The organism is Olsenella sp. oral taxon 807 (genome assembly GCF_001189515.2).
GTDB lineage: Bacteria > Actinomycetota > Coriobacteriia > Coriobacteriales > Atopobiaceae > Olsenella_F.
The window spans coordinates 1669584-1784926 of sequence record NZ_CP012069.2; the positions used below are offsets into that span (position 1 = coordinate 1669584).

99 protein-coding genes, 2 tRNA genes and 2 pseudogenes are annotated in these 115343 nt (G+C 60.8%); 41 read left to right on the forward strand and 62 right to left on the reverse strand.

Annotated features, from left to right (window positions below; translation table 11 throughout):
* Window positions 1-177 precede the first annotated feature (177 nt).
* From ADJ70_RS07060 to ADJ70_RS07080, 6 genes are all read right to left on the reverse strand, one after another.
* Window positions 178-879: an NYN domain-containing protein gene (locus ADJ70_RS07060; protein ID WP_050340464.1), complete on the reverse strand. Its 702-nt coding sequence runs from the start codon at window positions 877-879 to the stop codon at window positions 178-180.
* Window positions 880-1282: 403 nt separating this feature from the next.
* Window positions 1283-2533, reverse strand: coding sequence for an RNA-binding domain-containing protein (locus tag ADJ70_RS07065; protein ID WP_050340465.1), 1251 nt, complete (start codon window positions 2531-2533; stop codon window positions 1283-1285).
* Between the two features lie 2 nt (window positions 2534-2535).
* Window positions 2536-3006 carry a DUF4143 domain-containing protein gene (locus tag ADJ70_RS07070; protein WP_050340466.1) on the reverse strand — a complete coding sequence of 157 codons (471 nt, stop codon included), beginning with the start codon at window positions 3004-3006 and terminating at the stop codon, window positions 2536-2538.
* A gap of 256 nt (window positions 3007-3262) precedes the next feature.
* A complete protein-coding gene (locus ADJ70_RS07075) occupies window positions 3263-3445 on the reverse strand; it encodes a hypothetical protein (RefSeq protein WP_050340469.1) in 183 nt (60 codons plus the stop codon).
* A 216-nt stretch (window positions 3446-3661) separates the two neighbouring features.
* Complete coding sequence (locus tag ADJ70_RS15655; RefSeq protein ID WP_083443875.1) at window positions 3662-4156, reverse strand: type II toxin-antitoxin system YafQ family toxin; 495 nt, start codon at window positions 4154-4156, stop codon at window positions 3662-3664.
* The gene (locus tag ADJ70_RS07080) at window positions 4153-4425 is read right to left on the reverse strand and encodes a type II toxin-antitoxin system RelB/DinJ family antitoxin (RefSeq protein WP_050340471.1); all 273 of its coding nucleotides are present in this window, start codon (window positions 4423-4425) and stop codon (window positions 4153-4155) included. The genes ADJ70_RS15655 and ADJ70_RS07080 overlap by 4 nt, the downstream gene beginning before the upstream one ends.
* A 313-nt stretch (window positions 4426-4738) precedes the next feature.
* Here ADJ70_RS07080 and ADJ70_RS15660 point away from each other — a divergent pair, with 313 nt between their 5' ends.
* The 5 genes from ADJ70_RS15660 (at window position 4739) to ADJ70_RS07100 (ending at window position 6369) form a co-directional block, all read left to right on the forward strand.
* Window positions 4739-5023, forward strand: coding sequence for a phage integrase N-terminal SAM-like domain-containing protein (locus tag ADJ70_RS15660; RefSeq protein WP_371256199.1), 285 nt, complete (start codon window positions 4739-4741; stop codon window positions 5021-5023).
* A gap of 28 nt (window positions 5024-5051) precedes the next feature.
* Complete coding sequence (locus ADJ70_RS07085) at window positions 5052-5315, forward strand: translation repressor RelB (protein ID WP_050340472.1); 264 nt, start codon at window positions 5052-5054, stop codon at window positions 5313-5315.
* Entirely contained in the window at window positions 5302-5655 is a 354-nt protein-coding gene (locus ADJ70_RS07090) for a type II toxin-antitoxin system PemK/MazF family toxin (RefSeq protein WP_050340473.1), read from the forward strand. Before ADJ70_RS07085 ends, ADJ70_RS07090 begins: the two co-directional genes overlap by 14 nt.
* Window positions 5656-5798: 143 nt before the next feature.
* Complete coding sequence (locus tag ADJ70_RS07095; protein ID WP_050340475.1) at window positions 5799-6071, forward strand: type II toxin-antitoxin system RelB/DinJ family antitoxin; 273 nt, start codon at window positions 5799-5801, stop codon at window positions 6069-6071.
* Between the two features lie 4 nt (window positions 6072-6075).
* Complete coding sequence (locus tag ADJ70_RS07100; protein ID WP_083443877.1) at window positions 6076-6369, forward strand: type II toxin-antitoxin system YafQ family toxin; 294 nt, start codon at window positions 6076-6078, stop codon at window positions 6367-6369.
* Between the two features lie 39 nt (window positions 6370-6408).
* On the opposite strand, the gene ADJ70_RS07105 is transcribed toward ADJ70_RS07100, so the two are convergent.
* Both ADJ70_RS07105 and ADJ70_RS07110 read right to left on the reverse strand, forming a co-directional pair.
* Window positions 6409-6885 (reverse strand): Panacea domain-containing protein, encoded by a 477-nt coding sequence (locus ADJ70_RS07105; RefSeq protein ID WP_050340477.1) that lies wholly within the window; start codon window positions 6883-6885, stop codon window positions 6409-6411.
* Window positions 6886-7363: 478 nt separating this feature from the next.
* On the reverse strand, window positions 7364-8917 hold the full coding sequence (locus ADJ70_RS07110; protein WP_050340478.1) for a transposase: 1554 nt from the start codon (window positions 8915-8917) through the stop codon (window positions 7364-7366).
* 215 nt (window positions 8918-9132) lie between these two features.
* On the opposite strand from ADJ70_RS07110, the gene ADJ70_RS07115 reads away from it, so the two are divergent.
* From ADJ70_RS07115 to ADJ70_RS07125, 3 genes are all read left to right on the forward strand, one after another.
* On the forward strand, window positions 9133-10782 hold the full coding sequence (locus tag ADJ70_RS07115) for an IS1634 family transposase (protein ID WP_050340479.1): 1650 nt from the start codon (window positions 9133-9135) through the stop codon (window positions 10780-10782).
* A gap of 1203 nt (window positions 10783-11985) precedes the next feature.
* On the forward strand, window positions 11986-12777 hold the full coding sequence (locus ADJ70_RS07120) for a ThiF family adenylyltransferase (protein ID WP_253273131.1): 792 nt from the start codon (window positions 11986-11988) through the stop codon (window positions 12775-12777).
* Complete coding sequence (locus tag ADJ70_RS07125; protein WP_050340481.1) at window positions 12774-13595, forward strand: TatD family hydrolase; 822 nt, start codon at window positions 12774-12776, stop codon at window positions 13593-13595. The genes ADJ70_RS07120 and ADJ70_RS07125 overlap by 4 nt, the downstream gene beginning before the upstream one ends.
* Before the next feature lie 223 nt (window positions 13596-13818).
* Here the strand turns inward: ADJ70_RS07125 and clpX are convergent, their stop codons facing one another.
* From clpX to carA, 6 genes are all read right to left on the reverse strand, one after another.
* Window positions 13819-15165, reverse strand: a complete 1347-nt coding sequence (clpX, locus tag ADJ70_RS07130; protein ID WP_050340483.1) for an ATP-dependent Clp protease ATP-binding subunit ClpX — start codon at window positions 15163-15165, stop codon at window positions 13819-13821.
* 286 nt (window positions 15166-15451) lie between these two features.
* Complete coding sequence (locus tag ADJ70_RS07135) at window positions 15452-16066, reverse strand: ATP-dependent Clp protease proteolytic subunit (protein ID WP_050340485.1); 615 nt, start codon at window positions 16064-16066, stop codon at window positions 15452-15454.
* 152 nt (window positions 16067-16218) lie between these two features.
* Window positions 16219-17706, reverse strand: coding sequence for a trigger factor (gene tig, locus ADJ70_RS07140; RefSeq protein WP_083443878.1), 1488 nt, complete (start codon window positions 17704-17706; stop codon window positions 16219-16221).
* Window positions 17707-17775: 69 nt separating this feature from the next.
* Window positions 17776-17862 (reverse strand) — tRNA-Leu (locus ADJ70_RS07145).
* A gap of 168 nt (window positions 17863-18030) precedes the next feature.
* A complete protein-coding gene (carB, locus tag ADJ70_RS07150) occupies window positions 18031-21255 on the reverse strand; it encodes a carbamoyl-phosphate synthase large subunit (RefSeq protein WP_050340487.1) in 3225 nt (1074 codons plus the stop codon).
* Window positions 21255-22550: a glutamine-hydrolyzing carbamoyl-phosphate synthase small subunit gene (gene carA, locus ADJ70_RS07155; RefSeq protein ID WP_050344491.1), complete on the reverse strand. Its 1296-nt coding sequence runs from the start codon at window positions 22548-22550 to the stop codon at window positions 21255-21257. The genes carB and carA overlap by 1 nt, the downstream gene beginning before the upstream one ends.
* Window positions 22551-23123: 573 nt before the next feature.
* On the opposite strand from carA, the gene ADJ70_RS07160 reads away from it, so the two are divergent.
* On the forward strand, window positions 23124-24359 hold the full coding sequence (locus ADJ70_RS07160) for a DUF2130 domain-containing protein (RefSeq protein WP_050340489.1): 1236 nt from the start codon (window positions 23124-23126) through the stop codon (window positions 24357-24359).
* Between the two features lie 256 nt (window positions 24360-24615).
* Here ADJ70_RS07160 and gdhA read toward each other — a convergent pair whose 3' ends face one another.
* Window positions 24616-25947 (reverse strand): NADP-specific glutamate dehydrogenase, encoded by a 1332-nt coding sequence (gene gdhA / locus ADJ70_RS07165; RefSeq protein WP_050340492.1) that lies wholly within the window; start codon window positions 25945-25947, stop codon window positions 24616-24618.
* A 217-nt stretch (window positions 25948-26164) separates the two neighbouring features.
* Here gdhA and ADJ70_RS07170 point away from each other — a divergent pair.
* A tRNA-Pro gene (locus tag ADJ70_RS07170) sits at window positions 26165-26241 on the forward strand.
* Between the two features lie 75 nt (window positions 26242-26316).
* Here the strand turns inward: ADJ70_RS07170 and ADJ70_RS07175 are convergent.
* Complete coding sequence (locus tag ADJ70_RS07175; RefSeq protein WP_083443879.1) at window positions 26317-27048, reverse strand: DUF434 domain-containing protein; 732 nt, start codon at window positions 27046-27048, stop codon at window positions 26317-26319.
* 878 nt (window positions 27049-27926) lie between these two features.
* Here ADJ70_RS07175 and ADJ70_RS07180 point away from each other — a divergent pair.
* Together ADJ70_RS07180 and ADJ70_RS07185 are read left to right on the forward strand one after the other, a co-directional pair.
* The gene (locus ADJ70_RS07180) at window positions 27927-28811 is read left to right on the forward strand and encodes a DegV family protein (protein ID WP_050340494.1); all 885 of its coding nucleotides are present in this window, start codon (window positions 27927-27929) and stop codon (window positions 28809-28811) included.
* Between the two features lie 102 nt (window positions 28812-28913).
* Window positions 28914-29609: a radical SAM protein gene (locus tag ADJ70_RS07185; protein WP_157051436.1), complete on the forward strand. Its 696-nt coding sequence runs from the start codon at window positions 28914-28916 to the stop codon at window positions 29607-29609.
* Window positions 29610-29686: 77 nt separating this feature from the next.
* On the opposite strand, the gene ADJ70_RS07190 is transcribed toward ADJ70_RS07185, so the two are convergent.
* The 9 genes from ADJ70_RS07190 to ADJ70_RS07230 all read right to left on the reverse strand — a co-directional run bounded on the left by ADJ70_RS07190 (window position 29687) and on the right by ADJ70_RS07230 (window position 38289).
* Window positions 29687-29944, reverse strand: coding sequence for a helix-turn-helix transcriptional regulator (locus ADJ70_RS07190; protein ID WP_050340496.1), 258 nt, complete (start codon window positions 29942-29944; stop codon window positions 29687-29689).
* Window positions 29945-30202: 258 nt separating this feature from the next.
* Window positions 30203-30715: a hypothetical protein gene (locus ADJ70_RS07195; protein WP_050340498.1), complete on the reverse strand. Its 513-nt coding sequence runs from the start codon at window positions 30713-30715 to the stop codon at window positions 30203-30205.
* 294 nt (window positions 30716-31009) lie between these two features.
* Window positions 31010-31768 carry a hypothetical protein gene (locus ADJ70_RS07200; protein ID WP_050340499.1) on the reverse strand — a complete coding sequence of 253 codons (759 nt, stop codon included), beginning with the start codon at window positions 31766-31768 and terminating at the stop codon, window positions 31010-31012.
* Complete coding sequence (locus ADJ70_RS07205; protein WP_050340501.1) at window positions 31762-32445, reverse strand: ATP-binding cassette domain-containing protein; 684 nt, start codon at window positions 32443-32445, stop codon at window positions 31762-31764. The genes ADJ70_RS07200 and ADJ70_RS07205 overlap by 7 nt, the downstream gene beginning before the upstream one ends.
* 317 nt (window positions 32446-32762) lie before the next feature.
* Window positions 32763-33947, reverse strand: coding sequence for an ABC transporter ATP-binding protein (locus ADJ70_RS07210; RefSeq protein WP_050340503.1), 1185 nt, complete (start codon window positions 33945-33947; stop codon window positions 32763-32765).
* A gap of 70 nt (window positions 33948-34017) precedes the next feature.
* Window positions 34018-34881 (reverse strand): carbohydrate ABC transporter permease, encoded by an 864-nt coding sequence (locus ADJ70_RS07215; protein ID WP_050340505.1) that lies wholly within the window; start codon window positions 34879-34881, stop codon window positions 34018-34020.
* A complete protein-coding gene (locus tag ADJ70_RS07220) occupies window positions 34881-35756 on the reverse strand; it encodes a carbohydrate ABC transporter permease (RefSeq protein WP_050340507.1) in 876 nt (291 codons plus the stop codon). Before ADJ70_RS07220 ends, ADJ70_RS07215 begins: the two co-directional genes overlap by 1 nt.
* 100 nt (window positions 35757-35856) lie before the next feature.
* On the reverse strand, window positions 35857-37200 hold the full coding sequence (locus ADJ70_RS07225) for an ABC transporter substrate-binding protein (RefSeq protein WP_050340509.1): 1344 nt from the start codon (window positions 37198-37200) through the stop codon (window positions 35857-35859).
* Window positions 37201-37242: 42 nt separating this feature from the next.
* Complete coding sequence (locus tag ADJ70_RS07230) at window positions 37243-38289, reverse strand: LacI family DNA-binding transcriptional regulator (protein WP_050340511.1); 1047 nt, start codon at window positions 38287-38289, stop codon at window positions 37243-37245.
* 317 nt (window positions 38290-38606) lie between these two features.
* On the opposite strand from ADJ70_RS07230, the gene ADJ70_RS07235 reads away from it, so the two are divergent.
* The 4 genes from ADJ70_RS07235 (at window position 38607) to ADJ70_RS07250 (ending at window position 45700) form a co-directional block, all read left to right on the forward strand.
* Window positions 38607-39923, forward strand: coding sequence for an alpha-amylase family glycosyl hydrolase (locus ADJ70_RS07235; protein WP_050340512.1), 1317 nt, complete (start codon window positions 38607-38609; stop codon window positions 39921-39923).
* Between the two features lie 135 nt (window positions 39924-40058).
* The gene (locus ADJ70_RS07240) at window positions 40059-40622 is read left to right on the forward strand and encodes a hypothetical protein (RefSeq protein WP_050340514.1); all 564 of its coding nucleotides are present in this window, start codon (window positions 40059-40061) and stop codon (window positions 40620-40622) included.
* Window positions 40623-41147: 525 nt separating this feature from the next.
* Window positions 41148-43472: a L,D-transpeptidase family protein gene (locus ADJ70_RS07245; RefSeq protein WP_172674460.1), complete on the forward strand. Its 2325-nt coding sequence runs from the start codon at window positions 41148-41150 to the stop codon at window positions 43470-43472.
* Between the two features lie 197 nt (window positions 43473-43669).
* Window positions 43670-45700: a GbpC/Spa domain-containing protein gene (locus tag ADJ70_RS07250; protein ID WP_083443881.1), complete on the forward strand. Its 2031-nt coding sequence runs from the start codon at window positions 43670-43672 to the stop codon at window positions 45698-45700.
* A 696-nt stretch (window positions 45701-46396) separates the two neighbouring features.
* Here ADJ70_RS07250 and ADJ70_RS07255 read toward each other — a convergent pair.
* From ADJ70_RS07255 to ADJ70_RS07285, 7 genes are all read right to left on the reverse strand, one after another.
* Window positions 46397-47287, reverse strand: a complete 891-nt coding sequence (locus ADJ70_RS07255; RefSeq protein WP_050340517.1) for a DUF4261 domain-containing protein — start codon at window positions 47285-47287, stop codon at window positions 46397-46399.
* Between the two features lie 273 nt (window positions 47288-47560).
* Window positions 47561-48043: a tetratricopeptide repeat protein gene (locus tag ADJ70_RS07260; RefSeq protein ID WP_050340518.1), complete on the reverse strand. Its 483-nt coding sequence runs from the start codon at window positions 48041-48043 to the stop codon at window positions 47561-47563.
* 133 nt (window positions 48044-48176) lie between these two features.
* Complete coding sequence (locus tag ADJ70_RS07265; RefSeq protein WP_050340519.1) at window positions 48177-48980, reverse strand: hypothetical protein; 804 nt, start codon at window positions 48978-48980, stop codon at window positions 48177-48179.
* 487 nt (window positions 48981-49467) lie between these two features.
* Complete coding sequence (locus ADJ70_RS07270; RefSeq protein ID WP_157051437.1) at window positions 49468-49641, reverse strand: hypothetical protein; 174 nt, start codon at window positions 49639-49641, stop codon at window positions 49468-49470.
* Between the two features lie 233 nt (window positions 49642-49874).
* Window positions 49875-51074, reverse strand: coding sequence for a hypothetical protein (locus ADJ70_RS07275; protein WP_050340521.1), 1200 nt, complete (start codon window positions 51072-51074; stop codon window positions 49875-49877).
* A 3-nt stretch (window positions 51075-51077) separates the two neighbouring features.
* The gene (locus tag ADJ70_RS07280) at window positions 51078-51959 is read right to left on the reverse strand and encodes a hypothetical protein (RefSeq protein WP_050340522.1); all 882 of its coding nucleotides are present in this window, start codon (window positions 51957-51959) and stop codon (window positions 51078-51080) included.
* A gap of 300 nt (window positions 51960-52259) precedes the next feature.
* On the reverse strand, window positions 52260-54578 hold the full coding sequence (locus ADJ70_RS07285) for a Spy0128 family protein (protein ID WP_172674461.1): 2319 nt from the start codon (window positions 54576-54578) through the stop codon (window positions 52260-52262).
* A gap of 627 nt (window positions 54579-55205) precedes the next feature.
* Between ADJ70_RS07285 and ADJ70_RS07290 the strand changes: the two genes are divergently transcribed.
* Together ADJ70_RS07290 and argC are read left to right on the forward strand one after the other, a co-directional pair.
* Window positions 55206-55994 carry a TraX family protein gene (locus tag ADJ70_RS07290; protein WP_050340524.1) on the forward strand — a complete coding sequence of 263 codons (789 nt, stop codon included), beginning with the start codon at window positions 55206-55208 and terminating at the stop codon, window positions 55992-55994.
* A 110-nt stretch (window positions 55995-56104) separates the two neighbouring features.
* The gene (gene argC / locus ADJ70_RS07295; RefSeq protein WP_050340525.1) at window positions 56105-57043 is read left to right on the forward strand and encodes an N-acetyl-gamma-glutamyl-phosphate reductase; all 939 of its coding nucleotides are present in this window, start codon (window positions 56105-56107) and stop codon (window positions 57041-57043) included.
* A 418-nt stretch (window positions 57044-57461) separates the two neighbouring features.
* Here argC and ADJ70_RS07300 read toward each other — a convergent pair whose 3' ends face one another.
* Entirely contained in the window at window positions 57462-58280 is an 819-nt protein-coding gene (locus ADJ70_RS07300; RefSeq protein ID WP_253273132.1) for an HAD hydrolase family protein, read from the reverse strand.
* A gap of 124 nt (window positions 58281-58404) precedes the next feature.
* On the reverse strand, window positions 58405-60030 hold the full coding sequence (locus ADJ70_RS07305; RefSeq protein WP_050340527.1) for an alpha-glucoside-specific PTS transporter subunit IIBC: 1626 nt from the start codon (window positions 60028-60030) through the stop codon (window positions 58405-58407).
* A 354-nt stretch (window positions 60031-60384) separates the two neighbouring features.
* Between ADJ70_RS07305 and ADJ70_RS07310 the strand changes: the two genes are divergently transcribed.
* Window positions 60385-61110 (forward strand): GntR family transcriptional regulator, encoded by a 726-nt coding sequence (locus tag ADJ70_RS07310; protein ID WP_050340528.1) that lies wholly within the window; start codon window positions 60385-60387, stop codon window positions 61108-61110.
* Window positions 61111-61210: 100 nt separating this feature from the next.
* Here ADJ70_RS07310 and ADJ70_RS07315 read toward each other — a convergent pair whose 3' ends face one another.
* Both ADJ70_RS07315 and malQ read right to left on the reverse strand, forming a co-directional pair.
* Window positions 61211-63469, reverse strand: coding sequence for a glycogen/starch/alpha-glucan phosphorylase (locus tag ADJ70_RS07315; protein WP_050340529.1), 2259 nt, complete (start codon window positions 63467-63469; stop codon window positions 61211-61213).
* Window positions 63470-63552: 83 nt separating this feature from the next.
* A complete protein-coding gene (malQ, locus tag ADJ70_RS07320; protein WP_253273133.1) occupies window positions 63553-65037 on the reverse strand; it encodes a 4-alpha-glucanotransferase in 1485 nt (494 codons plus the stop codon).
* A 979-nt stretch (window positions 65038-66016) separates the two neighbouring features.
* On the opposite strand from malQ, the gene ADJ70_RS07325 reads away from it, so the two are divergent.
* Window positions 66017-66691 (forward strand): aspartate/glutamate racemase family protein, encoded by a 675-nt coding sequence (locus ADJ70_RS07325; protein ID WP_050340531.1) that lies wholly within the window; start codon window positions 66017-66019, stop codon window positions 66689-66691.
* Here the strand turns inward: ADJ70_RS07325 and ADJ70_RS07330 are convergent.
* Both ADJ70_RS07330 and ADJ70_RS07335 read right to left on the reverse strand, forming a co-directional pair.
* Window positions 66660-67163 carry a GNAT family N-acetyltransferase gene (locus ADJ70_RS07330; RefSeq protein WP_050344492.1) on the reverse strand — a complete coding sequence of 168 codons (504 nt, stop codon included), beginning with the start codon at window positions 67161-67163 and terminating at the stop codon, window positions 66660-66662. The two genes, ADJ70_RS07325 and ADJ70_RS07330, sit on opposite strands and share 32 nt — an antisense overlap.
* Window positions 67164-67171: 8 nt before the next feature.
* Complete coding sequence (locus ADJ70_RS07335) at window positions 67172-68638, reverse strand: amino acid adenylation domain-containing protein (protein WP_050340532.1); 1467 nt, start codon at window positions 68636-68638, stop codon at window positions 67172-67174.
* A gap of 327 nt (window positions 68639-68965) precedes the next feature.
* Between ADJ70_RS07335 and ADJ70_RS07340 the strand changes: the two genes are divergently transcribed.
* The 4 genes from ADJ70_RS07340 to ADJ70_RS07355 all read left to right on the forward strand — a co-directional run bounded on the left by ADJ70_RS07340 (window position 68966) and on the right by ADJ70_RS07355 (window position 73508).
* Entirely contained in the window at window positions 68966-69640 is a 675-nt protein-coding gene (locus tag ADJ70_RS07340) for an alpha/beta hydrolase (RefSeq protein WP_050340533.1), read from the forward strand.
* A gap of 365 nt (window positions 69641-70005) precedes the next feature.
* A complete protein-coding gene (locus ADJ70_RS07345; protein ID WP_050340534.1) occupies window positions 70006-70233 on the forward strand; it encodes a helix-turn-helix domain-containing protein in 228 nt (75 codons plus the stop codon).
* 46 nt (window positions 70234-70279) lie between these two features.
* Entirely contained in the window at window positions 70280-70753 is a 474-nt protein-coding gene (locus ADJ70_RS07350) for a hypothetical protein (RefSeq protein ID WP_172674462.1), read from the forward strand.
* Between the two features lie 355 nt (window positions 70754-71108).
* Complete coding sequence (locus ADJ70_RS07355; protein ID WP_253273134.1) at window positions 71109-73508, forward strand: HAD-IC family P-type ATPase; 2400 nt, start codon at window positions 71109-71111, stop codon at window positions 73506-73508.
* Window positions 73509-74174: 666 nt separating this feature from the next.
* Here ADJ70_RS07355 and ADJ70_RS07360 read toward each other — a convergent pair.
* Together ADJ70_RS07360 and ADJ70_RS07365 are read right to left on the reverse strand one after the other, a co-directional pair.
* The gene (locus ADJ70_RS07360; RefSeq protein ID WP_050340536.1) at window positions 74175-75194 is read right to left on the reverse strand and encodes a DUF6709 family protein; all 1020 of its coding nucleotides are present in this window, start codon (window positions 75192-75194) and stop codon (window positions 74175-74177) included.
* A gap of 251 nt (window positions 75195-75445) precedes the next feature.
* Window positions 75446-76066 (reverse strand): CDP-alcohol phosphatidyltransferase family protein, encoded by a 621-nt coding sequence (locus tag ADJ70_RS07365; protein ID WP_050340537.1) that lies wholly within the window; start codon window positions 76064-76066, stop codon window positions 75446-75448.
* 188 nt (window positions 76067-76254) lie between these two features.
* On the opposite strand from ADJ70_RS07365, the gene ADJ70_RS07370 reads away from it, so the two are divergent.
* A complete protein-coding gene (locus tag ADJ70_RS07370; RefSeq protein WP_050340538.1) occupies window positions 76255-77022 on the forward strand; it encodes a class I SAM-dependent methyltransferase in 768 nt (255 codons plus the stop codon).
* 40 nt (window positions 77023-77062) lie between these two features.
* Here the strand turns inward: ADJ70_RS07370 and ADJ70_RS07375 are convergent, their stop codons facing one another.
* Complete coding sequence (locus tag ADJ70_RS07375; RefSeq protein ID WP_050340539.1) at window positions 77063-77875, reverse strand: Cof-type HAD-IIB family hydrolase; 813 nt, start codon at window positions 77873-77875, stop codon at window positions 77063-77065.
* Between the two features lie 290 nt (window positions 77876-78165).
* On the opposite strand from ADJ70_RS07375, the pseudogene ADJ70_RS15665 reads away from it, so the two are divergent.
* Both ADJ70_RS15665 and ADJ70_RS15315 read left to right on the forward strand, forming a co-directional pair.
* Window positions 78166-78251 (forward strand): annotated as a pseudogene (locus ADJ70_RS15665) (hypothetical protein); the annotation flags it as partial.
* 102 nt (window positions 78252-78353) lie between these two features.
* On the forward strand, window positions 78354-78461 hold the full coding sequence (locus tag ADJ70_RS15315; protein WP_253273135.1) for an HAD hydrolase family protein: 108 nt from the start codon (window positions 78354-78356) through the stop codon (window positions 78459-78461).
* A 14-nt stretch (window positions 78462-78475) separates the two neighbouring features.
* Here the strand turns inward: ADJ70_RS15315 and ADJ70_RS07385 are convergent, their stop codons facing one another.
* From ADJ70_RS07385 to ADJ70_RS07395, 3 genes are all read right to left on the reverse strand, one after another.
* Window positions 78476-79846, reverse strand: coding sequence for an NAD(P)/FAD-dependent oxidoreductase (locus tag ADJ70_RS07385; protein WP_050340541.1), 1371 nt, complete (start codon window positions 79844-79846; stop codon window positions 78476-78478).
* 115 nt (window positions 79847-79961) lie between these two features.
* The gene (locus tag ADJ70_RS07390) at window positions 79962-80162 is read right to left on the reverse strand and encodes a hypothetical protein (RefSeq protein ID WP_050340542.1); all 201 of its coding nucleotides are present in this window, start codon (window positions 80160-80162) and stop codon (window positions 79962-79964) included.
* Between the two features lie 375 nt (window positions 80163-80537).
* Entirely contained in the window at window positions 80538-80903 is a 366-nt protein-coding gene (locus tag ADJ70_RS07395) for a MerR family transcriptional regulator (protein WP_050340543.1), read from the reverse strand.
* Between the two features lie 81 nt (window positions 80904-80984).
* Between ADJ70_RS07395 and ADJ70_RS07400 the strand changes: the two genes are divergently transcribed.
* Complete coding sequence (locus ADJ70_RS07400) at window positions 80985-81791, forward strand: amidohydrolase family protein (RefSeq protein WP_050340544.1); 807 nt, start codon at window positions 80985-80987, stop codon at window positions 81789-81791.
* 14 nt (window positions 81792-81805) lie between these two features.
* On the opposite strand, the gene ADJ70_RS07405 is transcribed toward ADJ70_RS07400, so the two are convergent.
* From ADJ70_RS07405 to ADJ70_RS14090, 3 genes are all read right to left on the reverse strand, one after another.
* On the reverse strand, window positions 81806-82435 hold the full coding sequence (locus ADJ70_RS07405) for a DUF1294 domain-containing protein (RefSeq protein WP_050340545.1): 630 nt from the start codon (window positions 82433-82435) through the stop codon (window positions 81806-81808).
* A 223-nt stretch (window positions 82436-82658) separates the two neighbouring features.
* Entirely contained in the window at window positions 82659-83201 is a 543-nt protein-coding gene (locus ADJ70_RS07410) for a hypothetical protein (RefSeq protein ID WP_172674463.1), read from the reverse strand.
* Window positions 83202-83625: 424 nt separating this feature from the next.
* Complete coding sequence (locus ADJ70_RS14090; RefSeq protein WP_083443888.1) at window positions 83626-86082, reverse strand: DUF4143 domain-containing protein; 2457 nt, start codon at window positions 86080-86082, stop codon at window positions 83626-83628.
* A gap of 192 nt (window positions 86083-86274) precedes the next feature.
* Between ADJ70_RS14090 and ADJ70_RS07420 the strand changes: the two genes are divergently transcribed.
* From ADJ70_RS07420 to ADJ70_RS07430, 3 genes are all read left to right on the forward strand, one after another.
* Complete coding sequence (locus tag ADJ70_RS07420) at window positions 86275-86499, forward strand: hypothetical protein (RefSeq protein ID WP_050340547.1); 225 nt, start codon at window positions 86275-86277, stop codon at window positions 86497-86499.
* 158 nt (window positions 86500-86657) lie between these two features.
* Window positions 86658-87563 carry an ABC transporter substrate-binding protein gene (locus tag ADJ70_RS07425; RefSeq protein WP_050340548.1) on the forward strand — a complete coding sequence of 302 codons (906 nt, stop codon included), beginning with the start codon at window positions 86658-86660 and terminating at the stop codon, window positions 87561-87563.
* Between the two features lie 12 nt (window positions 87564-87575).
* A complete protein-coding gene (locus tag ADJ70_RS07430) occupies window positions 87576-88226 on the forward strand; it encodes an amino acid ABC transporter permease (protein WP_050340549.1) in 651 nt (216 codons plus the stop codon).
* Window positions 88227-88301: 75 nt separating this feature from the next.
* Here ADJ70_RS07430 and ADJ70_RS07435 read toward each other — a convergent pair whose 3' ends face one another.
* Both ADJ70_RS07435 and ADJ70_RS07440 read right to left on the reverse strand, forming a co-directional pair.
* Entirely contained in the window at window positions 88302-89882 is a 1581-nt protein-coding gene (locus tag ADJ70_RS07435) for a hypothetical protein (protein ID WP_050340550.1), read from the reverse strand.
* Entirely contained in the window at window positions 89875-90582 is a 708-nt protein-coding gene (locus ADJ70_RS07440; protein ID WP_050340551.1) for an ABC transporter ATP-binding protein, read from the reverse strand. The genes ADJ70_RS07435 and ADJ70_RS07440 overlap by 8 nt, the downstream gene beginning before the upstream one ends.
* A 575-nt stretch (window positions 90583-91157) precedes the next feature.
* Here ADJ70_RS07440 and ADJ70_RS07445 point away from each other — a divergent pair.
* From ADJ70_RS07445 to ADJ70_RS07460, 5 genes are all read left to right on the forward strand, one after another.
* On the forward strand, window positions 91158-92486 hold the full coding sequence (locus ADJ70_RS07445) for an ATP-binding protein (protein ID WP_050340552.1): 1329 nt from the start codon (window positions 91158-91160) through the stop codon (window positions 92484-92486).
* A 56-nt stretch (window positions 92487-92542) separates the two neighbouring features.
* A complete protein-coding gene (locus ADJ70_RS07450) occupies window positions 92543-92917 on the forward strand; it encodes a DUF2442 domain-containing protein (RefSeq protein ID WP_083443889.1) in 375 nt (124 codons plus the stop codon).
* 233 nt (window positions 92918-93150) lie between these two features.
* Window positions 93151-94080, forward strand: coding sequence for an Abi family protein (locus ADJ70_RS07455; protein ID WP_050340553.1), 930 nt, complete (start codon window positions 93151-93153; stop codon window positions 94078-94080).
* Window positions 94081-94178: 98 nt separating this feature from the next.
* The gene (locus ADJ70_RS14095; RefSeq protein ID WP_253273266.1) at window positions 94179-94316 is read left to right on the forward strand and encodes a hypothetical protein; all 138 of its coding nucleotides are present in this window, start codon (window positions 94179-94181) and stop codon (window positions 94314-94316) included.
* Window positions 94317-94484: 168 nt separating this feature from the next.
* Complete coding sequence (locus tag ADJ70_RS07460; RefSeq protein WP_050340554.1) at window positions 94485-95666, forward strand: Fic family protein; 1182 nt, start codon at window positions 94485-94487, stop codon at window positions 95664-95666.
* 150 nt (window positions 95667-95816) lie between these two features.
* On the opposite strand, the gene ADJ70_RS07465 is transcribed toward ADJ70_RS07460, so the two are convergent.
* Both ADJ70_RS07465 and ADJ70_RS07470 read right to left on the reverse strand, forming a co-directional pair.
* Window positions 95817-96713, reverse strand: a complete 897-nt coding sequence (locus ADJ70_RS07465) for a DNA-binding protein (RefSeq protein ID WP_050340555.1) — start codon at window positions 96711-96713, stop codon at window positions 95817-95819.
* Window positions 96714-97393: 680 nt separating this feature from the next.
* Window positions 97394-98668: an ATP-binding protein gene (locus ADJ70_RS07470; RefSeq protein WP_050340556.1), complete on the reverse strand. Its 1275-nt coding sequence runs from the start codon at window positions 98666-98668 to the stop codon at window positions 97394-97396.
* Between the two features lie 481 nt (window positions 98669-99149).
* On the opposite strand from ADJ70_RS07470, the gene ADJ70_RS07475 reads away from it, so the two are divergent.
* Both ADJ70_RS07475 and ADJ70_RS07480 read left to right on the forward strand, forming a co-directional pair.
* Complete coding sequence (locus ADJ70_RS07475) at window positions 99150-100217, forward strand: alpha/beta fold hydrolase (RefSeq protein ID WP_050340557.1); 1068 nt, start codon at window positions 99150-99152, stop codon at window positions 100215-100217.
* A 456-nt stretch (window positions 100218-100673) separates the two neighbouring features.
* On the forward strand, window positions 100674-100925 hold the full coding sequence (locus ADJ70_RS07480; RefSeq protein WP_050340558.1) for a hypothetical protein: 252 nt from the start codon (window positions 100674-100676) through the stop codon (window positions 100923-100925).
* A 148-nt stretch (window positions 100926-101073) separates the two neighbouring features.
* Here the strand turns inward: ADJ70_RS07480 and ADJ70_RS07485 are convergent, their stop codons facing one another.
* The gene (locus ADJ70_RS07485) at window positions 101074-102465 is read right to left on the reverse strand and encodes an Ig-like domain-containing protein (protein ID WP_050340559.1); all 1392 of its coding nucleotides are present in this window, start codon (window positions 102463-102465) and stop codon (window positions 101074-101076) included.
* Between the two features lie 354 nt (window positions 102466-102819).
* Here ADJ70_RS07485 and ADJ70_RS07490 point away from each other — a divergent pair, with 354 nt between their 5' ends.
* On the forward strand, window positions 102820-103197 hold the full coding sequence (locus ADJ70_RS07490) for a hypothetical protein (protein WP_050340560.1): 378 nt from the start codon (window positions 102820-102822) through the stop codon (window positions 103195-103197).
* 552 nt (window positions 103198-103749) lie between these two features.
* Here ADJ70_RS07490 and ADJ70_RS07495 read toward each other — a convergent pair.
* Window positions 103750-105153 (reverse strand): ATP-binding protein, encoded by a 1404-nt coding sequence (locus tag ADJ70_RS07495; protein ID WP_050340561.1) that lies wholly within the window; start codon window positions 105151-105153, stop codon window positions 103750-103752.
* A 361-nt stretch (window positions 105154-105514) separates the two neighbouring features.
* The gene (locus tag ADJ70_RS07500; RefSeq protein WP_050340562.1) at window positions 105515-106153 is read right to left on the reverse strand and encodes an NAD(P)H-binding protein; all 639 of its coding nucleotides are present in this window, start codon (window positions 106151-106153) and stop codon (window positions 105515-105517) included.
* 241 nt (window positions 106154-106394) lie between these two features.
* Here ADJ70_RS07500 and ADJ70_RS07505 point away from each other — a divergent pair, with 241 nt between their 5' ends.
* Together ADJ70_RS07505 and ADJ70_RS07510 are read left to right on the forward strand one after the other, a co-directional pair.
* Window positions 106395-108032 (forward strand): malolactic enzyme, encoded by a 1638-nt coding sequence (locus ADJ70_RS07505; protein WP_050340563.1) that lies wholly within the window; start codon window positions 106395-106397, stop codon window positions 108030-108032.
* Between the two features lie 125 nt (window positions 108033-108157).
* Complete coding sequence (locus tag ADJ70_RS07510; protein ID WP_157051441.1) at window positions 108158-109129, forward strand: AEC family transporter; 972 nt, start codon at window positions 108158-108160, stop codon at window positions 109127-109129.
* Window positions 109130-109849: 720 nt separating this feature from the next.
* Here ADJ70_RS07510 and ADJ70_RS07515 read toward each other — a convergent pair.
* The 8 genes and pseudogenes from ADJ70_RS07515 to msrA all read right to left on the reverse strand — a co-directional run bounded on the left by ADJ70_RS07515 (window position 109850) and on the right by msrA (window position 115295).
* Entirely contained in the window at window positions 109850-110182 is a 333-nt protein-coding gene (locus ADJ70_RS07515; protein ID WP_157051442.1) for a hypothetical protein, read from the reverse strand.
* Window positions 110183-110207: 25 nt separating this feature from the next.
* Complete coding sequence (locus tag ADJ70_RS07520; RefSeq protein WP_050340566.1) at window positions 110208-110537, reverse strand: hypothetical protein; 330 nt, start codon at window positions 110535-110537, stop codon at window positions 110208-110210.
* The gene (locus ADJ70_RS07525; protein ID WP_050340567.1) at window positions 110537-111472 is read right to left on the reverse strand and encodes a LysR family transcriptional regulator; all 936 of its coding nucleotides are present in this window, start codon (window positions 111470-111472) and stop codon (window positions 110537-110539) included. Before ADJ70_RS07525 ends, ADJ70_RS07520 begins: the two co-directional genes overlap by 1 nt.
* A 56-nt stretch (window positions 111473-111528) precedes the next feature.
* Window positions 111529-112170, reverse strand: a complete 642-nt coding sequence (locus ADJ70_RS07530; protein WP_050340568.1) for a DUF421 domain-containing protein — start codon at window positions 112168-112170, stop codon at window positions 111529-111531.
* A 4-nt stretch (window positions 112171-112174) separates the two neighbouring features.
* Complete coding sequence (locus tag ADJ70_RS07535; RefSeq protein WP_050340569.1) at window positions 112175-112624, reverse strand: DUF3290 domain-containing protein; 450 nt, start codon at window positions 112622-112624, stop codon at window positions 112175-112177.
* Window positions 112625-112716: 92 nt separating this feature from the next.
* Entirely contained in the window at window positions 112717-114015 is a 1299-nt protein-coding gene (locus tag ADJ70_RS07540; protein ID WP_050344494.1) for an ATP-binding protein, read from the reverse strand.
* A gap of 419 nt (window positions 114016-114434) precedes the next feature.
* Window positions 114435-114729 (reverse strand): annotated as a pseudogene (locus ADJ70_RS14100) (transposase); the annotation flags it as partial.
* A 74-nt stretch (window positions 114730-114803) separates the two neighbouring features.
* Window positions 114804-115295 carry a peptide-methionine (S)-S-oxide reductase MsrA gene (gene msrA, locus ADJ70_RS07550; RefSeq protein ID WP_050340571.1) on the reverse strand — a complete coding sequence of 164 codons (492 nt, stop codon included), beginning with the start codon at window positions 115293-115295 and terminating at the stop codon, window positions 114804-114806.
* Window positions 115296-115343: the final 48 nt, after the last annotated feature.

The following is a 115343-nucleotide window of genomic DNA, read 5'->3' on the forward strand; positions in this document are numbered from 1 at the left end:
TGGTGCGGGCCGACAGCTCACTAGCTTAGCACGAGAGGGATGAGGTGGCGGCCCTCGCCAGACCTCGCACAAGACGTCAAACGTCTCAACAGGACAGCTCACGAGCCTAAGGATTCATGAGATGCCTTACTCTCTTCTGTTCATGTCAGGTCATATTGTGAGATAGGAATACTAGCCCTAATGATACCCAGCGTGCAGAGGCTCTGTTTTTGGGTCTGGGTTCTTTGCCGTACAGGAGTGCAGGCCATCAATATGTTCGTTTAGCTCGATACGAATCGATTGCCACATCGGATCGAGTATGAAATCAATGCCTTCGCGACGAGCGTGCTTTGCCGCTGGAATAAAATCGCTGTCCCCAGCAATCAAGATAATTTGACTAACCAGTCTTTTATATGCAAGAGAGGCAATATCAAGGCCGATACGCATATCGACTCCCTTTTGGATGAAATCTGGTTCAAAGTCTCTCTCGGTCAGTTGATCTACTCTAATCTCACCACGACACAACTTGTTCATGCTCTTTGCCTTCACACGAAACCCTGATTCACGCTCTTGGATCTGCCCCATCCTTAACGCAACCTTGCGCTTATTGGCCAATTCTCCGAAAAACGCGGTTGACCATTCGTATGTTGGCGATTTCCCCATTGGAATGGCTTTTTGCAACAACGGATGATAGAGATTTCCTCCAATCGGAGGACAGTCATAGTAGAAGATACGATACAAGTGATTATCTTCTTGTTCGCTCGTTCCTTTAAGATGCCGTTGGCAGTACTGAACGAGCTCGTTTGCCCGCTGCTTTGGATTCTTCTCTCCAAAAAGATAATAGGAACGCCTCCGATAGAAGGCTCCATCAACGAGAATGGCCGTGGTTTCACTAAACATACCAGTAGAACCTCCAAAAAAACCTCTTGGTTTCGAAAATCCCCTGATAACGGGGTATCTACTTCCAAGAGGTTACATTAATAGACGGCAGGAACAGAATCTCTCCCGTCACAGGTCCATTCTCGCAAAACAAGGCGAGCCAGTCAAGCTATCGGATGCTTCTCAAAGTAACGCATCTGGTCCGACCACGTCTGCCACCTATCTTCTGGGAAGTTACACATGAAGCATGTCATATCCCCGGCTATAGCCGGATGTTTGCTTTAAGCGCGGCGAAAGATGGATGAGTGGTCAAAACCGGTAGTGGCCTCTTACAGACATGAGATCAACATGCCGCCAGTGATCACGCCTGCCCCGGGTGGCTACTCATGCGACCGAGCGCCATCATGTCACGCCGTCACGTCACTTAGGCCCTGATGTAGCGCGTGGCGCGACCAGAACCCTGAACGCGCACGAGGTTCTTCCCAGAGAGCCGCCTTAGCACCCGTAGGACCTTGTCCTTGCCAAACCCGCTTGACTCAACGATCTGGCCGCTCGACAGAACACGTCCCGACACAAAGAGGGAGAGCACCTGCCTCTCCTCGTCATCAAGCTCGAAGGCGCCGTCCACAGTTGGCAGGATAACCGTGATCGACCCATCGGTCACGACAAACCGCGGCTGGGCCTCAATCCTCGCATAGCTTCGCCTGATGCGGCGAACCCCCGTACCAAACTGCTCGATAACATTGAGTCGAAAGAGCACGCCCCCCAGAACGGGGTTCCGCAGGATGGAGAGGTTTCCCGAGAGATAGTCATCGACCGTCATCCCACTTGGCAAACCCCCAGGCGATGCCACCTCGACTCTGTCGTGGAACAGAGAAACCCGGACGTGGGCGCCTACGTCCCACGTCCTATGGGCGAGGGCGTTGGCAACGGCCTCTCGAAAGGCCTCGCGAGGAACCCTCTCGTGCCGCTCCCGCTTGAAGCCCTCTATTCGTTCATAGCTGTAGTAGCGATCGAACATCTCCAGCGCGGCTTCCAGCTGCCGTAGCACAGAGACACCGCTATGGGTCTCCCTGTCAAGGATGCTGTTGATGTCCCCAAAGCGGGCGAGGTCCACCCCGGGAAACGCATTCTTGTCGGCGAGCAGGGCTGCGGCATTGTTGAATCCGTCCTTGACGGTAAGAAGTCCCAAGGTCCTGAGCGTGTCATCGTCGAATGTGCTGATGCCTAGTTCCTTTTCCAAGGCACTTTCGAGCATGCCAAACGATAGGTCCTGACTGCGTGACCTGAGTCCGTCGAAGCTCAGGTTCGATCCCTCCAGCACCAACCTCTTAAGCTCAAGGTCATCAACCTCGACCGTCGAGGTATCGCTGCGCTTATATGCCTTTGACCGATAGAGGTACGGTTTGTCGTCCCCCTCAGGAACTCGCAGCGTCACGACCTTCGTTCGAGGGTTCTCAGTGATCTCGAAGTACGGACGTGGGGATATCCCATCGTTGATGGCGTTCTCAATCCTCAGGCGGTCCCGCTCGGGGTTTTCCAAGCCCACCGTCCTCCCATCGTCCGAGACGCCAAAGAGCACCTCCCCCGTCCCGTAGTTGGCGTATGCGCTTACCGTCTTCAGGAACGTATTTGAGAACTGCTCCTTGAACTCCAGCCGTCTGCTCTCTTTCATGATCACCCTCCCCGCATCCTAGAGGAATCATACGACGCTTCCGACGCAAATACGACACAAATTTTTACGTCGCATTCCGATTGAGAGCTTACGCACAGGCTCTCGAACACGAGGCCGAACGTGTTCAGGTCGCCCATCAGGTCCCCGGGGTCGGCACCGAGCGCCGCCGTGGCTATGGATGGATCCACGAAGTGCCGTGTCGGGGAGGTGCGGACGTCCTCCTTGGAGCGGAGGTTGGGGTTCCACGCCCCCAGATCGTCCGTCACGAATAGCCTCTTGAGGGCAGCCACATACTCGAGGAACGAGGTCCTTCCAAACGACAGCCCCAACTTTGCGACGTCGCGCAACATCGTCTCGTAGCTGCCCTGCGAGGCGGTCATCCTGGCGTACGAGCGCATGAGCATGCACACTCGTTCGGGGTCGCGCCTCACGCCGTCCACCCGCGAGATGTCGGACTCAACGACGGCGTCCACGTAGTCCTGGGCCTGCTACAGGGCAAGCTCCTTGGGCTGGCCAACCGCCTTGGGCCGACCGCATTGGGCCAACCTCCACGACACGTGAGGAACGCGACGTCCCCCAAGGTCAGTCTGCTCCTTGCGATGGTGACTGGCCCGCCGTCAAACAGGGAGCGGAGCGAGACCCCTCCGCTGGACTCCCCCGACTCGAGCAAGAACATCGGGCGCATACGCATCCTGCCAATCCGCCCGATGCCAGAGTGGTGGGCCTTGCTCAGGTCGGGGGTACACCCGATCCGGTCAGTATGAACTGCCCAAACTCATCGCGCTTGTCCACCTCGAAACGCATTGTGTCCCGGAGCTCGGTGACCTCCCGCCACTCATCGATGAGCTTGGAGATCTCGCTCTTGAGAAAAAGCTTGGATCGAGCTGTATCAGCCTGAGATTCTGCCCGCACGTCCTTGGGTCCTGCAGGTATACGACGCTACTCACCGCCTGCTCACACGTCGTGGTTTTCCCGCGCCACGTGGGACCCTCGACGAGCACCGCGCCCTTTGAGGCGAGCTTGTCTTTCAGCGCCAAGTCGAAGACCCTCGGTATGTATGTCGCCATCGGATCTTCTCTCTGGTTTGATGGTCGTGCGAAACGAACTGTTCAGCATGATATCGCCACCTTATATAGACGCAGCCGCTCTTAACGCGGTGGAAGGCGAGGTAGTGTCCCGATGCGACGAAACGATAGGGCGGATGGATAATGCGTTTGACGTCGAGCGGCGTCCCGACTCCGGAAGGTCAGCCAGCGAGTCGACGCGCCCCATGATCGCGTCGGTAGTCTTGAAGGCAGCGGGTTCGTTAAACAGGCAGGGCCTGCAACGAAACAGTTCGTCGTGCGAACCTGTCCTTTGAAAGTACGCAACATCGGCATTTGTACGCCAGATGATGAGCCAGTCTCCCGCATTGGCAACGTGGCATTCGTTGCTGCCTCCCCACTTGCCCGAGAGACGATGCATATTGTGCCGCTGTCTCAGAATGTTCATCGATTCGACAGTGTTGTCCAACACGAGACCGATGACAGCTTCAAGGTCTGTAAGACTCCAATTGCGCCTCGCAGCCTTCTTCAAATCGCGGCTAAATGCAGGAGCATACTTTGCCTTAAGGCGTCCTATCATGCAAGTGCTGCCTGAATGAGATCGTGAGCAGTGGCGTAGCTCTGTCCTGTGCCTGAGTGGATCATCTCCTCCGTTTCGCGAATAGCCTCAAGCGATTCCTCATTGGGTTCGGGATCGGAAAGATTCAGCGGAATCCTGTTCTCTCGAATCATTTGCATGTAAAACGCACGTGTGACCGAAGATAGGTCAAAGCCGAAGTGCTCGGCGATGCGCGAAGCGCCCTCTTTGATCTCACCGTCAACGCGAATTGTTACCGATGAAGCAGCCATGTTATCCTCGCTCTCATACGTACTGACATTGTCAGTATAACGTCTTACGTGATGCTTTTCAAGGACCATGGTTATGCAGGCAAATGTGATATTGTCTTACAAATGCCATGCCAATACTACTGGCATCCCAGTTCGCTATGCCGTCAAATAGCCATTTGGCTGTCCAATCCACAGCCACCCTGCACACTGTTCCAAATCCCCTCAAAGGAAAGGAACAGCCCCATGGAAGTCATCATCAACATCGTCCCGTCCCACATGCAGCCCCTCTCGACGCGTTCCAGCTCAAGCAGCTCAAGGCCACGATGAGAGCCGCATTCGAGCGCACCAAGACCCCGTCGGCCCAGGACCCGGCCGACCTGCTGAAGCTCTTCCTTACGGCAAAGGAGATCGAGGCTACTCGCCCAGGACAATCGCCTACTACCGCACCACGCTCGCGCTCATGACGCAAGCCCTCGCAAAGCCCTACACCCAGGTAACGAGCGACGACCTGCGCGCCTACCTCGCCGAATACAAACAGGAACGTGCGGCCGGAAAGGTCACCATAGGCAATATCCGCCGCATCATGTCGAGCTGTCAGATGCTAAAATACATACAATAGGTATATATTTTCCAATAATGGAGTAACTATGGCAGCTACAGCAACACTCAACACGAAGGTAGAGCCCTCCGACAAGGAGCGCTTCTCCAGAACAGCCGAGTCCCTGGGCATGAATGCATCCACCGCGTTGAAGGTATTTGTACTCAAGTTCAACGAGTGCGGAGGGTTCCCCTTCGATGTACGTCGCGATCCGCGTATCAACTACGCGAACAACGAGACCCTCCACGCCCATATGGAAGCCAGCAAGCTCGTAGTTCCTGCAGGGTGGAGAGACGACGATGACGACGAATAGCCCCAGACCCTTCGAGGTGTGGAGGCTGGAGTTCGTTTACGAGGACCAACCCAAGGTCAGCAAGGTGCGGCCTGCCATCGTAGCCGTCGTCGACCACGACAAGGACACCGCCCTCGTGGCGAAGGTGACAGGTCACGGTCCAAGACCTGAGTTCCCCGGCGAGGTCAGGATAGTCGACTGGCAGCAGGCTGGGCTTACGAAGCCCTCAACAGCGCGGTGCTCGAAAACGATGACCGTTCCCCTCGCTGCGTTCGACAACGCTTCGCGGTACGGCCCCCTATCGAAGGAAGATGCCCGAGCCGTTGAGCAGGCTCTCCGAGATCTCGGTGCTATTCTTTAACAGTCATGACTGCGATATGCCGGTGTCAAACATAAGACCTTATATAAATGGCTATTTGGCGGCATAGTGAACTGGGATGCCAGTAGTATTGGCATGGCATTTGTAAGACAATATCATATTTATGTCTTACAAAGGAGGCAGCCATGGCATCTGTGACGATACGTGTGGACGATGAGACCAAGGCCGAGGCGACCGAGATCGTCGAGGACTTCGGCTTCGACCTCTCGTCGGTCACGAGGGCATTCTACCGTCAGATCGTGCGCGAGCGCAGGATCCCCCTGAGCCTCTCGTACGACGTCCCCAACGACGAAACCATCGCCGCCCTACGCGAGGGTGCCGAGATTCTGGCCACAGGCGGCACGGGACAGTCGTTCTCGTCCGGCCGCGACCTTCTCGATGCGGCATACAAGGCCTGATGCCATGGGGAGACTTGAGGCCCAGTACAGCCCGGCGTTCGTCCGGGACGCCAAGAGGCTCAGGAAGAAGCACGTGGATGACACCGCGCTCGCAGGGGTCATCGATCTCATAGTGAGAAACACGCCCGAGGCCCTCGAGCGACTCCGGCGCAGACACCGCATGCATACGCTTGCTGGTAACTGGGCGGGAAGCAACGAGCGCCATGTTGCCAACACGGGTATCCTTGTTACTCATTTATCCGGGATCCGCAGACAGCGGGCCACCTCACGCATGGCAACCCGTCAACGTGCGAGGTGATCGAACGCTTGGCGGAGAGTCGCTCGGTCACCCTTGAATTCAGTTCTCTCCCCCTAAGAACAGGGGGTTGTCGCACCGGCGCGAGGCATAGAAGCCCTCTATCGCCTCATTAGAGATGACCACGCTGCAGCGATCGCTATCCCCACACCCCTGACGCGCATCGCTCCACGGTGCCTCCCCATGCGAGAGTCCGCTAAGCTGATCGCCTTCATAGTCGCCGAGCACATGCAAGGTCCGGTCAACGAACGATCGCTCGTGCTCGCTAAGGGGTTGGACGATCTTGGGATTGGGAGCAATGTCCCCCGGTCCGATGATGAACCTTCCCCTATGCCTGCGGTAGAGCTCAAGGGAGACGGGGCCGTTCACCCACGCCTGAAAGGTCTCGGGAAAAAGTGGACGGTGCGTCTCGACGAGGGAAAGCGCGTTGCTGTAGAAGGCGAGCTTCTGCAGCTTCATGGTCGAAACATATCCCGTCTTCTCAAGAATATATTCAGCAACATCAAGTATACTCGCCATGACCCCTCCCCTACGGAACCGCATCCGACAAAACGTATGATGGATCTGTCTCTGCCTTCTGATGACAACATATTTTAACCGGTGTAGCCCAAAAGGACGAGACGTTGGCCAGATCCGTATGGGAAATGGAAGGATGATACGGTGCAACCAATCACCACAGCGATGATGGTGAGGGCAAGCCAAGCGTCATTGGGCTCCTCGGGAGTTTGTGTGAGTGAACGTCTCAGCAAAGACGCCAAGCTAGCGGCGGCGGCGCTCGCGCAGAGCTTGTTCCGCAGTTCCGCAGTATAGAGATCGAGTTTTCTTTCATTGTCCCTGCTGGAGCACTCATCCTCTTGTCAAATCAGATGAATTTTTTTGCTCGCGCTTCCTACCGTAGTATCATACGGGCAGGGAAACGGAAGGGAGCGCGATGTACCTCAAGCAGACGCCGCAGAGGGGCGGCAGGGTCAGCCTCTCGACCTAAATTCCCGGAGAGTTATGACATGGTCGGCAGCTTGTAGCCCAGCCTGTCGAAGATGTCTCGCTGCCTCCCGGTGACCTCCAGCACCCTGGGCCTGTGGCCCTTCCGCGTGTGGCGCTCGATGGTCTCCACCTCGTCGAGCAGGCCCTCGAGCGTGTATTCCTCGTCGAGCCCCGTCTCGCGCATGCGGCGACGCAGCCACGCCGTCAGCACGAGCGCGACGAACGTCACGAACAGCTTCCCCGCGAGCGTCCCCTCGGTGGACACGCGCGGAGTGCGGAGGTCGAGCAGGGACTTGACGTCGCCGAAGCGCTTCTCTATGGCGTCCTTGTCGCGATAGGCGGCCAGCGCCTCGAAGGGACCCATGACCTCGTTGGAGAACAGCGCGAAGTACCCCGCGCGGGCCGTGGCGGCCGCGATGGCCGCGTCCCTGCCCACCGGCCTGCCGCGCACGACCTCGAAGTACTCGTCGTAGTGGCGCTCGTGGGCCTCGACGCGGTTGCCGGCGGAGAGCTCGGAGGCGCAGGCGCGCAGCAGCGCCGCGAGCCTGCGCTCTGCCTCGGCCGCCCTGGAGGCGTCGAAGAAGAGGTACACGTAGCTGCGCCGCCTTGCCCTGACGACGTCGCCCCTGCGCGGGCGCCTCTCCTCGTAGTCCCACCCGTGCGCGACCCTCATGCCGTAGAGCCCGGTGGAGGGGTCGTAGTTCTTCCAGCTCCTGAGCTCGCCGGCATGCGCGTCGACGGCGTCCCTGAACAGCCTCAGCGACGTCGGCATGCCCATCAGGAACTTGAGGTGCTCGCGCATCATGGCGTTGACGTTGGTGGCCGACCAGAAGCCGCGGTCCATCACCAGGCGAACCCTGCCGGGGAGGGAGGGCTCCATGTCCCTTATGAGCGCCCTCACCGTGGAGACGTCCGCTATGTTGCCCGCCACCTTGCGGTAGTGCAGCGGCATGCCGCTGTCCTGCCCCACCAGCATCGCCAGGTTGATCTGCGGCAGCGGCACGCCGTCCTTGTTGCGGCCCCACCTGACCTGGGCGAGGGCCTCGGAGTACGACGATATCGACGTCGTGTCGTAGAAGAGCCGGTCGCCCCGCCCGTGACGCCCGGCGAGGGCCGAGCAGAACGCGTCGCGCTCCGCCTCGCCGATCGAGGCCAGCAGCTCCGAGGAGCGCTGGGAGGCGATCGGGGCGCCGTGGGGCGTGGCGTGGGTGGCCGCGTACCTGGGGAAGCGCGACAGCGGGGCGGAGCCCTCGCAGATCATGTAGTGGGCCAGCGACAGCACCTGGTCCGAGCCGTGGGGCAGCGCGCGCCCGAGCGCCGCCGCGACCCCAGACTCGCCGGCAGCGGCGTCGAGCAGCGCGCACGCGCCGTAGAACTCGCGCCTGGGACCGGGCGACGGGGCCCTGGTCGGCCTGTTGGGCACGACCTCGCCGGTCCCTGGGTCGACGTGCCCGACCAGCCTGCGCCTGCCGTAGCGCGACTGCTTCCTCTTTGGGTCCCACCTCGCCTCGGCCTCGTACACGTACACGGTGCCCGTGCGCCTGTCGGTCTGCCTTATCAGGGCCATCTCCGCCCTCCCTGCCGTCAATGAACCACGTCATATATAATGATACATGACGTGGTTCCGGAACACAAGATATGGGAGCCTGTCAGGCTCCCATGCACAAATCACCCACATGATGTGGAGGCAGTCAGTTCACGTCATACAAAAGTCGGGAATGCAGGCTCTCGATAGTCGAGAGCTGGTGGGACCCCGGCAAGGGCCGCTCGCGCCAACGCACCGTGGAGAACCTGGGCCACCTGGACGCCCTCGCCGCCGAGCACGCCGACCCCGTGGCCTGGGGCAGGGCGCGCGCCGCCGAGCTGACCGAGGCCAGGAGGGCGTCCGAGCAGTCGGTCCCCATCGAGGTCCACCCCGCCCAGAGGATCGACAAGCGCGCCTCCAACAGGAAGAACCTGGGGTGCGCGATAGCGCTCTCGCAGTACGCCGCGCTCGGCGTCGAGCGGCCGCTGCGCAACCGCATGCGCGGGAGGCGCGTCGGGTACGACCTCAACGCCGTGCTGAGGCTCCTCGTCTGCGAGCGGATCGTCGACCCGGGCTCGAAGAGGGCGGCCTGGCCCGACAGGGGGCGCCACTTCTTCCGCGCGGAGTTCACCGACGACGACGCCTACCGCGCGCTGGACGAGCTGGCGGCGTCGAGGGACGCCGTCGTCTCCGCGATGAACAGGTCGATCGCCGCCTCCGGAGCCCGCGACCTGTCGGCGGTGTACTACGACGTGACCAACTACTACTTCGAGGTCGACAAGGAGGACGGGCTCAGGAGGAAGGGGGTCAGCAAGGAGCGCAGGCCCAACCCCATCGTGCAGATGGGCCTGCTCCAGGACGCCAACGGCATCCCGATGGCCTACCGCAAGTTCCCCGGGAACACCGCCGACTGCCGGACGATGATCCCGGTGCTATCCGACATGAAGCGCGACTGCGGCGTCGACCGCGTCGTCACCGTGGCCGACAAGGGGCCCGACTGCTCGGAGAACATCGCCGCCGCAGCCGCCTCCGGCGACGGGTTCGTCCTCTCCCAGTCGGTGCGCGGCACCAGGTCGGACAAGGAGCTCAGGGCGTGGGTGCTCTCTGAGGAGGGCTACGAGCGCGGGGCGGGCGGCGACGCGAGGTTCAGGTCGAAGTCGAGGCAGGGCTTCAAGACCGTCCACCTCAGGGCGGCCGACACGGCGTCGGGCAGGACCCAGGACGTGCGCGTCGACGTCAAGTACGTGGCCTTCTGGTCCGAGAGGTACGCACGCCGGGCACGCCGCGAGCGAGAGAGGGTCATCGAGAGGGCCAGGGGGCTCGTGGCGAACCCGGGCGCCTACACGAGGGCCACCAGCCACGGGGCCGCCCGGTTCGTCAGGAACCTGCACTTCGACGGCAAGACCGGGGAGGTCATCGAGACGCGCAGGCTGGAGCTCGACGAGGAGGCCATCGCCGAGGCAGAGCGCTACGACGGCTACTACCTCATCGTCACCAGCGAGACCGGCTGGCCAGACGGCAAGGTCATCGACACCTACCGGGAGCTCTGGAGGATAGAGGAGTCGTTCAGGGTCACGAAGTCCGAACTCAGGACGCGACCCGTCTACGTGTGGACGCCTCGGCACATAGAGGCTCACCTCCTCGTCTGCTACGTGGCGCTCACGATACTGCGGCTGCTGCAGCGCGCGACCGGCCTGCCCTGCGGACGCATCCGCGAGGAGATCGCCGCCATGTCGGGCACCAACGTGGACGCCAACTGGTGGGTCTTCGACCATCGCACAAATGAGTCTGACCTGCTCGTGGGGGCCGTGGGTCTGGAGGACCTCAAGCTCAGGGTCCTGACCACGGGCAGGGCGACGGAGATCCTGGCAAAGGCGGCAAAGGGTAGGATACCGCAGGCAAAATGATCATGGGAGACAAGACATGTCCGCAGGCCTGGGCCCCTTTTATTTGAAATTTACTGCGGAAGTCAGGATATATTTTAACCAGTGTAGCCCAAAAGGACGAGACGTTGGCCAGATCCGTATGGGAAATGGAAGGATGATACGGTGCAACCAATCACCACAGCGATGATGGTGAGGGCAAGCCAAGCGTCATTGGGCTCCTCGGGAGTTTGTGTGAGTGAACGTCTCAGCAAAGACGCCAAGCTAGCGGCGGCGGCGCTCGCGCAGAGCTTGTTTTCCCGACCAAAGGGGAGGGGGCCAGCGAGGGGACGCCGCCGGCGCGCCATGGCGGTCGAGGCCCTCGTTCCACCCGACGCGGCTCGCGTCGCAACAGTGTACACAAGTGCCTCAAAACGGATCCGAGAGGCCAGTTTCGCCGATCTGTGTACACTCTTTGTCCCCACGCCTGTCCACTACGGCGCACCTCACGGAAAGGCGCACTCTGCACTCGCCCCTCGATCGCGGCGAGACCAAAAAGCGCATTCTGCTCCAGCGCCTCACCAAAAACCGCAGTTTGGTTAGTCCGGGGGTCTTAGAGTGCGCTTTTCCGTCACGTCACGGTGCCCGGGAGGTGTGGGGCAACCCCCCGCCAGGCTGCGGGGCACTATGGAGAATGCCTCAACTGGGCAAATGCGCTCGAGCAACCCCCCGCCAGCCTGCGGGGCGGCTTGCGCGAGGGTCCGCAGATCTCGGTTCGGAGTCTGGCCTCACGGAAAGGCGCACTCTGCCCGACCGGCGGGCTTCAGAATGCGCCTTTCCGTAGAATGCGCTTTTCCTCACCTGGGCAAACGTCGAGCCACCTCACGGAAAAGCGCACTCTGCAGCCGACGCAACCGCAACAGTGTACACAAATGCCTCAGAACGGCGCCGAGAAGCCGTTTTCGCCGATCTGTGTACACTCTTTGTCCCCACGGCCGCTCGTGCGACTGGATAGGGCCACGGGTCCCACGACATCGACGGTCCCATGGCCCCCGTGATGCCAAGGCGCTCGGACCTGAGGCCCACGCCGCCGGGGCGGCGGCACATTTGCGCTGCCAGGCGCTCCTCTCGCCGCTCGTTGCCCTAGAATGTCACAGGCACGGTATACGCAGGATGCCTGAACAGGAGCAGTTAGGGTGGGCATCTCGGCTGGCGCGCTTCAACGCTTGGGGTTTGTAAAGGAGGATAGTGGGCACACAAGAGGACGAAAGACCGAAGGGCACAGCCCAAGAGAGCGCAACCGACCGTCTGCGCCTGGTCATGGGTAAGGCAAGGCTCGCTCGCGTGCAGGCGGCCCGCGTGATGGTGGTGGGCCTGGGAGGCGTAGGCTCCAACTGCGCAGAGGCACTCGCGCGGGGTGGCGTGGGCTCGCTTGTGCTCGTAGATCGTGATGTGGTGGCCCCCAGCAACATCAACCGACAGGCCGTCGCCTACCAGAGCACCGTAGGTCAGGCCAAGACAGAGGTCATGGCGCGCATCGTGGCTGACATAAACCCCACCTGCGAGGTCACGACCCTGCGAGCCTTTCTCTCTAAGGAGAGTCTCGTGCCTGCGCTCTCTACCCTCCCGTGCCCAGACTATGTGGTTGACGCCATTGACACGATAAGCCAGAAGCTCATCCTCGCCCGCTGGTGCCAGGATGAGGGCCTGCCGCTCGTGAGCAGCATGGGGGGTGCAAACAAGCTCGACCCAACGCGTCTGCGCTTCTCCGACATCGGGTGCACCACCAACGATCCCCTTGCACGCATCATGCGCAAGGAGTGCCGCAGACGTGGCATTCGACACCTGGAGGTGCTGTGGTCCGACGAGCGGCCCCAGGAGCCGGAAGGCAAGGCAGTAGCCTTGGGCGAGGGTGGCTTCGTACGCGAGGGCGCCTCGATACTCGGCACGATGAGCTATCTGTCACCCATTATGGGACAGATGATCGCAGGTCGTGTGATCAGTGAGCTTGCCGGGCTCAGCTGGGGGCGACAGGTATGACTGCTGGCGACGGAGACGAGACGGGCAAGGGAGCAACTAGGCTCTTCGATGCCCACTGCCACCTGGACCTCATGTCCAACGCCACCCAGGTCGCACGGGACGCCGCAGCTGGCGGCCTGGCCTTTCTTGCCGTAACGGTGGAACCTGGAGGTTACGAGGCGGCTCGCCTCACCTTGGGCGAACTGGCCAACGTTCATCTTGCAGCCGGCCTACACCCCTGGTGGGTGGCCGACGGGCGTTGTGGGCCAGATGACGTGAAGCGCACAACAGAGCTCGCCGCGCAGACGCGCCTCATCGGCGAGATTGGTCTAGACTTCTCGCCTCGACACGTCCCCAAGAACACAGAGGCGACCCAAGTGACAGCCTTTCGTAGCATCTGCCAGGCTGTCGCGAGGACGAGCGACCCCGCCACCCCTAAGGTCCTCTCGATCCATGCGGTGCGCGCGGCGAACAGCTGTCTGGACATCCTCGAGGAGACAGGCTGCCTCAGGCGCTGCCGCTGCGTATTCCACTGGTTCTCGGGCAGCTCAGACGAGCTCCATCGCGCCGTTCAAGCCGATTGCTGGTTCTCCGTCAATGAGATGATGCTCAGGACACGGCGCGGGCGCGAGTACGCAAGGCAGCTCCCCCTCGCGCAGCTCCTTACCGAGACCGACCTCCCACCACACGCGGGCGAGCCTTTCTCGGCCATTGCCATACAAGAGTCGCTTGAGCGCACCATAGGTGCAGTCGCAGCCATTCGCAGGCTGAATCCCGAGGAACTGCGCAAGACGCTCGCCACGAACGCGCGAGCCCTCCTCTCGTCTCCCCTCAGCTAGCATCAGAGTCAGTAGACTTTACGTTATCGTTTGCCATTCCAAAGTTAGTGCCCGCCAGATTGGCGGGCACTAACGATCTAAGCTCAACTGGGCAAATGTCGCTATGACAGTGCCCCGCAGATTGCGGGGCACTAAGCGCCGGACGAGCTTCGGGGCGCCAACCGCATGACAGGCTTCGGGGCACCAACCGCCGGGCGAGCTGCGGTGCCACTTGGCCATGAGACTAGCTCGCGCGATGCCTCGTATAGTAGCCTACGCCCGCATCCTCGACAGCACCGGGGTTACGCACGAGCTCGGGAGACACGCCTCCGCCAACCGACGCCGACGTCACAATGGCCCTTGTTATCTCAAGGTCGCTCGGCAGGTCGAACATCGTCTTCTGCAGCGTCGCCTCGCAGATCGCACGCAGACCGCGGGCACCCGTGCCGCGCTCAAGGGCCTGATGGGCAATCTCTCTCAGTGCATCCTTCGTGAACTCAAGCTCAACGCCCTCGATCTCGAACATGCGCTTGTACTGCTTGACGATGGCGTTCTTGGGCTGGGTCAGTATCTCGACCAGATCGTCCTCGGTAAGCTCCTTGGTGGAGGTGATCACCGGAATACGCCCGATGAACTCGGGGATCATGCCAAACTTATGCAAGTCCTGGGGCATGACCTGCGCCATGAGCTCATCCTCGTTGTCCTCGATCTTCTTGGCCAGCTCCGCGTTAAAGCCAATGCCCTTTTTGCCTATGCGATCGGCCACGATCTTGTCGAGTCCCACGAAAGCTCCGCCGCAGATGAACAGAATGTTCTTGGTATCGATATGGATGAGCTCCTGCTGGGGATGCTTGCGCCCCCCCTGCGGTGGCACGCTCGCCTCGGTGCCCTCGAGGATCTTGAGAAGCGCCTGCTGAACGCCCTCGCCAGACACGTCACGCGTGATGGAGAGATTCTCGGCCTTGCGAGCTATCTTGTCTATCTCGTCCACGTAGACGATGCCCACCTGCGCCCGCTCGACGTCGCCGTCTGCAGCTGTGATGAGCTTGAGCAGGATATTCTCCACGTCTTCGCCCACATAGCCCGCCTCGGTCAGCGTCGTCGCGTCGGCGATGCAAAACGGCACCTCAAGGAAGCGCGCCAGCGTCTGGGCCAAAAGCGTCTTTCCCGTTCCCGTGGGGCCAAGGAGCAGGATGTTGCTTTTGGCAAGCTCGACGTGCTCGGTTTCCTCCTCGGTGGACTCCTCACCGTCCGCATCCCCATCGTCACCCGAGAGGATGCGACGATAGTGATTATAGACGGCAACGCTCATCGAGCGCTTCGCCTCCTCCTGACCCATTACGTACTGCGAGAGCTCGTCGTAGATCTCATGCGGAGTCGGAAGGTTACGGATGGGTATCGAGTGGTCGAAGTCGACGTCCTCGACCATGCTCGCGTTCGCCTCGGTCAGGATGTCCGAGCACTCACCTACGCACTCATCGCAGATAAAGACGCCGTTTCGCCCCTGGATGAGTTTGTTGACCTGGTCGCGGCTCCTCCCGCAGAACGAGCAGCAAACGTCGTTGTTACCCAGCGTGCCGTTTCGTGCCATCTGGCTTCTCCTCATTTGAACGTCATGTGCCACACATGGTATGGCAATAGCTACATGGATTGAGTCGCCTCATTGTAGCAGCCCGCCGCAGGCGACTCTATCCTTAATATTAGCCTAAAAAACCTTCCCTTGGTGTGACGTGACCGATTTCAGGCGACCTACACGTGACTCCCGTGATGGTACTCTCCACGGTGTATAGAGCCTCCCGTGTCTTGAGCATACCCAAGCGGCCGCATGGTGTCGTTCCTCGAACAACGTCCTTTCATCAGCCACGCTAGCAACCAACTTAGTCAATCTGCTCGGAGCGAGAGGTGATGACCTTGTCAACCAGACCGTACTGATGTGCCTCACGGGCACGCATGTAGTGGTCGCGCTCGGTGTCCTCGTTGATCTTCTCGACAGACTGGCCCGTGTACTGGGAGAGCAGCTCATTTATGTGCTGGCGGAGCCACTTGGTCTCGTCGGCCACGATCTGGATGTCGGTCTGCTGACCCTGGGCCCCACTTGAGGGCTGGTGGATCATGACCATCGAGTTGGGCAGCGCCAGGCGCTTGCCCTTAGCTCCGGCCGCCAGCAGGACGGAGGCCATCGAGGCAGCCATGCCTACGCAAATGGTCGACACGTCGGGCTTTATGAAGTTCATGGTATCGAGGATGCCCAGACCAGCATAGATCTCACCGCCGGGCGAGTCGATGTAGAGCGAGATATCCTTGTCGGGATCCTGACTTTCTAGGTGCAGGAGCTGCGCGACCACGAGATTGGCGGTGTCGCGCGTGATCCCCTCGCCCAAAAAGACGATGCGGTCGTTCAGGAGGCGTGAGTAGATGTCATAGCTGCGCTCACCGCGCGGGGTCTGCTCAATGACGTAGGGGATCAGGGGTATATTCGTAGGATTGTGCATGTGGTACTCCCTTTCTTACCAAATAGGCGCTCCAGGGCACTGTACCCACGGAGCGCCTCCTCAAAACCAAGCGACGGAAAGCGAGCGAGGGTGATGGGCTGCCAACCTGCTGATACCACCGATGGGAGCGGCCGCGACAGGTCTCGAGGCGTCTACCCCTCGTCCTGCCCGAGGGCGCCTTCCCCCTCAGTATCCGTCCCGGAGTCGGCATCGGCATGTTCGGGCTCACGGCCAACCTGCTCGGCGTCAGTCTCGGCCCCAAGGCCCGCCTGCTCGGCCTCATCGGCGGCATCGTGACCCGCCTGCTCGGCCTCGCTCTCGGACTCATCATGCTTGGCGCGAGCTTCGGCGACCTCGTCCACCTCGACCACGGTGCAGTTGTCCACGAGCCACTTGACGGCCTTGGTACGACGGATGGACTCGCGAATGGCAGGCATCCGTCCATTTGCGGTGAAGACCTCCACCGAGAGATCCACGTCCTCGACGTCAGCACGCTCGAACTCGTTTCGGATGTCATCCTCGGTCACGTCGAACTCAAGGTGGCGTGCGAGGGCATCGAGGGCCAGCGACTGGCGGGCACGCTCATCCGCCTGCACGCGCAGGTCGGCGAGGAAGGCATCGCTCTTGATCTGTCGGGCCGAGAGGTACATGTCAAGCGTCATGCCCCGCCGCTGGAGCCGGGAGAGAAACTCGTTGGCAAGCTCGGAAAAGACCTGGTTGCCGTAGGCATCGGGCACCTTCTCGATCTGAAGATGCTTGCCCGCCTCCTCAACGACGCGATCCTCCTTGAGCCGTGGCAGGTCGGACTCTTTCCCCTCCTCGATCTCCTCCTTGACAGCGTCACGAAACTCTGCCACGGTGTCGAAACCGAAGTTCTTCTTTGCAAACTCATCATCGAGCGTGGGGACGACGGCCTTCCTGAAGCCCTTGAGGGTGACGGTTACGGAGAACGCCTTGCTTTCCCCCTCATCGCCCTCAACGGTCCACTCGATATCCTTGGTCTCGCCCCTCCTCATGCCGACGATACCCGCGACGTACTCCTTGGGTAGGTAGGAGCTGCTCAGGGAGATCTGGCGACCCTCTCCCTCGGGCACGGCCCTGCCCTCGTGGTTCGTGGAGTCGACGACCACGACGTCGCCCTCGACTGCGGCGCGATCCTCCTCGACATCCTCATAGCTGGAGTGGTAGCTCATGAGCTCCTCGATCTGCTGATCTATCTCGGCCTCGGTCGCGTCCTTAGGGGGCATCTTGATGGTGGGCGCGTCATAGGAGTCGAGCTCGCAGATCGGGGGCACCGAGATCGTGACGGTAGCGCTCAGCTGCTCGTGCTCCACAACGGTAGGAACGTCCTCACCGTAGTCGGGACGCCCGACCGGCACGACGTCGAGCTCCTCGAGCATCTGGGGCTGGGCCATGTTGATGAGGTCCTCCGTGGCCTGAGCGAGGACCGCATCGCGACCAACGATGCCGTTGACAACAGGGCGCGGCGCACGGCCACGGCGAAAGCCCTGAAAGTTGTACTTCTTGGCTATGTCCTTGTAGGCCATGTCGATGGCCTTGTCGACCTCGTCGGCAGGCACGGTAAGATTTGCGATCACCTGATCGTTCTGGGACCTATCGGCAGTGACGGTGATGTTCAACGTTCCTCCAGTTTCTCGATGCAGGCGATGCCTGCGGCACCACCCTCAGCCCTACGCACATGCGCCTCGTGGTGCGGGCGAAAGGACTCGAACCTTCATGGGGTCACCCCCACTGGAACCTAAATCCAGCGCGTCTGCCAGTTCCGCCACGCCCGCGTGTGCACACAGCCCAACTATGATAGCAAACTACACCCGGGCCGCAAAAGGAGGAACCATCTTTTTCATTGGCTCAACGTGACGTGGCCCAATAGCTTGAGGCAAGCTCGCAGTAATGCGACAGACTCGCAGTAACGCCAGGCCTGACACCCCCAAGCCCGTCTCGCTTCAGGGGAGGTCCTGCAAGGCATAGACATCGAGCGTGGTGTCTCGCACCGCAGCGATCGCCTGCACGAGGGCCGTCGTCGCCGAGAGGGCCGTCACGCAGGTAATGCCACGGTTCACGGCCTCGCTGCGCAGGATTGAGCCATCGCCACGGGCGCCGTTGCCCTGCGGCGTGTTGATGATGAAGGCGATGTCCCCGCCCTCGATCTCGTCCACGATGTTGGGATGCCCCTCGCTCAGACGTTTGGTGACCTCGCAGACAAGGCCTGCCGCACGCAGCGTCTTTGCTGTGCCGGCCGTCGCGACGAGCTGGTAGCCCAGACCTACAAGCGCCATGGCCACCGGCGCGATGGCGCGCTTGTCTCGGTCGCAGACGCTCACGAAGACCCTGCCCGCACGCGGCAGCTTGTAGTCAATGGCCTGGCGCGTCTTGGCGTAGGCCACGGGGAAGGTCGCGTCGATACCCATGACCTCTCCGGTGGACTTCATCTCTGGACCGAGGACGGAGTCGGCGCCCGGGAAGCGCGACCAGGGCATCACGGCCTCCTTCACGGCAAAGCGCCCCACGTCGCGACCCTCCTCGGGTAGCTCGCCCGAGTCCCTAAGCGACGCGATGGTCTCGCCTGCCATGATGCGCGAGGCAAAGCTCGCGAGCGGGACGCCCGTCGCCTTCGACGAGAAGGGCACCGTGCGGCTCGCACGGGGGTTCATCTCGATCACGAGGACCTGCTCGTCCTTGACCGCGTACTGGATGTTGAGGGGACCTCGCACACCTACGGCGAGGGCCAACCTACGCGTGATCTCGCGAACGCGCCCCACAATGGCGTCCGAGAGCGAGAAGGGAGGGTAGCAGCAGGCGGAGTCACCCGAGTGGATGCCGCACTCCTCGATGTGCTCGAGGACGGAGCCCACATAGCACTCCGTACCGTCCGCCAAGGCGTCCACGTCGAGCTCGATGGCGTCCTCGAGAAAGGCGTCCAGGTAGACCGGATGGTCGGGCGAGACCTGCGTAGCCTCGGCCATGTAGGTCGCGAGCTCCTCCTCGCCATAGACGATGGCCATGCCGCGACCCCCAAGCACGTAGCTCGGACGCACCAGCAGCGGATAGCCCACCGCTCGGGCGACCTCGCGCGCCTCGTCGAGCGTCTCTGCGGTGGAGCTGGGCGGGTAGGCTATCGACAGGCGGTCGAGCAGGACGGAGAAGCGGTCGCGGTCCTCGGCAAGATCGATGGCGTCGGGCTGGGTGCCCATGATGGGAACGCCCGCCTCCCTGAGGCGACCCGCCAGGTTGATGGGGGTCTGGCCGCCCAGGGTCACGATCACGCCGACTGGCTTCTCGCTGTCGATGACGTTCATGACGTCCTCGAAGGTCAGCGGCTCAAAGTACAGGCGGTCAGAGGTGTCGTAGTCCGTCGATACGGTCTCTGGGTTGCAGTTGACCATGACCGTCTCGAAGCCCTTGGCCGAAAGCGCCATCGCCGCGTGAACGCAGCAGTAGTCAAACTCTATGCCCTGGCCTATGCGGTTGGGTCCTGCCGAGAGGATGACGACACGCGGACGGGCAGCCTCCTCGAACTCGGAGGCGTCTCCCCGCTCGTAGGTCAGGTAGTGGTAGTTGGTGCGAGAGGCGAACTCTCCTGCGCAGGTGTCAACGGTCTTCACGAGCGGCCGCACTCCAAAGACCTTGCGAAGGGCACGCACCGTGTCCTCGCGCTGCCCCGTGAGCTGTGCGATCTGCACGTCTGAGAAGCCCAGTTCCTTGGCAGCAAGGAGGCGCCTTGCCGTGAGGCCTTGGACGCCGCCCGCGCGAAGCGAGCGCTCCGCGGCCACGATGTCCTCGATGCGGGAGATGAACCAGGGGTCGATGCTCGTAAGTGCACAGATGCGCTCGCTCGCCCAGCCGCGACGCAGGGCCTCGGCGATATAGAAGATGCGCTCCGGGGTGGGGCGAGCGACAAGATCGGCGAAGGAGGAGTCGTCGTACTCGCAAAGACCGTCCGCACCCAGGCCCATGTGGTCCTGCTCGAGGGATCGGCAGGCCTTCTGCAGGGCCTCCTCGAAGGTCGAGCCTATGGACATGACCTCGCCCACGGCCTTCATGCGCGTCGTGAGTGTCTCACTCGTACCCTTGAACTTCTCGAAGGCAAAGCGCGGTATCTTGACCACGCAGTAATCGATAGAGGGCTCGAAGCAGGCCGGCGTCGTGCCGGTGATGTCGTTCGCTATCTCGTCGAGGGTGTAACCCACCGAGAGGAGCGCCGCCATCTTCGCTATGGGAAAGCCCGTGGCCTTGGAGGCGAGGGCAGAGGAGCGGCTCACGCGGGGGTTCATCTCGATCACGAGGACGCGACCGTCTGTCGGGTTCACCGCGAACTGCACGTTGGAGCCACCGCAGGCCACACCCACGCGCTCGAGGATGGCCAGAGAGTAGTCGCGCAAACGCTGCAACTCGCCATCCGTGAGCGTCTGGCAGGGCGCGACGGTGATGGAGTCGCCGGTGTGGACGCCCATGGGGTCGAGGTTCTCGATGGAGCATATGACGATGCCGTTGCCAGCCTCGTCGCGCATGACCTCCATCTCTATCTCCTTCCAGCCCTCCACGCTCTGTTCGACGAGCACCTCGCCGTTCGCCGAGAGAGACAGGCCCTCGCGCGCGATGCGCAAAAGCTCGGCGCGGTCGTGCGCCATGCCACCACCCGCGCCGCCCAGCGTGAAGGCGGGACGGATCACGACGGGATACCCCAGCTCGTCCGCCACCCTCTCGCACTCGTCGAGCGTGCGGGCGATGCCAGAGCGCGCGACCTCAAGGCCGATGTCGCGCATGGCGGCAGCAAAGAGCTCCCTATCCTCGCCCACCTCTATGGAGTCGATGTCACAGCCTATGACCTCGACGCCAAGACGCTCGAGCACGCCCGCCTTACCGAGCGCGACGGCGCAGTTGAGGGCCGTCTGGCCACCCATGTTGGGAAGCAGCGCGTCGGGACGCTCCCGCTCGATGACCTTTGTCACGGCCTCGACCGTGATGGGCTCGACGTAGGTGCGATCGGCCGTATCGGGGTCGGTCATGATCGTGGCCGGATTGGAGTTCACGAGCACGACCTCGAAGCCCTCACGGCGAAGGGCCTTGCAGGCCTGGGTGCCGGAGTAGTCGAACTCGCAGGCTTGCCCGATGACGATGGGGCCCGATCCGATGATCAGGACCTTATGGATGTCGCTGCGCTTGGGCATCAGCGGGCCCTCCTTTCACGGACGTCAATGGCAAGGTAGTCCTTGCACCCTCCCATGAGGCGACAAAAGGCGTCGAAGGCATAGCTCGAGTCATTTGGTCCGGGTTTGGCCTCGGGGTGGTACTGCATCGAGAAGGCGGGAACGTCCAAGAACTGCAGGCCCTCGGGCGTCCCATCGTTGAGGTTCACGTGCGTGAGGCGGATACGACCGAAGCGCTTGCTCCTGACCACGGGAGCGATGTGTCGGCTGCTCCAGAGGCGCAGGTCTCGCGCGTGGTCTGAAACGCCACCCGAAAGCTCTGGCACCAGTGGCCCCAGACTGGAAAAGACGGGGCCGTAGTTGTGGTTCTGGGCCGTGATCTCGACTTTGGTGGTGAGCAGGTTCATGACAGGCTCGTTGCCGCCGTGATGTCCGTAGGGAAGCTTCTCCACCTGACCTCCCGCAGCCAGGGTCAAGAGCTGGTTTCCCAGACAGATGCCAAAGATGGGGATCCTGCCCAGAAGCTCGCGGGCCGTCTCGGCAGCCTCGGGCACGCTTTTGGGGTCTCCCGGCCCGTTCGAGAAAAAGACGCCATCAGGACCCAGGGCGAGCACGTCGGCCGCAGGGGTGTCCCAGGGCACGACCGTGACGTCGCAGCCAGCTGCGGCGAGGCGCTCGACGATGCCACGCTTCTCGCCAAAGTCGAGGGCGACGACATGGACATGCGGCCTGCCCCCGTCTGCGGACGACGCGCCTCCGCCCGCGAGCGGTCCACCCTCGCCTACGACCTCGTAGCGCTCCTTGGTCGAGACGTCGGCCACGAGGTTGCGGGCCGAGATGGACTCACTCTCTCTCACACGGGCGACAAGGCTCTGTGGGTCAAGGTCCTCTGTCGAGAGGGCGGCCCTCATGGCGCCTCCCTCGCGTATGCGCAAGGTGAGAGCGCGCGTATCCACACCCTGCATGGCGACGACGCCACGCTCGCGCAGGAAGTCGGGAAGGCTGCCCGCGCTCTGCCAGTTGCTGGGCGTGAAGCACATGTCATGCACGACCACGCCACGCAGGGCAAGGGAGGCGGCCTGCATGTCGTGTGCGTTCACACCGTAGTTACCTATCTGGGGGTAGGTGAAGGTCACTATCTGACCCGCATAGCTCGGGTCACTTACGATCTCCTGGTACCCCGTCATGGAGGTGTTGAAGACCATCTCGCCGAAGGCCTCGCCCTGAGCCCCACAGCAACTGCCCTCGAGTGCCGTGCCGTCCTCGAGCGCGAGCAGGGCCTTGGGCAGGCGATCCGCCCCAGCAAGCAGGTTCATGTGCATCCTTCCCTTCTCCCATGCGCCGCTCCTCCCCCACACGACACATTGGGGGTCGAGGGCCGTTTTTACCGCGGGCGCCCTTGGCGTGTCGCGTCTCTCTCGGAGCATCGCGTCCCTCGGCGCGTCGCGCATGAGTCCCCGTTAGTATCTCCATACCACCAATAAAGGCCTCTATGGATTCTAAGAATCCGAGATGCAGAGCGATGCAACGATAAGGTTCGTTTATCTGAATAGACACATTCGCGAACCCTTGCCGGATACATCCTACCGAATCCCACCGGACCACACCAGATCCTTGCTGTAAGCGTCGAAATACTAAGAAATTATTTAATGTTCTGATATGTCGCTGCTGTTTTAGCTGCACACCGATGCGAAGTGTGTGGATCACTCACATCGTTATCACGAAGTGAGTGACTTTTGCACCAAAATGACTTGGAGTTGGGTGAGGTAAATTCGTATATCTGCAGCTCAGAGTTTTACTGAACGTAATGTAGAAGTGAGTGATTCACTCACATCGCGAGGCATGGCACGCTACACTCCTAACATCACCCAACACCAAGGAGGCCACAAATGACAACCATCGAATGTCCGCACTGTCATACCCGCTTCGAGCTCAAGAGCTCTGACTACCAAGAGATCCTGAGCCAGGTACGAACGAGCGAGTTCGAGCGCGAGATCCACGAGCGCGGCAAACTTATGGAAAGCGAGAAGGAGGCCGCCCTCGCGGAGGCGAAGGCCAGCGCCAAGGCAACCCTCCAGCGGGAGATCTCCCAGCGCGACCTCGAGATCGCACGCCTGAAGGCGGACGCGGAGGGCAGGCGCCGCCAGGAGGAGGGCGAGCGCGCCCTTGCGGTGAGCGAAGCAACCGGCCAGCTGCGCGAACGCATGGCGGCGCTCGAGGGCGAGGTCAAGCGCGGCAAGAGCGAGCGAGATGCCCTCGAGGCCCAGTACAGGGAGCGCCTGAGTAGCGCGCAGAAGGCCACCGACGAACTCATACGCCACAAGGACGAGGAGATCGAAAGCCTTAGGGACTATCGCACGCGCCTCTCGACCAAGATGGTCGGCGAGAGCCTCGAGCAGCACTGCGCGCAGGAGTTTGACCGCTGGCGCTCACTCAATCCCGAGGCCTTTCGCAATGTCAGCTTCGAGAAGGACAACGAGGCTCTGGGCGGCACCAAGGGTGACTTCATCTACCGTGAGCGCGACGATGACGGCACCGAGCTCGTCTCGATCATGTTCGAGATGAAGAACGAGGAGCTCTCGTCCACCAACAAGAGGACCAACGAGTCGCATCTCGCCAAGCTCGACCAAGACCGGTGCAAGAAGGACTGCGAGTACGCGGTACTCGTCTCGATGCTCGAGCTGGACAGCGAGCTCTATAACCAGGGCATCGTGGACATGTCGTATCGCCACGAGAAGATGTATGTCATCCGCCCGCAGTTCTTCCTGGTGATCATCACGCTCCTGCGCAACGCAGCCCTAAAGTCGCTGGACTACCGAAGGCAGATAGACAAGATCCGGCGCGAGCAGATAGACATAACCCACTTCGAGGGGGCACTCTCGGACTTCCAAGACAAGTTCGGCCGTAACGTCGAACTCGCCAATCGCAAGTTCGTGACCGCCATCGACGAGATCGATAAGACCATCCAGCATCTGCAGAAGGTTAAGGACAATCTGCTCAGCTCGCAGAACAACCTCAGGCTGGCAGATGACAAGGCCCAAAAGCTCACCATCAGGCGCCTCACCAAGAACAGCCCCATGCTCGCGGAGCGCTTCAAGGAGCTTGAGGACGAAAGCAAGAGATAGGCTCTTCGCAGCCTGGGAGGCGGACTCCTCGCAATCTCTGATGGCAGAGTGAGCCAGAGTGAGCGCAAGTTGAGCGCAAGCTTGGCGGCGTGAAGCCTGACAACGGTCCCGGTTTCCCTGCCTGCAAGCGGATCACAGGCGCGGCCCCTGTGGGAGATGCTCGCAGCACTCCCCACAGGGGCCGACTTGTGGCTATGGTAGTAGGTACGGAGGCCGATCTCCAGCTGAGAGGCAAACCAACCTCCGACTATGGATGCTAGCAGACGCCTTGAGCCATCATGGCATCCGCAACCTTCAGGAAACCGGCAATGTTGGCGCCAAAGACCAGGTCTCCCTCATGGCCGTACTCCTTCGCGGCGCTGGACGCGGCCGCATAGATGGAGTTCATGATGCCTTGCAGCTTCTGGTCAACCTCCTCGAAGGTCCATGAGAGGTGCTCATGGTTCTGGCTCATCTCAAGACCGGATGTAGCGACACCGCCTGCGTTAGACGCCTTGCCGGGAGCAAAGAACACGCCGTTGTCCTTGAGGTACTGCGTGGCATCCAGGGTAGTCGGCATGTTGGCACCCTCGGCCACGTACCTGCAGCCGTTGGAGACGAGCTTCTTCGCATCCTCGAGGTGCAGCTCGTTTTGGGTAGCACAGGGCAGTGCGATGTCACATTTCTCGCCCCAGGGGCGTGCGCCCTCATGATAGACGGCGCTCGGGCGTGACTCAACGTACTCCTTAATGCGGCCGCGCTTGACCTGCTTGATGTCAACGAGCGTATCGAAGTCGATGCCATCGGGGTCATAGACATAGCCATTGGAGTCCGAGACGGTGACTACCTTTGCGCCGAGCTGCTCGGCCTTCTGAACGGCATACTGGGCGACATTGCCAGCGCCTGAGACGACAACGGTCTTGCCGTCGATGGACTCGCCCCTCTCCCTCAGCATGTTGAGTAGGAAGTACACCGTGCCATAGCCGGTGGCCTCCGTACGGGCGAGCGACCCGCCATAGGAGAGGCCCTTGCCCGTGAGGACGGAGACCCAACTGTTAGTGAGGCGCTTGTACTGGCCGAACAGGTAGCCTATCTCACGAGCACCCGTACCGATATCCCCAGCGGGAACGTCGGTGTCGGGACCGATGTGCTTGACCAGCTCGGTCATGAAGGACTGGCAAAAACGCATGACCTCGCCGTCCGACTTACCCTTGGGGTCAAAGTCACAGCCGCCCTTGCCGCCACCCATGGGAAGCGTCGTAAGGGAGTTCTTGAAGATCTGCTCAAAGCCCAAGAACTTGAGGATGCCAAGGTTCACGGACGGGTGCAGGCGCAGACCACCCTTGTAGGGTCCGATGGCGCTGTTGAACTGCACACGGTAGCCACGATTGACCTGGACCTTGCCCGCGTCATCCACCCAAGGCACGCGGAAGATGATGACGCGCTCGGGCTCGACGAGACGCTCGAGAAGGCCAGCCGCCTCGTACTCGGGATGGGCATCCAAGGCCGGCTGGAGGGTCGCGAGGACCTCCTCGGCAGCCTGAATGAACTCGGGTTGGTCTGCGTAGCGCTCCTTAAGCCCAGCGATGACTCTCTCGGAATAGTTCATTGGATCTCCTCTCGCAATGCTTTTTCCGAACGTGTGATACGAGGGTGAGATTATACATTCATGGGACCACATTTCGATTCCTCGCACACAGTGTAACAATCTGTACATGTAGAAGTCGTTGTGTCCTGATTTGGGGAAGTCGTTGTGTCCTGATTTCGTTGCTCCCAGGGACGTCGTTGCCCTTGGGCGTGCGCTCGCCTATAATGCGATACGATTTCGGGGTGTGGCGCAGCTTGGTAGCGCATCTGCTTTGGGAGCAGAGGGTCGCTGGTTCGAATCCAGTCACCCCGACCACAGACTAATGGGCCGGGGACCTTGTTCCCTGGCCGTCTTGATGCTAGCACTTGTAACCAGAGCGACTATATTCGTTCAACTCTCGAAGAGATCGACGATCCACGGGTCGGGGACGCGTTCGAGGCAGGCAGCCGCGAGGTTGATCCAGCTCTTGCAACGATCAAGCACCAAGCTGTCACTTGAAACCACGAGGGGCCTGCCGAAGAGGGCTTTGTCAACTTGGGCACAGGTGCGAGCGTGCACATTGAGCCCCCTCTCTCTAGCAGTTCTGTTGAACAGTGCAACGAGGCGTCCCGAATTGCTGACGGGCTCGTCGAAAAGGACTTCCGCCCGCACGTCACCAAGGCTCCCCAGCACATCGAGCACCAGACCAACAGCTCGGGGTGTCTCGTGGATGATGCGGTAGGTACCACGCATCCCTGCCAAGTCGCGAATCGAGGAGTCCTGCCCACGCAGCAGAGGGCTACCCGAAAGTGCCACCTCCAGCGCTACGATCAGATTAAAGCCATCGATAAGACCCATGCCTCTGCGTAAATTGCCGATCTCAACGAGCTTGGAGGTGCGCCTGACCGCAGCCTTCTCGCCCGAGACGCTGCGTGCGAGAAGACCGCGCTGACGCTCAGTCAGTTGATAGTGATTTGACACGAACGTGAGCGTACTCTCATGAGAGTAGCCCCAGTCGATAATCTGTGACATCTCTCGAGCGGCACCAGCAACAATCTGAAGCCTCTCGGCAGCCAGATCAATCACATCGTGGTCATGGAAACCACGTCTCACGTGCGGATAGGTGTCAGAATCATGTTTCATAGAATGAGCATAACGCCCCGGAGAGATTCGAGCGCCCGATTCACAGACTCACCAAAATTGTGATAATTTCCGTAAGGCCTCGGCAGTGCCACTGGCGCTAGGATAAGCGTGCGCCGTAGATCGCGTTGAGAACCGCGAAGTAGCGTGCACCTTTTGGTAATAGCAAGAGGGCAAAGTGCGCTTTTCGGTGACGTCGAGCCCCAGAGTGCGCTTTTCCGTAGAATGCGCTTTTCCTCACCTGCGCAAACGTGGCGCCGCCTCACGGAAAAGCGCAGTCTGCAACCGGCACCTCACGGGAAAGCGCATTCTGGATGAGTGACGTAACGGAAAAGCGCATTCTCCAACCGGCGCCTCACGGAAAAGCGCATTCTGCACGCCAACAGTCACCCAGAGTGCGTCTTTCCGTGAGAGTCCGCCCCAGAGTGCGCTTTTCCGTAGAGTGCGTCTTTCCTCACCTGGGCAAACGTGACGCCACCTCACGGAAAAGCGCATTCTGCGGTTGCGGCACGACGGAAAAGCGCATTCTGCGGTTGCGGCACGACGGAAAAGCGCATTCTCCAACCGGCGCCTCACGGAAAAGCGCACTCTGCAACCGCTCCTCGACCGCAGCGTGACGGAAAAGCGCAGTCTGCGCACGACGCCTCACGAAAAGCACACTCTGCGATCCCCAGACGGCCAAGCTACGTCTTTTTGTGAGACAACCCAGCCAGAGTGCACCTCTGACTCCCCGTGATACGCAATGTCGCAGGATCAGATACGGTCACCTACCCTCACTATGAATGTAAACCATCCGATTCAACTTCTATCGACAAATCCACACACCCGCTCACTATACTAACTACTGACGGTAGCCTACAAACCATCGAGAAAGGGTCCTGATGGCCGACTACATCCTAAGCTGCTGCTCCACGGTGGACACCTCCGTCGAGTGGTGCAACGAGCGCGATATCTCATACATCTACTTTAACTACCAACTTGACGGAGTCGCGCTTAAGGATGACTTCGGCAAGACTAACCCGCCCGACCAACTCTACGCCAAGATGCTCGCAGGCGCCGACGCCAAGACCAGCCAGGTGGCCGTGGGCGAATATATCGTCTACTTCCGCGAGTTCCTCGAAGCCGGCAAGGACATCCTGCACCTGAGCCTCGACTCGGGCATCTCCGGCACCGTCGAGTCTGCCCGCATGGCCCAAGAGCAGCTCGCACCCGAGTTCCCAGACCGCGCGATCACGATCGTCGACTCCATGACCGCGACCGCCGGCTATGCCCTTCTCATGGACGAGCTCGCCAGGCAACGCAGTGCCGGTGTGGGCTTCAGCGAGCTCTGCGAGCAGGCAAACATGCTCCGTGCACAGGTCCACCTCTGGTTCGAGTCATCCGACCTCACCTTCTTCATTCGCGGCGGCCGCATCTCCAAGGCCTCCGGTATCCTCGGTGGCATGCTCAACATCTGTCCGATCATGGACATCGAGCCCGACGGGACGCTGGCCGTCAAGGCCAAGGTCCGCACCAAGCGCAAGGCCCTCGCCTTCCTCGTCGATACCATGGAGAAGGAGTGCATCGGAGGACGCGACTATGCGCGCAAGGTCTGCGTCGCTCACTCCGAGTGCAAGTCTGATGCGGAGGCGCTGGCCATCATGCTCAAGGAGCGATTCCCCAAGCTGGATGGCGAGGTGCCCATCTTCAGCGTCGGGGCCACGATCGGCACGCATACCGGACCGGGTACGACAATCATAGGCTTCTGGGGCACTCCGCGCTTCTAGAGACACGTAAGCAGGAACACGGTGGCGACCTTTTTGAACGACAGTCCCATCTTTGGCCCAGTGAGAAGTCGACGCCTCGGCATCTCCTTGGGAGTGAACCTCATGCCGGCCACGGGAAAGATATGCAACTTCGACTGCATCTACTGCGAGAACGGCTTCAATGCCGATCGGCGGACTTCTGACGCCTTTGCGACACTGCCGACACTGCGGGAGGCCCTTGAGGCCAAGCTCGTTGAGATGTCCTCCACAGGCGAGTTGCCTGATGTCATCACTCTCGCGGGAAACGGCGAGCCGACAGCAAGCCCCGTCTTTCCTGAGGTCGTCGATGCGTCTATTCACCTGCGTGACGAGTACGCGCCTGAAGCCAGGATCGCCGTGCTCTCGAACGGCACCTATGCGGACAGGCCCGACGTGCATAGGGCCCTCCTTCGAGTGGACGATAACCTCCTCAAGCTCGATACCGTGAATCCCGACTACATCAGGTTTTTAGACCGACCAGCCAAAGGCTATGACATCGAGCACCAGATAGAGGTCTTCGCCTCGTTTTGTGGTCATGTCATCATCCAGTCCCTCTTCCTCACGGGCACGTGGCAAGGACATGATGTCGACAACACCGGTGACACCTACGTCATACCCTGGCTTGACGCTCTCAGGCGCATTGGGCCTCGTAGCGTGGCCGTCTACACCATAGCCCGTGACACGCCAGCCGCCGGCCTGCGCAAGGCGACGCCCCAATCGCTCGACTCGATCGCGAGGAGGGTCCGCGCGCTTGGCATCGACTGCTCGGTCTCATACTAGCCCTCCCACAAGAGGCGGTGTTGACACAACGAGGGAACCGCGCGCGCCGCCATATAGTGACGCCCTAATGTGGCACCCTAATAGTTTCGTTCTCGTATCCTGCCGATGCTGCGCTCACGCTCCGCCTCTTCCGGAGTCACATAGTCTATGAGATCCCCAGGCTTGCAGTCGAGTACTTGGCAGAGCGCCTCAAGCGTCGAGAAACGTATGCCTCGTATTTTGCCTGTCTTGATGCGCGACAAGTTGACCGGAGAAATGCCAATCCTCTTGGCAAGCTCTACAGACGTAATCCCCTTCTCAACCATAATGTAATCAAGGCGCATAACTATCGGCATTACACTACATGTCCCATCTTGAATGCCACATGGGTGCTCAATACCCACTTCTGGTATAACAATCGCCGACAAGCCCCTCTAGCGTATTGTCTGTCTCTAATCTACCGTTAGCGCCGAGCTAAATCAACCATAGGCGGTCGTTCGCCCATCTGGCCCGCGCGATCCCCTTCTTGTCCCTCTTTGCCACCGCGAGCAGCTCTCTGTGGCGCCGGCCTGATGAGAGGAGCATAGACAGACCACTGCTCGTGACGCCACAAGCTAGAGGATGTTATCGGAATCCTCCTGCAACGCTTCCCCGTAACGAAACACCACCGAAAGACACAGGAAGAACACAGCCTCCACTACATGACCTGCATCGATAAAATGACCATCGCGGGCGCTGTAGATCAATGGCAGACCCGCCAGGGATATGGTTGCGGCTGGTGCTGGTGGTGACACCAGACCAAGCACGATCTGAATGAGGACCAATATCCCCGCAACGAGAAGACGTCGTGATTGCTGCCGCCCAAAGGGCAGAGGGTCTCTGGCAAAGTCACGGAAGAATCTGACGAGAATGGCGGGAATGCAGACGATAAGAGCGAAGGAAAGTGTCTGTACGATCCAGTAGGCACCTGCGCCAGATCCGTCACGCAAGTCTTGGGCGGCAATGAGCAGCATAAAAGCCAAACCAAGCCCACAGAGCACAGAGAGCCAGCTCATGCCCATCGAAGCCATGCGGCAGGCCCTCCTCGCCCGCTTGAGTGTCTCGTTTCGCATATCTGCATCATCCACAGCTAGCTCCTCTCCAATGACAGTCCTACCCACAGCGCAACCCCACCTGCCAGGCGCTGTGACAGGGATATACGCACAACGACCCCTCAAACATATCTTGAAAGGCCTGGGAAGGCGACAAACACCACGGCAAGCCATATCATCAGCCCAAGCAGACCATAGCATCACAGGGGCTGATTTCCGCTGAGCATGCAGGGTCTTCAGCTATCATGCGGAATTTACAGCTAGCCCAGCGCCCCGCTAGCGCTATATCCAAGGCCACCGCCACCCAAAGGGTCGGACAGAACGCAACATTCACCCCTGAGGGGACTGCCTATGAGCTAGCGCAAGGTGCAGACCAAGGCAGGACATCGAAATCCACACCATAAAGAGCCCCAAGGCAATCGGTACCCCCCACGAGACAAGGTCGATGCCGAGCGTATCGATGCTCCTGTAATTGATCGAGTGAATGCCTCCGACCATCTCAGCTGCCACATAGCTTGTAAAGCTGGCAGTGTCCGCCTGGCTGGCCAGGCCATAGCCAAAGAAGTTGACAAACGAGAGGACGACCCATACGACGGGCATTGCGAGCGTCGCCCATAGCGAGCGTGCGAACACGACGCCAATGAAGGCGGCAGACATGACGGTGAAGACGATCATCAATGCAACAGCAACGAAGACAAATGAGGCGAATTCCAGCGTGACGTGCCCGTCCACCACTACATACACCACGTACATGACCGCGATCAGGGCAAGAGACACGCCCAAGAGTGTGGCGAGCCTCGTCCGTATGACGCGCGTAAGCCCAAAGCCCGCCTGCCGACAGAAGTCATACGTTCCATTCTCAAAGTCCTTGGCAAAGTAGTACGCATAGCAAGCTCCAAGAATGGGAAACGAGAGCTGCGCAAAGGAGTTATAGAAGCTCATGATGGCGCCACCCGAGTTCTTGATGTCGGCGTGCTCTGAGAACACCACACTCATGCCCAAACCCCCAACGGCAGCTCCCCCTATGAGAAGCGCAAGAATCAGGAGGAACCGACTGCGGTACAGGCGTCGAAACTCAAATTTCAGCACGAGATCCCCCTATTTCCATAGTCCGATGTTGCAGTCAAAATCCGTGACCCCATGAACTTCCTGAGGCTCTCCACGGTTCTCTCGCCCTCATACTCGACAAATGCATGGGCACGCCTATCGAGGAAAATGATCCGTCCTCCCAATTCGATGACATCGCCCAGATCATGCGAGGTATTGAAGACCACCTGATCGTCAAGCCGTTGCACTATCTGAATACACGCCAACCTATTGATGAAATCAAGGTTTGCCAAGGCCTCATCGAGGATGAGGATACTCTTGCTCGACGAGAGGACTGAGGCGATCTCAAGTATGCGGCGCTGCCCAAAGCTCAGACTCCCGATCCGTCGTCCCATAAGTGGGCCCAAGACCGAAGAGATCTGTGGGTATGCATCTCTGACCGTCGATGCTGAGTTGCCGAGCAAATCAAACACATCACTGACAAGCAATTCCGACGGAGGACGTATGGTATCGGAGACGAGCATACAGGAGTCTGCCACCTCACGGGGAATTTTGCCACGAAGAGGAGGGATGCTCCCGCAAAGCGTCTTATAGAGCGTTGACTTGCCTGATCCGTTATCCCCGACCACATTGATGATGTCGCCCCTCGCAAAGGAGAGGCACACGTCTGTGTAGAGTGGCCTCTTTCTGTCATAGCCGATGTCGATGCGAAGTTCCATGCCCCTCCCTTCTGAGAAGATATCATATTCCAATAATGATACATCATATTATGATTATTAATTAATGTATTACGATAAATATCGTACGAACTATACGATGGAGGGGCCCAAGGAAGAGGAAGCCGGAGACGTCGGCAACCCTCTTTGCCAGTGGCAAGGCAAGGGGTAAAGGGCAGGAGGTAAACCGCGTACCCTGCGAGCGCGTGCGGTGCCTGCGGCGCGTGGCGTCACATCGGTCCAGCTAAAGCGAGCGGCCCTGGCCCCCTCAAGGACCAGGGCCGCCTGAGTGCAGCCTCTGCGCGATCGCGCCTTGACTCCTACGCCGTCAGGCTCACCCCCGTATCCTTCGCAAAGAGGTGGATGGCGTTCTTGGCGAACTTGAAGGAGATCTCATCTCCCGTCGTGTAGCTCTTGCCACCCAGATCGACCGTCGGGACGATGAGCACGAACTGGCCAATGTCCGTCGTGACGTGGACGTGGACGGTAGAGCCCATGAGCTCCGTAACGTCGACCGTCCCCGCCACGGAACCTGCCTCGCCCTTCTCACAGATCAGTATCTGCTCGGGACGAACACCTGCAACCACAGAGACTCCATCCCTGATACCTGCCGCCACGAGCTTCGTGGCCGTCTCGTCGGACACGGAGACAGAGATCTCCTCCGCCTTGACGACATAGCGGGCACCCGCGTGAGAGAGCGTCGCGTCAAAGAAGTTCATCTGTGGGACGCCGATGAAGCCCGCCACAAAGAGGTTGGCCGGGCTATCGAAGACCTGCTGGGGCGTGCCTACCTGCTGGACCACACCGTCCTTCATGATAACGATGCGATCGCCCAAGGTCATGGCCTCGGTCTGGTCGTGGGTGACATACATGAAGGTCGTGTCGATGCGCTGGCGCAGCTTGATGATCTCGGCGCGCATCTGGTTACGCAGCTTCGCGTCGAGGTTCGAGAGCGGCTCGTCCATGAGCAGGACCTTGGGGTTGCGCACGATGGCGCGCCCGATGGCGACGCGCTGACGCTGGCCGCCCGAGAGCGCCTTGGGCTTGCGCTCAAGATACTCCGTAATGCCCAGGACCTGGGCGGCCTCGCGCACCTTCTTGTCTATCTCGTCCTTGGAGACCTTGCGGAGCTTCAGAGGGAAGGCCAGGTTGTCGTAGACCGTCATGTGCGGGTAGAGGGCATAGCTCTGGAAGACCATGGCGATGTCTCGGTCCTTGGGGGCAACGTCGTTCATGAGCTTGCCGCCGATGTAGAGCTCACCGCCCGATATCTCCTCGAGGCCCGCCACCATGCGCAGCGTCGTGGACTTACCGCAGCCAGAGGGACCCACGAGCACCACGAACTCACCGTCCGCGACCTCGAGGTTAAAGTCCTCCACGGCGATGACGCCCTCGTCGGTCACCTTGAGGTTGCTCTTCTTTTCGAGCTCACCCTTCTTGCGCTTGCGCTTCTTCTCAAGGTTAGGATAGATTTTCTGTATATGCTTCAGGCTTAACTCTGCCATGTGTCTTTCCTCCGTTTCATCCGTAGATGCGAGCTGTCATCACGCCACATACGCGTTACACGCCCCATGGTTAACCCTTGACCGCACCGGCGGCGACACCCTTGATGATGTAGCGCTGTGCGATCAGGTAGAAGACAACCACAGGAATGATGGCGAGCAGGATGAGTGCCATGGTGGCGCCCAAGTCGACAGTGCCGTAGCTGCCCTTGAGGTACTGAATGTGGATGGGAATGGTGCGGTACTCGTTGATATCGAGCGTCAGGTACGGAAGGAGGTAGTCGTTCCAGACCCACATGATCTCGAGGATGCCCACAGAGATGAGCGTCGGCCTGAGCATGGGCAGGACGACAGAGAAGAAGGTGCGCACGGGGCCACAGCCGTCGATGGCGGCCGCCTCCTCTATCTCTAGGGGGATGGACTTCACGAAGCCGACGAACATGAAGATCGCAAGCCCCGCGCCAAAGCCAAGGTAGACGATGGGGATCGCCCAGGGCGTGTTGAGCTTGAGGACATCGGCCGTCTTGGAGAGCGTGAACATGACCATCTGGAACGGCACGACCATCGAGAAGATACAGAGGTAGTAGACGATCTTGCAGAAGGTCGAGTCGACACGCGCGATGTACCAGGCCGCCATGGAGCAGCAGAGCAGGATGAGGAAGGTGGCGGCCACAGTGATGAAGGCGCTGTAGCCAACCGCCTTCCAGAACGGGTAGTTTCCGAAGGTCATGCCCGTGACGAAGTTCTGAAGGCCCGCAAAGCTCTCCTCATTCGGGAGCGAGAAGGTATCGGTCTTCACATAGGTGTTGAGCTTGAATGAGTTGATAATGACCGCAACCACCGGAAGCACCCAGATAATGCACACGATGGCAAGCAGGACGGAGAGGACCGTCTTCTGGGTACGGTCGGAGGCGAGGTCCTTGTTGTTGGCTGCCATTACTGCTGCACCTCCCTCTTGCGGGTGTACGCGAGCTGAATGAGGCCGAGTCCGGCGACGAGCACGAAGAAGATGACCGCCTTGGCCTGCGCGACGCCACGAACGACCGCACCTGAGGTATAGAACGTGTTATAGATGTTGAGGGCCATCATCTCGGTCGTGTTGAAGGGCTGGCCCCCCGTAAGGGCAAGGTTCTGGTCAAAGAGCTTGAAGCCGTTGGTAAGCGAGAGGAAGGTGCAGATCGTTATCGAGGGCATCACATTGGGGATGATGACCTTGAACAACGTCTGCGCCTTGGTCGCCCCATCGATCTTGGCCGCCTCTATCATGTCCTCGGGGACGGCCTGAAGCCCCGCGATGTAGATGATCATCATGTAGCCTATCTGCTGCCAGCACATGAGGATGATCAGGCCCCAGAAGCCATAGGTCGTGTCAAGCAGGATCGAGGTCTGATACGCCTGGAGTATGCCGTCAAAGATCATCGACCAAATGTAGCCCAGCACGATGCCGCCGATGAGGTTGGGCATGAAGAACACCGTGCGGAAGAGGTTGCTCCCCCTGATGCCCTGCGTGAGGGCATAGGCCACGGCAAACGCGATCACGTTGATGAGGACGAGGCTGACGACGGCCGTCGCAGCCGTGTACCAGAACGAATACTGGAAGCCCGCGTCCGCGAGAGCTTCCCCGTAGTTGCTCACGCCCACAAACTGAGCGTTACTTACAAGTTTGAACTTGCAGAACGAGAGGTAAATGCCCTGTATGAAGGGCCAGACAAAGCCTATGATGAAGGCTATGACCACAGGGCCCATGAAGAGCCACGCCCAGCGCCTTGTCGCCCTTCTCTGGGAGTTGCCCCTGCTTCTCTTGATGCCCATAGCACCATTGCTCCCTTGCTCGAGTGCTTTTTATCCGACCGGGGGCCGAGCGACCGAAGGGCAACCCGACCCCCCTGGCTAAAGACAGGCGGTGACAGGATTAGGAGGGGTTCGCCTTCTTGTACTGCTCCGCCCAGCCGTCGACGAAGGCCTTCTTGACGCCCTCCCAGGTGGAGTCCGATGGGGCGTTGTTGTAGGCGTTGAGTGCGGAGACGAGTTTTGAGCGGAAGTCATTGACGTTCGGAGTGTAGCTGAAGTCCCAGTCCATGATGTAGTTGCCAGCGTCACTGTACTTCTTGGCGTCGTTGAGGTAGGGGTTGTCGCCCTCGGGCGTCTGCTTGTAAGGCATGGTGCCGTTGGCGGCAACCATGGCGGCCGCCGCGTCTGGGTCGGTGACGAGCCAGACCATGAAGTCCATGGTCGCCTGCTTGTCCTCCTCGGAGGCGTTGTCGTTGATGGCCCAGCGATTCTCCGTCCCGCAGTTGAGGCCGGCCTTCTCCTCGCCCTGGACGCCGCAGTAGTACGGGATGCAGGCGGTGCTGGTGACGCCACCCTTCTTGATGTCCGCATAGTTGAAGGAGCCCGAGAAGATGAAGGCGGCCTTCTTGCCGGTGAACTCGGTCACAGGGTCGTGCCCTCCCGTGGCAAGCGCATTGGGCGCAACAGTGCTGTTGTTGATGGCGAGGTCATAGAGGTTCTTATAGTTGGGAATGTACTTATCGCTGATGGTGGCGGGAGCCTGCTTCCAGCCGCCTGCGTCGCGAGAATCGTAGTAGCACACGATGTTCGTGAGGTGGCCGGTGACGCGCCAACTGGACGAGTCGTCCATGTCGGTTGCCACGAAGGCATCGAAGCCCAACTCTGAGGCGCGCGAGTGGATGTCTTCGACGACCTTCTTGAGGGAGTTGAAGTCCTTGATGTCATCCATCTTGTGACCGGCCTTCTCGATAAGCTCGGTGTTGACGGCGATGCCGAAGGCCTCGTAGTTGTAGGGGATGGAGACGAGCTTGCCCGAGTCATCCGTGAGGTTGTAGTCGTCGGTGCTGAGCTCCTTGGCGATGGCGGTATCCTTGAGGTCCATCGCGTAGTCGCTCCAGGTCTTGACGCCCTCCATGTTGCCGATGACGAAGAGCGTGGGCGCCCCCTGCTTGTCCATCTCGGAGGTCAGCGTCTGGGTGTAGGTGCCCGAGGCCGCCGTGACTATCTTGACCTTGACCTTGGGGTATTTCTCCATGTACTTCTTGCCGAGGGACTGGATGGCCTCATCCATCTCGGGCTTGAAGTTGAGCCAGTAGACGTTGCCGGAGCGATCTTCGCTCGACGTGCCCGACGTGCCGCCCTTGGTTGTGCTCTTGCCGCCACATGCGACGAGACCGGCCGCGATGGCAAGCCCCGCACCTCCCACAAACGTCCTCCTTGTGACCTGCTTTGCGTTGAAGCTCATGTCCTTCTCCTATCTCCCTTCGGAAACCTGCACTCTTCCGGTTCACGCATCCCGATGATGCGGAATCTCCTTCGTCCTCGGTACAGGGCCCAGCGTACCGCCGCGCCTGATCTTCGCATCGAGGGTCACGTGCCTCATCCCGGCCCTGCCCTCGATCTGATCTATCAGAGTGGTGGCAGCTCTGCGCCCCATGACCTCTGTCGGCTGCTCTAGGGTCGTAAGCGTCGGAATCGCGTACCTGCTCGCCTCTATGCCGTCGATGGCGACCACCGAGCAATCCTCAGGAATGCGCCTGCCGGCATCGTAGACGGCCTTCATGGCCGCCATCGCCATGGCGTCCGACGCCGAGAAGATGGCTGTCACGTCACTGCGAGCCGTAAGGAGCCTCGTGACCGCGCTGTAGGCATGGGCCATCGAGAAGCCACCTGCCTCGAGAACGAGGTCCTCGTCGAGCGTGATTCCCACCTCCTCAAGCGCCTGGCGATAGCCCCTGTAACGCAGCTCGCTGATCGACTGGTCGTTCACGAAGTCAACGAGGATCGCTATCTTGCGGTGGCCCTCATCCGTGAGCAGCCTAGTGGCGCGGCGCGCCTCCTTGGCATCATCTATGGACACCGAGGAGTATGTGGCACCATCCAGTCTGCCAAACTGGCTGGAGAACGCGCAGCAGACGAACGGTACCATGACGGAGGCGCGCTCGCGCTCGCCGTAGTCGAAGCGACCACCCAAGAGGATGAGGCCCTTGAGCCGCTTTGAGTTCACGAGCTCCGCACCTCGCTTGACCTCATCGCCACGCTCGCCCATATGGTGGACGATCATCGTGTAGCCCTTGTCCTCGCATACCCTTTCGATGGATCGTACGATGGGAGAGTAGAAGGGGTTGCTCGCACCCCTCACCACGACACCGATGGAATCGCTCCGCACGCGCACGAGGTCCTGTGCGCTTCTGTTGGGAACGTAGTGAAGCTCGCTTACGGCAGCCAAGACCTTCGCCCGGACAGAGACGCTCACGTCGGGATGGCCGTTCATGACCCGAGACACCGTGCTCACGGACACGCCGCAGTACTTTGCGACGTCCTTGATGGTCATTGAATCCCTCCCCTCCTGCTCCCGTGCGCGGACGGCCGCCTACCCGACGTTTCCGTACCCCCGACGGCGTGGACCCTGCAAACTTCTCTCGCCATCTACCCCTTATTCTGGAAACGTTACCAGTAACGGCCTCCGTAAGCTAGTTGGACTCTGGGAAATGGCTCGTACGGTCCGGCAAACGGTAGCATTTCCCACGCGAGCGCGTCTTGGGACAGGTCCGGCCAGTCAAGTCCCAGCTCTTTGATATCTTGGAGAGTCGTATGCAGGCGTCAAGACATACTCGTGCATCACACCAGTCGCATCAAGGGGAGGAATACATGGCGACCACCACAGACCCCGCTCTTCAAGGACAGATCATCTACTCCGTCTACGTGAGAAACCACACGACAGAGGGCACGTTCGCCGCAGTCGAGCCTGACCTCGGTCGCATACGCAACTTGGGTTGCGACATCGTGTGGCTCATGCCCATCCACCCCATCGGAAGGGTGGCGCGCAAGGGGACGCTCGGAAGCCCCTACGCCAACAGCGACTATCGAGCCATCAACCCCGAGTACGGGACCATGGACGACTTCAAGTCGCTCGTGAACGCCATCCACGCACAGGGCATGAGGGTCATGATCGATGTCGTCTACAACCACACCTCCCCCGACTCCGTGCTCTTCGAGCAGCATCCCGAGTTCTTCTACCGGCGCAAGGATGGTACGCCCGGCAACCGTGTGGGTGAGTGGAGCGACATCATCGACCTCGACTATCGTGTGCCGGGGCTCTGGGACTACCAGATAGAGACACTGCGCCGCTGGGCAAAGATCGTGGACGGGTTTCGCTGCGACGTAGCTCCGTTCGTACCCATTGAGTTCTGGAAGCGAGCCCGCGCTGCCGTAAAAGAGGTCAACCCTCGCTTCACATGGCTCGCCGAGACAGTGCATCGCTCCTTTGGGGAAGCTGTCCGTCGCGAGGGAACGTACTGCGCGACTGACAACGAGGCCTTCGAGGCCTTTGACATCGAGTACTCCTACGACGTCGAAGAGGCCTTCGAGCGCTACCTCAAGGGTGAGATACCGCTCAGCTGCTACCTCGACCTGCTCGACTTCCAGGAGAGCGTCTATCCGCGCAACTATAACAAGCTGCGTTTCCTCGAAAACCATGACCTACCGCGCATCGCGTCGCAGCTGACGGAACACCTGGACCTTAAGAACCTGACCTCCCTGCTCTACCTGCTCAAGGGCACGACGCTTATCTACGCCGGGCAGGAGCTGTGCGCCACACACAAGCCGAGCCTCTTTGACAAGGACCCGATCGCCTGGGATGGCTTCGGAAGCGCGCGAGACCTCACGCCCCTCATGCAGACGATGGCACGCATCAAGCACGAGGTCCTCGGCACGGATGACTTCATTCGTTACGCCGCCGATGACGCGAACGACATCGCCGTCATCGACCGCTTGGGCACGGGCGGCCGCAGTGTGGGCGTCTTCTCGCTCAAGTCGCACACTGCCCCCGTGAAGCTCGACCTTCCCGATGGGAGTTACCTGAACCTGATCGACGACTCGAGTGTGCAGGTGACGGAAGGAAGGCTCCTCTGTACGGGGCAACCCGTCGTGCTGCACGTGGATACCGGAGTCGAGGCGATGGTGTGAGGAACGCAGGGGGCAATCCAACCTGCCGGAACACACGACACCCCAACCGGCCCACGGCTCGGCTGCTCGCGATTCGACAACCCCAACCAATGGGTGCCTGAGCGACAGGCGCCTAATCCTCCAAGAAGGGATACCATGGAATCGACCCTACTCGAACAGATACGTTCTGGCCACCTCATCTTGGCCGTCTGCTGCATCCTCTACCTCGCGTGGTGGGCCATCTTCTTTTGGCCCAAGGTCACAGGCGGCAAGGCCAAGGGTGCCATGCGCCTGCTTGGCATTGTCGCTCTCATTGGCGCCATCATCACGGGCACGGTTGGCGCCACGCTCATATGCGACGGAGCAAACACGCTGATGGAGAAGACGCCTCAGACGCCACTCATGATCTTTGGGGGAGCTGCCATCATCTATGCAGCCCTCTTAACCGTCACCTGGAAGATGCATAACCGTCAGCCCACGGTGGAGCTCGCCCTCTTCGTCGCGTGGCTCGGCATGGAAGTGCTCGTGGCATGCGCCTTCAATGTGCTCGGCAAGGGAGGCGAAGCCAACATCTTGGCAGACCTCTCGATCGTGGGGTTCGGTGTGAGTCTCGTCTGCTATAACTTCTACTACAAGCTGAAATCCCTCTCCTCCTTCATTGACGGATGCGTGCCACTGGCCCTCATCGGGGTCATATCCGTTGTGATCTTTGTGCTGTAGGTGGACAAAGGAGCTGGTGGCGACGGGAGGACAGGCGGGTATGACCTGTGGGGAGCGCCTGCGGCGAGGCAATAACGTACACAGATCGCAGGAAAAGTGTCCATATACCTGGCTGCCTGCGATTTGTGTACACTGTTTACGTTGGAATGCTTCCGAGATGCGCGCTTAAGTCACACAGTAGATGACCTCAGGCCCTGCACGGAAGCGAGCTTTTACCTAAGGTCGGACTCGCGGGATTGGGCCACTTCTATTCAGCTTATGCTAATATGGTATCCAAAGGAGGCAGGATCGTCGCCGGCCAGAGAGAGGTGTAGCATGCAGCCATGTGCGCATCCAGCGGGGCAGTCACGCGAAATCGCAAAGAGGGGTTGGCATCACCCTGGACTTGCTGGCTCACACCTGCCTCATCACGCGCTTCGTAGGCTCTCTGTGGGGCTGGCAGCCGTGGTGCTTGGCTCTGTACTTGCGCTCGGGAACATTACCGCACGGCCTGCATGTGCCGAGGAAGCAAGTACGGAGAGTGCCGTGGCAAAGGCGGCGTCTGCCGAGCCTGACGTCCCTGCGGCGGTTGCCGTCACAGATGACTCGAATCCAAGCGTCCCCGTCGCTGCGGCTGAGGTCACGCAGGGCGAGGGCAGCGCAGCCAAGGCTCCAGTTGTGGGAGCTGCGGAGGGAACCACGACTTCCAACGTCGAGGCATCCAACTCTCAGCCGTCTAAGACCGAGGTGCCGACGGTCTCCCCTGCGCCCGCCGACACAGTCGCCTCCTCTGCGAGGGCCACGCGAGATGGCACGCCTGTGGCATCCGACACACAGACGGACGAAAAGACGGCATCCACGAAGGCTCTCGCCTCCCCCTCGGTCCCTGCTTCGAGCAGCTCGTCCACCTCGCCCACGACAGATGCTGGTGCAGCGGTTAGTAAGAACGTGTCGGTCGCGCCCACGCACGCCCCGTCAACCGAGACGTCCGCACCCACCTTTGGCACTCCGACAAGTCCCGACGCACCGGCCGCGACAAGCTTGGGAGCTGATGAGCGTTCTGCAGACGTTGAGACTGCAGCACCTTCTTCAAAGACCACGGCCTATGCCAACGTGTACCGCCTCTTTAACCCATGGACGACGGAACACCTCTATACCACAGACCTCTCGGAGGCCAAGGGACTTGCCTCACTCGGTTGGAACTGGGAGGGAATCGCCTGGGTCACGCCCTCGGCAGGGGCCTCGGTCTATCGCCTATACAACGCGTTCTCGGGAGACCATCTCTACACCGCGAGACGCTCGGAGTATGACACCCTCGTCAAAAGGGGTTGGAGGGGGGAGGGCGTCCAGTTTCGCAGCGTTGGCTCGAAGGACGGGACCGCAGTCCGGCGCCTCTTCAACCGCTATGTCACGACGGGCACCCACTTCCTGACGACGTCGGTGGAAGAGGAGCACTCATGCGTCCGCGTCGGCTGGAAGAGTGAGGGGACCGCATGGTACGCGGCGAGGCATGCCCCTCTCGACATCCTGGGCTTTTGGTTTGACCGCTTTGATGGGACAAGGTGGTGGGTGGATGCGACGGGTACCCTTGCCAACTCCAGGGTCATCGATCCCACATCAGGACGAGACAGAGGATCGGGAAGATATGCCTACGCCCGGGCATCGGGCTCAATCCTCAGGGATGGTACCGCCGATGCGGGTGGTGGCTGGTCCTACCTCGCGGACAACGACGGCAGGCTCGTCCACCACAGGGGCTCCGGCTGGGTCGTCACGGCCTCATGGCCTCGCTCCGGCAGGCAGCTCCAGCGTTACTGGACCCAGGACAAGGGCTCCTACTCTCTCGTGCGCCACGGCATCTTCATCGCCAAGGGCGAGACGGGCGTGGGGGCATGCTATCTTGGCCGCGCGGACACGGGCTATGTGGTTCGCGGGGCCTGGGGAAGCGGCACTATCATCTATCTGGCGGACAATGATGGCAGGCTCGCCGCCGGATCAGGTTGGCAGGTCACGGGACGCTACGGACAGGGCCTGCAGCGCTACTACCTTTACTCCATGGGATCCTATTCCGTCGCACGGCATGGCCTCTCGTCCGATGGCGCACGGGGCGCAGGTGGCATCGGCGCCAGCCACCTCACTACCAACCAGGGTTACGTGCTTCGCGGCATCGCCGACGCGGGCGATGGCTGGTCCTACCTCGCGGACAACGACGGCAGGCTCGTCCATCACAGGGGCTCCGGCTGGGTCGTCACGGCTGCGTGGCCTTTCTCGGATAGGCAGCTCCAGCGTTACTGGACCCAAGACAGGAATCTTTGCTCGCTCGTGAGGGTCGGCCACTTTGAGGTCTCGGGAAGTCGCTACTTTGGTCGCACGGACACGGGTTACGTGCTGAGAAATGCCGATCTTGACATTGATGGGATACCCTACCATGCCGATAACGACGGCAGGCTGACGATACATGATCCTATGATCGCCCGTGCCCAAGGCTATGCAAGCTCCACTGACACCCTCGTGCTCGTTGACACGACTGACCATTGGGTTGGCGTGTTCCGTGGGTCGCAAGGCAACTGGAGGCTCGATCGTCGCATGAGGTGCTCCACCGGTGCGCCCCGCACTCCCACGGTCATAGGCAACTTCACGGTTGGCATCAGGGGGTATTCCTTCAACGGAAGCAACTACACCTGCTACTACTACACCCAGTTCTATAAAGACTACCTCTTCCACTCCATCGTCTACCACATCGGCACGTTCAGGGTTCTCGACGGGAGGATCGGCTACAGCGTCTCCGCCGGCTGCGTGCGCCTTGAGATAGACAATGCCAAGTGGATTCACGATACGGTGCCAACCGAATCCACAGTTATCACATACCGGTAGGGTCGCAGACGTACGATGCCGTCCATTGCTCTATGTCCCCCTCAGATAAAGTCACGAGTGTAGTATGATGACCATGTTTGTATAGAGCTTCCTGCAGAGCAATGCTGTCACCCGTGGGAGCAGAGCTTATGTGCACTCAGGTGAGGGCTGGAAGACGGAGCCATAAGGGACCAACACAGCATGAGAAGGAGAAGCGTATGAGAAGGACTCATCTCAGACGGATAGGAGCGGTATCCCTATCACTGCTCATGGTCCTGATGCTGCTTTTCCTCAACACCCGGCTCGCCCTTGCGACAGACCCCGTAAGGGGTGTAGAAGTAAAAGTTGACACATCCGCATTGGATGCGAGTGTCGATGCGGCAAAGCAGGCCGGCGTGGACGTCCAGAAAGACGGAGATGTCGACAAGGGGACGGCTGACTCAGAGGCAGAGCTCAATGCCAAGAGAGACGAGATCAAAGCAGACTACGATAAGCAGGTCCAAGACCTGAACGCGGCCGCAGAGGACGCCAAGAAGCAGTTGGGTGAGTATGCCGCCAAGAAGCAGAAGTACGACGAGGACATGGTCAAGTACAACGCGGACCTCGCGAAGTATAACACCGATATGGCTGCCTGCAACAAGGCCTTGGAGGAGCTGGAGCAGAAGAAGAACCAGGATGGCTACATGACCAAGCCGTCCGCGCAGATGCTCACCTTCAAGTCCGAGCCAAACGCAAGCCTCAGCTTCTCCGAGAAGAAGTACACCAAAGAAGAGTTCAAATCGACCGTCCGTTCCTGGAACCTCGGCCCGGAGCCATGGCGCTACGCATGGTTCGACTTCCTAAACGACAACCAACCTGAGGACGCCGCTCGCGTCATGCTCGAGAAGGACAAGCCCTTTGTGGCAACCTACACCAACCTCAGCAACTCAAGCTTCAATGGTACGAAGATCGCCAAGGTCGAGTACATATACACCTTTAAGGGGGCCAGCGGGGTACCGCTGCCAGACAAGCTCCCGGTGGTCCTACAAAAAGACCCGGCAGACACCATTTGGTACAACGACTTCTTCGCAGACGTGCGAATCAACCTGAAAGCTCGCTTCTACGATGAGGAAGGCAAGGAGATTGATCCCACGGGAAGCCTCCTCAGCTTCTCGTCACTGAACCGTGGCAACGGCTCTGCGGCTATCGACCGGGACGCGCTAGAGCGTGTGGCCTACTTCAATGGCGAGTACATCCCCATATCCGGCTCTTCGATAAAGGTCCATGCGGACGGGGGAGCCTATGCGGATAGCTCAAATGCAGATAAGGCCAAAGGCTCGAAGTTTGACACCGCAGAATGGGACACGCCAACCTCCCCAAACGCCTGGTACGGGGCTATCATCGGCAAGGTGACGAACCCTGAGATCAGCTTGGACATGGCCTCCCACAAGAGTGGGACCATCTGGTTTGCGTTCAGCTCTGACGTCAAGGCACGGGATGTGCCGATGAAGCCGGTCGCGCCCACCCCGCCAGTAGAGCCAAAGAAGCCGGTGATCAAGGCAAACTATCATGTGGACATACTGTATACCAGGCCTCAGCTGGGAAAGGGAGCGCTAGACGAGGCTGACGCAGACATTGATGGTAGTACGGTCAAGACGGGCTCTATCGTCAAGTTCGCGCTGCGAACGTCAGCTTTCCCCGCCGACCATGAGACGATAGACTCAGTGGTGTTTCGTGACACGCTGCCGGAGAGCTACGAAGTAGATCTTGACGCAACGAAGGCTACTAGCCCTGATTACGACGTGAGTTACGACGGCGCATCTCGCAACCTCGTCTTTACCGCAAAGGCCACGCTGATCGCTCAGATCAACGCCGACCTAACCAAAGCCGCTGAGGTCCCTGCACCCATGGTCATCGGAAAGGTGATGAAAGATGGGACCACGTACGAGAACTCGTTCGACATTGACATTAACAACAGCTACTCGGCCAAGTCGAACATCGTACGGGTGCAAACTCCGAAGGCGCAGCCGATCATCCTCCCCGCAGCCGGTGGTCCTGGTACGCCCCTTCCCGTCACGCTTCTATCAGTGCTGGCAGTAGTGTCTGGGGCTGCGTGGCTCTTCACGAGGCGGCGCGAAGTATGGAGGGGAGCAGGAGCGTGGTACGGACGTGAGGCGTATAGCCCCCTGAAGAGTAGTGGGATGCGCCGGGCCTTTGATGTACGAGGAAAATGGCGTTCAATTTTGGCACGGTGCCACTTCAACCGATAGGGAGCTTGCGAGGCGTAAGGCGCTTTGTGGGACGCAGGGGGCAAGGGCACTCGGTGCCAGCGACAATCGGGATGAGACCGGCTATTCGACGGTCTCATCCCAAGTCTTGACGTTTGACGCAATGGCCTTGGTAGTAGTTGGGCGTGATCGAGCGCAGTGGGCGTAAATCGTGGCGGCACACGAGAGCTTCGGCATGAGAGATTCGACGGCACTTTTTGGGAGGCTTCGTGAGGTCGTGTGGGTAGGTGGTTGCGTCACCACCCCGGCGACGTGGGCCTCACCGCCAGGGTGACGACGCAGGAGTGTACACAAATCGGTGGAAATGGCCCCTCGGGGCCGTTTTGGGGCATTTGTGTACACTGTTGGGCCGTTGCGCTGTTGTGGACAGACGTGGGGACGCAGGAGTGTACACAAATCGGTGGAAATGGCCTCTCGGGGCCGTTTCGGGGCATTTGTGTACACTGTTGCGACGCGAGTCGCGATACAAATTGCGACGCGAGCTGCGTCAGGTGACGCGAGCGCCTCAGCCACCATGGCGTGCCGACGGCGCCTCCTCGCTAGTCCCTCTCGCTTGGTCGGGAAGACAGGCTCCGAGCGAGTGGCGCCGCTGCCAGGTTGGCGTCTTCGCCGAGGCGTCAACCCACACGAACCCCCGAAGAGCCCTTTTTGGCTCTCGCGACCACGAATCGCGTTCGGCTAGAGTGTCGCCTGCCGTCCTGATCCGGAGGCGTACTCTCCCATATGGACGTCCAGCACCTCTCTGGGTGGCTGGATCAGGGCCCTCTCATACCGACAACTCCATTGCAGCTCCGGGCACATCCTACCGTCCCTCACGCTATCCACGGTCTCACCGTCCTGGATCGGGTTATCGTTTTCCAAGATATACGATGCCAGATCATAGGCATGGCTCACGACCTGGTTGGGATCCATGTCATGGAAGTGATACTGGAGGTCAGGCAAAAAGAGAGTGCCCATACCCACCGTATCCACCAGCATATCCTTTGTGCCCTGGATGTTGAAGAGCCTGACGTTGACGCCAAAGCGGATGAAGCGATCCGGGCCCTCGCCTTGGAAAGAACGTAAGTCATCCATTGAGAAAAGCTTGCCACAGCTCTGGAAGTAGACCGCCTTGCAGTCAGGGTACAGCTCTGCCAACGCGCCTAGAAAGTCCATGTCCACCTTGGTTCGTTCCAGCGCCGGAAGCGCCGCCGCCAGCATGTCCATGGCGACCACCTGATACCGGCACTCACAAAGGATCCGCTCCCGCTCCTCGCGACAGTCCCACATCTGGCTTATCGAGAAGGAATCGAATTTGCTGCCCTCAAAGTCGAGGCAGCCCGTCACCATAAGCTGCACCGGAGCCGTGCCATCACTAAACTTTGCGACATGCTCCAAGGCAGCAAAACCCGCTGTCTTCTCGTCGTGACAGATACACTCCACCGATCCGAGATGACGTGCCATCGCAGCGGCCATCTGCTCCTTGCCAGGCATTGCAACCGGTCCTTTGAACAACATCTGAATGATAACGGGCCCACCGGGGCGGATGCTCTCCCCCTCCAGGTTTTGTTTGAACACCTCGTTGTCCATGCCTCAATCCTTGCCCCTCCTGAGAGCTACTTGAGCCTGATCGCTTCGGGCGCCTCAGGTCAATTTACAGTCAGCTCAGCATTCTACGTCTACTGCCAAGTGACTTTGAGCATACCACCACAAGTACGTTTATCGCTGGCTGGCAGTAAGAATCACGCTGCTTGGCGGCACATAAGCGTAGACGATACAGCCCTTTGTGACTCACGTCAGCTCCCACCTCCGCCGCCTCGACACCCCTCACCCTGAGCCATATCACGCTACCGCCCAGCCACCCTACACCCCAGCTGACAGCTGCGCGAGGCTTTCGCGAAATGCCTCCTCCCCGAGCCGGAAGTCCTCACGCTCGGGATGTGCCCGCGCGAGAATGGCGTACATCGAGAGACCCTCCCGAAAGAGTTCCTCAGCCTCCTTTGCGCGGCCCTCCTCCGCAAGGATAGTCGCCAAGACACCCATCGGTGGGCCCGCCTCGGGAATGAGTGCGGGAAGCCCATCCTCATCGGGATCGGACGCAGCGAGAGTCCGATAGCACTCAAGGGCTTCGCGTAGCAGCGGCTCGACCTCCTCGGGATGCCCCCCTTCCCACAGGATACCCGCAAGGTTCTCGCAGGCGTCCGCAACGTTTAGCAGAAAGGTTTCGGGATCGTATGTCGCCAGAAAACGCACAGCGACGAGCTCCTCGCGGACGAGGGCTTCGGCGTCACTCAGGAGACCCTCATCCAGGAGGTCCCACGCCAGGTCATGGCAGAGGGACGCCACAAGGGGGCAGGCCCTCGCCGGGGTCACTCTTGGTCAAGCGCGCGCCCAGCTCTTCTCCAAACATCACCTCTCGTCCCGGAAGCTCTCAGCTACAAAGATGCGCAAGGCTCCCCACCCACCCCAACTGGTTCGCTCAGCAGATCAGCTCGTACAGGTAGTCCTCACCCCTCTCGCGGGAGTGCGACTCGATGTACTCCATCGCCCTGAGGCAGCACCCCATCGCAGAGCCGCTCAGCGCGCCCTCCTCGTCCCGCCACCCGTCGCCGTCGCGGGCCTCCCCGCCGCCGGGAAGCATCCTCCAGGCGCAGCCCCCTAGGATGGGGACGCCCCTCACCCCGAGGTAGCCCGCGATGGCCACGGCCGCATCCCTCCCCCACGCGTAGCGGTCCGTGCCGGGGCCGCCCAGCCTCACGGCCGAGCCGAGCATGCGCTCGGGCAGGATGCCCCCCTTGCCGACCAGCGGCGCGCCCACCCGCGCGGGCCCGCCCTCGGCCATGTACCAGGGCAGGCCCCCAAGGTCGTCGTTCAGGGTCGCGTGGGAGCCGACCGGCCCCCTTGCGAGCGAGAGGAGGGACGCACCGAAGCGCCCGACGGGCCCGAGCTCGCTCTTGACGAAGAAGCGCGCGCGGTGGGCGTGACGGTCACCGTCATCGTCGATTTCCATGTCCACCTCCAGCGTCACGTGCCCGCGCGAGTCCGCCGGGAGGATCCGCAGAGAGAGGGCCGGGGCGGGACCGCCCTCCCAGCGCCCGAGCGCGACGCTGCGTCCCCTAGAGAAGTCGCGGGAGTACCCCAGGACCTCCCCTGCGGCCGCCTTGACGGCCGCCTCGTCCTCGTAGAGGCCCCGCCGCGCGCCGCAGAGTCCCGAGGAGGCCGAGACCCACAGCCTGACCAGGCCCCCGTCCTGGTACGTCTTCTCGAACGATAACTCGTCCATGAGACCATCCTCCTCGGTACCGATAGGCAACCTCACCAAAGGCCACGCATGAGGTGCCTATGCCAATGCCAGCTCTGTGGTGGTAGAGAGCGATCGGGATACCCCATCCACTCCCATACCTGATCGTCAGGATACAGTCACTCGCCCGGAGAGGGGCCGCGTCGAGGTAGCGTACCCGAGACAGGAGGCCCCACCTCTTGGAGTCGGTGGATTCCCCTCAAGATCAGCGCGTAACACCGAGAACATCCACTCGGTGACCTCGTCCCTGCTCACTCGTCCCTTACAGCTCAAACATGCATCCTGACCTGCGTTCCGTAAAACGTACATGCTCAATCCGGCGCAAACAGTGTACACGAACCACAGGAAACAAGATGCGTGGGCGAATGTTATGTAATTTGTGTACACTGTTGACCTATTTGGGACGTCCCCAGGCGTGATTGGCTACCTTTCAGCCCTTGGGGCGCGTGTCCCGAAACCCCAGCGGGACTCAGGTCCACCCGCACCGAGACGCCCCCAACACCCGAGGCTTCCCTGCATCGCTCCGGTCAGCCTGCCCGGCAACCGCCCCGATCCCCTCTCCCGGGCAGACCCTGCGGTCCCACATGCGCTCCTTGCCCAGCCACTTGACGAAGCCGATGTCATAGTCCCCGAGTTCCAGCACTGCCCTCACCCTCATGGCGCATCACTTCCCCACTCTACAATTCGAATCACCTCACGTGGCACGCCACGCGCTTATCGAGGCCCATGTTGAGCCACCATCCGGCGCACGCGCAATCGACCCCTCCTCTCATGTCCTCCTCCAAGAGGACGTCCAAGGCCTCGCCTGCGGCCGTCCCCGTGGCTACCACGACCTCCAGGCGAGCATCCTCTGCGGACCACCAGCGCCCACCCGGCTCACAGCAGCATCAGGTCACCCCAGAACGGCACGGGCGGGAAGGCGGGCACCGGCAGGCAGGGCGCGTCCCAGGGCGAGCCGAAGGTCCGCGCCACCCAGTCGCCGAGGGACTCCCCCAGGCACGCGACCTCGCCCGCCCACACGGAGATGACGGGCGGGTCGTCCCCGCATCCGGCGGGAACGTAGCAGCGAGAGGCGACGGGCACGAGACGGGGCGCCGTTGCGAGCCGACGCCCGAGTGCGCGAGTTCTCGCGGCCCGGGACCCGGGCCTTGTCCCCCATCCCTCGGGCCAGCGCCCACCCAGCCCCAGCCACAGGAGGGCATCTTCCGCCTCGGACGCCCACGCCGAGAGGCGCAGCCGCCCCATATCCGAGGTGTCCCTCCAGTCCGGGAAGGGGAACCTGCCCTGCCACGAGGCGGGCATGGCCCCTTGGAGCAACGCGCGCAGGGACCGTGGGAACGGCGCCCCGCAGGCGCGCTCGGCCGCCGAGAGCTCCGCCCGCGAGAGGCCCGGGGCGAGGGAGACGCCCGCCTTCGCCATCAGGCGAGCGACGTCCGCGGCGCCCGCAGGAGGCGGCACCCGCCGCGCCCGGGGAGGCGCGGACACGGACGCGTGGCCTCCCGGCTGGCCCGCCGCAGGCATCAGGTCGTCCCAGACGGGGACGGGCGCGGGCGCGCTCGGCCAGGTCCCGCGCGGCGAGACGCCGCGAAACTCGCGGGCGGCCCAGTCGCCAAGGCCCGTGGCCATGCAGAGGACCCTGCGCCCCGAGACGCTCAGCACGGGCGGGTCGTCCCCGCAGCCCTCGGGCACGAAGCGCGACAGGTACAGGGGGACGAGCCGGGGCGCGAGGGCGAGCCTGCGGTGCAGCCCGAGGCGCCTCCCGTCGGCGGTCAGGGGCCGGGCGCCCCACGCGCGGGGCCAGCGGACGAGGGACTCCTCCCCGATCGGCCCCGCAGGCGCGCAGAGCTGCGCCCGCAGGAGGCGCAGGTTGCGCGGCGAGAGGTCGCGCCAGTCGGGGAAGCGGCCCTCGCCGGCCTCGGCGAGCGGAAGCGCGGCCGAGAGCAGCGCCCGAAGGGAGCGCGGGAACCTCACGTTGCAGGACGCCTCTGCCAGGGAGAGCTCGCCCTCGCCCATCCCGCGCCCGAGCTCCACGCCCGACTCCCGCATGAGGCGCACGACCTCCCGCACCTCGGGCATGCCTCACCCCTCCCCCATATCCGAGCACGGCCCGACGGGAGGCGTCCCCGCGCCCGGAGCGCCAGGCCCCCCGTCGCGCCACCACGCGAGCGCGCCCGGCCCCGAGACGCGCACGAGGCCGGAGCCGAGGTCCTTCCAGAGCCTGCCGTCGCGCGGCCCGCAGGGCCCGCGACAGGGACGGCGGGCGCGGCCTCCCCCGATGGGGGCCTCGGGCGGCCCGCAGGCCCCGCGAAGGTCCCATGCCGGGCGCGGACCCTCGTCCGGGGGGACCTGGGCGACCCGCAGGACGGAAGGGACCGCCACCACCTCGCCGAGCCGGTAGACGACGAAGTCTCCCCCCTCGAAGGAGGACTCCGGGTAGCGTGCCTTGAGCCTTTCGCGCCTCCACAGGAAGGCCTCGGCCGCCTCCCGCGTGGGGATGAGCCCGTTGGCGTTGAGCGGGACGTCCGAGAGCTCAAAGACGCGGCCCCCCACGAGGTCGCACAGGACGGCAGAGCAGCAGTCGCCACCCGGCCACGCGCAGTCGTAGCCCAGAAAATCGCACTCGAGCCCCAGGTCCCCCATCGCGGGCCGCGCAAGGTCCGTCTCGCAGAGCAGCATGCGGTACCCCACGCCGAGCGCCTCCGAAACCTCAGCGTAGAGCCGTATCCAGCTTGGGTCGTCTATCGCCACCAGGAGGCCCGGATCGAAGTGCGAGCGCTCCTCCAGGGCGCCGAGGTACCCGACGACCCTGTCGCGCAGGGCGCGCCAAGGCTGCTCCCGGACGTCCCAGAGCTCGTCCTCCAGGTACCAGTCGTCGCCGTCCACTCCCCGGTACTCGCGGCCCTTCCGCCAGGCCCAAAGGCCGTCAGCCCTCCTCTGGAAGATGACGCCGTTCACCGTCATGTAGGCCCTCCTCGGGTGCGTGCGTGACATACGCCGTCCAATGGGCATGCGTGCGGTCCCGCGCTCAGGACAGCCCCCACAAAACCCAGGTCTCCCCGTACCAAGCCGAGTTGGACGGTCTCCCACAAGGGATGGTGCCGTCCGTTGTGCCCTGGGTCATCTCAGCCCAGGCACGACGACAAGGCCGTCGCACGGACCCCGTAGAAGTCCCCTAGACCTCGCTGGCAGGACAGAGCCCCGGCGCCCTCGGACCAGGCAGCCGGGGGTCTGAGCGCCATAGGCTACCCTCGTCGTTAGCCGCTACCTATACCCACGTGCGGCGCGCCTCTTGGACACGAAGGCACAGACGCCTCCGGAAAGGACCAAGACCATCCCCACAAGCAGGGTGCCCACAATGCCGACGCCTCCCGCACCCGGGAGCACGAAACGGGGGTCGCCCGATATCGTTATGGTCGGGATTCCCCCTTGGTTCGGAAGCGCCTCGGCCTGCCCGTCCTTGCCGATGGTGGAGACCGCTCCATCCGTCGAGACGCCTATCTTGTGGACTTGGGGATCTGGACCATAGCCGCTAGGCGCAGTCGTCTCTTTGAGCCAGTATGTCTTTCCCCACTCCAGACCGTAGTAGACGGCCCTTCCATCGTCTGACCGTGTGGTCACCACCGAACCTGCGATGGGGTTTTTCAGCGCCTCGTCGATGTAGGTCACGGCAGGCTGGTCAGCGCTCGTGAAGGAGCCGTCCCCGTCGTCCACATAGAGCGTGAACTGCGCCCCGCCTAACGGAGCATGGGTTTTGCCATCCTGCCTCACGACGGCAAGTGCGGCCCTCTGGGTCTGCTGCCCATAGCTGTTCACGAACGTTGCCCCGTCAGCATCATAGGTCACGCTCGCGCTGGGCCTTCCCTGGCCGCCATCCTCGACCTTGACGGTGAGCGTCTCGACGTGCGTGTCGTAGCTGTAGCCCGGCTCCGTACCCGCGTCCTCGGTGATGGTGTAGCTGAAGGTCTTCCCGATGTCTGCAGATGTGTAGTCGAGCGCCTTGAACACGACGTTGCCGTCAGCGTCGTTCGTCTTTACGTCAAGTTCGTTGCCCCCCTCGTCCCTCAGGCGGAACGTGAACTGTCCGTCCTTGAGCTGCCCGCCCTCCAATCGTGTCGTGGCCCTCAGCTGGACAGACCCCGTTGCCTCACCGGGTACGAGGACATATGCCCGCTCGGCCTGTTTGGATACCCCGTTTATGGTAGTGGATGCTTGGTTCGGGATTTTCCAGTACTTGACGCCCTGGTCATCCTGCTGCTCGTAGGAGGAGAGGTCAGCGGTCTCCGAGACTGGAACACGTATCTTGAGCGTCATATTGCCATCGACAAGCGACGTGTTTCTTGACTTTGCAGTCACGGTCTGGCCCGAGACGTCGACCTCCCAAAAACGGGTGACATCCGTATCATCCTTATAGACCTTGACCTCCGCCTTCGAGGCATCGAGGGCTGGATCAAGCGTGTCGCTCATCACAACGGACTTCGCCTTGTTGAAAACTACATGAGGAAATGTCTGTCTTACGCCGAGCTCTGCAGTCTCACCACGTCGCTTGACCTGCGTCGGCGGATCGATCACAGGACCAGTCCACTCGGGGTAGGCCTTCACGACCGTGTCGTAGCCCATCCACATCTCGCAATTATACCCTCGCCACTCAGTCACGAACTCCGGTCCCGACTTCAGGACGACCATGCTGTGGTTGTCCTGAATGGATCCCAATACATCCTCCTTCTTCGAGAGAAAACCCTTGTTGGCGATACCGTCCTCCCCAGGCACGATCTCTAGCCACTCGTCCACGTCCTGCCTCACAAGGGCCTCGTCCTTGTAACCGCTTACCTTCCAGATGCTCTCACGGTTTGGGTTAGTGTAGTTGCCCGAACCATGACGGACCCCCTCCGGCGCATCGATACTCCAGTACACCATATCGACCTCGTTACTCGAGTCAATGAGCTCGTCCGTGCCACGCTTCACGAAACGCGTCCTATAGGTGGATCGTATGGTGGGGTTACGATCTTCCTCCGACCGAGCCGCTAAAAGAAGGCCACCCACATCATCCACCTCGAGGGGGGCGTACCCGCTGAGGGCAGGGGCTCCCTCGCCCTTCTGATCGTAGGGTGCCCACGCCGTGATCTTAGTGAACTCGATGATCACATCGAAGTTCTCCCTTCGTTCGGTGACACCCACATCATTGAATCTTAACTTAAATCCTCCAAAGGTGGTGCCCGGCTCGTCTATCGGCAACTTGTCCTTACGCCATGCAACATAGCCACCAAAGCGGTAGCACATCACCCATCCGTTCCCGAGGTCCGCTGAGGTGGTATTAGGGTCCCGGGGGATATCCTTGATGTTCTTCCAGCCGCCCCCATCCCAGTACTGGCCGTTCCACTTGGATGGGGAATGCAGGAAGTAGACAGTGCCACCAACGGAACCAAGCAAGTCGTCGACCTTCCTGACGCTGTCGGCGTAGGCCAAGCGCGGGGCCAGACAGAGGACGAGCGTCACCGCAAAAAGACAGCAACCGAGAAGGATGCGTGCGCTCGGGTACCGATGGTGTCGCCTTGTCTGCATTCGCTTTACCAGTTCTGCCACGGTCGTTCCTTTCATGCTCACATACTTCCACACCACGGCTGCCATCGGGCTTGCAGCAAGGCCAGCTATCCGCAAGGGCCCAAAGCTCCTTCTATCCCAATGACCCACCGCCTACGGTCCCAGACAAGGCATACCTGCCATGAAACCTTTTTCCTTTATATCATATTCCACACTGGTCGCTTAAAGTCACTTGGATACGCTCACCGCAAAATTCCCCATCTCGATTGACAGAATTAGAGTATGTGACTATAATAAATGCAGTTTGTTTTGACTATTCAGATGATGGATATGCATCATACCTGATGGAGTGTAGATAGGGATGGACGTCACGTCCCGCTGAGGATGAGTCTGGTCCACACTTTAAAGCCGTCTGCCGAAAAAAGTTAACGGGTGTGACTCCCCCTATAGCTTGCGAGCCTCGGTGTGGCCCCTATGGACGATACGCACCACCTCACCGCTGACGATCACCTGCGCAGGCTTACAGAATCGTAAGGTATGCGTAAGCCCGATCGATGGTCCACCGCCATAAGCTTACGTACCATAGGTGTCCGCATAGCAGGCAGGCCGAATGCCACGTGCCAACCCCCGGAAGCGCGGACCGGCCATACAAACTCGCAAGGAGGACCCATGGACACCACTAAAGGCACAGGACTGTGCAACGCCTTCCAGCTCAAGCTGCTCGCCCTAGCCGTTATGATGCTCGATCACACCAACATCATCTTCGGCCCAAACACGGTCCCGGACTGGCTGCACTTCATCTCGCGATTCGTCTCCCCACTGTTTGCCTTCCTCGTGGTAGAGGGATTCTTTCACACCCATGACAGGAGGCGCTACGCGCTCAGGCTCTGGGGAGTCGGTCTCTTCGTGGCGGCAGGCAACCTTGTCGTGGGGCAGCTGACCCACCACCTGGTGTCCTTAATAAGCCACACCATCATCCTCACGCTCGCCCTTGGCTACAGCGTGATCTGGGCCATCGACGAGGGCCGCAGACAAGGTGGTACGAAGGGAGGACGGCTGTTCGCCCTTGCCGCTGCACTCGGCATAGCGGGCGCCCTCATCGCCCCCGTCGAGGGCTTCGTCCAGGTGCTGTTCGTGATGCTGGCCTCCTACCTGCTTCACGACGCAAAAGGGGGCCGTGCCAAGCTCTGCCTCTGCCTGGTCCTCGGGAGCGCCGCCCTAGCCTGCCTTTACACACCGATCCTCCACCCGAGCACGGCAAGTGCCGTAGAGTGGGAGATGTCCCTGGGCCTCAACGCGGACTGGGCGCAGTTCATGGCCGTCCCCTTCATCCTTTTGTATAACGGCGAGCGCGGCCCGAAGGGCACGCTCAGCAAGTGGCTGTTCTACCTGGGCTATCCCGCACACCTCTGGGCGTTCGCCGTCATAGGCATGCTGCTTGGCATCCCCTCGCTCTAAGATTTCGGCAAGCCCGGGCAAGCAGGACCCGAGGCCCACGTTGCCCTAGAATGGTCGCAGGATCACTCGACTGGCATCACAAAGCCAGATGGCGCACGGGAGGAACTCGCATGAGCAGGACCAAGGTGTATATCGATGGCCAGAGCGGCACCACAGGACTCCAGATCCATGACCGCATCGAGGCGCGCGAGGACCTTAGGCTTCTGCGCATCTGCGACGAGAGGCGCCATGATGTTGAGGAGCGGCGTAAGTTCCTGAACGATGCTGACATCGTCTTTTTATGCTTGCCCGACGAAGGGGCACGCCAGGCGGTCTCGCTTGTTGAGAACCCCGACGTCTGCGTCATCGACGCTTCTACGGCACACCGCACCGCCGACGGGTGGGTCTACGGCTTTCCCGAGCTCTCGTTGGGGCAGCGCCGCGCCATCGCCTCGAGCAGGCGCATCGCCAACCCGGGCTGCCATGCTACCGGTCTCATCTCTGTCGCGGCGCCTCTCGTCCGCATGGGCATCCTGCCCGCCGACTATCCCCTCTGCTGCTTCTCCCTCACGGGCTACTCGGGCGGTGGCAAACGCATGATCGCCCGCTACGAGGCAGACGGGCGCGATGGCGCCCTCGACGCTCCCGGTATCTACGGCCTCGACCTCACGCACAAGCACCTGCCCGAGGTGCAGAGGGTCTGCGGCCTTGCCCAGCCCCCTGTGCTCATGCCCGTCGTCGATGACTACCGTCAGGGCATGGCCACCACCATCATGTTGCACAGTCGTCTGCTTAAGGGCGCGCCGAGCGCGAGGGAGGTCTGCGAGGAGCTGCGAGGGTACTACACGGACCAGCACTTCGTGAGCGTCATGCCGTTTGACCCCACGCCTCCCACGATCCACGCGAACGAGCTTGCCGGCACCAATCGGCTGCGCATCACCGTCTGCGGAAACGCGGAGCGCATCAGCGTGACGGCACTCTTCGACAACCTAGGCAAGGGAGCTGCGGGCGCAGCCGTACAGAACATGAACATCGCGCTCGGTCTCGATGAGGTGACCGGTTTGGAGTAGCCCGCAGGCCCGGTGGTCGGCGCTGCACCTGGCTTCGCGTCCCGCCCTCGAGAGGCAACCCCCCAAGGACTAAAGAGCGGCAGGGAGCGTCCCTCAGTCGAGCGGTCGGTGGGTAGCGAGGCGGTAGGCCGTCGACCTCCCTGCACCGACGGTGGACACAAGGCCTCCCCTCACCAGTTTAGAAAGTCCCCTCCTCGCACTCCTCGCGATTGATAGACCCTCGCCTTGCGAGACGAGGCTGGCGAGCCGAGTGGCGTCCATGCGCACCTCCAGGAAATCCGGCCAGATCCTAAGCTAATATACCCATTTGGCCGGATTGATGGCCGGATTTGTGGCCGGATTGACGCGACCGCTCGACAGGTGACACAGCAAACCGCAGCAAGCTCTGCGACCCGCTGCGATCCCCTGCCAGCCAGGCTCACACGAGCTGCAGGTGCTCGAGGCCCGAGGCTACCCCGTCTTCCGACACCGAATCGGTGACGTAATCCGCGAGGCGCTTGACCTCGGGGATGGCGTTGCCCATGGCCACGCTCACGTCCACCTCAGAGAAGAGCGTGAGGTCATTCTCCGAGTCACCGAAGCCATAGGTCACTCCCACGTTGTCGCCAAGATGCGAGAGGACAGCCTCTATGCCGGCCTTCTTGGTGTTGCACGCGAGGCCGACCTCGGAATTCTGCATCTCGAGGCGACTGGCGACCAGCTGGGAACCCAGCTGGGGGTCAGCGACAAGCTCGTCTGCAGCGGAACTGCGGATGACCAGCTTGTAGGCACAGCCGTCCGGAAGCTGTCCGATTGCCTCGTCCATCGTGTCTGGCGTGCCGGAGCGCCTGCCCAAGGCTCCTCCACGCAGCTCGACGGCACCGTGGGCGGACTCTATCAGCGCGCCGTAGCCACCTGCAGCCAAGACCCGGTCGATGTGGGCGAGGACGTCGGCCGGCAGGGGGCGATCGCGCAACACCTCATCGCCCATCGTCACGTAGGCGCCCGCCAACGCAATGATGCCGCTGAACGGCAATGCGGCCAGGTCGGGGTGGATACCCACAGGTGAGCGCCCGGAGCACAGAAACGCGTGGTTGCCACGGGCGACCAAGCTGCGGATGGCTGCGGCGACGCGCGGACTGGGCGTGGGCGACAGGCCCCTCTCCCACTCGGGCAGCGCATCGCGCTTGTTGGGATCAGTCCACCCAAGAGTTCCGTCGATGTCGAAGAAGACCGTCGCTTTGCCTGATTGTGCCATGACACTCCCCATCCCAGTAGCCGCCCCGGCGCGAGGCGGACGTTGCAACCGACCAACCACCGGGGACCCACGACAGCCGCACGGGACCCCGGTGGAAGCTTACACCCTCGGGACAAGCAAATCCCTAGTCATTGCCGACGAGCTTGTCGAAGCGCTCGCGGACCTTCGTCACACTGAGACCAATGATCACCTGCATTGCCTTGCCGTTCTTGGAGATCCCCATGGTGCCGATGGACTTGAAGTCCTTGTCCTCGGCTACCTTGGTCTCGTCCTTCACGTTCACGCGCAGGCGTGTGACGCAGTTGGTGACGTCCACGATATTGTCCACGCCACCCAAGAGGTCAAGGATGTTCGCGGCAAGAACCATCTTCTCGTCGCTCGTGTCGATGTCGGGTGCGGAAGAGCCGGCCTCGTCCGCGTCCTCGGAGCCGACAGACTGCGCCATGCCGTGCGCCTTGCGAAACTCCTTCTTGGAGCCGAACTTTATCTCCTCGTTCTCCTCACGGCCAGGGGTCTTGAAGTCGAATTTCAGGATAAGGAAACGGAAGATAAAGAAGTAGATGGCCGTAAAGGCGAGGCCGACGGGAATGGCCATCAGGTACGTGAGGCCATGCGAGGCGGCAAGCGGTATGAAGTTGAACGACGCCATCTCGATGAGTCCGCCCGAGAACACGCCCACGATGCCGATTAGGTTCATGCAGGTCGAGAGCAAAGACGCGAGCAGGGCGTGGACAGCAAACAGCGGGGGTGCGACGAAGAGGAAGGTAAACTCGATGGGCTCGGTCACGCCGCACAGGACAGCAGTGATGGTGATCGGGATCAGAAGGGCAAGGAGCTTCTTGCGGTTGGACTTCTTCGCCGTGACATAGAACGCTGCGGCGACGCCGGGCATACCGAAGACCTTGGACCAACCCGTCGCAGTGATGGCGCCCCAAGGAGCGAGCTCCTTGAGGGAGGCGGTAGAGGCAGCGAGCTGGGGCAGGGCCTTGGCCCACTCCGCGTAGATACCCCCATTGACGGCCACGTTGTCGTAGTAGAACGGGGCATAGAGCAGGTGGTGAAGGCCGAAGGGGATGAGCAGCCGCTCGAGGAAGACGAAGATCGTGACCCCCCAGGTGCCCGCACTCATGATGACGCCCTGGAACACATGCATGCCGATCTGCACCTTGGGCCACAGCAGCACAGAGACGATGGCGCAGGGGAGCATGGCAAAGAAGGCGACCATGTAAACGAAGGTGGAACCCGAGAACACGCCCAGCCACTCAGGAAGCTCGGTGTCAAAGTACTTGTTGTGTAGGCTGATGACCACCCCAGAGATGAGCAGGGCTCCAACCATGCCCATATCCAGCGTCTTGATGCCGCCTATCGTCGCCAGACCAGAGGCGTTTCCAACCTCGGCGGTGAAGTCGACGCCTAAGGCCGGACCCCAAGCAGTTAGGATAGCATTTACGAAGTAGTTGAATGTGAGGTACGAGACGAGGACCTCCATGCAGCAGCGACCGCTCTGCTTGCGGGCAAGACCAATGGGCAGGGCGATGGCAAAGAGCAGCGGGAGCTGGTTGAAGACGGTCCAACCTCCGGCCAAGATCACGCTCCATACGTTGTACCAGGTGGTACCCTTGGCCGCTATCGGCCCCACAATTATCTCTGTGGTAAATAGGGTTCCCAGTCCCACGACAATGCCCGCGAAGGCAAACAGCAGAACTGGCGTGAACATCGCCCCGCCAAACTTCTGGATCTTCTGCATCATGGCGCGTGTCCCTTCTCTGAGTGCGAGCTCGATGCAGCCCCGTGACCGACCTGTTCGGCCATCTTGTTTGAACAAGTATAACAGCTTCTTGGACATGTTGTTCAAGCAAGTCATATTTTTTAGCACCTATCCCAAGCGATTCGCGTCACCGCCCAGGCTTGCCGGGTGATTTGCCTTGAACTCGACGGGCATACCACTTCCTGGATTTTTCATCCATATGCGTGGGAGGGGAAATTCCATCAGGACGGTTGCGGTACAACAAGATAACTATGAGCTCACAATCGACCTCGGCAGGTGCGCCCGAGACACTCGAGGCCTGCGCCAAGACGATGACTACGTAGTGAGGAACACGCAATGCCCAAGGCGCTCTTCGAAGACATATATCTAAGTATTAGGGAGAAGATCAAGGACGGAACCTATCCCTATCAATCGTTCATACCCTCTGAGAGCGAGCTTATCGGCATGTACTCCTGCTCGAGGAATACTGTCCGCCGAGCGCTTGCCATCCTAGCCGACGAGGGCTTCGTGCAACCCATCCACGGCAAGGGCGTCCGAGTCATCTGGTACCCTGACTATCGCGACGTCATCGGTTCGTTCGATGGGCTCTACTCCTTTGAGGAATATGCAGCGCACAACGACATGAGGCCGGGCACCATCGTGAGGGAGTTCGAGCGGCTTGTCTGCGGGAAGGGACTTGCCGGATACACGGGCTTCGACGAGGGAACCGAGCTCTATCGCATGGTCCGCACCCGTAGTCTTGACGGTTTCACCTGCCAGATAGACACCAGCTACCTCCTCGCCAACATCATCCCCGACCTCTCTCCCACGATCGCCGAGAGTTCCGTGTACAAGCACCTGGAGGAGGAGCTGGGCATGAGGATACTCACCTGCCGCCGCCAGATAACGGTCGGCCTCGCCAACGAGGAGGACCGACGGTATCTCAACCTGGGTCCCTTCAACTGCGTCGCCGTCGTCGAAAACCAGACATACAATTCGGACGGCCTCATGTTCGAATTCACCCAGGTGCGCAGCCATCCCGATACATTTAGGTACTGCGTGGTCTCGAGGCGCCAAGCCTGAGCTAAGACGGCAGACCCAAGTTCCCCACCTCGCCGCGCATCCCCCTGGCAGCGAGTCTGGCCCGAGGCGGAAATGTACGCCGCCCCGGGCCATGCTAAGCCTATGACAGGTGCCAGATGTCCTCGTCGTACTGCGCGATGGTGCGATCGGAGGAGAACGTGCCCGCCATGGCCACGTTCACGAGCGCCTTCTGGATCCAAGCATGACGATCCTCGTAATCCCGGTACACCTGCTCCTTCAGCTGAATATACTCCTCAAGGTCCAAGAGGGCCATGAACCAGTCCTTGTGGACAATGTCATCATGCAGGCGGCGCAGACGCTCAGCGTCACCCGTCGCCATGAAGCGGGGGTTCGTGATAAAGTCCACGAGCAGCTTGACACCAGGCCGGCTATAGTGCGCGAACGCGTCGTAGGAGCCCTCGGCGTAGAGACGCTCAACCTCCTGGCTCGACGCACCAAAGGTGTAGATGTCATCCTTGCCCACCAGCTCGGCGATCTCGACGTTGGCGCCGTCGAGCGTACAGAGGGTCACGGCGCCATTGAGCATGAACTTCATGTTAGAGGTGCCGCTTGCCTCCTTGCTCGCCAGCGAGATCTGCTCGGAGATGTCAGCTGCGGGGATGAGGTGCTCCGCCGCCGTGACGTTGTAGTTCTGGACCATGAGGACCTGGAGGTATGGAGAAACATCAGGATCCTGGGCCACCCAGTCGGACAGCGTGAGGATGAGGTGGATGATGTCCTGGGCGATAACGTAGGCGGGTGCCGCCTTTCCGCCAAAGACGATCGTGATGGGACGCGCGGGCAGATTGCCGTTCTTGATGTCCAGGTACTTCCAGATGATGTAGAGCGCGAGCATCTGCTGTCGCTTATACTCATGGATACGCTTCACCTGCACGTCGATGATCGCGTCCTCGGGAATGCGCGCGCCCTGGTTTTCGATCATGAACTGCCGCATACGCCCCTTGGCGCTGTCCTTCGCCCTCTCGAACCCCTCTATCACTGCCTTATCGTCCAAGTGCTCCTTGAGCGGCGTGAGATCCGCGCTCTTGTGCCAGTCCGTACCGATGGTGTCGTCCAAAAGCCCGGTGAGCTCGGGGTTGCAGCCCATGATCCAGCGGCGAAACGTAATGCCGTTCGTCTTGTTGCTGAACTTCTCGGGATAGATCTTATAGAAAGGTGCGAGCTCCGTGTCCTCCAAGATCTTGGTATGGAGCGCTGCTACCCCATTGACGCTGCAGCCAAAGTGGATCGCCAGGTTTGCCATGTGGACCACGTCATCTTGGATGATGGCAACTGCGGGATCAGCGTAACGCTCCTTGGCGATAAGGTCGAGCTTCACGATAATATCGGCTATCTTAGGAGCAACGGTCTTGAGGAACTCGATGGGCCATTTCTCAAGGGCCTCGGCCAAGATCGTGTGGTTGGTGTAGGCGACCATCCTCTCGACCATCACGACGGCCTCGTCGAAGCCCATATCATGCTCCTCGGTAAGCAGGCGAATGAGCTCGGGGATGACCATCGTGGGATGCGTGTCATTGATCTGTACCATGGCATAGTCGGGCAGGTCACTCAGGTCACTGCCACGCTCCAGCGCCTCGTGCAGGATGAGCTGGGCCGCGTTGCTCACCATGAAATACTGCTGGTACACGCGAAGCAGACGCCCCTTTTCGTCCGAGTCGTCGGGGTAGAGGAAGAGCGTGAGGTTCTTCTTGACCTCGTCCTTGTCAAACTCTATCGAGTCGGCGGGGACCAGCGAGTCATCCACGCCCTCGAGGTCGAAGAGCCTCAGGCGATTCTTGGTTGGACGGCCGTAGCCCGTCACGTCGATGGAATAGAGCCGCGACCTCACGCTGAAGTCACCGAACTCCACATCGAAGCTCACACCCTCGTCGTTGAGGACGGCCTGCCTGTCGAGCCAACCGTCGGGAAGCGCCTGCTGCTGCTTGTCGCGAAACTCCTGACGAAACAGACCGTAGTGGTAGTTAAGGCCCACGCCGTCACCGGGAAGACCCAAGGTGGCTATGGAGTCCAGGAAGCACGCGGCGAGCCTGCCCAGGCCACCGTTTCCCAATGACGGCTCCACCTCAAGCTCCTCGACCTTGTTAAGGTCGTGCCCAGCCGCCTCGAGTTGGGCCTTGACCTCATCGTAAAGGCCAAGGTTGATGAGGTCACTGATCAGCAGCTTGCCGATGAGAAACTCTGCGGACAGGTAGTAGAGGCGCCGCTTGCCGGCATTGGGGGGCAGCTTGGCGCTGCGCTGCCTCACGATGCCCTGCAGCATGGCACAGATCTGCTCATCGCTCAGAGCCTCCAGGTCAAGGCCATAGCTGTCATGGGCGCAGGTATTCAGACTCAACATATGTCTTCCTCTTTTCAGTCTATTGGAGTGCGTAAGGACGCCGACCGGACGATCCGGGGCGCTTGGTTGTGCACATAGCCTCATCACGCCGGAAGCTCGGGCGGCCGTGCTCCGGGGACGCGAAAGTAGGTCTGGGTAAGGTCGAGGAGGGCCTCCTCGACGGCTCGGGTGATGGCACCCTCCCTCATGCGCCAGTCCCAGTTTCCACCCAAGACGGCTGGCACATTGATGCGCGCCTCGTCTCCTAGGTCAAGTAGGTCCTGCATGGTGTAGATGCAGGTGTCACTGACGGATGCGGCGATGGCGCGGTTGAACGCGGCTCCCACGGGCTCACCCTTGGCCCGCCTGGTGTAGCGGTCCGCCTGTTCGCGCTGGCGCGGAGTCGCCGTGTTCTCGTACCAGCCACGAACGGTCTGGTTGTCGTGGGTACCCACGTACGCGATGGTGTTGGGCGTGTAGTGGTGGGGCAGATAATACGAGTCGCTGTTGCCATCGAAGGCAAACTGCAAGATCTTCATGCCGGGAAAGCCCGTGTCCTCGCGCATCTTGATGACCTCGGGAGTCATGAACCCCAAGTCCTCCGCAATGATGGGGAGCTTGCCCAGCTGCCGTGTCAGCTCGTCGAAGAGTGCCGTGCCAGGACCCTTGCTCCAAGAGCCAGCCGCAGACGTCGCAGAGCCAAAGGGCACGTCCCAGTAGGACTCAAAGCCCCGGAAGTGGTCGATGCGCACAATGTCGTACATCTTAAGGCTCATGCGCATGCGCTCGACCCACCAGGAGTAGTGATCCTGGGCCATGGCGTCCCAGTCGTAGATCGGGTTACCCCAGTACTGTCCTGTCGCGGAGAACTGATCGGGCGGAGTGCCCGCGACGCTCGTAGGACTCCCGTCCTTACCGACCCTGAAGAGCTGTGGCATTGCCCACATCTCAACGGAATCGCGCGAGACATAGATGGGCATGTCGCCCACGATAAGCACCCCGCGCTCGTTCGCGTAGCCCTTCAGGCTCTCCCACTGCTTGAAGAAGAAGTACTGCGTCATCAGGTGGTACTGGTAGTGGTGCTCACGCTTGGCGCTCAGGTCCCGCGACGCCTTCCCCGGGCTGCGATACTGCTGTGGCCACTCGTGGAAGGCCTTAAGGCCGAACTCCTCCTTGACGGTCATGAACTCACAGTAGCTGTCAAGCCAACTTGCGTGCCTGCGTGAGAACTCGTCCAAGTCCGAAGGAGGGTCCTGCATGAAGCGTGCCGTCGCACGCTCGAGCACCTTCCTGCGCGCGACGAAGATCGTGGCGTAGTCGATGCGCGCCGGGTCATCCCCGAACTTTACGCCCTCGAGGTCGCCGCGCTTCAGGTAGCCCAGCTTCACCAGCTCGTCCAGATCGATGAAGTTGGGGTTGCCCGCGTAGGCGCTGAACGACTGGTACGGCGAATCGCCGTAGCCCGTCGTGGTTAGCGGCAGGATCTGCCAGTAGCGTTGCGAGCAGCGGCTCAAGAAGTCGACGAACTCATAGGCCTTCGGCCCGAACGAGCCGATGCCGTACCTCCCAGGCAACGCAAAGATTGGCATCAACACTCCACTTGCTCGCATGGCGTCCTCTTCTCTCCTAGGCCCTCAGGCCAATTGTAACGGATACTCACCATGGTCGTGCGACCACTGCACGATCGTTCGCTACCACTACTCACAGACAGGCTCGTCACGTAGACTTGCAGACACGCTCCTTCGGATAGGTACATTACTTGTTTGAACAAGTTTAACCCAATACGGGTAGACTAGCTCGAACAAGTTCCTCGTCAACGTGACCATTGAGGCAAAACGCACGCACTCGACACAATACGGTCGGCACTGCGAGGGTGGTCGAACGCCGCAGGGTGGCCGGCGCTGCGACGTGGCCAAGTAGGTACCCCGCAGATTCTGGGGTACCTAAGAAATATGCCCAACTGGGCAAACGTCCTCACGTCGGTACCCGCCAGATTCTGGGGCACTTAGCGCCGGACTGCCATCAGCTCTTCTCATGCGAAGGCACAGCCGAATGGATAGCTCTCAGAAATGGAAGCTACGTGAGCTCGTATGGGTGGGTGGTTGCGTTACCGCTAGGACGGCGTGGGCGTCACCGCCAGGGCGACGACGCAGGAGTGTACACAGATTGGCTAAAATGGCCTCTCGGCGCCGTTTTGGGGCATTTGTGTACACTGTTGCGACGCGAGTCGCGATACGAATCGCGACGCGAGCTGCGCTAGGTGGCACGAGCGCCTCAACCACCACGGCGTGCCGGCGGCGCCCCCTCGCTGACCCCTCCCGCTTGGCCGGGAAGACAGACTCTGAGCGAGCGGCGCCGCTGCCAGGTCGGCATCTTCGCCGAGGCGTCAACCCACACGAACCCCCGAAGAGCCTCAGAAAGTCCATCACAGTCGATGCCCCGACAGACACGTGAACAGAGGACTGACGCAGGCGATTCGTGTATACTGCCCTTCTCCATAGCGGTAAAGAACAGGCTCTGACGGCACCAACGAGTCGTCGTGCGGTACGCCTGCCGGAAGGGGGACCCATGTCCACGCTTGGCCTCATCGCAGACACCCCGCAGGTCACAGACGCCTACCAACGGGCGATCGTAAGCAACGCCGCGCTGACATCGGCACCTCTCGTCGAGACCGTCGATGGTCAGTGCGTACATGAGCTGGCCCAAGCGCTCGACGCGAAAGGCCTGGCAGACCATTTGCTTCCCGCCATCGACAGGCTCCAAGGGAGGGGCGCAAACCTTGTAGCGCTCACCTCGGTGACGGCACACCTCGCGCACCGCCTACTCAGGCAGCGCGCGGAGCTGCCCGTCATCGACGTCTCGGACGCGGTGCTCAAGGCGACGATATCCCGCCACGACAGGGCGGTCTTCCTCCTGGGGAGTGGTCCCACGATGCGCCAGCGCTTTCTCAAGACGCCCATCGTCCTCTCGCACATTGCTGTCATCACGCCCAGCAGCGCGGAAAAGGACTGGCTGGGAGATGTCATCCGATACGAGCTCAAGGGGGGCGACGTGACACCAGAGACCATCCGAGCTTTTGAGGACATGGTCGAGAGGGGAAGAGACGAGGGCGCCCAGTCCGTCGTGCTGGCATCATCGGACCTCTGCCTACTGGCCCAGGGCCGCAAACTGGCGCTTCCCATTGTGAGCTCAATGGACGCTCACGCACGGGTCATTGCGGCGGCACTTGTGGACAACGGCTGAGCTGACGGCCACCCGCAAGAAGCATCATGTCAGGCAGGTCGACGAAGCCCACCCCCTCGTAGAGGGCCCGGCCTTCCTTGGAGGTCTCGAGGTAGATCTTCTCGGCGCCCCATTGCCTCGCACGCGCGACCAGCCATCGCACGACGGAGTGCCCGACACCGCAGTGCTGCGCCTCAGGACGCGTGTAAATGTTCATGAGGTAGGCACACTTGCCAGACAGGTTGTCCGGAGAGGGCATCTCGCGCTGGAGGCACACGCCTCCGCAGCCGATGACCTGCCCATCGATTTCGGCAAAGCAGGCGATGTGCCCCTTTCTCGGCAACTCGCGGGCATAGTAGGTCCGGTTCTCCCGGTCAAGCGCGTCCAGGTCGTCTCTCTCGGATAGCGAGAACACCTCGCGTAACACCTCCAGTCGCCAGGCCATGAGTCGGTCGATCTCATCGATGCCAGCCTGCCTCACGACGACTGCCATGACCACCCCTACCCCTTCAGAACGACGGGGAGCGCCATGCCATCGGGCTTGCCGTTCTCGGTGAGCGGTATCTCGTCCATGCGTACGAAGAACTCGGGGATCATGAAATCCGCGAGCCTGCGCCCAAGACGCGCCCTCAGCTCCGACAGCCTCAGGCCGGCTTCGCTCGGGACGACATAGGCGACCATGTACGACAGCCCCCTCTCGTCGCGGTAGGCACGCACGGTCGCCTGATGGATGACCTCATCCGCTATCAGGACGTTCTCGACCTCCAGGCACTCGACGCGGCGCCCCTCGATCATGACCTGGCTGTCCTTGCGATGCAGAAATGCCACGTTGCCGTCTGGTAACAGATACCCAAGGTCACCGCTGCGATACAGGTACCTCCCATCTGGCAGGCTGACGAAGTTCGATTGCTCGGGATGGTCGCCCAAATAGCCACGGGACACGCCGTCACCGAAGATGCAGATCTCGCCCACCTCCCCATCCCTAACGGGTCGCAGGTCATCGCCCAGTATCTCGATGCGGTCGCAACGCACCGCCCTGCCGATGGGATAGCTGCCATCCTCGAGCGGGACGCCGTCACTGACGCAGTAGAACGATGCGCAACAGGTGGTCTCCGAGGGGCCGTAGGTGTTGTAGACCTGCGCCACCCCCACGAGGCGGTCACAGTAGCTCGCGCGCAGGACGTCCCCGCCGCTCACGTACAGACGCACGCCCTCGGGAAGCGTGGCGGCCCGGTTTATGTCGGCCAGCAGGTGGGGAAAACCGTCCACGATGGTCACCTTCTGCCTCGCGATGTAGTCGATGAGACGCTCGGTGTTTGACCTGTCATGCACCGAAGGGATAGCCAACGTCGCCCCACTGAGCAGGGTGGCGAACACCTCCTCGACGAAGATGTCGAACGAGCAGACGGAGTACTGGAGCATGACGTCTTGTGACGTGAGTCCCATCTCATGCGTGAAGGCGTCGATGTAGCTCAAGACATTGCGGTGCTCGACGCAGACCCCCTTGGGCACGCCCGTGGTTCCCGACGTATAGAGCACGTAGGCCAGCCTTGACGCCTCGGCGACGCAGGGGGTCTGAACAGGCTCCTCACGAAGGCTCATGCCAGGCTCCACGAACACGCGCGTGACGGACTGGAACAGGTCGTCATACGCACGCTGCGTCACGACGGCATCGACGTCGGCCTCGGTCAGCATGAAACGGATGCGCTCCACCGGAAAGCCCGGCTCGGCGGGGACGTAGGCCGCCCCCAGCTTCAGGACGGCGAGCATCGCCGCGATCATCTCCGCGCCATGGTCCATGACGATGCCAACGAAGCGCGCGCGGTGGGGCAACCGTGCCGCTATGGTGTCCACAAGCAGCCTGAGCTCGTCATAGCTGAGCGAGCGGCGCTCGTCGCGAACGGCAATCGCGGATGGCGTCTCCTTAGCCCTTTGCAGGAACGACTCATAGAGCGATGTCTTGTCCATTCGACAGCTCCTCGTCACGCGTCATGTGTCCACAGGGCCCCTTGAGCCCCCAGCCCGTCGATGTCCCACTGTAGTCGAACCGGACATGCGTTCAGGCGTGTACGGCCGTGAACCATAACATCACCCTCGATGCCATCTCGCCCGTCGCGAACCTGACCTCGTATCTGCCGGTATGCTAGCATGGGACTCGTCATCTGGCCTTGGGGGATGTGCGCTGCGCCCCAAGCAGGGTCCGTGACGTCAGGCGAGGGGCTGTCCGGTGCCTGGCGCCACGGGTCCGCGCAGCCCCATAGCTTTCAGGTAGTGGTCGGGAGAGTGTCATCGAGTATGGAAACCATATTCCAGGTATCAAAAGAATGCGTCACCGTACGCTCAACGGGAAGCGGCAGGGCCATCGTGTACCTGCACGTATATACCGGAGATGGTGGAAGCGTCTGGGAGAAGTGCCTTGAGCTGGGATGTCGTGACTTCACCCTCGTCTCCATCGGCAACCTGGACTGGAGCGATGACATGTCACCTTGGGAGTGTCCCCCTACGTTCAAGGGCGACGACGCCTGCGCAGGACATGCGGACAGACAACTTGAGCTACTGATCAAAAGGATGATGCCCCGCATCGAGGCCAAGCTTTCGGCACCGCCGGCTTACTCGGCAATCGCAGGTTACTCCCTTGCTGGCCTCTTTGCCACCTGGTCGGTCCTCAACACGAACGTCTTCTCACGGATGGCAAGCGTGTCTGGCTCCCTCTGGTTTCCGGGCTTCTCGCGCCACGTCGCGCAGCACGAGCCCGCAAAGGAGCTGGAGAGAGCGTACTTCTCGCTTGGCAGCACTGAGGCTCGCACCCGCAACAACTTCGTGAGAAGCGTCGAGAAAGACACGAGGTCGATCGTCGAGTCGTTCTCCTCGCGCGGTGTGACAGTGACGTTCGAGGAGAATCCCGGCAACCACTTCAAGGAACCGGCGCTGCATACGGCAAAGGGCATACGCTGGATCCTGGATGCCTGATGCCACGCCTGCCCCTGCTAGGTCCTTGGCAGGAGGTACGCATTTGGGCTTGTCAGACATCGCAGCTGGTCAGGGCTATTCCAGCCATGCCAGGGTCCCTTGCGCACACCCGTAGGCCTGGCTCTCGGCAGGGGCAAAAAGCCGACCCGCCGACCATAGTAGCCCAGTATGTTCGTCACGGATAGCCCTCAACAAGGGTGACTACCTCCCCAGCCTGATGGAATGGGTCATGCTCTCACCAACCAAGACATAAGAGTAGGGGGTGTGGCTGGTGCAGGCAAAAGAGGTCCCATGACGACCAGCGAGCTGGCACGCACCGTCGCCCTGATGCGCGCGCCATCGGCAAGGACACACAGACATATGAGGTGAAGAGTTCGAGAAAGAGGCTGGCAAGGAACATCTGCAAGACCATCTCCGCCTTCTCGAACGGGACGGGTGGAACGATCATCTGCGGACTCTGCGAGAGGGACGACTTCACACCCATCGAAGACTTTGATGCAGAGGTAATCTGCGACTCACTCGCACAGGCATGCAACGAGCGGATGACCCCGCCCGCCAGGGTCCGGCCCAGCGGCAGATGTCCCGTAGGATAGGCACGACCGACTCGCCACGCCCGCGCACATGGACCACGAGCACGCCATGGTTCTCGGTAACCTCCTCAAAGATGGCGCCCCCGAGCTCGCCTCGCTCGTCGAGCATCCTTTCTCGCATGAAGACGTGCTCTTTGTGGGCCTTCGATATGACCAGATGGCACCGTGGGAGCTTGACTACGTCGACGGGCACCACATGGCATACGTCACACCAGAGCAACTCGAGAGGGATGACTCCCCCGTTCTCGATTGGGTGCGTGCGCATGGCTATGGGCATCTGGCGATACACTTTGACATCGACGCGCTGTCGCCCGCGAGCTTTCTTCAGCAGTACCCCAACAACCCCAACGAGGACTTTGGCGACGTGCCCGTCGGCGGCATGACGCTCACACAGGTGGCGGGTCTCCTCGCCAAGGTGGCCCAACTCGCAGACATCGTGGGACTCACCATCGCAGAGTTTCTTGCATGGGACCTCATCTCGCTCAGGGAGAACCTCGCACGCATCGACATCCTCGCGCGATAGCAAGGACACATCCTTGAAGGTGCATCCCCATACCAAAAATCGCCCATGGCTGGTGTGCCGACCGCAGTCAGGCGACCCTCGACTGGCAACGTACCCCTGGGACGCAAGGCGATCTTGTAGCACGGGTGACAGTAGTCCAGACGTCGATGCTAAAATCAAGATTACATTCAATTAAAGTACAGACCACTTCAGTTAGTTTGAGGAAACAGAGGAAGACGCTTGGGGGCAGCCGGGTGCCGTGAGCCTCGCGTACAATCCAGTGGATCTACCTGCTATCTGACAGGCTAGGAGGCAAGGTGCGTCGTGGGACGCAGCGCAGCGTACGGGCGGCTACCATATGAGGGGTGATGGGTACGTGACTGAGACTGTGACAGATGCCAGCACCCATGGGGACAAGGACCACATGAGGGGACTCGGTCCCGGGGATGTTGCCGAGCGTGTGGCCGCAGGCCTTGTGAATGTCGACGCGACGGCACGGACCCAGACGGTAGGACAGATCGTCCGCAGGAACACGCTCACGTTCTTCAACGGCGTCAACCTGGTCATGCTCATCCTGGTGCTCATGACAGGACAATTCAGAAACCTGCTCTTCCTCATCGTCGTCCTCGCCAATCTGCTCATCGGCATCGTGCAGGAACTCCACGCCAAGCGCATGGTCGACAGACTCTCCATCATCACCGCCACCGACTGCCGCGTGATCCGTGCCGATGGGGAGACCAGCATACCCATCAGCCAGATCGTGCAGGATGACCTCGTGAGGATCGGGCGGGGGGACCAGGTCCCTGCCGACGGAACGGTGGTCTCAGGCGTGGCGGCGCTCAACGAGAGCCTGCTCACGGGCGAGTCCAACGCCATAGAGAAAAATCCGGGCGACGAGGTCATGAGCGGGTCGTTCGTGGACTCCGGCAGCATCACCTATCGCGTGACCCACGTGGGACGGGACGGGTACGCGGCGCGCATCAGCGAGAAGGCCAAGGCCTACAAGGCCATCCGCTCGGAGATACGCCTCACCATCAACGCGATCATCAAGGTTGGGACGACCATCCTCGTGCCCCTTGGGATAGGGCTCTTCACAAGCACGATGATCCATGGCCACACGAGCGTCAACCAAGCGCTCCTGCAAGCCGTCGCCGCCGTCGGGGGAATGATCCCACAGGGCCTCGTGCTGCTGACCTCCACGGTCCTCGCGATCGCGACCGTGCGTCTCGCGGGCGAGAAGGTTCTTGTCCAGCAGGTGTACTGCATCGAGGCGCTTGCCCGCGTGGATGTGCTCTGCCTTGACAAGACCGGCACGATCACCACAGGCGCGATGGAGGTCGTCGAGGTGCGCGGCGAGGATGTTCGCGGTGCCGAACGTGCTATCTCGACCATCGCCGTCGCAACCAGGGGGGAGGCCAACGAGACCTCGCGCGCCATCTGCGCCTATGCCGAGGCCCATGACCTCAAGGCCGATGCGTGCTCCCGCGTCATACCCTTCTCGTCGAGGTACAAGTACTCGGGCTGCGTGACCGAGGACGGCCGGGCATACGTGATGGGCGCCACCCAGTTCGTTCTTGGCGCGGAGCGCGCATCCCGCGAGGCGCAGGGACTCCCCTTCGAGAGGCTCATGCGCGTGCTCGTCGTAGCGACGTGTGACGGCTTCGACGAGGAGGGGCACATCGTCGGTGAGCCCCAAACACTCGGCTTCGTCGCCATCCGTGACCAGATCAGGCCTACGGCAGCACCGACCATCTCGTACTTCGGAAAGCAGGGCGTGGGCGTACGCGTGATATCGGGCGACGACCCTGCGACTGCCTCGGCCATCGCAAGGCAGGTTGGCATACCCAATGCGGAACGATACGTGGACGCGTCGACGCTCGAGAGCGAGGATGACCTCCTGTGGGCGGTCGCGCATGACACCGTGTTCGGTCGCGTGACCCCCGACATGAAGAGACGGCTCGTCCGCGCCCTCGGCGAGCAGGGCCATACCGTCGCGATGACCGGTGACGGTGTAAACGACATCCTCGCCTTCCGCGAGGCCGACTGCTCCATAGCCATGGCCTCGGGCTCAGCTGCGGCGCGCAACATCGCCGAGATCGTGCTCGCCGACAGTGACTTCTCACACCTGCCCAACGTCGTCGCCGAGGGGCGTCGCTCGATCAACAACCTGCAGCGCTCGGCGGCGCTCTTCCTGATGAAGACCGTCTACACGGCCGCGCTGACCTTCGTCTGCATCGTCGTGCCGCCGTACCCCTTCATCCCGATACAGATGTCGCTCATCTCCACGGCCATCATAGGGGTCCCTTCGTTCATACTTGCGCTCGAACCGAACTACGACCGCATCAGTGGCAACTTCCTCACGAACGTCCTTGCGCGGTCCCTGCCCGCTTCCGTCACCACCGTCTTCTCGATAATCCTTCTGATGGTCGTCTCGCACTTCCTCGGTTGGTCGGCTAACCAGTACTCGACGATGTGCATGAGCATCATGTGCCTCGTAGGTATGGCGCTGCTCCTGCGCATCTCCCTTCCGCTCAATACCCTGCGGGGGACACTCCTCGTAGGAGTCCTCTCCATCATCCTTCTCGGCATTTTTGTGTTCAGCGACTTCTTTGGCGTCACGCCGTTCACGCAAAACATGACGGCCGCATTCTGCCTCGTCGCCCTCATCGCCCTCGCTATGTTCTCGGCCTGCAGCAGGTACCTCCAGGGAAGCGAGAGGTCGGATCTCATGGATCGCATCGTGCGCGAGATCTGGAGGTACGGCACAAGGAAGTAGCGCACACGGCGATGGCACGCATGGGACAGTGGCACGAATCCTCATCCGAGGCTGTGTTGGGAACCATGCAGGGGATCCCTCCAAAGTGTACGTCTTCATCTCCTTAAAGAAACTTAACTGGATTTTATCGACCCACCTCACGGAAAGGCGCACTGTGCCGGCACCCTCACGGAGAAGCGCATTCTGGTCGGTCTGGAGGTTGCAGGCTGCGTCTTTCGGTGAAGTCAGACTCCAAACCAAAGTTTGCGGACCCTAGCGCAAACCACCCCGCATTCTGGCGGGTGGTTGCTCGAACGTATTTGCCCAGTTGAGCCATTTTCTATAGTACCCCGCATTCCGGCGGGCGGTTGCCCCGCGCCTCCTCTGGGCGACAACATGACGGAAAAGCGCAGTCTGCACGCGACGTCTCACGGAAAGACCTTCTTGAAGGGACCAGAAAAGGCCATTGTCAGTCGCATGACTTCCCCGCTCATTGGTCGGAAAAGCGAGATAGCGGCCCGTTGGGCAACCGCGCCTGCAAGCGGGCGGCTCCTGGTACTTCCGTCGACCAAGAGCCGCCCAGTCACGTCACCTGCCAAAATCCCTTACCCACCAAGACAAAGAGATCCGACGGTCGCAACTCTTTGAGCCGTACACGGGACCCCTTCATCACGCGATGGCGTAAGATTACCTGTTCTGACGTTGAAATGCGTCGAAGGCCTTCACGTTCTCGTCGGAGTAGCCGATCATCGCTGCGGGATTTCTTGCCGAGACCGCCGAGAAGACCTCGTTGATGACGTTTGCCCGCCCCTTTCCGCCTTGGCTGCAGATGTTGATAAAGTCGAGGTCACGCAGCCTGCACACCACGTTACTGCTGACAGGGACGAAATTCCTCCTCATCACGTGCTGGTATATCCACACGATGTCGGCGTAGGCGATGACCGCCCCCTCCTTCTTTGACACGATGAAGTTCGCCGTCAGGGCAGGATTTGCCGAGCCCCCCGTCGTGGACAGGTAGTTTTGCAGCTCTGCCCAAGCCTGCTGGGTGGCGCCCTCCCTGTCCAATCGATCCAAGCATCTGCGAGCCACCTTTATCTGGGCGAAGTAGCCAAAGAGGAGGATACCGCCAAAGATAGCCGCGACGATCGCAGCAACGATAAATGGCGTCATCATTGCATCCCGTGGCGTGGTCATCGTGTCGATATACAGCACGCCAACCTTTTCGGTAAGATTAGCAGCGCTGACCCCATAGGAAGTCGCTAGGGTGTCCACCAGATTGTCCGGCATCTTGCTCGCCACACCATAGATGCGTACGGGTTTTGGAGTGCTCGAGACCTCGCCGGTATTAACCTTTTGGCTCTGCCAGTATTCCTGCTGATCCGCGAACCTCTTCTCCTCGGATGCCCTCATACAGACAACGATCGCGTAGTCCTCCGAGTCAGTTGCAAGATAGTAATAGTGATCGTCTCGGTGTGCCGCATACGTGTCGAGGCTCACCACGTCAAAGTACACCGACGTGCCCTCCAGCGACCTGTCCGTCGGATTGAACGCCACCGCGTTCTCTTTGCTCGTCCGACCGATGACGCCCGCATAGATGAGGAGGGCTATGGCAGCCAGGACAAGCGTGGCAACGCCACACACCGCACCGATCACGAGCCGGGGTTTCCCGGGCCTCAGATACTCCTCAAACTGACTCCGTATATTCATGCAATACCCCTTACGTCAGATTCTGACACGCGATGCCCCGTACGTCAGCTCACGGGCAGTCCGCCAGAACCAAGCGAGTCCTCTTCGTTCTGCAAGCGCCGCAGGCACACCGGCGTTCCGTAACGAAGAAGTATACAGGTTTTGGTGGAGTACGCACAAGCGGCTTCCGGGTACCCCGCGTGCCTCCCCTACAGCCGCCCGGCGCCGGGCAGATCATCACCACGGGCTTCCGGGCGTAAGGGGCATCAGATTCAGCTGGACGTAAGCACCTTTTTCACCCGCAGCGCAGCGGACGCGAATGCCAGCACGGTGACCACCGCGCAAGACACGCCAATGACAGCCACATAGGCAGAATCCCTGAGCACAGAGTGAAGGACGAGGGCTCCAAGAGGCATGACGTAGAGCGCTACCGCCACAGCACGGCCGACCCTGTCGTACCAGAGCATCGCCCTCTCGCCGCGCTGGCGCCTTGCGGCGAGGGAGGTGATAACAAACTCCACGAACATGAGCAGGGCAACACAGGGCAGCCACCAGGGCAAAAGCCCCAACATACAGAGCGTCGTGATCGCCGTGGTGACAAAGAAGAGGTCTGCGGTCACATCGAGAATCGCGCCCAACGCGCTCTGGACAGCAAGCCGGCGAGCGAGCCTCCCGTCGAACAGGTCGCTGAGCGCGATAAGCGCAAATAGCGCAACACGGGAAGCGAGGGACTCTCCCGCAAGCGAGAGAGCGCAGAACACCGCCGCGAGGGGGATGCGTGAGAGCGTGAGTAGGTCTATAAGCACCGTCGCGAACAGACGACGTCCGTCTTTTGGTCTTCCGCCCATGCACGTCCCACCCCTGCGGGCCTTGGTCATCATGCGTCCACCCATGCGTGGTCATCCATACTTATTGCTCCTTCAAACGTCAGTCCTAGAGTGAATGAGTCATATTGTATATTCATTCACTCAGCTGTCAAGACCTACGCCTGAGAGACGTGTCAGCGAGCATGCGCTATCATCACTCCGAGCATATTCGCCAAGCTCCAAGCTCATACGACAGCCCGGGAGGAGCATGCCACATGGACGGAAAGAGCAGCTATCAGGACGTGAACGCCAAGACGGTCAATCGCTGGGTGGACGAGGGCTGGGAGTGGGGGCGCCCTGTCGATCACGAGGCATTCGTCCGGGCGCGCGATGGCAACCCCCAGATCCGTCTCACCCCGACAAAGGCCATGCCGACAAGTTGGTGGCCCAAGCTTGTGGGCACGCGCGTGCTCGGCCTCGCCTCAGGCGGCGGGCAACAGATGCCCCTCCTCGCCGCCGCAGGCGCACGCTGCACCGTACTTGACTACTCCGAGGCACAGCTCAAGAGCGAGAGGGAGGTCGCACGGCGCGAGGGCTATGAGATCGACGTCATCCACGCAGATATGACCAAGCCGCTTCCCTTCGCGGACGAATCGTTTGATCTCGTGGTGAATCCGGTCTCCCTCGTCTTCGTACGCGAGGTGGAACCCATATGGCGCGAGGTCGCGCGAGTGCTCTGCCCTGGCGGCATCCTGGTGTCAGGTCTCGACACGGGCATCAACTACATCGTCGATGATACAGAGTCCTCCATCGTCCATGGGTTGCCCTTCGATCCCATAGCGGAACCCGAGCTCGCCAAGAGGCTTGCAGAGGAGGACGGGGGCATGCAGTTCTCCCATACGCTGGAGGAGAGCCTTGGCGGGCTGCTTCGCGCGGGGTTTACGATCGATGACCTCTATGAGGACACAAACGGCGAGGGACGCCTCCATGACTTGGGTATTCCCTCATACATCGCCGTGCGCGCAACGAGGCTGCAAGGCTGACGCCCTGAGGGGTCGCTCCCGCCGCCTAAAGCACGGGCCCTCAGGCCATAAGCGTGCGGAGTGCGCACGCGATGCCATCATGATCGTTGTCGCTGGTCACGAAGCCGGCGATGTCGCGGATGTCGTCTGGGGCGTTGCCCATGGCAACCCCCAGGCCTGCGGCCCTGAGCATCTCGAGGTCGTTGTAGTTGTCTCCAAATGCCAGCGTGTCCTCGACCCGGATATCTTTTGCCTCGCAAAACGCGCGCAGCGCCACCGCCTTGCTCACCCCTGCGGCGTTCACCTCCACGAGAATGTCCGAGGATCGGCTGATGGACAGGCTGGGAAACCTGTGCTTTAAGGTGCATTCGACCTCGGTGGACCTCTCGGGCAGGCACATGCAGAGCACCTTGTCCACCATTCTGCCATCCGGAAGGTTGCGCACAAGACCCTCTTGGGCCAAGGTCTTCACGATACGCTCCTCACGAAGGACGCGCGGGTCCTCGCGACTGCGAACGACCCACTCGTCTGCCGTAAACGCGTTCCAGGTCACGTCACTGAGCTTTGCCTCGACGAAGTCGACCACCTCGGCAGCCTCCTCCCTGCTCATCCCCCGCTCATGGAGCCTCGTGCGATCCTCGTCGAGCACCAAACCTCCCCCGAACGCGATAATGCAGCAGGTGAGGTCGTTGGCGCTGACGATCGGCTCGATGCCCTGAGGGCTTCTCGACGAGGAGAGCACGATGCGCACTCCCTCTCGCGCGCAGCGCCTCAGGGCCTCGCGCGTCTTCTCGGACACCTCTCGCGCAGAGTTAAGTAGCGTTCCGTCGATGTCGGTGAAGATGGCCTTCCAGTCACGTTTGAGCTCGAGCATCATGTCCTCCCTTGGGCGGGTACCCCTGCGCCAGCTTGCCTGTGTCTATAGGGTAGAGCCTATCGAGAGTCACGGCACCCATCTGGCAAAAATGGCATCTATACACAACGACTCGGACCTTGGGCGACGCGACGGCCTTCATAGGATCCCGGAGAAACTGAGGGTAGGGTGCGTGTGTCGCGCCCGCGAGAGGAAGGTCCTCGCGGATAAGGTCGCTCTTGCCAGACGGGCGCAGCGGCATAGTGGACGATATGTTGCACGCTTACGTACGGTATGCTGAGATGGCATGCATGACGGTACGGACGGTACGCGCGGTATTCTTCGACGTAGACGGGACCCTCGTGCCGCACGCCACGAAAACCATCCCCACGAGCACGCGTCGGGCTCTCGCAACGCTACGGCAAAGCGGAGTGCTCGCGGCCGTAGCGACGGACAGAACGACATCGAGATGCGCCGAGGGTTCGGCCTTGGGATTGCCATGGGAAACGCGTGCGAGGAGGCCAAGGGCGCGGCCGACTACGTCACGTCGGACATCGACGACGACGGAGTGAGCCGGGCGCTCTCGGCGCTTGGGATACCCTGCTAATTTTCCTAGGCCCCTCAGCCCAAGAGGGCGTTGAACAGCTCGGACGTGCTGGGGTGCGTGTAGATCCCGCCACCGAGCTCGGTAGCGGTCATCCCTGACCTGATGGCAACGGCGACCGCATTGATGAGCTCCTGGGCGTCGGGGCAGAACAGGGTCGCCCCCAATATGAGGTCGCTCTTTACGTCGATCACGAACTTGGCCATGCCGTCGGTCTGGCCAAGTATCTTGGGTCTGGGGACGATGGCCATATCGGCGATGAGGCCGCTTTTCACCACGACGTCATACCCCTTCCCGACTGCGGCAGCCTCGCTCATGCCGACCGTCGCAAGGGGAGGCTCTATGAAGGTCGTGGTGGGAAGAACGCGCCCGCACGTGCTGCGCGCGCCCGCATGCCCCTTGTCAGCGCCCCAAGCGTCCTCGAGGATGATGCGGTGGTCGTCGAACGAGACGTAGGTGAACTGCGGACCACCGTTCACGTCCCCTGCGGCATAGACGCCATCGACGTTGGTGCGCAGGTGCTCGTCCACCTTCACGGCACCGCGCGGCGTGACCTCTATCCCTACGGCACCCAGGTCAAGCGTCGAAGTAGCAGGCTTGCGTCCTATCGCACAGAGCACGGCATCGGCCTCAAGGACGCTCCCGTCGGCCAACCTGACCCTGATACCGTCAGCCTCCTTTTCGAAGAGCGTGGCCGTGTTGTTGAGGTGGAAGTTGATGTTGCGTCTCTCGAGTACGCCCTGGGCGTACGCCGCGACGTCAGGCTCGAAGTTGCGCAGTGCCCTGTCAGAGTTGTCCACGATGTGGACCTCGGTCCCAAAGCCCGAGAAGAGAGTGGAGAACTCGAGGGCTATCGGCCCACCACCCACGATCACGAGACGGCGTGGGAGCCTCTCTATCTGCTGGATGGAGGTGGATGTGTACACGCGCGGAAGGTCTGCTCCGGGCACAGGGGGTATGATGGTCTCGGAGCCCGTGTCTATGATGACGACCGTGCCCTCGATGACGCGCTCCTTTGCCTCGGTCCTGACCGCGATGGTCCGCTCCCCGACGAAGCGACCCTCTCCGAGGATCACCTGCACGCCGGCAGCCTCTGCCATCTGAAGGTTTGCCGCATTCATCTTCCTGACGAGGGCATTGCGACGCTGCTGCGCCCTCTTGAACGCCTTTGCGCCGTCATCACCCCCCAGCTCGAAGCGGGCCATGTCGGTCAGGAGGGTTTTCGTGGGCACGCACCCCACATTGATGCACGTGCCGCCATACATCATGGGATCGCGCTCGACGAGCGCCACGCGATCTCCCGCCTTCGCACGCTTCATCGCGACGGTCTTTCCCGCCTTGCCAAACCCAATGACGACGAGATCGAAATCCTCCGTGGAGCCTGCCATCGCCTGTCTCCTCTCCTCGAATGCCCATGTCGGGCCGTCCGCAAAGACCACTATAGTCTTATCGCACATCATAATACTTGTGCATGAGTCTGGGGAAGCCGAGGCCTATCGGGAACTACCGGGCAACCCCGTCATCCCCTATGCACAGAAGAGAGGTGCAGCAGGTGTGAATGAGCTTCACATCGTGGGTGATCAAGAGGATCGTCTTGCCCGTCCCCCTCAGTGACTTCAAGCTCTTGAACACCTCGGGCATGTGTCGATAGTTCGATCCGCTGGTCGGCTCATAAAACAACAGAAGCTTCTTGCCAGACGCCATCGCGCTACCAATTGCGACATGAGGGCAGACTGCGCTTTTCCGTGAGGCGTCGGTTGGAGAATGCGCTTTTCCGTGACCCTGCGGATGCAGACTGCGCTTTTCCGTGACCCTGCGGATGCAGAATGCGCTTTTCCGCAGAATGCGCTTTTTCTCACCTGGGCAAACGTGTCGGCACCTCACGGAAAAGCGCAGTCTGGAGTCGACACCTCACGGAAAGGCGCATTTTGAACAGCTGCGGTACCAAAAAGCGCACTTTGCAACCCAACGCCTCACGGCAAGGCGCATTCTGCGACCCCCAGACGAGCCAAACTACGCCTTTCCACCCATAACGGAGCTACCGTCTTTGCGATGACCTCGGGAGGGCCGAACCCGTTCTCATCCCTGTGCCTCTGAGTCGTTGGCATCACCCACAATCTTTTCGATCGCATCTCGTGCAGCCTGCAGGGTGCCGATCGTCTCGTCGATACGCGACATCTTCGCGCGCAGTGCCCGGACGGACTTGGGACAGAGCGTTGAGACGCCGCCATCCCACGAAAGGCAGGACGCACTCTGTGCTATCTCATTTGTGGAGAATCCTGCGGCAATGAGCGCCTGCACTCCTTTTGCCACCTTAATGTCGGCGGATCCATACACGCGATACCCCAGGTCATCGCGCCTTGGTGCCAGCAGACCCTGCACCTCATAGTGGCGCAGCGACCGCACCGAGACTCCCGCCGCGCGGGCGGCTTCATTGATCCTCATACGACCCCTTGCCTTCACATTGATGTCAATCCCTACCATAGTAATAGCGCAGGAACACGCTTTTCAGCGAAAGGAGAACGGATGATCATCGATAGCATAGAGCACGTGATGCTTCCCACCGAATCGCAGGTCGCGCAGCTCGACGAGGCGAGTGTCGACCAAGCGGTGCTGTTCACCACAACTCCCCATCCTGAGCGGGCCGCCACGGCAACGCTCAAGGACATCGAATCGGAAATGACCGTCCTCTACAAGATCCTTGGCGCAACGATGGACATCGCCACCCGGTCCTCGCAGATGGTGGGGATAATTGAGGAGATGAGGAGGGCTATGGGTGCGTACCCCGACCGATTCCCCGCAGCGTTCGGCCCGGTTCCGCTGGGCCTTGACCAGCCGCACACTCATGAGTGGGTTGAGCGACACGTGCTGACGAACGGTTTCGTGGGGCTGGGAGAGTTCACTCCCGGAGACGACGAGCAGATGCGCGGCATCGAGATCGTGGCTGCCGTCTCCGAGGAGTGTGGCAGACTTCCACTCTGGGTGCACACGTTCACCCCCGTCACAAGACGGGGGATACGGACGCTTGGCGACATCGCCAAGCGTCACCCCCATGTACCCATCATATTCGGGCATGGCGGGGGATACAGCTGGATGGACACCGTAGCCATCGTACGTGACCACAAGAACGCTTGGTTCGACCTCTCGGCTGTGTTCAGCCCGCTTTCGGCACGCGTCGCGATGAACGAGGTACCCGAACGTTGCCTGTTCGGCACCGACGCACCCTACGGCGATCCGGTACTCTCACGCGCCCTGATCGAGCGGACGAGCCCTTCCGATGCCGTCACAGAGGCCGTGCTTGGCACGAATGTACAGCGACTTCTCAAGATATAAGCACTTGAGACGAGCTATATGAGCCCGCCCATGTGTGCATACAAGACCACTGCGATGTCCAGGATGATGAAAAATGGCAAACCCCAGACGAAGTGCCATTTCTTGGTCTTGTGGCGCACGACGTTCATGGCAATCATTCCGCCAACGGAGCCGCCAACGAGGCAGAGCCCAAGCAAGCGCGCCTCTGGAGCACGCCTCCCGTAGTCGTTGCCACTCTCTGCAACATGCTTATCCCAGGCGAATGCGACGAGGGTGATGACGTTAAGCACAGCCAGGTAGATACCCAGGATCCTCAGCTTGCCCAGGTCCCAACCAGAGAGGATGCCATCGATGCTCGCATCAAGCGTTATGAGCCCAAATTTTGCGACGACTACCAGCCCCCATACGATAAGACAGACGATGGCAAGAAACCACCACGCGATGTTACCCTTGTTCATGCGGTGCCCACGGCCGAGGCCACCCCATACAAACAGCGCGAGCAACATGCCGACCGCGCCTCCTGCAATCGGAAACACATCGAGGATCAGCGAGTTCGCCGCCGAGTTATCAAGATCGGGATTAACCATGCAGAGGAAAAAGTCAACGGTGAACGCCAGGAACGTCACCACGTTCATTATGATCAAGTAGAGAAGAAATGAGTCCAAGGCTACCTCTTTGTGTTCGCCACCCACAGTTCGCTCTTTTATAGCCCTTCACGCTGCCATCCACACAGCCACACGTCAAAGGATATGTAGGGGAAACCCTATAGATCGATGCCTCACATGGAGGCGATCCTCAGGCTCTTTGCCATGACAGCCATAGCATCACATTGGCAACGGACGATGCCTGGACGTGCGAGCGCCGATGACGCTTATCTCAGTACTGCAGTTAGCTAGCACATATCTGACATGGCGTGAGGCCACTCGATTGCGCCTCGCCGAGCGTCGTCTCCGTAATGGACTTTGCCCTGCCAAGACCACGGCAGTGCTCATCAAAATGATACCTCTTGCCGGTCTGCGTGACGTATACGGTCTTGCTGTTGTTGTCCTGCTGCGTGACAGGCTGCGTCTGCGTCGGAGCGCTTGCAGTCGCCTGGGGCGTTGCCTCGGATTCTTCCTGATCGGTCTGAGGCGCGGTGGAACCGCCGCCCTCCGAATCGCCATCGACGGTCTGCGGCGCGGAGTCATCGGTACCTTGTCCCGAGGAGTCCGCCGTGGGCGATGTGGTGGCCTTCGTCTCTTCAGTTCCAGCGTCTTGTTCCTGCGTAGGTGACGTGGTGGTCTGTGCAACCTCGCCGCCAGACACACGCTCAGCGGAACTCGAGGCCGAGGAGGAACCGGAGCATCCGAGGGCTGCGCACAGGCACAGTGTAAGGATGCCGGTTAACACTGTCCGAGCAGCGCTACCTCCAGTTAGGCCTTTCACTCTCACGGCATGTCCCTCCATACGATGTGCCAAAGATTGCGATGCGACGCTCACCTCTCCCCCAGAAGTGGAAGTCGTGGGGTCGAACAACCGCGACATTATACATATTATTCAGCTGTCTCTATCAATATATATGTGTCGCCATAAAAGCTGGATATGTTCAGTCATCGACGGGAAGGCATAGCCCGCTGGAGGGCATGCCTCCCAACAATCGCTTGAAAGAGCGCGCTCCCCCGCATCGCACCAGACGATGGATGCCATACATCCACAACTCGCCCGAGCGACACGCGGCGATGTGCGCCTACTGCCAATCGGCCGTCCCGACGATGATCCTCTCGTCGCATGCCATGGGGCTCAAAGAAGTGCTTCATCGTGACCGACGAAGCCCGGGTGCCAAGGCCGGCCAGCTGCACGGGGCCAGTTTGTGCGGTCAGGTCCCACTGCCTGCTGGCATCTCGGAGCCGATCATGCTTTCGACTGACCGTATGCGATCAAGCAGAGAATTGCAGGAGCTCTCAATCGCACCAAACGTACCGATAGCCTCCTCTATGATCCATGCAAGAGGCGCAGGCCTGGGCGACGCTGCCTGAAGCATCCTAGCCATAGGCAGGAGGTCCCGCGCCGAGGGAGACAAGATGGTGGACTGCCGGATTGAGTAGGCAAGATGCTCCATGGTCCTCAACCCTTCCTGCCGTTGGTCGGCGTCAGAAGACGATATGAGAACAGCGAGACAACGGTTCAGCGCATCGTGAACGTCACCCCAATAGCGAGCCAGCTCCTTCAATCCCTCGCGCAGGGTCTTGGTACCCTTCCCTACCCCCTCGCCAAAGGTCTGACTCCAGGCAAGATACGATGTAGCGCTGCTCTGTGATGGAGCTGGGTGCTCGTGTGCGAAGGCACTAATGTCGTCGATGCCCGTCACAACCCTCGCTACCGCATCGTTGAACGGTGGGATATCCTGCTCCAGCCTATCAAATGCTTCAATCAGCCCGTCTGCCTCCCCCCGCCCATGCCCTTTCTCGGCGATGTCAGAGGCGTCCTCATGAGCTGTCCCCCGCTCCATCAACTCCCTGAGCTTCGATACGATCTCGGCGACCTTCGCCTGATACGCAGTGGAGTCTATACTGAGGCCACGTAGCTCAGATACGGATATCCTCTGATGCTTGTCTATCGCCTTGAGAACGGGATCGTTGGGCATAGCTCTCCTGACGGCCCCGTAGTCCTGCCACACCAGTGACAGCACCTGTGAGCCTGGTACGCCCCTCATCCGATCATCGAACTGCGTGAGCTCGTCTCGACATGCGGGATTCCGCAGATAACGGGGGGTTACAGCAGGCATCAAAACGTTAGCGATTCCCAAGCTCCCGTTCATTGCGGCCTTCCAGTCCTCCTCCCAGTTGATTGAACGCTTGTCGACAAAGACGTTGAGGGTCGATCCCATCTCATACTCATATTCGCTCTTGATCTGGTCGACGAGTCCTATGATGGCACCTCCCAGATGTGCGTCATCGGCATGGGAGTAGCTCAGAAAGACATTCGCATCTACGGGCAACGCATCCGCAGAAGACAAGGGATTGGCATCCGCTCTCATCACCGGGTTGCCCAAAAGCGATCCATGCGCATCAGACACGAACGCTCCATCCTCCCAGAGCGCCGATACGGGAATCGCCCATAGGCGATCGTCCTCTTTGATGACTTGGCTGCCCGTATATATCACAAACCCACGACTCAGGCGCCCATCTCTGGACGCAAGGGCACGCAGCCCCTTGAAATCGTCCTGCTTGACAGTCTCTGAGCTCTTGACCTCGATACCAATAAGCTTCCCAGCATCGTTTTTCAAGACGAGATCGACCTCGCGTGGTGACACACCCGCCTCTCTCCAATAGAAGCAATCGGGCCGCTCCTGAGACCACTGGCATGCCGGGATGACCTGTTGCACCACAAACGACTCAAGAAGGTTTCCGAACTCCTCTGGCTCGCGCGTCATATCATGTCCCGACATCCTCAGCGTCTCGACCGAAAAAGAGCTGTCTACCGGGTGCACCTTCGCTCGGGCATAGGGCTGCCTCGTTGGTCGGGTGGCTAGGTTTGGAAGCGTGTGAATAAGGAAGCGCCTGATAAATATGCTTATATACCTATTGATTGTCCTGACATCATATTCCAACCCGGATGCGACCTTGCTGACATTCAGGATGCCACCTGGGTACACAAGCAACCTCTGCAAGATCTTTTGTGCAATGTTCTTATCAAATCTCTCCTCAGGAAGAAGCGTGTCCCCCAAAACGCTATCGATGTCATCGCGTATCGATAGCCCACGCTCGCTGGTGCTCATCAGCCGTGTGTCCACAGCATACTTTGGGAACCCGCCGGTGGACATCATCAACCCAAGGTCATCCATCGTCAGACGTGATCCATACGTAAGGTCAGGCTCTGAGTGCCAGAGGCTATCAACGATGTTGAACGTAGACCTATGAAGCTCTGCCTGGGTCAGAGGGTAGAGTGAGAACCTCCTCACACGCCTTGTCAGAGGATCCTGACCGCCCAGCCCCGAGCGTGCGATAGATGCTGACCCCGTAAGTATGAAAAGTATGTCCTGTCCCGGCTTCTGGTCCGTGTACTCTTTCACCGCAAGCGGAATATCCTTGGCGAGCTGAGCCTCATCAATAATCGCCGGCACCCTGATGCGTTGTATCCAAGCCGCCGCATCCGACGACGCCTGTCGCAATGTGCCCGCATCTGCCAGCGTGTAATAGGCGTATCCGTGCGACTCCAGCTGCCTGCGCGCAAGCGTGGACTTCCCGACGGCACGCGCACCCTCAAGCACGACAACCTTGCTGTGCGCACGGAGGATCTCGCCCGCAAGTGGGCGCTCGTAATACGTCATCATAGAGGCAACTCCAAAGGTTTATAGTATTCAATGACATAATTATATATCATCCAATGCCATACATCCACAACCTCCCCATGCACGAGGGCGAGAGGAACACGGCCACGAGCGTGACCAACCGGACCACGAGCGTCTCGGCAGCCCCCATCGTGACGGACGCCCAACGTAAGCACATTCGCCTCGACGGACATTATGGCCATCGATCAGGCCTCCGTCGATATGGTCTGTGTGATGAAACCAGAGGAGAGCCGCGACCTGACCGAGCGCATGACGAGCCACCATGACCTGCGCCACGTCTCGTACGTGAAGGAGCTGGGCATCGGGCACGACCGCTACGTGCTGATCAACCTCGGCCACAGCGGCAGGCGCATGACCGTGCACGAGGCCGTCGAGAACTTAACCCCCCTCGCAAGCTGAGGGAGCAACGAGGCTACCCCCAGGTGGCCCCGCACTTGCGAGGGTTCCGCGCCTCAAGACCTTCGCGAAGGCTACCAGTTTGTATCCTCGCTAGAAGTTATGATTTCCGTAGGCTACACTGGGGTGGCAGTGCAGGAGAACGCTGGAGGTGTTGCAGAATGGATACCAAGATGGGCGGCCCGATGGGTCGCAGGTCGTTTCTCGGCATGATGGCAGCGGGAGCAACGCTCGCACTCGCGGGCTGCAAAGGGCCGCAAGAAGGCACTGCTGGCGGTGCGTCATCCTCGGCCTCGACAACAGATCTCTCTGGACGGCACCTTAGCTTCGTAGGCGATGACGCCTTCGCGCCCTATCGCTACGTCGAGATGCAGTCCGACGGCACCCAGAAGGTCGTGGGCCTTGACATTGCCGTTGCAGACGAGATGGCCAAGCGTCTTGGCTTTACGTACGACTTCGAGCCGCAGCAGTTCGCCGCCACACTGGCCTCCGTTCAGGCGAGCGACACCTCCTTCACGATGGCCATGTCCTCGAATGCCGAGCGCGAGCAAAGCTATGACTTCACACGCGGCTATTACCAGCCGCTCGTCGGCGTGCTCACCCTGGGCGGCAATCCCATCACGAGCGTGGATGGCCTTTCGGGCAAGAGCATCGCCTGCACCACCGGCACCGTGCAGAACAAGTTCGTCTCTGCCGTCCTGCCAAACGCCGACATCCACACCTACGACGGTGGCAACCAGTGCCTCCAAGAGGTCCTTGCCGGCCGCATCGACGCCTACCTGTGCGACGGCGCCGAGGGTCAGTCCATGCGCGACGCCAATGGCGGCCTGGTGCTTGGTCTTCTCGGCCGGGCCGAGACGAAGGACTACGTGGGCGTCTACCGCATCATGGCCACGAAGGGAGCATCGTTCGTCGCGGCCTTCGACCAGTGCGTCGGCGAGATGCTCAAGGACGGCACCATCGACCAGTTCATTGGAACCTACGTGGGCACAGACTTCAAGTGGGACGGGGACTTCTCGGCCTCTGGCACGGCGACAAAGGGCGTGGGTTCCGCCACGCCGGGCTAGCCAGAGGGCCGTATGAACTTCTCGCTCATCGAACCCTATGCGCCCATGTTCGTGGGTGGCCTCGTCGTCACCCTGGAGGTGACGGGAGCCGCTTTACTCCTAGCGTTTGTGCTGGGGTTTCTCATCTCCGTGCTCAAGGTGCTGCCGTGCGAGCCGCTTCGCGTGATCCTAGACTTCTACACGTCAATCTTTCGCGGCATACCGCTCATCGTGCTGCTCTTCATCACGTACTTTGGGATGCCGCAGCTCACTGGCTACAAGATCTCGATGTTCGCGGCATCCGTGCTTACGCTTGGACTCAACGGGTCAGCCACCGTCTCGGAGACCGTCCGTGGCGGCATCGAGGGCGTCGATCGCGGCCAGTACGACGCCGCACGCGCCCTAGGCCTGCCCTACCCTTCGATGATGTGGGAGATCATCATCCCGCAAGCACTGCGCTCGGTTGCTCCGGCGCTGGTCAATGAGGCCATCACGGTGCTCAAGAGCTCGTCTCTGGTGGCGACGATCGGCCTCATGGACATGATGCGCGCGGCGCAGAGCGTCCAGGCACTCACGTACCGCGCGTTCGAGCCGTTTGTTGTTGTCGCCGCTGTCTACTACGTGATCGTCATGGCACTTGTGGCGCTGAGCCGACGCATGGAGCGCCACCTGAGGCGGAGCTAGACGGCCAAAGACCGCCTCGCCGCATCGAACTGCCTTTTTGTCTCGGACGTTTGGCATCTTCGTGCCCGTGCGGCCTCACGGGCGGATGCGAAAGGTCTTTGGCGCCAGTCGATAGACGAGAACGCTCGCCACGATGCAATAGCATACGCAAAAGGCAATGAGTGCCGCGCCAAAGACCAGTGCGGGCAGTCGCACCCACATCATTAGGTAGCAGACAGCATAGGTCACCGCAGTCATGACGCGGTACGTCCCACTCCTCATCTCCGTGCCTGCGTTATAGGGCTGCAACAGGTAATAGAGGGTCAGATAGTGCACAGAGAGAAAGACGCTCATCACCGTGACAGACACGAACAGCACCACGTAGTCCACGGGGGCATCCGTGCCACCGGAGAGGTAGAGCAACGACGTGAGCGCCACACCGATCACAGCTGCCGGCAACAGGTTCACCTTGACGATCTCTCTGAGGCGGATCCAGAACAGCCGCAGAATGCTTCCCGGCTGCTTGTAGAACGGATAGGTCAGCAGGCTGCGATCACAATTGACGAACAGCGTCTGAGTAAAGCCCGACCCACGATTGATCGCGTACATCACAAGGACCATATGCGGCAGATAGGACATCAGCGAGTCGTTCACGCTGAGCCTGAACGACGGGAGCTGCCGCATCGCGACCACGCAGCCGACGAACACGATAAGGGCAGCTACGACAATCCGCCTCGCCGATCTCCAGAGAAGCCCCTGGTGTCGCTTGATGAACAGCTCATTCAGGTATTCAAGACCCTTTCTCTGGCTTGTGATACCCGTGTCCACACTGATGCTCTTCCTGATCGCATCCAAGCGAACGCCTTGCAGGGTGACTGGATGGGTCACGACCGCATCCTGCAGCAGCTCCTTACACATCGTGGGATAGTGGGCAAAGGTCAGTATCTTCCACAGTGCCGGTATGCCCAAAAGGGCACCTGCGACCATACAGGGCACAGCCACTGTCACAGGAATCATGAGCCCCATGAGCGGAAGGGCGTATGCGGCGCCCAGCAGCAGGAACATCACGACCCACAGCGACGCTGCGTCTCTCATCTCGCTATGCACCCGCCCGCCCTTTTCATAATCCCACAGCCATCTTGCGCTGTAGACCATCTTAACGCCCACCACGTACAGCGGAACAAGCAGGCACTGCCCAAGAGACAGGCCAGCCGGCAGGGCAAACACCAACGTACACAGCGTGAGGCCGACAAGCGCCTTCGCAAGCGCATAGAGGTAATTGACAAGGGTGTGTTCCCGCGCGTCCATGCCAAGCAGGACCACGGCATAGTACTTGTCCTTTGACGGATCGAACAGATAAGTGTCCGTTGTCGCGCCGATCAGGGAGAGCAACAGAAACAGGTGGAGCAAGAGCTGTGCCCTGGCATGTGCGGAGAGGTCCAGCAGGCTCGCGGGCACCATCACCATAAGGACAACGTACAGGGCCTTCCCGACAAACACCGACAGGATCTCCCACACTACGGACAGGACGTTCGCGAGCAGCTTGAACTCGCGGTGCCGATACACATCGGCAGGAACAAGTCGCCTCAGCAGGGGGACCTGCCTGAGGGCATACAGGATCGAGTTGACGCGGTAGGTATTTCTCAGCGAGAAGGACAGTCGCAGGGTCTTACGCATCGCCCTCCTCCCTCAGCGCCGCGATGATCTTGTCCTTGAACTCCCCGTTGTTGAGGTCGGACTTGTCGACGGCCTCAAGAACGCCATGGTTCAGCAGCACGATCTCATCACACAGATCCAACGCCAGATCCAAGAGGTGCGTCGAGAAGATGATGATTCGCCCCTCCTTCAAGGAGCGCAGCAGCTGCTTCATCTCCTCTGCGACCACAACGTCAAGGGAGGTCAAAGGCTCATCCAGTAACATCAAGGTCGGTCGGGCGATGATGCTGACCAGCATCTGCATCTTGCTCTTCATGCCGTGGGAGTAGTCCTTGAGCAGCCTGTCCCTGTCCCCCACCTCGATGCTCATGTCATCGAAGTAGTCGTCGATGGACCTTGTGTCGCTCAGCTCGTCCGCGTGGATGTCCATAAAGAACTTCAAGAACTCCCGTCCGGTAAGGAACTCCGGAACAGTCGGCGTCGAGAGGACGTAGCCGATGTCCTCGGGCAAGACGTCCCTGACGCCATCCGCCGTCTCAAAATGGAAGGTTCCGCCGTCAGTCCGGATGTCCCGGTTAAGGCAGTTGAAGAGGGTCGTCTTCCCTGCACCATTCCTGCCGAGCAGGCCGTATATCTTCCCCTCCTCAAAGGTGAAGCTGATATCCCTCAGGACTTCCTTTGCGTCGAAACGCTTCGACAGCTGCTCTATGACAAACCTCATGTCCCCCTACCCTCTGTTTCTGGAGACAGCCCTGGACGGATGCGGCGAACGGTGCGCTTTGCCGAGGTGGGACCACAGCCTGACTGCAAGGCAGTCAGGCGCAACCACCTAAGGGGAAGGGCGAGCAGGGCCATGCGTCTGCGACGCACGCCCCACGCCCCCTCCTTCTGGCAACCAAGGAGTACACCCGTTGGGGCAATGCTACCATCAAATGCCCCCCGGCATGTGCCACCTCGAAGGATGTGCGGACGCGCGCCCAAAGGCTCCCGCAAGACCCTGGGCTACCTGGACCACCTGGTCCACCGTACGTGGCGATGGCCTTTGGGGAGTTGTGGGGACGATCTTTCTCAGGAAGACGACGTTCCTTCGATCATCGCACGTGCCCTTCAAACGCATCCGCGCGCAGGGAGGTTTGGCACGCCTCTTTGGCAGCCTGGCGAGGGCGAACTGGCGCCTGCCTTCGTAGAGACTCTCGTAGAAACGGGGCGGTGGGCCATCGGAAGCGTTGTGTCGATATAAATGTGCGGAAATGCACTATATTGAAGTCTAATAAAGTACGGAAATGAGGTGTGGAGATGTTCAAACGCAAAATCTACAGTGTCATGCAGGAGTGGAAGCTTCGCTCCGACGGTAAGACGGCGCTGCTGATCGAGGGTGCGCGACGCGTCGGCAAATCAACCGTTGTTGAGGAGTTCGCAAAGAATGAGTACCGTAGCTATATCCTCATCGACTTTGCCGAGGCGGCGCACGACGTCCGGGAACTCTTCGAGGACGTGTCGGACCTGAACTACCTTTTCCTCCAGCTCCAGCTACGCTATTCGGTCCGCCTCTTCGAACGAGAGTCTCTTATCATCTTCGACGAGGTGCAGCTCTGCCCCATGGCGAGGCAAGCCATAAAGAAGCTTGTCAAGGACGGGCGCTATGACTACATCGAAACGGGTTCGCTTATCTCGATACGAAAGAACACTGCGGGCATCCTCATTCCAAGTGAGGAAGAGCGAGTCCAGATGCGTCCCATGGACTATGAGGAGTTCATGTGGGCACGTGGCAACGATTCGACGCTATCCTTGTTGAAGGATGCCTTTGTCTCGAAGGCACAGCTTGGTGAACAGACGAACCGAAGGCTCATGCGTGACTTTCGTCTCTACATGCTTGTGGGCGGGATGCCACAGATTGTCGACACCTACCTGCAGACGAACAACCTCCGGGAGATAGACGGCGCCAAACGGATGATCATCAACCTGTATGAGGAAGACTTCCACAAGATCAGCCCATCGGGAGTGCTGGCACTTCTCTTCGACGCCATACCGGCACAGCTAGCGAGGAAGTCATCGCGGTACCACGTGTCAAGCATCCTTGCCAACCGCCGGGCTGCAGACATCCTTGAGGAGATTGCCGAGCTGCACGAGTCTAAGACCGTGCTGGTCGCCTACCATGCAAACGACCCGAACGTGGGGATGTCCTCGAACGTCAACCTAGAGAAGTTCAAACTATATCTTGCGGATACCGGATTGTTCGTTACCCTCTCATTCAAGGATGCGGACATGACCGAGAACGCTGTGTACGAGAAGCTGCTCGCCGACAGGCTTCCCGCGAACCTAGGGGCCGTGTATGAGAATGTCGTGGCGCAGGAGCTGGTTGCACACGGGCACCGGCTCTTCTACCACACGTGGCCAAAGGAGGGGGCAAATCGCAACTACGAGATCGACTTCCTCGTCCCTGATGGGAAAAAGATCTGCCCGGTCGAAGTCAAGTCGTCCAAGTACAGCACGCACCCTTCGCTCGACGCGTTTAGCCAGAAGTACCCCTCGAGGGTCGGCAGCCAGTATCTGGTCTACACGAAGGACATGCGCAGCGACGGTGCGATTACCTGCGTTCCAACATACATGTCTTGCTTCTTGTAGGCCACAGAACGCAGGAGTCCAGAAGGCTCGATCCACGTGGCGAGGAGGCAATGGGAATGTTGTTTCATAAGGTGAGGGATGTTGCCGCACTGTCCGACATGAGGCTCAGCGTCCAGTTTGCGAACGGGGCCACCAAAGTGTACGACACGAAATCCCTCGACAGGAGATTTCCCGCTTTCAGGGCACTCAGGAACGGGGCGCTGTTCGGGTCCGTAGAGGTGGACCAGGGCGGTTACGGGATCGTCTGGGGCGATGACCTCGATCTGTCATGCGACGAGCTGTGGGAGAACGGTATGAAGGTCAAGACGCCCTTTGACGGGCTCATGTCGTTCTCGGACGCAAGCGAGCTCTGGGGCCTGAGTGAGTCGACGCTGCGTAAAGCCGTGGCGTACGGCAAGAGAAAGCCGAAACTCGCGTGGGATAACGAGTAAGGCCCGACTCGGACGCCGGACTTCACTCGTAAGGTCTGCTCATGTGTTGGGTGTTCGGGTCGGGTAGGATGTGAGCATGTGAGCAACAACAATCGTAGCATACCTCCCATAGAATCTCCCACAATTCTTGTACAGGACACGCCCTTCTGTGCTAGACTAGCTTTAGTAAGCCCGCCTGGCCTCTCAACGATGCACACTGGCGGGTTTTTGCCTATCTAAAGGACACCGTGTCCATGGAATATACTAAGCCCTTTCTCACCTTTGAGCAGCAGGCTGACCTCCTCATGAATGACCGAGGTATGGTTGCTGACCGAGACGACCTTACTAACCATCTTCGGGACATGGGCTACTATCGCCTGAGTGGCTACTGGCACATCCACAAGAAACAGGGCTCGGACGAGTTCCAGGAGGGTACCACGTTCCGTCGCGTCTGGGACATGTACGTGTTCGATCGGCAGTTCCGCCTCGTGGTCTTTGATGCCGTAGAGCGCGTGGAGGTCTACATGCGCACGCAGCTCGCATACATCCTTGCCGAGCAGACCGGCCCCTTCGGCTTCCTGGACAGGGGGAAGCTCCCCAGACTGAGCGAGAAGCGCTACGGGCACTTCATCGAGAAGTGCCACGACACCTATGGGAGGGCCAAGAGAGGCGAGCCCTTCGCCAAGCACTTCCACAACAAGTACGGTGACCACCACGACCTGCCGCCCTACTGGATACTCGTGAACGTGATGGACTTCGGCATGGTGGTCGCCCTCTACAAGGGCTCACCCGTACTCGTGAGGAAGCAGATTGCGCACAACCTGGGCATTAACACCACGGTGCTCGACTCATGGCTGCTGACCGTCAACACCGTGCGCAACATCTGTGCCCACCACGGTCGCCTCTGGAACAGGACCATCGGTAACCCGCCTAAGATCCCGAGGTCACAACCTAAGTGGCGCGACCCCTATGACGTGAAAAACGACAAGATGTTTGGCACGCTCACCATGCTGAGCTACCTACTCGAGCGTATTGCACCAGACACGAGCTGGCGCAAGCGCCTGCTGGACATGATGTTCGGGCTCACGAGGCGCAACCAGGAGCGCATGGGCTTCACGGGTGAATGGCGCGAGTGTCTATTATGGAAGCCATACCTGTCCAATACCGAAAGCACGGAGGGCTAGCCTGCTGAGACCCCGCCTACGACCGTCACGAAAGGCCCCCAGGTGGCGATTAGCAATGCGGCCGGCCGCTCAAGTCGCTGCAGCACATCGTCAGACTCATCTCCTCAACCACAGCCTCCGCCAGCCTGGAGGTGCGCTGCACGGTGGACCCGGCGGTCTACGAGCGTAGGATCAAGGTGGCAGGTAACGAGATGGAATCTATCGACATCGAGCGCGATGGCTTTCACGGTGAGTAGAGGTACTTCATCAGGCCAAGGCCCGACTAGGGTTGGATAGTTAATTTCGTTACGTTTTCTGAGCCCCAACCAGCCGACTCACGAACCCATGTGCCGCTAGTTCGGAAGTATATTAGAATTTACTTCCGTTATTATCTACAAACCGGAGCAAAGAGAGCGGAAGACGCCATGTGGCCGAGCATCACGCACGAGACGTGCGCATGGGAACGTGACCCAGATGAGCTGGCACTCATCCCCAAGAGCCGCAGGAGGAAGATTCTATCGAGCTACGAGGCCGCAGTTCCCGCGACCATCGCCAGCGAGGCGGTCAGCCTACCACGGGGACTGTCACAGCGCATCTTGGAGGTGGAGGTCGCCATGGCGCGCTTCGACCAGGCACAGGCAGTACGCTCCTACGACCTCCCGGCGCTGCTCCTCAGGAGCGAGTCCTCATCTAGCTCCCAGATCGAGCGGCTGACGTCCAGCGTACGCAACGTGGCGCTCGCCGAACTGACGGACAAGGCTCCTGCTAACGCCCTGACAATCGCTGGCAACGTCGCTGCCATGCGTGAGGCCTTGCGCCAGCAAGGACCCATCGACATCGATTCGATATGCGACATCCACGACACACTCATGGCAAACGTCACCGAAGAGGGCCTGCGGGACGAGCAGGTGTGGATAGGCGGTTCCCCCTACAGTCCCCATGGCGCCTCGTTCGTCCCTCCGCATGCCGCAAGGGTGCGCGGATGTCTTGATGACCTTGTGACGTTCGGGCGCCGCGAGGACATGCCGTCTGTGACGAAGGCAGCGCTCTTCCACGCGCAGTTCGAGACCATACACCCATTCACGGATGGCAACGGTCGCACGGGGCGCGTAATCCTGCACCGCATGCTGGCACTGGACGAGGCCCTGCTGCACGCGACCCTGCCCATCTCGGCGGGGCTTCTGCACGACGTAAAGAGGTACATGGGAGCGCTCGACGCGTACCATGAGGGAGAGATCGAGCCCATCGTCAGCTGCCTAGCCGACGCATTGGAGCTTGCCGTCGTCATAGGCTCCCGGATCGCCGCAGACGTTGATGTTATCCTGGGCACGTGGCGCTCCTCAAACGCCGACCGCGCCGGTTCGGCCTCGCACAGGCTTCCTGCCCTGCTTGTTGAGCAGCCGGTGGTCGATGTCGGCTTCGTGTCCAGACGCCTTGGCATCACCGACCGCGCGGGGCGCGCCCTCATCCAGACCGCCTGCAAGCGAGGGATACTCTCGAAGATGGGCAACGCGAGGCGAGGCGCGTTCTATCAGGCGACCGATCTCATCGGGATACTCGAGGAAGCGTCGAGCCTCCAGGGCATCCGCAGGATCGCAGCGCGGTAGCGGCTGGCAACGCCTGCATCCCCCGTCCCTTGGGAAGTCGGGCTGCGCGCCATGTCTCCCAGACGCGGAGCGTACGGTCACTCGCCCTCGCCATCCCAGACGGCCGGCGGCACGACAACGCCCGCATTCAGTTTGGGACTCTCGCTCACCTCAGCCGAAGTACGGAATGCGATAGTAGTCCAACCACCCCTTAAAGCTGTCCTGAGCCGAGAGGCACGTGCCCATGAGCCACCCCCTCTCCTTGTCCCACCGAGACAGGCCACGATAGTAGAAGAACTTTGTATCATCACCGATGACGAACGGCACTATCCCATGGCGCAGGCATTCCTTGAACATGACGAGCCGGCCAACGCGGCCGTTGCCGTCCTGGAAGGGATGGATGCGCTCGAACGACACGTGGAAGGACACGATGTCCTCGAGCGTCAGGGCACGATTCGCCTCATAGGAGGATATGAGACCGCGCACCTCCCGTGCGACGTTCTCTGGGGCGGTCGTCTCGCGGCCTCCAACCTCGTTGGGCAGCAGCTTATAGTCGCCCACGGCGAACCAGTCCCTGCCCGAGGCACTCGTGGATGCCTTGAGGGTCCCGTGCAAGTCCTTCAGCAGCGACTCGGAGAGGGCCTCGCCTGCATGGCTGATGATGTGATCGACGCAACGGAAGTGGTTGGAGGCCTCGATCACATCATCGACGCGCACGCCCTCCCCTTGCGGGCTAATCGTAGAGGTCTCGAAGATGAGGCGTGTCTGGTCGCGGGTAAGCCTGCTGCCCTCCATGTGGTTGGAGTTGTAGGTAAGCTCAACTTGCACCTTGTGGTAGATGCCCCCCGAAGTTCGCGCGGACATCTCCTCGCGAAGTCTCGCAAGAAGTGGGGTAGGCGCCACTCGTCGCCCGTTCAGGCGAGCCGGTTTCCTCGCGTCGGCCGGGATGCTCCATGTCTTCCCCGTGAGGAAGGCGCCCGGCACGCGCCCCTGTATGCAGTAGTTGCGCACGCCCCTAGCGGAGATACCCCAAAGTCTGGCGATCTCTGCAACCGAAAGGTATCTCATGCGTGCCTCCCGTCGGCAAATGGCTTGCCGATAGTCTACCAGAGGATCATGCATATTGCCGATATCGGCAATATGCATTTGCAGACAGACTTGCCGTAGATATATGAGGGCTGTAGCTGCCTAACTACTGTTGAAATGGAAGCTTCGTGAGCTCGTGTGGGTGGGTGGTTGCGTTACCGCTAGGGCGGCGTGGGCATCACCGCCAAGGCGACGACGCAGGAGTGTACACAAATTGGCTAAAATGGTCTCTCGGTACCGTTTTTGGGCGTTTGTGTACACTGTTGGGCCGTGGGCTTGGGTTGTGGGTGGCCTTGGGATCGCAATAGTGTACACAAATGGGAGGATCGGGCCTCTCGGTGCCGTTTTGGGGCATTTGTGTACACTGTTGCAACGCGAGTCGCGATACGAATTGCGACGCGAGCTGCGCCAGGTGGCACGAGCGCCTCAACCGCCACGGCGTGCCGGCGGCGCCCCCTCGCTGGCCCCTCTCGCTTGGTCGGGAAGACAGACTCTGAGCGAGTGGCGCCGTTGCCAGGTTGGCATCTTCGCCAAGGCGTCAACCCACACGAACCCCCGAAGAGCCTCGAAATGAGTGCTTGACGTAATCTACGATGATGGCTCCAAAAGGCTCAAGGGGGTGCCACAGCATCGAGCACGCGATGGGGAGACTCACTGCCAGCTCACTGCCAGTTATCCAAAAAGAAGTCGCGTGCCCGAACAATCCTAATGCCGTCGACGTCAGTCTCGTATGAGCCCTTCCTCACAATAACCATCTTTGGGAATGCGTCCCTGAGTGATCTCAGCGATGCGAGTTCGCGCTTCTTGGTCAACTCGTTGGACAGCTCATCGGCCACCTGGATGTAGAGCCTCTCGCCGTCTTTTACCGCTACGAAGTCGATCTCCTTGCCGTAAATCTTGCCAACGTGCACACTATACCCCCTGAAACAAAGCTCCAGGTACACGATGTTCTCGAAGATCCGACCCATGTCGGTTGCCCTGTAACCGCCAAGATATGATCTGAGGCCAAGGTCAACGATGTACTCCTTGGGGTTCGTCCTCAGGATTGCCTTGCCGTGTAGGTCGTAACGGGACACCCTATAGAAGAGGTACGCTTCGTTGAGGGCGGAGATGTACGACGCGGCGGTTGGATGGGAGGTCCTGACGCCCGCAGATGTCAGGGTGCTTGCGATGCTGGACGCGGAGACCTGGTTTCCTATGTTGTCGGCAAGAAAGTCGGCCACGTTTCGCAGAAGTTCCGGGTTTGTCACGCGGCTCTGCCGCCTATTCCGCTCGCGATTGACAATATCGCGGGACGCCACCGCCTCATAGATACTCGACATGTACGCGGCATGCTCTGCCTGCCGGACCTCGAGAGAGGCGATGGCTGGCATCCCGCCATACGCCAGGTATCGTTCGAACAGGTCGTCGAACAGCACCGGCTCGCCAAAGAGGTCGAGAGCGACGACGCTGCCAGGCTTGAACGAGACGCCACAGAAGTCTGCGTATTCGGCAAAGGCGAGCGGCAACATCCCGACCTCGACGTAGCGTCCCGACAGGTACGTGGAGAGTTCGCTCGAGAGCAGGTAGGCGTTCGAGCCCGTAAGGTAGATGTCGCAGTCGAAGTCCACGCGCATGGCATTGACAGCATCTTGCCAACCAGCAATGCGTTGGGGCTCATCGAGAAAGATGTAGGTGCGTCCATCATCCGACAGCCTCTCGCGGAAGTAGGCATACAGTTCCTCTGCGGTGTTCACAGAACATGTCATGCTCTCGAGGTTAAGTCCGACGAAACTCCGCCCCTTGACCTGCTCGGACTCGAGCGCGTTACGGACGAGGGCGAGCAGACTCGACTTTCCACAGCGACGCACGCCGGTAACGACCTTGATGAGGTCGGTGTCCCTGAACATGAGCGCCTCGTCTAGATAGCGCTGCCTGTTCTTGAGGTCCTTTCGCATGAGCGCCGCTTTCAAAGGAGAAATGCCGTTTGCCTTTTGAAAGTATATCACCTGTCATTGACCGGTACCTTGCAGTCCGAGCGCTTACTCTACTCCGATGCCCATCACCTGATCGGGCAGAACTTTATGATAGTCCCTCTCAGATACAGCTTAAGAGCCCACCTACACGGGAAAGTGGTTCTACCTTCCCCTCCACCGCGAGTCTATACGCTCTTGGTGCGGATGCCCTCGAGTTTGCAGCGCCCAAGATCCGGCCATCAGGAACGTCGAATGCCCCAGGAAAAGGGAGAAGACCGTGCTTTCCCAAGGTAGCCCTGCACGCATCGAATCGCGTGGGTGCCGTTCGACGTGGCGATGTAAATAGAACATGACACCTGACGGGCAAAGATGTCCGGTTTGGTTGGTTGTCCCGTACAACTCCCACGCCTACCATGGACCAAGCGGATACAAAACATGTGAAAGGTGGAAGGAGGCAAAGGTGATGGCACTCGTCGCTGCGGTGATCCTCGCTGCCGCAGGCATTGGACTCGGGCTCTATCGCGACCACAACCTCCACCACGACGAGAGGATGACCAGAAGGGCCCTGTCCGCTGGGTGCGTCGAGAGGCACGCCACCGTGGGGGGCGTGACGGTAAACTACGCCGAGGGGCCGAGCGACGGCTTGGCCCTCCTCCTCATACACGGACAGGGAATGGAGTGGGAAGACTACTCACCGGTGCTCCCAGCGCTGGCAAAGCGCTACCATGTGTTTGCCGTGGACTGCCTTGGGCATGGAGAGTCCGCCCACGACCCCTCACTCTACTCCTGCGTTGCGGGAGGAGACGTGCTGATCTCATTCGCAAGGCAGGTGATCGGTGGGCCGTATGCCGTCTCGGGCCACAGCTCGGGCGGCATCCTCGCAGCCTACGTCGCCGCCCACGATTCCGCGAACGTCCTCGCATGCATCCTGGAAGACCCGCCGTTTTTCAGCGTCACCCCCGATGAGGTCCAAAGGGGGGCGGGAGCATTCGTCTGGTACGACGGCTACCTGCCCGCCCACGAGTACTGCGAGCAAGAGGGTGCACAGATGACCTATCCCGTATGGTATGTGCACAAAAGCTACCTCTACTCGCTGTTTGGGGGCTTTCAGGCCAAGCTCGCACGTGCCACCGAGAGCTGGTGCGCGAGGCACCCGGGCGAGCACGTGGTAAACGCATGGATACCGCGCACGTGGACTCACATCACGCACTACATGGACGACTACGACCCGCACTTTGGTGATGCGTTTTACGACGGGAGCTGGATGTGCGGCGTTGACCAGGAGGCACTGCTCAAGGCGATCGAGTGTCCCGTGGTGTACCTCAAGGCGAGGACTCGCTATGGGAAAGGGGGCGTGCTCTATGCCGCAAACACCGATGAGGACGCGCTGCGCGTCCAGGCCGCGATACCGGACTGCAGGACGGTCGTGGTCGAGTCAGGGCACGACATCCACCAGGAGGCGCCCAACGATTTCACGCGGGCCATCGACGCGGCGTGCGGGCCGTCGTCGGCACGGGACGCCCTTTCGTGAGCGCGAACCCGCATGCGTGATCGCCGACCGGGTCGCAACGCCCCAGCAGGATCCCAGCACGAGGGGAAGCCGCTTGTCCCTCCTCGTGACGAGGGCCTGTCGCCACTTTGTGAGGTTCGTGAGCTCGTGTGGGTGGGTGGTTGCGTCACTACCCCGGCAACGTGGGCGTCACCGCCAGGGCGACGACGCAGGAGTGTACACAGATCGGCTAAAATGGCCTCTCGGTGCCGTTTTGGGGCACTTGTGTACACTGTTGAGACGCGAGTCGCGATACGAATCGCGACGCGAGCTGCGTCAGGTGGCACGAGCGCCTCAACCACCATGGCGTGCCGGCGGCGCCCCCCTCGCTGGCCCCTCTCGCTTGGTCGGGAAAACAGACTCTGAGCAAGTGGCACCGCTGCTAGGTTGGCATCTTCACCGAGGCGTCAACCCACACGAACCCCTGAAGAGCCCATTTTGTTCTATGCCCCAGACGCGGGGCTGGCGATACAGGTGGCCCATTCGATCACGGAGAGGGCGCGAAAACGCGAGGTCCAAAGCCTAGCGAAGCTCTCCCGCGTACAGGATGACATCCGCCGGCTGGTCATCGTCACCAAGGAGGAGCAGGAGACGATCGCTGTCGGCGGCACGTCCATCGAGGTGATCCCCGCGTGGAGGTTCCTGCTCCAGCTTGCAGAGCCAGGAGCCTTGGCTACAGATATGCCCTGAGGCCGTCGCGCCACGTCAGCGTGCTGGACGCTGACGTTCGCGCCCCGTGCGCATCGACTGCCCCGGGAGGACGTCATCGCCCGCTCACCGCAGGGTGAGGATCCGACTCCTTGTTCGCCTCCCAATACAGCGCATGGGCTTTCCGATTTCATATCCCTCCCATCAGTCTCTCTGGGGGCAGCCACTCGCTCGACCTCCTCTCACCTCTCTCAATGGCTATGGCGTTCCCGTCGCTGGAGCTCCCGCCACCCTCGTTCTCTGGATGTCTTGCGGACAATGACGCGGACGCCATCACGTCCTTATCAGGCATGATTCCCAACGAATCAAAGAACATCTTGACATCCAAGACAAAGTATGTCCCGCTTTTGGTAAGGGTCGCGGACAGGGTCGAGCCAGTATGCTCAAAGTCGACGGGAGCGAAGCCCCCGCTCTCATCCAGGGTGGCGATGATGAGGTAGGTCGCATCACCCTCATACCTGCTTAGATCAAAGCTGAGCGTCAGGCCAGAGACGTGGCTATCGTCACCGACAACCTGCACTGCCTTCCCAATGATTGCACGGTTGTCCCTCACCGCTGCGTCGCCCGCTATTGACAGGTGGATGCTGCTCGCCAGCTCGCCCGCCGCCTCTCCTTTGAGGCTCGGTCTGGCGACGTTCGACTCATCCCTCAATTGTTGGCTCATCGCGGACTCCGGGAGGGTCTGGGATGTCTTGACCTCATCGTCTCTGTGAGTCCCGTCGGAGCTGCCGGAGTTCGGGTCAAGCCCATGGTCGATCTCGAACTTGTCGGACAGGGAGTCACCATCGGTGTCCTTCTTCAGCGGGTCCGTCTTGTGCGTGACCACCTCCTCGTAGTCACTGAGCCCGTCGAAGTCTGTGTCCTTCGCGTGCGGGTCCGTCTTGTGTTTCGTCGCCTCGTCCAGGTCGGTCAACCCGTCCCCGTCGCTGTCACGCGTCGCGTCGTATTCGTTGGGCGTGAGCGGATCGGTCCCAAGGAGAAGCTCCTCGTAATCACTGAGCCCGTCGCCGTCGGTGTCGGGCTTCCGCGGATCGGTTCCGAGCGAGGCCTCGTCCGCGTCAATGATGCCGTCCCCATCGCTGTCCACGGGACGCCCGTCCACCTTGGGCTTCACGACAACACTGAATTCCCTTGTCACGGTCTGGGCTATGGGGTCATCTTTCCCCAGCACCCTCCCGATGATGATGAGGGCCCACTCCCAGAGCCTACCGCCGATGCCGGGCATCGCGATGGTCGCCCTGATCGTCGCGTGGCCCTCGCCCACGCCCCTCACGACGCCTTCGTCGGTCACCGTCGCGACCCTCGGGTCACTGGACTCGAAAGTCGTCCTCCCGTCCGGGGACGGCAACGTCACCGTCTCCCCCACCCCGATCTCATAGGTGGCGGCGTCCCCGGGCCGTGCGGTGTCGACGCGCGCCGCCACTGCGGGCACATAGCCCTGGAGGGCCATCGCAACCGTCAGGATAACGACCAGAAGCGTCCTCGCGCCGAAGCGGACCTCCCTCGACATGCTGCTGCCCATAGCCAATCCTCATCTCTAAGGGAATGCTTTGGTTAACTATAACACGGAGATCCTGTGGAGATAAGTGAGGTCTGCCTCAAACGACCTTAGGTTTGGGACGTCTCCCGCAGCCCCCCCCGCGCCGCCAGGCGCCCCTCGGGGACCTCCCGAGACGGCTGCGCCTGGAGTTACGACGGACCGGTGGCCTGCCCCGCTCTCCCTGCGACCACGCGGCTGGATGACGCGCTCGAGCTTGCGCGGCGCTTGGGGACACGGTGGCCCCTCGCACATCACGGCCCTCGCGGGGCGTGGTACGATAAGGATGACAGTCCTCTGCTGTGACGGCTGGGAATCGTCGTTGGGAGGGAGCTCCACATGTCTGGGCGAGAGAGGCAGCCCGAGCGCAGCCCACAGGCGGGTGCGGCCGCCGGTGCATGGCGAAGGTACCTGCAGCCGCTCATCGGGGGGGCGCTCGTGTCCCTCGTGGTGCTGGTCGTGAACGTTGCCGTGCACGCCCTCGTCGCACGGACGCTCGATATCCATCACGAGGTGTCACTCGGGCCCGTCCACGCCTCCGTGGCGTCCGCCGTAGCCTCCGTGAGCGCGCTCGTCGCGGGCATGGGCGCCACACTCGCGGAGGATAGGGTCCTCGACGAGCGTGCCAGCGCACTCACGTGGCTGGTGGGCTGCGTCCTAGCGGGTGTCCTCTACGTGATTCTGGGCGCCCTCCTCTTGGACATACTCGGCTCTTGATGGTTTCTGGTGGGTGGCGCGGGCTAAGATGACCGGCTCCGAGAGCCTCGAGCGGCCTCTTGGGCTACCATACTCTTGGGTCACCTACGGAGGGCTGGATCGGGCGGGGTCAGCATCGACATCAGTCGCGGCGCTCAACGCCCAAGTCAGCGAGGTCAAGCACCAGGGTCCCAATCCATTTTCCGCAGCCGATGTGCTTAGATAGGGCCGCTTATCTGCGCAGACGATCGATATAGCTTGATTGCTTTTGTAGAGCGTCGAACCAGAGGGTCGGCATTAACGCCGATCAGTTTGGTCATGGACATCTACGAGGGACTTCACAGCCGCAGCGGCTGTGGCGCCAGAGTCTTTCCGATCCCCCGCGCAGGAACAAGCCCTTACGTCTCTGTGACATCCATCGTCTGGGGTGAGCTTAAGCCATGGCGCTCCCTCATCGAGGCTCCCCCTCGCCCACTGCCTGCGTCGCAACCCCCCCATCAGTCTGGGCACCAGCTTGTAAACCTGCTTCACACCCGCACAGAGCTCTGCGACCAAACTCCCCCAAAGCCCAGTCTATTCCGAGAAGCCCGAGAAGTCGATCGGATCGAGCCTGACGCCCTTGAGCGCGTCAGAGTCCGTCACTGGCGTCGATGCCTCGGCAGCAACCAGACCAACCATATAGAGCGGCAGGTAGTGCACTGTCTTTCCCGCCCGTCTGCCCTGCGAGACGTTAGCCTCCGAGAGCACGACCGCCTCCTCGATCCCGTATTCATCCGTTCCCAGCAGGCTGTTGAGGGCGGTGTGAAGCTTGTAGTCCTTCCCTGACTTGACTTCGATGGGCAGGACCGCGCCCTTGTGCGTCTCGATCAGAAAGTCCACCTCCCCCTTACGGCTATGGTGGTAATAGCGCAACGGGGACCGCAGCGCGGCCAGCTCCTGCGCCACGACGTTCTCGTACACCGAACCAGAGTTGACCGACCTCTCACCCGATATCGCCGCCATGGCAACCTCTGCGGGGTAGCTGGCAAGGAGCATTCCGACATCGCTAAGGTACAACTTGAACCGCCCCTGTTCCTCTGTGCGGGCAAGCATAGGTTTGGGCTCTGTCACATTGACCGTCCTCAGCACAGAGCGCGCGGCGACGAGCCAAGCGAAGTCGTTGGCATATCGCTCGAAACGGGCACCGTCTTTCAGCGTCTTCAGTTGAAAGCGCTTGTTCTCCTTGTCAAGCTGTGTTGGTATGGCGTCATAGATCGCCTTGACCTGAAGGGAGCGATTGCCCGCGTATTGTGCGATGTCCTCACGATACAGGCTCAGGAGATCCGCCTGCACCTGCCGCACCGCACCAAGGTCATTGCGCGTATTCAGGCTCTTCTGCACCACCTCCGGCATACCGCCGATGACAAGATACTGCCTAAAGAGGTCGATGAGAAGACCATGCAGGGAGTCATCGAGCGGGGTCTTCTCCTCATAGCCCTCTCTCACCTGGTCGAGAATCGATTGGGGAACCCCCCTCGCCCAGCAGAACTCCTCGAAGGTAAGAGGAGCCATGTCTATGGTATGCAGATAGCCTACAGGCCATGACCTTACCCCTCCCAGCTCGACTCCAAGCATCGACCCAGACATCGCAAGGTCAAACCTTCCATCGATTACCAGATACTTCGAGAAGGTGACGAGATTCTGCGCCCTCTGGACCTCATCGAAGAAGACGAGGGTCTCCCCGGGAACCAGCTCGTGTCCCGCGATGAGGGAAACCAGCTCGATGACCCTGGCGGCGCTTTGGGCGGATCCGAACCGCCTCCTGGCGTCCTCGTCAACGAGAAAGTCGATCTTCACGAGGTCCCGGTACTCCCTCCTCCCAAACTCCTCGAGGAGAAACGTCTTTCCGACCTGGCGCGGACCATCGACCATGAGGGCCTTCTGATGGTTGTTGGCCTTCCAGTTGAGCAGGGCATCATAGAGAGACCGCTTGAGCACGAAAGCACCCCCTCAATTCGTATCTGTCTCTAAATCAGAATAAATATAGGGACAATATGGCACTAACGCAGATTGTATCAGACTCACGCCCCGATCGAATCAGGTCCGGTCGTGTCATCGCGATGTGAGTGATTCACTCACATCATGTTCCTGAAGTGAGTGATTCACTCACTTCGATATTCTATTCAGTAAGTCTTTTACCTGCGCATACGCAAATTTGACTCTATGGATCACGCCGCCTGAGAGCCGAAAAACCACTCACTTCGCGAAGACGATGTGAGTGGTTCACTCACATCGCGCAGTCACACGCCATTGCAGTATCACGCCGTTGCGATCGCGCTACCACAGCCGTCCGCGAGCGTCACCGATACTGCGCGATCGCCTCCGAGACCTCGGTGTCGCCGTCGGACATCTTGATGATCCTCCCGTAGCTGTTCTTGGCCTCGAGCACACCTGCGAGCACGGCGGCCACGTTTGCGATGGAGTTGGGAGAGGACCTTTCCGTGACGTGCAGATTCACCCTGCCGCTACCCGGCCCTTCGACCAAGCCGCCTGGCTGCACGATAGTGTACACGAGGTGAGTGTTGTTCATGAGCCACTGGTCGGCAAAGAACTTCGCGATGTTGTAGTCGGTGATCTTGGCCAGCGCCGGGTCACCCCACTTCTCGGGCTCGTCGGCAAAGACGGAGCTCAGCATCACGAAGCGTCTCACACCTGTCGCCTCGCATGCCTGCATGAGTTTCACGGCACCGAACGCATCGGTCTGCAGGAGGTCCTTGCCACGCGAGCCCGCCACAAAGTACACGGCGTCGGCATCCGCGACCAGGGCCTTAAGCTCCTTTGCGTCGGCATGCAGGTCAAGCGCAGTGGACTGTACCTCCCGGTCGGCCACATTCTCTGGCTTCCTGGCTCCGGCGACCACTTGGTGACCGACAGCCTTCAAGTTTGCAATAAGCTCTGTCGCCACACGACCGGTGGCACTCGCTACGAACACTCTCATGGCTATTCTCCTCGTCGTCCCTATGGACCCGTGCGCCAGTCCTCACACCCTAACAACAGTCCCTCAAAGGCCCCGGCACGTGGGCCCGTCCTGCGACAGGTAGAGCCATGGGACCTATCGAGGTCGATGGTACCCCCACCCCCACGGATGTCCATCCCTTGGCCTGCACGCATTTATGGGGCCATAAGCTCTTTCCATGGCCTACAGTGAGGGGAAGCCACACTGACGAAGGGATCACACCATGAAGACCTCGTTCGACTTGCTCAACGACCCGTTCCTTAACAAGGGGACAGCCTTCGACGCCAAGGAGCGCAGGCGCCTCGGTCTGGTGGGGCTGCTTCCTCCCCAGGTGCAGACGCTCGAGGAGCAGGCGTGCCAGGCCTACGACAACTACCAGTCCAAGGACAGCGACATCGCCAAGCGCCGCTTCCTCATGAGGATCTTCTCGCAGAATAGGACGCTCTTCTACAAGCTCTTCTCCGAGCACGTCGAGGAGTTCATGCCCATCGTCTATGACCCCACCATCGCCCAGGACATCGAGGAGTACAGCGAGCGCTACGTGGACTCCCAGTACGCCTGCTACCTCTCTGTGGACGAGCCCGACTGCGTGGAGTGGGCGCTTGCCAACGCCTCGGGGGGCCGCGACATCGACCTTATCGTGGTCTCCGACGCGGAGGCCATCCTCGGCATCGGGGACTGGGGCACCAACGGCGTGGAGATAGCGGTCGGCAAGCTTATGGTCTACACGGCGGCGGCCGGCCTCGACCCCGCGCGCGTGCTGCCCGTTGTCATCGACGCCGGCACGAATCGCCAGTCGCTGCTCGATGACCCGCTCTACCTGGGCAACCGGCACAAGCGCGTGGACGATGAGACCTACTACGCCTACGTGGACGACTTCGTGCGAACGGCCGAGAGGCTCTTTCCCCACCTATACCTGCACTTCGAGGACTTTGGGCGAGGGCATGCCGCCACGCTCCTGAACAAGTACGCAAAGACCTACCCCGTCTTCAACGACGACATCGAGGGCACGGGCATCGTCACGCTCGCGAGCATCCTCGGTGGCCTCAACATCACGGGAGAGAGCCTGCTCGACCAGACCTACCTGTGCTTTGGCGCCGGAACCGCCGGCTGCGGCATCGCCGAGCGCGTACTCCAGGAGTTCGTCGACCAAGGCATGGGCCGCGAGGAGGCGCGAAGGCGCTTCTACCTCGTCGACAGGCAGGGACTCCTCTTCGACGACATGGACGATCTCACCCCCGAGCAGCGTCCCTTCGCACGCAGGCGGTCGGAGTTTGCCGACGCGTCCAAGCTCACTTGCCTGGAGGCCGTCGTGGCCACGGTACGTCCCACCATCATGGTGGGCACCTCGACGGTCCATGGGGCCTTCACGGAGGGGGTCATACGCCAGATGGCGGTCCACGCGAGGCGACCGATGATCTTTCCCCTCTCCAACCCCACCAAGCTTGCCGAGGCGAGCGCGACGGACCTTATCGCGTGGACGGATGGGCGGGCGCTCGTGGCGACGGGCGTGCCCTCCGCGCCTGTCGAGCATGCGGGGGTGAGCCACGAGATCGGCCAGGCCAACAACGCGCTCATCTATCCCGGGCTCGGCTTGGGTGCGATCGCGGCCCACGCCAGCCTCGTCAGCGACCAGATGATCTCGCGGGCGGCTCACTCGCTCGGCGGCATCGTGGACGTCACGAGGCCTGGGGCGGCTGTGCTCCCACCCGTGTCGAGGCTCACCGAGTTCACCGAGAGAATCGCCGTCGCCGTCGCCCGCCAGGCCATTGACCAGGAACTCAACCAAGTTCCCATCGAGGATGTGGAGGCAGCCGTCAGGGCGACCAAGTGGGTGCCCGAATACGCGGACGCCCTATAGCATGGGAGGCTCAGAGACGGGCTGAGGCCACCCGACGCCAACGGCGGGTCGGGTGAGTCCCTCCTCGTCCGACACGGAGCCAAAAACACAAGGAACACCGACGACAGCGCTTCAAAGGAGCGGTGATGGTTATCTTTAGCGCACTTGAGAGCATGCTCCCCATAATCCTCCTCATCATCCTTGGCTACGTGCTGAGAAAGGCGGGGTGGCTTGGGGACACGTTCGCCCCCTCCGCGTCGAGGCTCATCATGAACGTGGCGCTCCCGGCCTCCATCTTCACGTCGGTCCTCAAGAACCTGACGCTCAAGACGCTGCTCTCGCTCGACAGCGGCCTCGTGGTGTGCTTCGCAAGCGTCGCCATCTGCTACCTCGTTGCGCTGGCGACGGTCGTCCTCCTCAAGGTTCGCCCTGGCAGGAGGGGCGTCATGGTGAACACCTTCGCCAATGCGAACACCATCTTCATAGGTATGCCGCTCAACGTGGCCCTCTTCGGTGAGGGCGCCGTCGGGTTCTTTCTTGTGTACTACATCACCAACACGGTCTCGACCTGGGCAGTCGGTACCTTCCTCATCGACGCGGATCCTATGGTCAAGGCTGAGGGATCCGAGCCGTCCGCCCAAAGGAGGCGAGGCATCGACATCAAGAGGCTGCTCCCACCGCCCCTTATAGGGTTTCTCGTGGCCCTCGTCTTTTTGCTACTGCAGCTACCCGTTCCCTCCTTCGTCGAATCGACGCTCACCTACACGGGCAACCTGGTGACGCCGCTCTCCCTCATCTACATCGGCATCGTGCTAAAGGAGAGTGGCTTGACGAGCGTGAGGATGGATCGCGACACGGTGGTGGCCCTTGTGGGTAAGTTCGTCATCGCCCCCCTGTCCATGGTCGGTGTCCTTGCCGCCTATGCCGCCCTGTTCGGAGCGCTGCCTGCCACGGAGGCGCACACCTTCATCATCCAGGCCGCAGTGCCCGCGCTCACCGTGCTCCCGATCCTTGCCAACGAGGGGAAGGGCGACGTACGCTTCGCAACGAACGTCGTCGTCACGAGCACCCTCCTGTGCGCCGTGGTGGTCCCTATCGTCTACGCGCTGCTTGGGTGAGGGTAGGACACCCTGTCTCCTTCGCGGCCACCCGAAGAGGGGTCCGCCTGGCGGAAGGGGACGTGCCCGGTGACAGCCGAGCGATGTGGGTGCGTTCCCGCAAAGACGTGAGCTGACCGACCCACGAGGAGGCCCAGCCCCTGGCACCATGCGCGGGAGACGCAGGTCAGCGCGATCGACGGGCATCAGGCGTAGGTTTACGAGAGGCGGCTCGGCCAAAGTGCGCCTTTCCCGTGAGACATCCAGCGCAGAGTGCGTCTTTCCGTGAGGCCAAACTCCAGGCCGGGTTTGCGGACCCTGGTGCGGTCCGCCCCGCAGCCTAGCGGGGGGTTCCTCGAGCGCATTTGCCCAGTTGGACCATTTTTCACGGTACCCCGCAGTCTGGCGGGGGGTTGGCCCCACAACCTCCTGTGGGCGGTAACGTGACGCAAGGGCGCAGTGTGCGCGATCTGGGGGTCGCAGGGTGCGCCTTTCCGTGAGGCGTGGGGGACAGACTGCGCTTTTCGGTGACGCTCAACAGACAGAGTGCGCCTTTCGGTGAAATGCACCTTTCCTGACCTGCGCAAACGTCGCGCCATCTCACGGAAAGGCGCATTTCGTGGCTGCGTCTCATGGAAAGGCGCACTCTGCATGTGTCCGGGTTGCGGAGAAGCTCTTGAAAGTTTAGCCTCATCGCACGCCCCTTCGGATGCTCTGTCTGCAGTGGGTGGGACGGAGCCGTCACTCCCCCGGCGTGGGCTGGTCGCCCCTGCGAGCCCCTAAGATCGGGCGATAGGGCGGGACGGTCACGCCCCAGGTGCGTGCCAGCTGCGCCTGCGGGTCCCAGCCCTCGGGGGGCCTCCTACAGCCCGTCAACTTCCACACGCAGCCACCGGCGACCCAGCGCTCGCGCCACTCGGATATGAGCCTCTCCCTGCCCTCGTAGGGGAAATCGTCGAGGCCGAACTGGAAGGCGCAGCACGGGCAGAGCTCGTCCGAGCCGATGCCCCTCTCGTTGAAGGGAGGGGCGAACAGTCCGTCATAGCCGCAGACCGGGCATATGTTCTCTCCCATGTTCATGTCTCCTCTCGTGCGTGCGTCACGGCATGGCCCATTCCTGATTGTCGAAGTAGGCCTGGCCTCCGGTGGGCGCGAAGTAGGACTTTGTCATCCCGTTGGGGTTGTATGCCCCGAACAGGTTGCGTGCGGCGTCATACACTCGTGTGATCCCCTCTTTATCGACTTTTACCTGGTACTGTCCCTTGTTGAGGTAGAACTCGTGGGCCATCCTGGTGTACTCCTCCTCCGAGGTGGCGCCCACGCCCTTGCCATGTTGCGCATAGTGATCTGCGAGGGTTTCGGGCTTTTCCCAATAGTTGTTCGCCGCCCGCGCCGGCGCACGACTCCCCGCGACAGCCCTCGCAGGCACTATACCTCGCGCCTGGCCCGCGCCGCCTGAAAGAGCACCCGCTTGATGGCACAGACGAGCTCGGCCTCGGGCCTGACGGAGCGTGCGACGTCATCGAAGACGAAGACATTGAAGCTCAGGGGTCGTTTTCCCACGAGGGGAAGCAGACACAGATCCTTTTGCGTTTTCTCGAACGCGATACTTGTGGCAACCCCCACGCCCATCCCCGCCACGACGAGCCGGCGCATCATCTCGGGCTGATCAGTCTCTGCGGCTACGCCCAGCTCATGTCCGTCGTGGCCGAGGAGGAGTGCCAACGCCTCGCGCTGGACGAAGTCCCCCGTGAACGAGAGGATGGGAAGCCCCAGCGCCTCGAGCTCGTCGATGCCGACGGACCCCCTGTCCGCGAGGCGCGACGCCTTGGGAAGCGCGACGAGAAACGGAAAGGATCCCACCTTCCACCCTCTGACCCTTGGCAGGCCGAGGGATACCTCCACAGAGGCGATCATCCCCACATCGATGCCGTGGCGCTCGAGCTCCGTGTGCATGCGCTCCGAGCCATAGGAGAGTATCTCGACCGGATGGGTGCCGCATGCGTTTGCGAGCGAGTCCAGGCCGCCGGGAAAGTAGTGGTGGGTGATGATGGGAGGCAGGCCTATGCGGACTGGCCTTCTGCCCTCCATGGCGGTTATGGCGTCGGTCGCCTCGTCCATCTCGGCTATGGCCCGGCTTGTGTGGGCAGCTAGGACCTCTCCGGTCCTCGTAACGAAGCCCTGCCTTTTGCCTGAGCTCTGTCGGTCGAACAGGGTGGTCCCCAGCTGCCGCTCCAACCGCGCTATGGCAAGCGACACCGCCGGCTGGGTCATGCCCAAGCTGCGAGCCGCGCCAGAGAAGCTCCCCTCCCGCACCGCGCTCTGGAAGATCTCGAGGTCGCGAAAGCTCTCTGTCGGTACCATCACACACTCCTTGCCTCTGCCGCTTCTTCCGGGATGGGAGGCACGACCGCTACGACCTAGCGACTCTTCGGGTACGGGACAAGCTCCAGCTCATCCTTGAGAAACTCCCCGAGGAAGATGTCTCGCACGCCCTTGTAGCCTTGCTCCCCCACCTTCTTGGCGACCCATGCTTCGTCTCGACCGATGAGCTCGAGGGCCTCGCGGTTGATACGGCCGTTGCTGATGACGAGGAGCTCAACGTCATCATCGCCCGCACACACGGTGGTCAGGCGTCCGTTTTGCTCCATAACGGTCGCCTTCACGTCCCTGATGCTGTGCACGCCCTCCTCGCGCAGGTGTCGGCTCAGCTGGTCGGCCGTCAGGCCCACTCGGGCGCACTGGGCCACATCGACCTCGCCATCGCGCACCAGCACCCTCGGTCTGCCAGCGACGACGGACCGGAAGAAGCCACTTGCCTCTATGAGCACCTTCACGATTATGACGACGAGGGACCAGACCAAAAGCACTATGCAGAAATGCAGCACCGTGATCGAGGGGTTGTAGATGACGCCCCCTATGATTCCACCCAGCACGTAGTTCTGTATCTGGTTCAGGGGCGTGTTGATAGAGAACTCGTACTTTCCCAACAGGTTGATCTGCAGGATCATGACCAGCATCCCGATGAGGAACTTACCGGCAACAACAGCGTATGCATCCACGGTGTTATCCCTCCTGGTTCACGTAGACGTTATGGTCGATGATGTGGGTACGCTCAAGGGAGAACGAGTTGTTGTCATCATTGAGGTGCACGAGATAGTCCTCGCCCTTGAAGCGGACGATCATCCCATCTGCCAGGGAGGTCGAATTGACCAGAACCTCATCCGTGGAGACGCCCTGGTCGGTCGCCACCCCCTCTATGAACTTGACCAGCATCTGCGACTGGGAGCTTCTCAGACTCACCTGCGAGTAGTTCTCCACCTGCACGCCCAAAAGGATGAGGGTGAGAACCAGCATGCCTATGCCCACGTCACGCCAGCGGGTCTTGATCCTGTTACGCACATAGACCGAGCTGAACGCCACGGCTAAGATCAGGAAGAAGATGATGAAGGCAGCCCTCAGCCTCAGGTCGAAGGACTGGTGGCTAAGGATATACTCAAGGTTGTAGAATCGCATGCACTCACCTTCCACGCATAGACCAGACAGGGCCCGTGAGTCAGGACGACTGATAATAGCACGACTCGGTCGCATCGCCCAAGAACCTCGCCTTAGGCGGACAGCGTTGCCGCCGGTATCACGTACACGCCATCCTTGCGCCGGTACGCAAGGTTGCCCTTCCCCACGATGACGGCAAGAAACGCCGGCTCCACAGTGCGAGCGACCGGGTTTTTCAGCACCTTGTCCCGAAGTCGCACAAGACTTCCTGCTCCCTCCCCAACCTTCGCGTCGCTCAACTTGATCTCTATGCCAGCCCAACGGGAGGCATGCTCCACTATCACGTCAACCTCAAGCCCCGTATCGTCCCGGTAATAGGACAGCGTGTTGCCCATGCCTGGGTAGGAGGACAAGAAGACCCTCAGATCGCGCAAGACGAGGTTCTCGAAGAGCATCCCAAGTGTCTGTATGTCGCGAGACAAACGCTCAGGGATGGCATTCAGGAGCGCGACCGCAAGCGAGGGGTCGACGAAGTACCGTTTGGGCTTGACCCTCACGCGCGCCTTCGCGCGCATCGGGGGTTCCCAGCCACACAGGTCTTCGGTGAGATACAGGCGATGGAAGAGCTCAAGATACGACGCGATGGTCTCGTCGCTCGTCCTGCCACTCGCACGTCCCATGTCACGAGAGAGCGTCTTGTATGTGACTGCCTGACTCTCGTTTACGGCAAGCGCCCGCATCAGACCAAACGCCAGCTCGGGCGAGCGGCCCTCATCGATGACGTTCACGTCCAGAACGGCCTGTATGTACTGTCCCGCAGCCTCCATGGCGGCGTCATCCTCAAGCCCCAGGTTTGCCGGCCACCCACCACGACAACACCACCGTGCCACGTCTCGGAGCCCCGTCTCCCTCCTGAAGGAAACGTGGGCATCTCCCCCGAAGAGGCTGCATAGGCTGACCTCGGCTGTGGAATCTCCTGTCTCGGCAAGCGTCATGGGACGCATGGTGAGGCGTGCGATACGCCCTGCGCCAGAGTGACGCAGCCTGTCGCACTCGTCCTTGCGCACACACGTTGAGCCCGTGAGTAGGAGCAGCCCGCGGCGATTTCCAGAATCATCGACAAACCTGCGGGCAGCGTCCCAGATCTCAGGGACCTCCTGCCATTCGTCGACAAGGTGAGGGGTGTCACCGAGCAGGGCCAGGGAGGGATCCACCTGAGCAGCCTCGCGCTCCGGCCTGACATCGAGCTTAGAGACGCTTGCGCAACGTGACAGGGCCGTCCATGTCTTGCCACACCATTTAGGACCCGTGATCTCGACGCAACCGAAGCCGCGCATGAGGACATCGAGGCGCTCCTCGATCAGTCGCGGATGGTATCCGACGGGCGTGAGCTGTTGTCTCTCCTGTTGCATCATGGGTCCTTGCTGCGAAGTGAGCGAATCACTCACTTCCATCTAAAGTTCAGTACGTCTCTGAGCTGCTCCTATGAGATTTGCCCTCTTGGCTGCGCGCTGATTTGAGCGAGAAAGCCACTCACTTCGTGATGATGTCGTGAGCGAGCCACCCACATCGTACGGGCGAGCAATGTGGGTACACGAGGCGGCCGTGCCACCTTCAAGCGAGAGCACGACAGCACCTGCTCAGCCTGACCGCAGGTCCATGACCCTCGGGGGCACGAGGCGTGACAGGGAGTCCGACCGACACACCAGACGCAGCCACGGCCAGGCGTACCTTGGCGCAGAGAGACGACGTGCGGCCGCAGCGCCTCTCGCGAGGCCCTCGCCACCACCCGTGGTCCCGCCGTCGTCACGGTGCCCGGCAGAGCCCGTGCCGACCATGAGCCACTCGAAGCCAGGCTCGTCGATCAGGACCTCAAGCAGCTGCTCCCAGACGCCCCTGTCCCTCCACCTGCAGAAGCGTCGATGCGTGTTCTTCCAGCCGCCAAAGTCGGGCGGCAGGTCGCGCCACGGGAAGCCGGTCCTCAGGATCCAGAGGACGGCATTGACAAAGCGCCTGTTGTCCTCGGCGATACCTCCCCACTCTCCGACCCTGCCGGGCAGACGAGGTTCCAGCCGTGCCCACACCCGATCGTCCAGATCGTCGCGGTGGTGGTCTGCCCCTGTCATCGAAGCCCCCTCACGTCGGCACGCATGACGTCGCCGGGCCCGTTCTTGCCGCCACACTCGCGACCACGCCGCCCCTATCCATCAAGCAGGCTAAAGTCCACGTGGCAGTAGCCCCCGGGATTCTTCTTGAGGTAGTCCTGGTGGTAGCTCTCGGCCGCGTAGAAGTTCTGGAGCGCCATGAGCTCAATCACGATGGGTCGCTCGTACTTCTCCTGTTCCTCTGCAAACACCGCCCGCAAGGTCGGGAGGTCCGCCTCGTCCGTGTAGTAGACCCCGGTGCGGTACTGGACGCCATGGTCGCCTCCTTGGCGGTTCAAGGACGTCGGATCTATCACGCGGAAGAGCTGGCGCACGAGCTTAGCGAGGCTCACGCGCGCCGGATCATACTCCACACGCACGCACTCCACATGCCCCGATCCAAGGCACACCTCCTCGTAGCTGGGATTTTTTGTGGCACCGTTCGCATAGCCGCTCGTGGTCGCGACGACACCAGGCACGCGCGAGAAGTACTCGTCAATGCCCCAGAAACAGCCGCCTGCCAGATATATCTCCTTGGTACGTCCCATCTTTGCCCTTCTCTTTATCGCGCTCGCTGACTCGCCACCTTTTGTGTG

Coding starts and splice junctions, on each gene's coding strand:
- ADJ70_RS07385 (WP_050340541.1), bottom strand. CDS start 79,846: ATGGCAGGCTCCACGGAGGATTTCGATCTCGTCGTCATTGGGTTTGGC.
- ADJ70_RS07305 (WP_050340527.1), bottom strand. CDS start 60,030: ATGATGCAGAAGATCCAGAAGTTTGGCGGGGCGATGTTCACGCCAGTT.
- malQ (WP_253273133.1), bottom strand. CDS start 65,037: ATGCCAATCTTTGCGTTGCCTGGGAGGTACGGCATCGGCTCGTTCGGG.
- ADJ70_RS07485 (WP_050340559.1), bottom strand. CDS start 102,465: ATGGGCAGCAGCATGTCGAGGGAGGTCCGCTTCGGCGCGAGGACGCTT.
- ADJ70_RS07365 (WP_050340537.1), bottom strand. CDS start 76,066: ATGGGTGGACGCATGATGACCAAGGCCCGCAGGGGTGGGACGTGCATG.
- ADJ70_RS07065 (WP_050340465.1), bottom strand. CDS start 2,533: ATGAAAGAGAGCAGACGGCTGGAGTTCAAGGAGCAGTTCTCAAATACG.
- ADJ70_RS07335 (WP_050340532.1), bottom strand. CDS start 68,638: ATGGACAAGACATCGCTCTATGAGTCGTTCCTGCAAAGGGCTAAGGAG.
- ADJ70_RS07135 (WP_050340485.1), bottom strand. CDS start 16,066: ATGCACAATCCTACGAATATACCCCTGATCCCCTACGTCATTGAGCAG.
- ADJ70_RS07105 (WP_050340477.1), bottom strand. CDS start 6,885: ATGGCGAGTATACTTGATGTTGCTGAATATATTCTTGAGAAGACGGGA.
- ADJ70_RS07500 (WP_050340562.1), bottom strand. CDS start 106,153: ATGAGAGTGTTCGTAGCGAGTGCCACCGGTCGTGTGGCGACAGAGCTT.
- msrA (WP_050340571.1), bottom strand. CDS start 115,295: ATGGGACGTACCAAGGAGATATATCTGGCAGGCGGCTGTTTCTGGGGC.
- ADJ70_RS15315 (WP_253273135.1), top strand. CDS start 78,354: ATGGGAAACGCGTGCGAGGAGGCCAAGGGCGCGGCCGACTACGTCACG.
- ADJ70_RS07220 (WP_050340507.1), bottom strand. CDS start 35,756: ATGGGCATCAAGAGAAGCAGGGGCAACTCCCAGAGAAGGGCGACAAGG.
- ADJ70_RS07430 (WP_050340549.1), top strand. CDS start 87,576: ATGAACTTCTCGCTCATCGAACCCTATGCGCCCATGTTCGTGGGTGGC.
- ADJ70_RS15655 (WP_083443875.1), bottom strand. CDS start 4,156: ATGATAGGACGCCTTAAGGCAAAGTATGCTCCTGCATTTAGCCGCGAT.
- ADJ70_RS07125 (WP_050340481.1), top strand. CDS start 12,774: ATGACTGCTGGCGACGGAGACGAGACGGGCAAGGGAGCAACTAGGCTC.
- ADJ70_RS07310 (WP_050340528.1), top strand. CDS start 60,385: ATGCCCAAGGCGCTCTTCGAAGACATATATCTAAGTATTAGGGAGAAG.
- ADJ70_RS07275 (WP_050340521.1), bottom strand. CDS start 51,074: ATGCCCGAGGTGCGGGAGGTCGTGCGCCTCATGCGGGAGTCGGGCGTG.
- ADJ70_RS07450 (WP_083443889.1), top strand. CDS start 92,543: ATGTTGTTTCATAAGGTGAGGGATGTTGCCGCACTGTCCGACATGAGG.
- ADJ70_RS07100 (WP_083443877.1), top strand. CDS start 6,076: ATGGGGAGACTTGAGGCCCAGTACAGCCCGGCGTTCGTCCGGGACGCC.
- ADJ70_RS07470 (WP_050340556.1), bottom strand. CDS start 98,668: ATGCGAAAGGACCTCAAGAACAGGCAGCGCTATCTAGACGAGGCGCTC.
- ADJ70_RS07395 (WP_050340543.1), bottom strand. CDS start 80,903: ATGAGGATCAATGAAGCCGCCCGCGCGGCGGGAGTCTCGGTGCGGTCG.
- ADJ70_RS07235 (WP_050340512.1), top strand. CDS start 38,607: ATGGCGACCACCACAGACCCCGCTCTTCAAGGACAGATCATCTACTCC.
- argC (WP_050340525.1), top strand. CDS start 56,105: ATGAGCAGGACCAAGGTGTATATCGATGGCCAGAGCGGCACCACAGGA.
- gdhA (WP_050340492.1), bottom strand. CDS start 25,947: ATGAACTATTCCGAGAGAGTCATCGCTGGGCTTAAGGAGCGCTACGCA.
- ADJ70_RS07095 (WP_050340475.1), top strand. CDS start 5,799: ATGGCATCTGTGACGATACGTGTGGACGATGAGACCAAGGCCGAGGCG.
- ADJ70_RS07290 (WP_050340524.1), top strand. CDS start 55,206: ATGGACACCACTAAAGGCACAGGACTGTGCAACGCCTTCCAGCTCAAG.
- ADJ70_RS07180 (WP_050340494.1), top strand. CDS start 27,927: ATGGCCGACTACATCCTAAGCTGCTGCTCCACGGTGGACACCTCCGTC.
- ADJ70_RS14090 (WP_083443888.1), bottom strand. CDS start 86,082: ATGATGACGTATTACGAGCGCCCACTTGCGGGCGAGATCCTCCGTGCG.
- ADJ70_RS07160 (WP_050340489.1), top strand. CDS start 23,124: ATGACAACCATCGAATGTCCGCACTGTCATACCCGCTTCGAGCTCAAG.
- ADJ70_RS07490 (WP_050340560.1), top strand. CDS start 102,820: ATGTCTGGGCGAGAGAGGCAGCCCGAGCGCAGCCCACAGGCGGGTGCG.
- ADJ70_RS07465 (WP_050340555.1), bottom strand. CDS start 96,713: ATGAGATACCTTTCGGTTGCAGAGATCGCCAGACTTTGGGGTATCTCC.
- ADJ70_RS07390 (WP_050340542.1), bottom strand. CDS start 80,162: ATGGCGTCTGGCAAGAAGCTTCTGTTGTTTTATGAGCCGACCAGCGGA.
- ADJ70_RS07110 (WP_050340478.1), bottom strand. CDS start 8,917: ATGGCCCTGATAAGGCAGACCGACAGGCGCACGGGCACCGTGTACGTG.
- clpX (WP_050340483.1), bottom strand. CDS start 15,165: ATGGCACGAAACGGCACGCTGGGTAACAACGACGTTTGCTGCTCGTTC.
- ADJ70_RS07515 (WP_157051442.1), bottom strand. CDS start 110,182: ATGGGAGAGAACATATGCCCGGTCTGCGGCTATGACGGACTGTTCGCC.
- ADJ70_RS07540 (WP_050344494.1), bottom strand. CDS start 114,015: ATGCAACAGGAGAGACAACAGCTCACGCCCGTCGGATACCATCCGCGA.
- ADJ70_RS07400 (WP_050340544.1), top strand. CDS start 80,985: ATGATCATCGATAGCATAGAGCACGTGATGCTTCCCACCGAATCGCAG.
- carA (WP_050344491.1), bottom strand. CDS start 22,550: ATGAACCTGCTTGCTGGGGCGGATCGCCTGCCCAAGGCCCTGCTCGCG.
- ADJ70_RS07425 (WP_050340548.1), top strand. CDS start 86,658: ATGGATACCAAGATGGGCGGCCCGATGGGTCGCAGGTCGTTTCTCGGC.
- ADJ70_RS07505 (WP_050340563.1), top strand. CDS start 106,395: ATGAAGACCTCGTTCGACTTGCTCAACGACCCGTTCCTTAACAAGGGG.
- ADJ70_RS07190 (WP_050340496.1), bottom strand. CDS start 29,944: ATGCCGATAGTTATGCGCCTTGATTACATTATGGTTGAGAAGGGGATT.
- ADJ70_RS07360 (WP_050340536.1), bottom strand. CDS start 75,194: ATGAATATACGGAGTCAGTTTGAGGAGTATCTGAGGCCCGGGAAACCC.
- ADJ70_RS07240 (WP_050340514.1), top strand. CDS start 40,059: ATGGAATCGACCCTACTCGAACAGATACGTTCTGGCCACCTCATCTTG.
- ADJ70_RS07175 (WP_083443879.1), bottom strand. CDS start 27,048: ATGAAACATGATTCTGACACCTATCCGCACGTGAGACGTGGTTTCCAT.
- ADJ70_RS07265 (WP_050340519.1), bottom strand. CDS start 48,980: ATGGACGAGTTATCGTTCGAGAAGACGTACCAGGACGGGGGCCTGGTC.
- ADJ70_RS07475 (WP_050340557.1), top strand. CDS start 99,150: ATGGCACTCGTCGCTGCGGTGATCCTCGCTGCCGCAGGCATTGGACTC.
- ADJ70_RS07315 (WP_050340529.1), bottom strand. CDS start 63,469: ATGTTGAGTCTGAATACCTGCGCCCATGACAGCTATGGCCTTGACCTG.
- ADJ70_RS07510 (WP_157051441.1), top strand. CDS start 108,158: ATGGTTATCTTTAGCGCACTTGAGAGCATGCTCCCCATAATCCTCCTC.
- ADJ70_RS07340 (WP_050340533.1), top strand. CDS start 68,966: ATGGAAACCATATTCCAGGTATCAAAAGAATGCGTCACCGTACGCTCA.
- ADJ70_RS07525 (WP_050340567.1), bottom strand. CDS start 111,472: ATGGTACCGACAGAGAGCTTTCGCGACCTCGAGATCTTCCAGAGCGCG.
- ADJ70_RS07535 (WP_050340569.1), bottom strand. CDS start 112,624: ATGCGATTCTACAACCTTGAGTATATCCTTAGCCACCAGTCCTTCGAC.
- ADJ70_RS07230 (WP_050340511.1), bottom strand. CDS start 38,289: ATGACCATCAAGGACGTCGCAAAGTACTGCGGCGTGTCCGTGAGCACG.
- ADJ70_RS07210 (WP_050340503.1), bottom strand. CDS start 33,947: ATGGCAGAGTTAAGCCTGAAGCATATACAGAAAATCTATCCTAACCTT.
- ADJ70_RS07085 (WP_050340472.1), top strand. CDS start 5,052: ATGGCAGCTACAGCAACACTCAACACGAAGGTAGAGCCCTCCGACAAG.
- ADJ70_RS07300 (WP_253273132.1), bottom strand. CDS start 58,280: ATGGCACAATCAGGCAAAGCGACGGTCTTCTTCGACATCGACGGAACT.
- ADJ70_RS07370 (WP_050340538.1), top strand. CDS start 76,255: ATGGACGGAAAGAGCAGCTATCAGGACGTGAACGCCAAGACGGTCAAT.
- ADJ70_RS07460 (WP_050340554.1), top strand. CDS start 94,485: ATGTGGCCGAGCATCACGCACGAGACGTGCGCATGGGAACGTGACCCA.
- ADJ70_RS07350 (WP_172674462.1), top strand. CDS start 70,280: ATGGTTCTCGGTAACCTCCTCAAAGATGGCGCCCCCGAGCTCGCCTCG.
- ADJ70_RS07440 (WP_050340551.1), bottom strand. CDS start 90,582: ATGAGGTTTGTCATAGAGCAGCTGTCGAAGCGTTTCGACGCAAAGGAA.
- ADJ70_RS07330 (WP_050344492.1), bottom strand. CDS start 67,163: ATGGCAGTCGTCGTGAGGCAGGCTGGCATCGATGAGATCGACCGACTC.
- ADJ70_RS07445 (WP_050340552.1), top strand. CDS start 91,158: ATGTTCAAACGCAAAATCTACAGTGTCATGCAGGAGTGGAAGCTTCGC.
- ADJ70_RS07280 (WP_050340522.1), bottom strand. CDS start 51,959: ATGACGGTGAACGGCGTCATCTTCCAGAGGAGGGCTGACGGCCTTTGG.
- ADJ70_RS07435 (WP_050340550.1), bottom strand. CDS start 89,882: ATGCGTAAGACCCTGCGACTGTCCTTCTCGCTGAGAAATACCTACCGC.
- ADJ70_RS07225 (WP_050340509.1), bottom strand. CDS start 37,200: ATGAGCTTCAACGCAAAGCAGGTCACAAGGAGGACGTTTGTGGGAGGT.
- ADJ70_RS07420 (WP_050340547.1), top strand. CDS start 86,275: ATGGCCATCGATCAGGCCTCCGTCGATATGGTCTGTGTGATGAAACCA.
- ADJ70_RS07215 (WP_050340505.1), bottom strand. CDS start 34,881: ATGGCAGCCAACAACAAGGACCTCGCCTCCGACCGTACCCAGAAGACG.
- ADJ70_RS07455 (WP_050340553.1), top strand. CDS start 93,151: ATGGAATATACTAAGCCCTTTCTCACCTTTGAGCAGCAGGCTGACCTC.
- ADJ70_RS07205 (WP_050340501.1), bottom strand. CDS start 32,445: ATGGAACTTCGCATCGACATCGGCTATGACAGAAAGAGGCCACTCTAC.
- ADJ70_RS07080 (WP_050340471.1), bottom strand. CDS start 4,425: ATGGCTGCTTCATCGGTAACAATTCGCGTTGACGGTGAGATCAAAGAG.
- ADJ70_RS07255 (WP_050340517.1), bottom strand. CDS start 47,287: ATGGACAACGAGGTGTTCAAACAAAACCTGGAGGGGGAGAGCATCCGC.
- ADJ70_RS07375 (WP_050340539.1), bottom strand. CDS start 77,875: ATGCTCGAGCTCAAACGTGACTGGAAGGCCATCTTCACCGACATCGAC.
- ADJ70_RS07250 (WP_083443881.1), top strand. CDS start 43,670: ATGAGAAGGACTCATCTCAGACGGATAGGAGCGGTATCCCTATCACTG.
- ADJ70_RS07325 (WP_050340531.1), top strand. CDS start 66,017: ATGTCCACGCTTGGCCTCATCGCAGACACCCCGCAGGTCACAGACGCC.
- ADJ70_RS07090 (WP_050340473.1), top strand. CDS start 5,302: ATGACGACGAATAGCCCCAGACCCTTCGAGGTGTGGAGGCTGGAGTTC.
- ADJ70_RS07060 (WP_050340464.1), bottom strand. CDS start 879: ATGTTTAGTGAAACCACGGCCATTCTCGTTGATGGAGCCTTCTATCGG.
- ADJ70_RS07185 (WP_157051436.1), top strand. CDS start 28,914: ATGCCGGCCACGGGAAAGATATGCAACTTCGACTGCATCTACTGCGAG.
- carB (WP_050340487.1), bottom strand. CDS start 21,255: ATGCCCAAGCGCAGCGACATCCATAAGGTCCTGATCATCGGATCGGGC.